The 115,343-nt window shown below is 49.7% G+C and carries 106 protein-coding genes, 2 tRNA genes and 1 pseudogene (2 of these 109 running past the window's edge); 31 read left to right on the top strand and 78 right to left on the bottom strand.

All coding sequences use genetic code 11. The features are described 5' to 3' along the window. A protein-coding gene (locus ACO0LH_RS12405) for a response regulator (protein WP_422941398.1) crosses the window boundary here: on the bottom strand, nucleotides 1-1,550 show its start. The gene continues 2,743 nt to the left of window position 1, outside the view; the window shows 1,550 of its 4,293 coding nt (coding positions 1-1,550); it begins with the start codon at nucleotides 1,548-1,550; the stop codon falls past the left edge of the window. A gap of 529 nt (nucleotides 1,551-2,079) precedes the next feature. Here ACO0LH_RS12405 and ACO0LH_RS12400 point away from each other — a divergent pair. The 3 genes from ACO0LH_RS12400 (at nucleotide 2,080) to nth (ending at nucleotide 4,773) form a co-directional block, all read left to right on the top strand. Then, nucleotides 2,080-3,315, top strand: coding sequence for a polyhydroxyalkanoate depolymerase (locus ACO0LH_RS12400; RefSeq protein ID WP_422941397.1), 1,236 nt, complete (start codon nucleotides 2,080-2,082; stop codon nucleotides 3,313-3,315). Between the two features lie 115 nt (nucleotides 3,316-3,430). Further along, a complete protein-coding gene (gene rsxB, locus ACO0LH_RS12395) occupies nucleotides 3,431-4,129 on the top strand; it encodes an electron transport complex subunit RsxB (protein ID WP_422941396.1) in 699 nt (232 codons plus the stop codon). After that, complete coding sequence (gene nth / locus ACO0LH_RS12390; RefSeq protein ID WP_422941395.1) at nucleotides 4,126-4,773, top strand: endonuclease III; 648 nt, start codon at nucleotides 4,126-4,128, stop codon at nucleotides 4,771-4,773. The genes rsxB and nth overlap by 4 nt, the downstream gene beginning before the upstream one ends. Before the next feature lie 60 nt (nucleotides 4,774-4,833). Here the strand turns inward: nth and ACO0LH_RS12385 are convergent, their stop codons facing one another. Next, on the bottom strand, nucleotides 4,834-5,421 hold the full coding sequence (locus ACO0LH_RS12385) for a malonic semialdehyde reductase (RefSeq protein WP_422941603.1): 588 nt from the start codon (nucleotides 5,419-5,421) through the stop codon (nucleotides 4,834-4,836). A 106-nt stretch (nucleotides 5,422-5,527) separates the two neighbouring features. Here ACO0LH_RS12385 and ACO0LH_RS12380 point away from each other — a divergent pair, with 106 nt between their 5' ends. Beyond that, on the top strand, nucleotides 5,528-5,962 hold the full coding sequence (locus tag ACO0LH_RS12380) for a DUF1841 family protein (RefSeq protein ID WP_422941394.1): 435 nt from the start codon (nucleotides 5,528-5,530) through the stop codon (nucleotides 5,960-5,962). Nucleotides 5,963-6,020: 58 nt separating this feature from the next. Here ACO0LH_RS12380 and bamC read toward each other — a convergent pair whose 3' ends face one another. From bamC to ACO0LH_RS12290, 18 genes are all read right to left on the bottom strand, one after another. Continuing rightward, on the bottom strand, nucleotides 6,021-7,184 hold the full coding sequence (gene bamC / locus ACO0LH_RS12375; RefSeq protein ID WP_422941393.1) for an outer membrane protein assembly factor BamC: 1,164 nt from the start codon (nucleotides 7,182-7,184) through the stop codon (nucleotides 6,021-6,023). Between the two features lie 76 nt (nucleotides 7,185-7,260). Continuing rightward, nucleotides 7,261-8,145 carry a 4-hydroxy-tetrahydrodipicolinate synthase gene (gene dapA / locus ACO0LH_RS12370; RefSeq protein WP_422941392.1) on the bottom strand — a complete coding sequence of 295 codons (885 nt, stop codon included), beginning with the start codon at nucleotides 8,143-8,145 and terminating at the stop codon, nucleotides 7,261-7,263. Nucleotides 8,146-8,244: 99 nt separating this feature from the next. Beyond that, nucleotides 8,245-8,838, bottom strand: a complete 594-nt coding sequence (locus ACO0LH_RS12365; RefSeq protein ID WP_422941391.1) for a class I SAM-dependent methyltransferase — start codon at nucleotides 8,836-8,838, stop codon at nucleotides 8,245-8,247. Between the two features lie 16 nt (nucleotides 8,839-8,854). Then, nucleotides 8,855-9,514, bottom strand: a complete 660-nt coding sequence (locus tag ACO0LH_RS12360) for a site-2 protease family protein (protein ID WP_422941390.1) — start codon at nucleotides 9,512-9,514, stop codon at nucleotides 8,855-8,857. Between the two features lie 51 nt (nucleotides 9,515-9,565). Then, the gene (locus ACO0LH_RS12355; protein WP_422941389.1) at nucleotides 9,566-10,189 is read right to left on the bottom strand and encodes an L-threonylcarbamoyladenylate synthase; all 624 of its coding nucleotides are present in this window, start codon (nucleotides 10,187-10,189) and stop codon (nucleotides 9,566-9,568) included. Nucleotides 10,190-10,323: 134 nt separating this feature from the next. After that, the gene (locus ACO0LH_RS12350; protein ID WP_422941388.1) at nucleotides 10,324-11,172 is read right to left on the bottom strand and encodes a 3',5'-nucleoside bisphosphate phosphatase; all 849 of its coding nucleotides are present in this window, start codon (nucleotides 11,170-11,172) and stop codon (nucleotides 10,324-10,326) included. Nucleotides 11,173-11,355: 183 nt separating this feature from the next. Next, nucleotides 11,356-13,635, bottom strand: coding sequence for a TonB-dependent receptor domain-containing protein (locus tag ACO0LH_RS12345; protein WP_422941387.1), 2,280 nt, complete (start codon nucleotides 13,633-13,635; stop codon nucleotides 11,356-11,358). Nucleotides 13,636-13,825: 190 nt separating this feature from the next. Next, entirely contained in the window at nucleotides 13,826-15,133 is a 1,308-nt protein-coding gene (locus ACO0LH_RS12340) for an ABC transporter permease (protein ID WP_422941386.1), read from the bottom strand. 58 nt (nucleotides 15,134-15,191) lie between these two features. After that, nucleotides 15,192-16,139, bottom strand: a complete 948-nt coding sequence (locus tag ACO0LH_RS12335; protein ID WP_422941385.1) for an ABC transporter ATP-binding protein — start codon at nucleotides 16,137-16,139, stop codon at nucleotides 15,192-15,194. Nucleotides 16,140-16,408: 269 nt separating this feature from the next. Beyond that, entirely contained in the window at nucleotides 16,409-17,929 is a 1,521-nt protein-coding gene (purF, locus tag ACO0LH_RS12330) for an amidophosphoribosyltransferase (RefSeq protein ID WP_422941384.1), read from the bottom strand. A 21-nt stretch (nucleotides 17,930-17,950) separates the two neighbouring features. Next, nucleotides 17,951-18,439: a CvpA family protein gene (locus ACO0LH_RS12325; protein WP_422941383.1), complete on the bottom strand. Its 489-nt coding sequence runs from the start codon at nucleotides 18,437-18,439 to the stop codon at nucleotides 17,951-17,953. Nucleotides 18,440-18,451: 12 nt separating this feature from the next. Further along, nucleotides 18,452-19,501, bottom strand: a complete 1,050-nt coding sequence (locus ACO0LH_RS12320; protein ID WP_422941382.1) for an SPOR domain-containing protein — start codon at nucleotides 19,499-19,501, stop codon at nucleotides 18,452-18,454. A 62-nt stretch (nucleotides 19,502-19,563) separates the two neighbouring features. After that, complete coding sequence (gene folC / locus ACO0LH_RS12315; protein ID WP_422941381.1) at nucleotides 19,564-20,853, bottom strand: bifunctional tetrahydrofolate synthase/dihydrofolate synthase; 1,290 nt, start codon at nucleotides 20,851-20,853, stop codon at nucleotides 19,564-19,566. 56 nt (nucleotides 20,854-20,909) lie between these two features. Then, nucleotides 20,910-21,782 carry an acetyl-CoA carboxylase, carboxyltransferase subunit beta gene (gene accD, locus ACO0LH_RS12310; protein WP_422941380.1) on the bottom strand — a complete coding sequence of 291 codons (873 nt, stop codon included), beginning with the start codon at nucleotides 21,780-21,782 and terminating at the stop codon, nucleotides 20,910-20,912. An 85-nt stretch (nucleotides 21,783-21,867) separates the two neighbouring features. Further along, nucleotides 21,868-22,665: a tryptophan synthase subunit alpha gene (trpA, locus tag ACO0LH_RS12305; RefSeq protein WP_422941379.1), complete on the bottom strand. Its 798-nt coding sequence runs from the start codon at nucleotides 22,663-22,665 to the stop codon at nucleotides 21,868-21,870. Nucleotides 22,666-22,793: 128 nt separating this feature from the next. Further along, nucleotides 22,794-24,062, bottom strand: a complete 1,269-nt coding sequence (gene trpB, locus ACO0LH_RS12300; protein ID WP_422941378.1) for a tryptophan synthase subunit beta — start codon at nucleotides 24,060-24,062, stop codon at nucleotides 22,794-22,796. 59 nt (nucleotides 24,063-24,121) lie between these two features. Further along, the gene (locus ACO0LH_RS12295) at nucleotides 24,122-24,787 is read right to left on the bottom strand and encodes a phosphoribosylanthranilate isomerase (protein ID WP_422941377.1); all 666 of its coding nucleotides are present in this window, start codon (nucleotides 24,785-24,787) and stop codon (nucleotides 24,122-24,124) included. A 198-nt stretch (nucleotides 24,788-24,985) separates the two neighbouring features. Next, nucleotides 24,986-26,335: an MFS transporter gene (locus ACO0LH_RS12290; protein WP_422941376.1), complete on the bottom strand. Its 1,350-nt coding sequence runs from the start codon at nucleotides 26,333-26,335 to the stop codon at nucleotides 24,986-24,988. 223 nt (nucleotides 26,336-26,558) lie between these two features. On the opposite strand from ACO0LH_RS12290, the gene cyoA reads away from it, so the two are divergent. The 7 genes from cyoA (at nucleotide 26,559) to ACO0LH_RS12255 (ending at nucleotide 33,691) form a co-directional block, all read left to right on the top strand. After that, nucleotides 26,559-27,623, top strand: a complete 1,065-nt coding sequence (gene cyoA / locus ACO0LH_RS12285) for a ubiquinol oxidase subunit II (protein WP_422941375.1) — start codon at nucleotides 26,559-26,561, stop codon at nucleotides 27,621-27,623. Then, nucleotides 27,623-29,629, top strand: coding sequence for a cytochrome o ubiquinol oxidase subunit I (cyoB, locus tag ACO0LH_RS12280; protein ID WP_422941374.1), 2,007 nt, complete (start codon nucleotides 27,623-27,625; stop codon nucleotides 29,627-29,629). Before cyoA ends, cyoB begins: the two co-directional genes overlap by 1 nt. Continuing rightward, a complete protein-coding gene (gene cyoC, locus ACO0LH_RS12275; RefSeq protein WP_422941373.1) occupies nucleotides 29,622-30,287 on the top strand; it encodes a cytochrome o ubiquinol oxidase subunit III in 666 nt (221 codons plus the stop codon). Before cyoB ends, cyoC begins: the two co-directional genes overlap by 8 nt. After that, nucleotides 30,284-30,790 carry a cytochrome o ubiquinol oxidase subunit IV gene (gene cyoD / locus ACO0LH_RS12270; protein ID WP_422941372.1) on the top strand — a complete coding sequence of 169 codons (507 nt, stop codon included), beginning with the start codon at nucleotides 30,284-30,286 and terminating at the stop codon, nucleotides 30,788-30,790. Before cyoC ends, cyoD begins: the two co-directional genes overlap by 4 nt. 17 nt (nucleotides 30,791-30,807) lie before the next feature. Next, entirely contained in the window at nucleotides 30,808-31,656 is an 849-nt protein-coding gene (locus ACO0LH_RS12265) for an SURF1 family protein (protein WP_422941371.1), read from the top strand. 83 nt (nucleotides 31,657-31,739) lie between these two features. Next, nucleotides 31,740-33,092 (top strand): ATP-binding protein, encoded by a 1,353-nt coding sequence (locus ACO0LH_RS12260; RefSeq protein ID WP_422941602.1) that lies wholly within the window; start codon nucleotides 31,740-31,742, stop codon nucleotides 33,090-33,092. Between the two features lie 62 nt (nucleotides 33,093-33,154). Beyond that, nucleotides 33,155-33,691 (top strand): response regulator transcription factor, encoded by a 537-nt coding sequence (locus ACO0LH_RS12255; protein WP_422941370.1) that lies wholly within the window; start codon nucleotides 33,155-33,157, stop codon nucleotides 33,689-33,691. Nucleotides 33,692-33,720: 29 nt separating this feature from the next. On the opposite strand, the gene ACO0LH_RS12250 is transcribed toward ACO0LH_RS12255, so the two are convergent. From ACO0LH_RS12250 to ACO0LH_RS12240, 3 genes are read right to left on the bottom strand one after another with little or no spacing between them, the layout of a single operon-like run. Then, a complete protein-coding gene (locus tag ACO0LH_RS12250; RefSeq protein ID WP_422941369.1) occupies nucleotides 33,721-34,854 on the bottom strand; it encodes a lipocalin-like domain-containing protein in 1,134 nt (377 codons plus the stop codon). After that, a complete protein-coding gene (locus ACO0LH_RS12245) occupies nucleotides 34,854-37,382 on the bottom strand; it encodes an ABC transporter permease (protein WP_422941368.1) in 2,529 nt (842 codons plus the stop codon). The genes ACO0LH_RS12250 and ACO0LH_RS12245 overlap by 1 nt, the downstream gene beginning before the upstream one ends. Nucleotides 37,383-37,398: 16 nt before the next feature. Beyond that, nucleotides 37,399-38,103, bottom strand: coding sequence for an ABC transporter ATP-binding protein (locus ACO0LH_RS12240; protein WP_422941366.1), 705 nt, complete (start codon nucleotides 38,101-38,103; stop codon nucleotides 37,399-37,401). A gap of 305 nt (nucleotides 38,104-38,408) precedes the next feature. Between ACO0LH_RS12240 and ACO0LH_RS12235 the strand changes: the two genes are divergently transcribed. Then, the gene (locus tag ACO0LH_RS12235; RefSeq protein WP_422941365.1) at nucleotides 38,409-39,194 is read left to right on the top strand and encodes a WecB/TagA/CpsF family glycosyltransferase; all 786 of its coding nucleotides are present in this window, start codon (nucleotides 38,409-38,411) and stop codon (nucleotides 39,192-39,194) included. A gap of 130 nt (nucleotides 39,195-39,324) precedes the next feature. On the opposite strand, the gene aceA is transcribed toward ACO0LH_RS12235, so the two are convergent. Then, complete coding sequence (gene aceA / locus ACO0LH_RS12230) at nucleotides 39,325-40,623, bottom strand: isocitrate lyase (RefSeq protein WP_422941364.1); 1,299 nt, start codon at nucleotides 40,621-40,623, stop codon at nucleotides 39,325-39,327. A gap of 322 nt (nucleotides 40,624-40,945) precedes the next feature. Beyond that, nucleotides 40,946-43,360, bottom strand: a complete 2,415-nt coding sequence (locus ACO0LH_RS12225) for a hypothetical protein (protein ID WP_422941363.1) — start codon at nucleotides 43,358-43,360, stop codon at nucleotides 40,946-40,948. Nucleotides 43,361-43,539: 179 nt separating this feature from the next. On the opposite strand from ACO0LH_RS12225, the gene ACO0LH_RS12220 reads away from it, so the two are divergent. Beyond that, nucleotides 43,540-44,904 carry an O-antigen ligase family protein gene (locus ACO0LH_RS12220; protein ID WP_422941362.1) on the top strand — a complete coding sequence of 455 codons (1,365 nt, stop codon included), beginning with the start codon at nucleotides 43,540-43,542 and terminating at the stop codon, nucleotides 44,902-44,904. On the opposite strand, the gene ACO0LH_RS12215 is transcribed toward ACO0LH_RS12220, so the two are convergent. Genes ACO0LH_RS12215 through ACO0LH_RS12195 form a run of 5 tightly spaced genes read right to left on the bottom strand, consistent with a single transcriptional unit; the run spans nucleotide 44,816 to nucleotide 50,124 of the window. Next, nucleotides 44,816-45,865: an acyltransferase family protein gene (locus ACO0LH_RS12215; RefSeq protein WP_422941361.1), complete on the bottom strand. Its 1,050-nt coding sequence runs from the start codon at nucleotides 45,863-45,865 to the stop codon at nucleotides 44,816-44,818. The genes ACO0LH_RS12220 and ACO0LH_RS12215 overlap by 89 nt on opposite strands. Nucleotides 45,866-45,867: 2 nt before the next feature. Further along, on the bottom strand, nucleotides 45,868-46,839 hold the full coding sequence (locus ACO0LH_RS12210; RefSeq protein ID WP_422941360.1) for a glycosyltransferase: 972 nt from the start codon (nucleotides 46,837-46,839) through the stop codon (nucleotides 45,868-45,870). A 6-nt stretch (nucleotides 46,840-46,845) separates the two neighbouring features. Next, entirely contained in the window at nucleotides 46,846-47,775 is a 930-nt protein-coding gene (locus ACO0LH_RS12205; protein WP_422941359.1) for a polysaccharide biosynthesis tyrosine autokinase, read from the bottom strand. Beyond that, nucleotides 47,762-49,207, bottom strand: coding sequence for a Wzz/FepE/Etk N-terminal domain-containing protein (locus ACO0LH_RS12200; RefSeq protein ID WP_422941358.1), 1,446 nt, complete (start codon nucleotides 49,205-49,207; stop codon nucleotides 47,762-47,764). The genes ACO0LH_RS12205 and ACO0LH_RS12200 overlap by 14 nt, the downstream gene beginning before the upstream one ends. Before the next feature lie 5 nt (nucleotides 49,208-49,212). Beyond that, nucleotides 49,213-50,124, bottom strand: a complete 912-nt coding sequence (locus ACO0LH_RS12195) for a polysaccharide biosynthesis/export family protein (RefSeq protein ID WP_422941356.1) — start codon at nucleotides 50,122-50,124, stop codon at nucleotides 49,213-49,215. A 272-nt stretch (nucleotides 50,125-50,396) separates the two neighbouring features. On the opposite strand from ACO0LH_RS12195, the gene ACO0LH_RS12190 reads away from it, so the two are divergent. Together ACO0LH_RS12190 and ACO0LH_RS12185 are read left to right on the top strand one after the other, a co-directional pair. Further along, on the top strand, nucleotides 50,397-51,311 hold the full coding sequence (locus ACO0LH_RS12190) for a glycosyltransferase (RefSeq protein ID WP_422941355.1): 915 nt from the start codon (nucleotides 50,397-50,399) through the stop codon (nucleotides 51,309-51,311). A 62-nt stretch (nucleotides 51,312-51,373) separates the two neighbouring features. Beyond that, nucleotides 51,374-52,792: an undecaprenyl-phosphate glucose phosphotransferase gene (locus tag ACO0LH_RS12185; RefSeq protein WP_422941354.1), complete on the top strand. Its 1,419-nt coding sequence runs from the start codon at nucleotides 51,374-51,376 to the stop codon at nucleotides 52,790-52,792. Nucleotides 52,793-52,827: 35 nt separating this feature from the next. Here the strand turns inward: ACO0LH_RS12185 and ACO0LH_RS12180 are convergent, their stop codons facing one another. Beyond that, the gene (locus ACO0LH_RS12180; protein ID WP_422941353.1) at nucleotides 52,828-53,889 is read right to left on the bottom strand and encodes a GNAT family N-acetyltransferase; all 1,062 of its coding nucleotides are present in this window, start codon (nucleotides 53,887-53,889) and stop codon (nucleotides 52,828-52,830) included. Continuing rightward, nucleotides 53,886-55,133 (bottom strand): YihY family inner membrane protein, encoded by a 1,248-nt coding sequence (locus tag ACO0LH_RS12175; RefSeq protein WP_422941352.1) that lies wholly within the window; start codon nucleotides 55,131-55,133, stop codon nucleotides 53,886-53,888. Before ACO0LH_RS12175 ends, ACO0LH_RS12180 begins: the two co-directional genes overlap by 4 nt. Nucleotides 55,134-55,217: 84 nt before the next feature. Here ACO0LH_RS12175 and wrbA point away from each other — a divergent pair, with 84 nt between their 5' ends. Genes wrbA through ACO0LH_RS12160 form a run of 3 tightly spaced genes read left to right on the top strand, consistent with a single transcriptional unit; the run spans nucleotide 55,218 to nucleotide 57,644 of the window. After that, nucleotides 55,218-55,829: an NAD(P)H:quinone oxidoreductase gene (wrbA, locus tag ACO0LH_RS12170; protein WP_422941351.1), complete on the top strand. Its 612-nt coding sequence runs from the start codon at nucleotides 55,218-55,220 to the stop codon at nucleotides 55,827-55,829. Then, nucleotides 55,826-56,215, top strand: a complete 390-nt coding sequence (locus ACO0LH_RS12165) for a DUF2069 domain-containing protein (protein WP_422941350.1) — start codon at nucleotides 55,826-55,828, stop codon at nucleotides 56,213-56,215. The genes wrbA and ACO0LH_RS12165 overlap by 4 nt, the downstream gene beginning before the upstream one ends. 19 nt (nucleotides 56,216-56,234) lie before the next feature. Then, the gene (locus tag ACO0LH_RS12160; RefSeq protein WP_422941349.1) at nucleotides 56,235-57,644 is read left to right on the top strand and encodes an FAD-binding oxidoreductase; all 1,410 of its coding nucleotides are present in this window, start codon (nucleotides 56,235-56,237) and stop codon (nucleotides 57,642-57,644) included. Between the two features lie 62 nt (nucleotides 57,645-57,706). On the opposite strand, the gene ACO0LH_RS12155 is transcribed toward ACO0LH_RS12160, so the two are convergent. From ACO0LH_RS12155 to ACO0LH_RS12130, 6 genes are all read right to left on the bottom strand, one after another. Beyond that, complete coding sequence (locus tag ACO0LH_RS12155; RefSeq protein WP_422941348.1) at nucleotides 57,707-59,329, bottom strand: methyl-accepting chemotaxis protein; 1,623 nt, start codon at nucleotides 59,327-59,329, stop codon at nucleotides 57,707-57,709. 422 nt (nucleotides 59,330-59,751) lie between these two features. Next, nucleotides 59,752-59,828 (bottom strand) — tRNA-Arg (locus ACO0LH_RS12150). 111 nt (nucleotides 59,829-59,939) lie between these two features. Beyond that, a complete protein-coding gene (gene glmM, locus ACO0LH_RS12145; RefSeq protein WP_422941347.1) occupies nucleotides 59,940-61,289 on the bottom strand; it encodes a phosphoglucosamine mutase in 1,350 nt (449 codons plus the stop codon). Between the two features lie 48 nt (nucleotides 61,290-61,337). Then, nucleotides 61,338-62,177 (bottom strand): dihydropteroate synthase, encoded by an 840-nt coding sequence (gene folP, locus ACO0LH_RS12140; protein ID WP_422941346.1) that lies wholly within the window; start codon nucleotides 62,175-62,177, stop codon nucleotides 61,338-61,340. Nucleotides 62,178-62,248: 71 nt separating this feature from the next. Further along, a complete protein-coding gene (gene ftsH / locus ACO0LH_RS12135; protein WP_422941345.1) occupies nucleotides 62,249-64,138 on the bottom strand; it encodes an ATP-dependent zinc metalloprotease FtsH in 1,890 nt (629 codons plus the stop codon). A gap of 121 nt (nucleotides 64,139-64,259) precedes the next feature. Continuing rightward, the gene (locus ACO0LH_RS12130; protein ID WP_422941344.1) at nucleotides 64,260-64,904 is read right to left on the bottom strand and encodes an RlmE family RNA methyltransferase; all 645 of its coding nucleotides are present in this window, start codon (nucleotides 64,902-64,904) and stop codon (nucleotides 64,260-64,262) included. Nucleotides 64,905-64,936: 32 nt separating this feature from the next. On the opposite strand from ACO0LH_RS12130, the gene ACO0LH_RS12125 reads away from it, so the two are divergent. Beyond that, nucleotides 64,937-65,410 (top strand): YhbY family RNA-binding protein, encoded by a 474-nt coding sequence (locus ACO0LH_RS12125; RefSeq protein WP_422941343.1) that lies wholly within the window; start codon nucleotides 64,937-64,939, stop codon nucleotides 65,408-65,410. A gap of 120 nt (nucleotides 65,411-65,530) precedes the next feature. On the opposite strand, the gene greA is transcribed toward ACO0LH_RS12125, so the two are convergent. The 4 genes from greA to ACO0LH_RS12105 all read right to left on the bottom strand — a co-directional run bounded on the left by greA (nucleotide 65,531) and on the right by ACO0LH_RS12105 (nucleotide 71,207). Further along, complete coding sequence (greA, locus tag ACO0LH_RS12120) at nucleotides 65,531-66,007, bottom strand: transcription elongation factor GreA (RefSeq protein WP_422941342.1); 477 nt, start codon at nucleotides 66,005-66,007, stop codon at nucleotides 65,531-65,533. A gap of 135 nt (nucleotides 66,008-66,142) precedes the next feature. Further along, nucleotides 66,143-69,361, bottom strand: a complete 3,219-nt coding sequence (gene carB / locus ACO0LH_RS12115; protein ID WP_422941341.1) for a carbamoyl-phosphate synthase large subunit — start codon at nucleotides 69,359-69,361, stop codon at nucleotides 66,143-66,145. A 4-nt stretch (nucleotides 69,362-69,365) separates the two neighbouring features. Continuing rightward, on the bottom strand, nucleotides 69,366-70,520 hold the full coding sequence (gene carA / locus ACO0LH_RS12110; RefSeq protein WP_422941601.1) for a glutamine-hydrolyzing carbamoyl-phosphate synthase small subunit: 1,155 nt from the start codon (nucleotides 70,518-70,520) through the stop codon (nucleotides 69,366-69,368). 279 nt (nucleotides 70,521-70,799) lie between these two features. Further along, nucleotides 70,800-71,207 carry a GlcG/HbpS family heme-binding protein gene (locus ACO0LH_RS12105; protein WP_422941340.1) on the bottom strand — a complete coding sequence of 136 codons (408 nt, stop codon included), beginning with the start codon at nucleotides 71,205-71,207 and terminating at the stop codon, nucleotides 70,800-70,802. A 258-nt stretch (nucleotides 71,208-71,465) separates the two neighbouring features. Between ACO0LH_RS12105 and ACO0LH_RS12100 the strand changes: the two genes are divergently transcribed. Beyond that, nucleotides 71,466-71,963: a C40 family peptidase gene (locus ACO0LH_RS12100; protein ID WP_422941339.1), complete on the top strand. Its 498-nt coding sequence runs from the start codon at nucleotides 71,466-71,468 to the stop codon at nucleotides 71,961-71,963. A gap of 116 nt (nucleotides 71,964-72,079) precedes the next feature. Here ACO0LH_RS12100 and ACO0LH_RS12095 read toward each other — a convergent pair whose 3' ends face one another. Continuing rightward, nucleotides 72,080-72,943 (bottom strand): patatin-like phospholipase family protein, encoded by an 864-nt coding sequence (locus ACO0LH_RS12095; RefSeq protein ID WP_422941600.1) that lies wholly within the window; start codon nucleotides 72,941-72,943, stop codon nucleotides 72,080-72,082. 480 nt (nucleotides 72,944-73,423) lie between these two features. On the opposite strand from ACO0LH_RS12095, the gene ACO0LH_RS12090 reads away from it, so the two are divergent. After that, nucleotides 73,424-75,508, top strand: coding sequence for a bifunctional 2',3'-cyclic-nucleotide 2'-phosphodiesterase/3'-nucleotidase (locus tag ACO0LH_RS12090; protein WP_422941338.1), 2,085 nt, complete (start codon nucleotides 73,424-73,426; stop codon nucleotides 75,506-75,508). Nucleotides 75,509-75,579: 71 nt separating this feature from the next. Next, complete coding sequence (locus tag ACO0LH_RS12085) at nucleotides 75,580-76,308, top strand: tetratricopeptide repeat protein (protein WP_422941337.1); 729 nt, start codon at nucleotides 75,580-75,582, stop codon at nucleotides 76,306-76,308. Nucleotides 76,309-76,323: 15 nt separating this feature from the next. On the opposite strand, the gene ACO0LH_RS12080 is transcribed toward ACO0LH_RS12085, so the two are convergent. The 6 genes from ACO0LH_RS12080 to ACO0LH_RS12055 form a co-directional block, all read right to left on the bottom strand. Next, entirely contained in the window at nucleotides 76,324-77,610 is a 1,287-nt protein-coding gene (locus ACO0LH_RS12080) for an NRAMP family divalent metal transporter (RefSeq protein ID WP_422941599.1), read from the bottom strand. 179 nt (nucleotides 77,611-77,789) lie between these two features. Continuing rightward, entirely contained in the window at nucleotides 77,790-78,611 is an 822-nt protein-coding gene (locus ACO0LH_RS12075) for a response regulator (RefSeq protein ID WP_422941336.1), read from the bottom strand. 53 nt (nucleotides 78,612-78,664) lie between these two features. Next, nucleotides 78,665-81,364, bottom strand: a complete 2,700-nt coding sequence (locus ACO0LH_RS12070; RefSeq protein WP_422941335.1) for a PAS domain S-box protein — start codon at nucleotides 81,362-81,364, stop codon at nucleotides 78,665-78,667. A gap of 86 nt (nucleotides 81,365-81,450) precedes the next feature. Next, a complete protein-coding gene (locus tag ACO0LH_RS12065) occupies nucleotides 81,451-82,269 on the bottom strand; it encodes a Crp/Fnr family transcriptional regulator (RefSeq protein WP_422941334.1) in 819 nt (272 codons plus the stop codon). Nucleotides 82,270-82,688: 419 nt separating this feature from the next. Then, nucleotides 82,689-83,498: a Crp/Fnr family transcriptional regulator gene (locus tag ACO0LH_RS12060; protein ID WP_422941333.1), complete on the bottom strand. Its 810-nt coding sequence runs from the start codon at nucleotides 83,496-83,498 to the stop codon at nucleotides 82,689-82,691. A gap of 205 nt (nucleotides 83,499-83,703) precedes the next feature. Then, on the bottom strand, nucleotides 83,704-84,423 hold the full coding sequence (locus ACO0LH_RS12055; RefSeq protein WP_422941332.1) for a Crp/Fnr family transcriptional regulator: 720 nt from the start codon (nucleotides 84,421-84,423) through the stop codon (nucleotides 83,704-83,706). A 278-nt stretch (nucleotides 84,424-84,701) separates the two neighbouring features. Between ACO0LH_RS12055 and ACO0LH_RS12050 the strand changes: the two genes are divergently transcribed. After that, a complete protein-coding gene (locus ACO0LH_RS12050; protein WP_422941331.1) occupies nucleotides 84,702-85,037 on the top strand; it encodes a DUF883 family protein in 336 nt (111 codons plus the stop codon). Nucleotides 85,038-85,133: 96 nt separating this feature from the next. Continuing rightward, nucleotides 85,134-86,702, top strand: a complete 1,569-nt coding sequence (locus tag ACO0LH_RS12045) for an oleate hydratase (RefSeq protein ID WP_422941330.1) — start codon at nucleotides 85,134-85,136, stop codon at nucleotides 86,700-86,702. Between the two features lie 82 nt (nucleotides 86,703-86,784). On the opposite strand, the gene ACO0LH_RS12040 is transcribed toward ACO0LH_RS12045, so the two are convergent. Continuing rightward, nucleotides 86,785-89,052: a DNA/RNA non-specific endonuclease gene (locus tag ACO0LH_RS12040; protein WP_422941329.1), complete on the bottom strand. Its 2,268-nt coding sequence runs from the start codon at nucleotides 89,050-89,052 to the stop codon at nucleotides 86,785-86,787. A 355-nt stretch (nucleotides 89,053-89,407) separates the two neighbouring features. Beyond that, nucleotides 89,408-89,522: transfer RNA gene (locus tag ACO0LH_RS12035), tRNA-OTHER, on the bottom strand. Between the two features lie 185 nt (nucleotides 89,523-89,707). On the opposite strand from ACO0LH_RS12035, the pseudogene ACO0LH_RS12030 reads away from it, so the two are divergent. The 7 genes and pseudogenes from ACO0LH_RS12030 to ACO0LH_RS12000 all read left to right on the top strand — a co-directional run. Continuing rightward, nucleotides 89,708-90,133, top strand: a pseudogene (locus ACO0LH_RS12030) (SOS response-associated peptidase family protein); the annotation flags it as partial. A 31-nt stretch (nucleotides 90,134-90,164) separates the two neighbouring features. Further along, the gene (locus tag ACO0LH_RS12025) at nucleotides 90,165-90,692 is read left to right on the top strand and encodes a DUF4113 domain-containing protein (RefSeq protein ID WP_422941328.1); all 528 of its coding nucleotides are present in this window, start codon (nucleotides 90,165-90,167) and stop codon (nucleotides 90,690-90,692) included. 42 nt (nucleotides 90,693-90,734) lie between these two features. Continuing rightward, the gene (locus tag ACO0LH_RS12020; protein ID WP_422941327.1) at nucleotides 90,735-91,124 is read left to right on the top strand and encodes a hypothetical protein; all 390 of its coding nucleotides are present in this window, start codon (nucleotides 90,735-90,737) and stop codon (nucleotides 91,122-91,124) included. Between the two features lie 91 nt (nucleotides 91,125-91,215). Next, nucleotides 91,216-91,671: a hypothetical protein gene (locus tag ACO0LH_RS12015; protein ID WP_422941326.1), complete on the top strand. Its 456-nt coding sequence runs from the start codon at nucleotides 91,216-91,218 to the stop codon at nucleotides 91,669-91,671. Nucleotides 91,672-91,707: 36 nt separating this feature from the next. After that, complete coding sequence (locus ACO0LH_RS12010; RefSeq protein WP_422941325.1) at nucleotides 91,708-92,022, top strand: hypothetical protein; 315 nt, start codon at nucleotides 91,708-91,710, stop codon at nucleotides 92,020-92,022. Beyond that, nucleotides 92,022-92,492, top strand: coding sequence for a DUF1870 family protein (locus ACO0LH_RS12005; RefSeq protein ID WP_422941324.1), 471 nt, complete (start codon nucleotides 92,022-92,024; stop codon nucleotides 92,490-92,492). Before ACO0LH_RS12010 ends, ACO0LH_RS12005 begins: the two co-directional genes overlap by 1 nt. 71 nt (nucleotides 92,493-92,563) lie before the next feature. Continuing rightward, nucleotides 92,564-92,770, top strand: coding sequence for a hypothetical protein (locus tag ACO0LH_RS12000; RefSeq protein ID WP_422941323.1), 207 nt, complete (start codon nucleotides 92,564-92,566; stop codon nucleotides 92,768-92,770). An 18-nt stretch (nucleotides 92,771-92,788) separates the two neighbouring features. Here ACO0LH_RS12000 and ACO0LH_RS11995 read toward each other — a convergent pair whose 3' ends face one another. From ACO0LH_RS11995 to ACO0LH_RS11865, 27 genes are all read right to left on the bottom strand, one after another. Continuing rightward, on the bottom strand, nucleotides 92,789-93,106 hold the full coding sequence (locus ACO0LH_RS11995; RefSeq protein WP_422941322.1) for a hypothetical protein: 318 nt from the start codon (nucleotides 93,104-93,106) through the stop codon (nucleotides 92,789-92,791). A 72-nt stretch (nucleotides 93,107-93,178) separates the two neighbouring features. Then, entirely contained in the window at nucleotides 93,179-93,670 is a 492-nt protein-coding gene (locus tag ACO0LH_RS11990) for a hypothetical protein (protein WP_422941321.1), read from the bottom strand. Beyond that, nucleotides 93,670-94,107, bottom strand: a complete 438-nt coding sequence (locus tag ACO0LH_RS11985; protein ID WP_422941320.1) for a D-Ala-D-Ala carboxypeptidase family metallohydrolase — start codon at nucleotides 94,105-94,107, stop codon at nucleotides 93,670-93,672. Before ACO0LH_RS11985 ends, ACO0LH_RS11990 begins: the two co-directional genes overlap by 1 nt. A gap of 60 nt (nucleotides 94,108-94,167) precedes the next feature. Then, on the bottom strand, nucleotides 94,168-94,431 hold the full coding sequence (locus tag ACO0LH_RS11980) for a hypothetical protein (protein WP_422941319.1): 264 nt from the start codon (nucleotides 94,429-94,431) through the stop codon (nucleotides 94,168-94,170). A 50-nt stretch (nucleotides 94,432-94,481) separates the two neighbouring features. Then, nucleotides 94,482-94,817: a hypothetical protein gene (locus ACO0LH_RS11975; protein WP_422941318.1), complete on the bottom strand. Its 336-nt coding sequence runs from the start codon at nucleotides 94,815-94,817 to the stop codon at nucleotides 94,482-94,484. Between the two features lie 50 nt (nucleotides 94,818-94,867). After that, complete coding sequence (locus ACO0LH_RS11970; protein ID WP_422941317.1) at nucleotides 94,868-95,626, bottom strand: glycine-rich domain-containing protein; 759 nt, start codon at nucleotides 95,624-95,626, stop codon at nucleotides 94,868-94,870. Nucleotides 95,627-95,730: 104 nt separating this feature from the next. Beyond that, on the bottom strand, nucleotides 95,731-96,144 hold the full coding sequence (locus tag ACO0LH_RS11965; RefSeq protein WP_422941316.1) for a hypothetical protein: 414 nt from the start codon (nucleotides 96,142-96,144) through the stop codon (nucleotides 95,731-95,733). Between the two features lie 8 nt (nucleotides 96,145-96,152). Next, on the bottom strand, nucleotides 96,153-96,752 hold the full coding sequence (locus ACO0LH_RS11960; protein ID WP_422941315.1) for a hypothetical protein: 600 nt from the start codon (nucleotides 96,750-96,752) through the stop codon (nucleotides 96,153-96,155). Further along, the gene (locus ACO0LH_RS11955) at nucleotides 96,752-97,657 is read right to left on the bottom strand and encodes a hypothetical protein (protein WP_422941314.1); all 906 of its coding nucleotides are present in this window, start codon (nucleotides 97,655-97,657) and stop codon (nucleotides 96,752-96,754) included. The genes ACO0LH_RS11960 and ACO0LH_RS11955 overlap by 1 nt, the downstream gene beginning before the upstream one ends. After that, entirely contained in the window at nucleotides 97,657-103,071 is a 5,415-nt protein-coding gene (locus ACO0LH_RS11950; protein WP_422941313.1) for a phage tail length tape measure family protein, read from the bottom strand. Before ACO0LH_RS11950 ends, ACO0LH_RS11955 begins: the two co-directional genes overlap by 1 nt. A 70-nt stretch (nucleotides 103,072-103,141) precedes the next feature. Further along, nucleotides 103,142-103,603, bottom strand: coding sequence for a phage tail assembly chaperone (locus ACO0LH_RS11945; protein ID WP_422941312.1), 462 nt, complete (start codon nucleotides 103,601-103,603; stop codon nucleotides 103,142-103,144). Then, complete coding sequence (locus tag ACO0LH_RS11940; protein WP_422941311.1) at nucleotides 103,531-103,971, bottom strand: hypothetical protein; 441 nt, start codon at nucleotides 103,969-103,971, stop codon at nucleotides 103,531-103,533. Before ACO0LH_RS11940 ends, ACO0LH_RS11945 begins: the two co-directional genes overlap by 73 nt. Before the next feature lie 85 nt (nucleotides 103,972-104,056). Further along, nucleotides 104,057-105,274, bottom strand: coding sequence for a phage tail tube protein (locus ACO0LH_RS11935; RefSeq protein WP_422941310.1), 1,218 nt, complete (start codon nucleotides 105,272-105,274; stop codon nucleotides 104,057-104,059). A gap of 89 nt (nucleotides 105,275-105,363) precedes the next feature. Continuing rightward, the gene (locus tag ACO0LH_RS11930; RefSeq protein ID WP_422941309.1) at nucleotides 105,364-105,771 is read right to left on the bottom strand and encodes a phage tail terminator-like protein; all 408 of its coding nucleotides are present in this window, start codon (nucleotides 105,769-105,771) and stop codon (nucleotides 105,364-105,366) included. Further along, a complete protein-coding gene (locus ACO0LH_RS11925; RefSeq protein WP_422941308.1) occupies nucleotides 105,768-106,262 on the bottom strand; it encodes a hypothetical protein in 495 nt (164 codons plus the stop codon). Before ACO0LH_RS11925 ends, ACO0LH_RS11930 begins: the two co-directional genes overlap by 4 nt. After that, nucleotides 106,262-106,570 (bottom strand): hypothetical protein, encoded by a 309-nt coding sequence (locus ACO0LH_RS11920; protein WP_422941307.1) that lies wholly within the window; start codon nucleotides 106,568-106,570, stop codon nucleotides 106,262-106,264. The genes ACO0LH_RS11925 and ACO0LH_RS11920 overlap by 1 nt, the downstream gene beginning before the upstream one ends. A 59-nt stretch (nucleotides 106,571-106,629) precedes the next feature. Then, nucleotides 106,630-107,142 (bottom strand): DnaT-like ssDNA-binding protein, encoded by a 513-nt coding sequence (locus ACO0LH_RS11915; RefSeq protein WP_422941306.1) that lies wholly within the window; start codon nucleotides 107,140-107,142, stop codon nucleotides 106,630-106,632. Between the two features lie 3 nt (nucleotides 107,143-107,145). Next, entirely contained in the window at nucleotides 107,146-107,406 is a 261-nt protein-coding gene (locus ACO0LH_RS11910; protein ID WP_422941305.1) for a HeH/LEM domain-containing protein, read from the bottom strand. Nucleotides 107,407-107,465: 59 nt separating this feature from the next. Continuing rightward, on the bottom strand, nucleotides 107,466-108,842 hold the full coding sequence (locus ACO0LH_RS11905) for a P22 phage major capsid protein family protein (RefSeq protein WP_422941304.1): 1,377 nt from the start codon (nucleotides 108,840-108,842) through the stop codon (nucleotides 107,466-107,468). Between the two features lie 68 nt (nucleotides 108,843-108,910). Beyond that, nucleotides 108,911-109,708 carry a DUF6651 domain-containing protein gene (locus ACO0LH_RS11900; RefSeq protein WP_422941303.1) on the bottom strand — a complete coding sequence of 266 codons (798 nt, stop codon included), beginning with the start codon at nucleotides 109,706-109,708 and terminating at the stop codon, nucleotides 108,911-108,913. Nucleotides 109,709-109,818: 110 nt separating this feature from the next. Next, nucleotides 109,819-110,298 carry a M48 family metalloprotease gene (locus ACO0LH_RS11895; RefSeq protein ID WP_422941302.1) on the bottom strand — a complete coding sequence of 160 codons (480 nt, stop codon included), beginning with the start codon at nucleotides 110,296-110,298 and terminating at the stop codon, nucleotides 109,819-109,821. Then, a complete protein-coding gene (locus ACO0LH_RS11890; RefSeq protein ID WP_422941301.1) occupies nucleotides 110,292-110,564 on the bottom strand; it encodes a hypothetical protein in 273 nt (90 codons plus the stop codon). Before ACO0LH_RS11890 ends, ACO0LH_RS11895 begins: the two co-directional genes overlap by 7 nt. Before the next feature lie 11 nt (nucleotides 110,565-110,575). Beyond that, on the bottom strand, nucleotides 110,576-111,634 hold the full coding sequence (locus ACO0LH_RS11885; protein WP_422941300.1) for a phage minor head protein: 1,059 nt from the start codon (nucleotides 111,632-111,634) through the stop codon (nucleotides 110,576-110,578). Beyond that, nucleotides 111,634-113,073 carry a DUF4055 domain-containing protein gene (locus ACO0LH_RS11880; RefSeq protein ID WP_422941298.1) on the bottom strand — a complete coding sequence of 480 codons (1,440 nt, stop codon included), beginning with the start codon at nucleotides 113,071-113,073 and terminating at the stop codon, nucleotides 111,634-111,636. The genes ACO0LH_RS11885 and ACO0LH_RS11880 overlap by 1 nt, the downstream gene beginning before the upstream one ends. Nucleotide 113,074: 1 nt before the next feature. Further along, nucleotides 113,075-114,400 carry a hypothetical protein gene (locus ACO0LH_RS11875; protein ID WP_422941297.1) on the bottom strand — a complete coding sequence of 442 codons (1,326 nt, stop codon included), beginning with the start codon at nucleotides 114,398-114,400 and terminating at the stop codon, nucleotides 113,075-113,077. Next, nucleotides 114,375-114,851, bottom strand: coding sequence for a DUF2280 domain-containing protein (locus ACO0LH_RS11870; protein WP_422941296.1), 477 nt, complete (start codon nucleotides 114,849-114,851; stop codon nucleotides 114,375-114,377). The genes ACO0LH_RS11875 and ACO0LH_RS11870 overlap by 26 nt, the downstream gene beginning before the upstream one ends. Nucleotides 114,852-114,882: 31 nt before the next feature. Then, nucleotides 114,883-115,343: the 3' portion of a putative metallopeptidase gene (locus ACO0LH_RS11865; RefSeq protein ID WP_422941598.1), read on the bottom strand. The gene runs 181 nt beyond the window's last position; only the last 461 of its 642 coding nucleotides appear in the window; its start codon lies beyond the right edge, outside the window — the gene reads right to left on this strand; its stop codon occupies nucleotides 114,883-114,885.

Below are 115,343 nucleotides of genomic sequence, written 5' to 3'. Positions count from 1 at the left end.
GTACCGTGGTTCAGGTTATTTTTATCAACCGCTCGCCCGGAAAAATGTACCCAGAAAACATCGCCATCGCTGCGACACATCTTGAGTTCAGTCTCATAGGCTTCCCCTCTGAGTACAGATTGATTGACTGCGGCACCTGACTCCAGATAGGCCTCGCGCGACTCATAAAACGGTTCCAGCGAGGAACCCAGCACCTGGCTGCGCTCAACACCAAAAATCTGGCACAAAGGTGTATTTACCCACTGCACACGGCCCTGGTTATTCAGGAACACCATACCGACAATGGAATTCTCCAGTATGGTTTCACGCTCTGCCAGTATGCGTTTTAACTCATCTTCCAGTTGCCTGCGCTCGACCATGCCACGCTCTGCCATGCGTCGAGCGAGTTCAGCTTCTTTTAACTCATTTCTGATATGCAGAGTCTGCACATGCACCCGGGTTGCCAGCCCTTGCGCCTTGGCGAACAAATCGAGGTAGCGCTTTTGTTCGTTGTAAGCTTCCTTCCAGTCTTCGAGCTCGGTAAAAATCTCAGATAGTTCCTTAATTGCCCTCAATGGCATGTAGATATAACCGTTACCACCAATTTCACTGACGGCAAAACGCAGATCGCGTATCGCCTCAGGATAACGTTTATGACAACGGTGCAAATGGCCGCTGACCCACCAGCTATAGGGCTTCAGATGTTTATCTTCAAAACTGTCGAGCAGGCTCATGGCTGTGGCGCTGAGCTTGTCGGCCTCTTCGAGCTGCCCGCGCATTGCCAGCGTATAAGCCGCTACCGACAGGCAGAAAGTCCTGCTGGCATTGTCTGAATTCTGTCCGCTTTTGATATCGCCTATATAGGTGGCAATGGTTTGATAGGCGTCTTCATACTTGTCCAGTGATACCTTGCACAAGGCCAGCATGGTGGACACAAACGGTGCCAGCCAGCGTTCGGTTGAGTTGATGGCAATATCACGGGCTTCCTGCAATAAAATTTCTGCGTCTTCTGCATTGCCACTGACATAGAAAATTTCACCCAGGTTGGCCGTAACCTGCGCCACCCGGTTGGGTATCTGCAATGCCCGTGCATCATTCAGGGCTGTGTAGAAATGGCGTATCGCTTCTTCGGTATAGCCCAACTCTTGAGACAAGATGCCAAGAGTGTTATAAACCACGATGGAAACACGGCTGACGCGCATGCGCAGGGCCGGCACGATGCGTGCGTGGCAAAGTGCGTAGGCTTCCTGTATCTGGCCACGTCTACGCCATACGGCAACGGTGCCGAACAGGGCAAATGCCATACCTTCATATTCATCTACGGACTCAAAAAGCGTCGCTGCACGCTCAAATACAGGCGCTGCCGCCTCCATGTCACCATCAAAGTAATTGGCGAAGGCATCAATCAGATCCGCAGCGATGACTGCCGCAGGGTTCGCCCTGACCTGTTCCTGCTGACGCATTTCAGCAGCAATCTTACGACCATCTGCTGGTGTGTCGCGCATCAAATCCAGTGCATCGAGACAACGATCGCGCCAGTGAATTTCTGTTGGGGAACTGTCTTTACTCATTCTGCTCGGCTCTTCAGAAAGAAATGATGCAATCAAAAAATGGAGCCTGACTTCGTATCAGTACCCGTTATCTACTTCTGCATCTGGATGCGGTTTACAATTTTTATTCCAGTCGATTACCAACATGAACAGGATATTTTCAAAACAGGCCCATGTCGGACGTATTGAAAATTTCCTGATCTGTCGCCGCATCTGCACTCTCGACATGCTGCAATCGCAGATTAAAATTTGCGAATTCAGAGCATCTTGTATTTATACCAGCAGATGCCTTGTCTATTTTCTCAAAATAGCTTGAATCCCAAGTTTTCCACAAGAAAGCATTGCACATAAATCAATAATTTAACATTAATTCACACCAACAAGTTACGCAATTGTTCTGCTCAGCCACAAATTTTTAAAACTGGTTTATGATGCATTGCAACAGTCCGACTTAAGTGTTTTTTTAAGCTTATAAATCCTCTGCGCATTTCAGCAACAGTGGTTCTGTCGTCAGAAATGGATTAATGGCACCTTATTCGAAAGATTCACTATGCTTTATCAACTTCACGAGCTCAATCGCGCTTTTCTGAACCCCTTGACACAATGGGCAGAAGCGTCATCAAAATTGTTCACTAATCCGGTGTCCCCTTTTGCACACACACCTTATGCGCAACGGATAGCGGCTGGTTACGAACTCTTATTTCGCTTGGGTAAAGATTACGAAAAACCTGAATTTGGCATTACCACAACAACCATAGACAAACAAGTTGTTGAAGTCGCGCAAAGCACTGCCGTCATCAAACCGTTCTGCAAATTATTGCACTTCAAAAAAGTATTGAGCGACAAAGAACTGGCAAAGCTTGATCATCCCAAGGTGTTGCTGGTAGCGCCTTTGTCCGGTCACCATGCTACGCTGCTGCGCGACACGGTTCGCGGCCTGCTGCCCAATCATGATGTATATATCACCGACTGGACCGATGCACGCATGGTGCCTTTGTCTGCCGGGCCTTTCCACCTGCATGATTATATTTATTACGTACGCGATTTCATCCATTACCTGGGTGCAGATACCCACGTGATTTCGGTTTGCCAGCCTACGGTACCGGTGCTGGCTGCCATTTCCTTGATGGCAACGGCGAAAGACCCCTTGCTGCCAAAAACCATGACATTGATGGGTGGCCCGATAGACCCGCGCAAATCACCTACGCAAGTCAACAACCTGGCGACGGAAAAGAAATTCTCATGGTTTGAAAATACCGTGATTTATAGTGTGCCGGCAAATTACCCTGGTTATGGCCGCAAGGTGTACCCAGGTTTCTTGCAACACACTGGCTTCGTCGCAATGAACCCTGATCGTCATGCACAAAGCCATTGGGATTTCTATCAGCACCTGATACAGGGTGATGATGAATCGGCTGAACAGCATCGCAAGTTCTACAATGAATACAATGCCGTTCTGGATATGCCGGCAGAATACTATCTGGAAACCATCAAGGGTGTATTCCAGGAATTCCGTCTGCCGACCGGTACGTGGGAAGTGGAAGGCAAGCTCGTCAAGCCGCAAGACATCAAAACCGTGGCCTTGTTCACGGTGGAAGGTGAGCTGGATGACATTTCCGGGCCGGGCCAAACCCAGGCCGCACATGACCTGTGCAGCAATATTCCCGCCAGCATGAAGCAGGATTATGTAGCACCTGGCTGCGGGCATTACGGGATTTTCTCTGGCCGCCGCTGGCGCGATATTATTTGCCCGAAAATTGGTGAGTTCATCAAGGCGCATTCCTGATAAGTTACTACCACCTCTCTAAAGCCATTGCTCAGTCAAGCAATGGCTTTTTTATTTGTGGTCGTCCGGCTTTGCGAGGATAATCACGCCTCTCTACTGCTTTTTGTGATTCCCCGTGCCACACACTCTTGCCGATCAGCTTGAAGACGCGCTACCGCAAACCCAATGCACCAAATGCGGTTACCCTGCCTGTCGCCCCTATGCGGAAGCAATTGCCGGCGGAGAAGCTAATTACAATCAGTGCCCACCAGGTGGTGAAGAAGGCGTAAAGCGCCTGGCAAGCATTCTGGGCAAACCTGTCATTGCGCTGGACACCAGCCACGGCATGGAACGTGAACGCCCTGTCGCCCTGATCGAAGAAGCCTATTGCATAGGCTGCACCTTGTGCATCCAAGCCTGCCCGGTCGATGCGATTATTGGTGCACCCAAGCAGATGCATACCATCATCAGCGACCTGTGCACCGGCTGCGATCTTTGCGTTGCCCCCTGCCCTGTCGATTGCATCAGCATGGTGTCTGTTACCCCTGGCAAAACTGGCTGGGCTGCCTGGAACGAAAACCAGGCCGACCAGGCTCGTGCGCAATTCCATTTCAGGCAGCAACGTTTATTACGGGAAAAACAGGAAAATGATGATCGTCTGGCGGCCAAAGCAGCGGAAAAACTGGTCGCGCTGGAAGCGGAACCCGCCTTGAACGCAGAAGAAATCGCCAGTAAAGAACGCAAGAAAGCCATCATTGCAGCCGCCATAGAAAGAGCAAGACTGCAAAAATTGCAGGCATCCAGGGATCATCAAGCAGAGGAAAAACCGGAATGAACGCAGCAAAACGCCACGAAATATTTTCTCGCCTGCAAAAGCAAAACCCGCATCCAACGACTGAACTGGAATATACAACGCCGTTTGAATTATTGATTGCCGTCCTGCTGTCCGCACAAGCCACGGACGTATCGGTCAACAAAGCGACCAAAATACTGTACCCGATTGCCAATACGCCTGAGCAAATCCATGCGCTGGGGGTAGATGGCCTGATTCCCTATATCCAGACAATAGGCTTGTTTCGCACCAAGGCAAAAAATGTTATTGAGACTTGCCGTATTTTGATGACAGAACATGGCAGCGAAGTGCCAAAATCACGCGAAGCCCTGGAAGCCCTGCCCGGCGTTGGCAGAAAAACTGCCAACGTCGTCATGAACACTGCCTTTGGTGAACCTACCATCGCCGTAGACACACATATCTTTCGCGTATCCAACCGTACCGGCCTGGCACCGGGTAAAAACGTCGATATCGTCGAAGCAAAGCTGATGAAATTCGTGCCCGCAGAATTCCGGCAGGATGCCCATCACTGGCTGATTTTGCACGGACGCTATACCTGCATCGCCAGAAAACCCAAATGCTGGAATTGCATGATTGCTGATTTGTGCGAATTCAAGCAAAAAACACCTTTGCCAGAAACCGTGTAAAGATTTTTGCTCACCAGGGCCATGAATATTTAGGTCCTGGCAGGTCAGCTACGCAGCCGCTCAGACGATTTTACAAGCCTCGTCAAATGCCAGACGTGGAGAGCGTGCGAACAGCTTGCTGGCGTCGCCATATCCGAGGTTACAGATGAAATTGACCTTGACTGTAGTACCGGCAAAGAAGCTGGCATTGAGTTTGTCTGCATCAAAACCTGACATAGGGCCGCAATCAAGACCGACAGCACGTGCTGCCAGCATCAGGTAAGCGCCCTGCAAGGAAGAATTGCGGAAAGCTGTCGCATCGATTGCAGCCTGATTACCGGCAAACCACGAGCGCGCATCGGCATGCGGAAAAAGTTGTGGCAATTTTTCGTAAAACTCCATATCCATGCCGATGATGACAGTGACAGGTGCAGTTTTGGTTTTTTCTGCATTTCCAGCTGACACGCATGCCAGCAGTTTTTCTTTTTCTGCCTCAGACCTGACAAATACCAGGCGTGCAGGCGAGCAATTGGCCGAGGTTGAGCCCCACTTCATCAGATCATAAATCCCTTGCAACTGTGCATCAGTCACAGGCTTGTCCAACCAGGCATTGTGGGTGCGTGCGTCAGTAAATAATGTATCCAGCGATTCTTTTGATAACATGGGGATTCCCTTTCAAGTAATCGGTGGATAATAACCGAAGTCAGCGAAAGCTTCAGAGCAGGCTCGGAAAATACCTTTTACAATAGGCGCACTTTTTATTTCGGACTGATTCATGTTCACCCCCAGCCAGCACGATGTACGCCGTTTCTTTTGCGATACCTTCCGCAAAAGCCGTGAAAACCTCATATTGACACCACTGGAAATCATTGCAGCAGACTGGATAAGCCAGCACCCGGAATACGATGTCGCGCTCAGTGATGTGGAAGCGGCACTGGAGGCCAGTTACCCAGTTGATCAAGGTCAAAGCAACCCCTTCCTGCATTTATCCATGCATTTATCGATTGCCGAGCAGATTTCCGTTGATCAGCCACCCGGTGTGCGTCAGGCATTTCAGATACTGAGCAGGAAAAACAATTCCGCGCATGAAGCACACCATGAAATCATGGAATGCCTGGGGGAAATGATATGGAACTCGCAAAGAACAGGACTGCCGCCGGACGGTCAAGCTTATATCGAAGCCTTGAAAAAACGTTGCAGCCAGATTTAAGTTAAGGCATTGACGAAAAAAAGCGAGACCGCAGTCTCGCTTTTTTGTATTGCACAGCTTATTTCAATTGATCATTCAGCAATTGCAGGATTTTCTCTGCCACTGGCGAAGAATCGACCTTGCCATCGCTACCGTGGACGGAGACATGGCTGACTTCACCATTTGCTGCATTTTTAACCAGAATGCGGTATTTTTGCGCATTCTTGGCAGTATCACTGGAAGAGCCGAACGAGAACAACCTGGAGAAGAAGCCTTCGCTTGCTCCCTTGGTTTTAGCATCAATGTCCTGATCGATATAACGGACAAAATACAGACCCTGTGAACGATCCCTGTCTTCCACTGTAAAGCCGATGCGATCCAGCGCTAGGCCAACACGACGCCATGAACGGTCAAATGCCTCATCCACTTCAACGTAGGTCGTACCATCTGCTTTCAACAATTGTGAACGCGCCTTGGCTGGTGCACCAGGCGTGGCCACTGCAACCTTAGCTTTTTCGCCGTCAGAACCCAGGCGCACCATCAGGCGCGACAAAAATTCAGCTTCCAGACCTGGGTCGGGAGCACGTGGTGTCCATACGGTACTATCTTTTTGAGAACCAACCAATACTTCTTGCGCACCGCGGTGGCTGATATAAATTTCTACTTCGCCGTTCGCACCACGTTCAATGCGTGTGCGGAATTTATCACGCTCACCGGTTGAATACAGGGAATCAAGCACTTTACCCAAGGTATTGCGGATCAGATCCTGAGGGATTTTTGCGCGATTTTCTGCCCAATCGGTTTCCATCACGCCGGCTTCCTGATTTTCAACATTGATCAGGAAACCAAGTTCTTGCCAAAAATCTTTCAACTGCGGCCACAAGGCTTCAGGCGTATCTTTCACGACCAGCCAACGCTGAGAACCACTGCGCTCTATGCGCATGCTATTTACCTGATTAGGTGCAACTGCAGCGCCGGCAGTCACCACTTTATTGCCTTTTTCAAGATTGTACGCAGAAGCAGTCGCACTACTCTTGTTGGCTTCAGGGATGGAAAAACGGTTATCGCGTCGAATTTGCGTCAAATCAGGCGGCACCTCCAGGGATGCGGTCGTCGCCTTACTAGCACTTCTATAGTCAATCCGGTTAGGTTCAAGAATATTAGTGATAGAACTACAGCCAGTCAAACCTGCCAGTGCCAGAGCACCGATGATCCCGTTTTTAGCAACAAAGCTTTTTGCCATGTGAAAGTCCCTACGATTTATTATCAATTAAAACTACGTGAAGCAAACAGATAGTGTCACTACCAGTTCAGGGGGGTCATTGTAATACACCTGATTCGCGCAAGGCTGCACGAACGGTTTCATGATATTGCTCAGCCATCGGCACCAGAGGCAAACGAATGCCTGTTGGTATCAATCCCATCTCTACCATTGCCCATTTCACCGGCAAAGGATTTGGCTCGACAAATAATTTATTATGCAAAGGCAACATGCGATTATTGATCGCAATCGCGCCTTTGATGTCACCAGCAATGGCGGCTGCACATAATTCATGCATTGCTTTTGGTGCAACATTGGCAGTCACAGAGATATTACCAGCACCGCCACAGAGCATCAACGCCATGGCAGTTGCATCATCGCCCGAATAAACTGCAAAAGACGCCGGTGCCAGGCGAATCAGGTCAGTACCACGGGCAATATTACCTGTCGCGTCTTTAACACCAATAATGCCAGGCACTTGTGCCAGACGCAGTATGGTTTCGTTAGACATATCGGCAACTGTCCTGCCTGGCACATTATACAAAATGACAGGTATATCAACGGATTCAGCAATTTTCTTGAAATGCTGGTACATGCCTTCCTGGGTAGGACGATTGTAATACGGCACTACCTGCAAAGAAGCATCTGCCCCGGCTTGCTTGGCAAAATGGGTCAGTGCAATGGCTTCTTCAGTAGAATTACCGCCAGAACCGGCGATGATGGGAATGCGTTTATTGGTATGTTCAACTGCAACACGAATTAATTCGCAGTGTTCTTCTACGGTAACTGTCGGCGATTCGCCCGTTGTTCCCACAATAACGATGCCATCCGTACCTTCGGCAATATGCCAATCTATCAATTTGCGCAAACAAGGCAAATCAAGACTGCCATCTGCATGCATGGGGGTTACGATCGCAACCAGACTACCCTGAATCTTTGTCATGTTAATGCAAGAAAAAAGTAAAACCCCGATTGTAGCGGATACGCTGCTAATCTGGGCGCAAATAGCTGCAATAAGCCGCTAAACTTGTAGGCAAATGCTTCAAAGCTTATCCAGAACACTGGTTTTTTCAGATTTTCTGGCGCAAATGCGCTGTATTATCGCAGGCTTGGGTTCATCAACATAACCCTCTTCATAAGCAATCACCGTCATTGTCAACTCGCTATTAGACTGCATTTGCGTCAGAAGTTCGCCACGCTGCAATAAAAAAGCCGGATTGGACGGTTTGCCAAAGACTTCATTGCCTTGAGCAAAAGTCTCATAGATCAAAACACCACCCGCTTTCAGGCTGGCCAGCAGATAAGGAAACAAGGGCCTGTGCAGGTAATTACAAACAACAATGGCAGCAAAAGTATCTTCAGGGAAAGGCCAGCGATACCCGTCGCTACCAGACTCCAGGTCATGCTGCATGGTACTTGCGCCGGCAATGGCGAGGTCAGGCAGATTTCGTACATCCCTGTCCAAAGCAAGCACCTCGAAGCCTCGCTCAAGCAATAAATACGTATTGCGCCCCTGGCCACATGCCAGATCGAGAACCTGACCATTGGGCAGCAGATGAGTAAACCGTTTTAACCAGCGGGATGCCGATGCATCGCCTGGCGACAATACACAAGTCCCCGAAACCGGATTTGTCATGTTCTGTTCTGCTGAGCTAAGTCAGCAGCATGCTGAAAGGAGAAATAAGAATTTCAAGCAATGCCTGAGCGGCCAACATTACAGGCGTCATCCAGAAATTCAAGACACGAAGCGTAACCAGGGCCATGACGATAAAGAAACCATAAGGTTCAATCTGTGCAAACTTGTAAGCAAGATTATGCGGCAACAGGCTGAACATGATGCGGCCTCCATCCAGCGGGGGAATGGGAAAAAGATTGAATGCAAACATGACGAGGTTAGTCAACACGCCCGCGCTGGCCATCTTCAGGAAGAACACCTCCTGCACACCTTGTGATTGCATGATGATCGCCAGCAAATACCAGCCAAACGCCATGATGAAGTTTGCTGCCGGGCCTGCAAGCGCCACCCATGCCATATCCCTTTCGGGATTTTTTAAATTTGAAAAATTGACCGGAACAGGCTTTGCATAGCCAAATAAAAATGCCCCGCCCGTTGCCACATATAAAACAGCAGGGATGATAATGGTACCGACAGGATCAATATGTACAATGGGATTCAAGCTGACGCGCCCCTGGCTGTAAGCAGTCAGGTCACCAAAAAACTTGGCCGCATACCCATGCGCTGCCTCATGCAGGGTGATCGCAAATATAACTGGCAAGGCATATACGGCAATCGTTTGGATTAACTCATTCATCAGGGATTTCTGTAAAAGTAAAACATTAAAAGAAACTCAGCAGGCATGCCATTACAATCCAAACAAAGCGGCATCTCCCCTGCCCTGGCGCACCAGCTCAGGCAGTTCGTCGGTCATATCAATGACTGTTGTCGGCACCAGGCTACAGGCACCACCATCAATGACCAGGTCAACCAGTTTTGCCAGGCGATCGCGCACTTGCTCCGGGTCAGTCAGCGGTTCTTCTTCATCTGGCAAAATCAGCGTTGTACCCAGCAAGGGTTGCTTCAGCTCTTCCAGCAAGGCATGGGTAATCGCATTTTCAGGAACGCGCAGGCCTATGGTCTTGCGTGAAGGGTGACTAAGGCGACGCGGCACTTCCTTGGTGGCTTCCAGAATGAAGGTATATGGCCCTGGCGTTGCCGCCTTGAGCATACGGTATTGACGGTTATCAACTTTTGCGTATTGGGCAATTTCAGATAAATCCCGGCACAACAATGTCAGATGATGCTTCTCGTCAACGCCACGTATTTTACGCAGGCGCGTCACGGCATCTTTATCATCGAGGTGACATACCAGTGCATAGCAGGAGTCAGTAGGCACAGCAACGATGCCGCCATTATCAATGATCTGCACGGCCTGCTTGATCAGTCTCAGTTGCGGATTATCAGGATGGATTTGGAAAAATTGGCTCATATAAATAAGAAAGGCGGTAGCAATGCTACCGCCAGGAAAAGGTCACAACATTCATCCATTTTTGCAAATCGGCAGCGCAAGGTCAACAGTGCAAGACCTTATAGCAGATAAGGCCGGACATCGCAAATTCAAGCTTAAAACCAGCTTGCCCATACAGGTTTGGCCATTTTTGGCAAAGCGGGCAAGCCGCCTATATCTATTTCAGCATCTTGTGGCGAGTGAAAATCAGAGCCACGTGATGACAAAAAACCATACTGCGCTGCAATTTTTGTATATTCATCGTACTGGTCTACGGTATGACTGCCAGTCACGGTTTCTATTGCCAATCCACCCAAGTCTTTGAATTCGGTAAAAAAAGCGTCAAATGCCACGGGACTGAGATCATAACGCCCGGGGTGAGCTACGACGGCAACTCCACCGGCCCCACGTATCCAGCCAACAGCTTCGGCCAATGTAGCCCAGCGATGTGGTACAAAGCCTGGATTGCCGTCAGATAAATAATGCTTGAAGACTTCGGATACATTCGCACACAGGCCAATCTCAACCAGGTAACGGGCGAAATGTGAGCGTGAAATCAAATCGGGGTTACCAACATACTTGAGCGCCCCCTCGTAGCTACCGTGTATGCCAGCACGGCTGGCCAGTTCTGCAGCCATATCGCGCGCACGGCGCTCACGACCAGAACGGGTTTTTGCCAGCCCATTCACCAGTTCAGTATTATTTTCATCGATATTCAAGCCGACGATATGTATTGTCTTACCAGCCCAGGTAACGGAAATTTCAACACCCGTAATGTAGCGCAAACCAAGCGCAAGCGCAGCCGCCCGCGCTTCCGGTATGCCGCGCACCTCGTCATGATCAGTCAACGCCCAGACATCAACCCCATTCTGCTTGGCACGCGCAGCAAGCTGTGCAGGCGCCAGAACACCATCCGAAATGATGGAATGGCTATGCAGATCAACATTGAGTTCTGAAGGTGACATGATGGCAAGAAAGCGAGGCAAACAAGAGTGTGATGAACCTGGCATTATCTGTACCCGGTCTTGACAGACAGGCTAACCGGTACAAGCATAAATACGCAGCAATGAACAGGTATTGTACTCTCGCATGACAAATCGTGCTGCACTGCACGATTTGTCATCCTGCCTGATGCATATCCAGATTATCTAGATTTTCATCTCCAGACGTAAGGACCAGGTGGTATAGGTTTTGGCGGTGTTGTAATCAATATGGTTAATCCCGCCTGTAGTGACAGTGCTCCCACTCAGGTAATCATTGGCCCGTAAATTGTTCGCGGACAAACGCATTTGCAGATTTGGGTTAAATTTCCACAAGCCATACAAATCCAGTTGGCGTTTGATACCCGTACTGTTGATCTGGGTTTCACTGCTTTGTGTAATATAGGCAGGTGTCCAGTTGATGTTGCCACCGACAGTCAAGGAGATTCCAGCCGGACGATAATCCAGGCCAAAGTTGGCGGTTTGCGCCGGTTGCGAATCAAGTCGGTTATTCGGGCCAGGAATATCATCAACCTTGGACCAGAAGTGACTGTAATTGCTACGCACGTCAATTGCAGGGCCGTCAGGGAAAAATTCCTGCAACTGGAATTTCGCTTCCAGCTCTATGCCACGGGTCGTCGCATGGCCGATATTGATCGGTGAAGACACCCAGCGCAAACCTGTGGACGTATTCACCAGCAAGGTACGCCTGCGTATCAGGTCATCAATATCACGCATAAAGAAGTTGGCACTTAAAATGCCAGCGCGCGTTAAATAATGCTCAAACGCAAGGTCGATGCCTTTTGATTTTTCCGGCTTCAAAGACGGGTTACCGGTACGATCCGGACGGGTAGGCCCGTTCAAGTTGGAAATGCTGGGCAAGGCGATCAAATCATTGAGTGCTGGTGCACGGTAGGTGCTGGTCAGGCCGAGCCTGATCTGGTCTTTGCTATTGGGAATACGCCAGACGCCATGCAATAAAGGACTCCAGACGCTACTGGAATTATCGACTGACTGACCGGCATTGGCTGTCGTGCTACTGGTCTTGATACCTTCCCAGCGCAAACCAGCATACGCAGAAAATTGCGCATTGATATCGAATTCGTCCTGGGCAAAAACCGCCAGGCGCCTAGTGCTGGCTTCCAGGTTATCACCAGATTCAGCAAATTGTGGCAAACCATTATCGAGCGACACGCGTGTCTGAGAACGCTTACCTGCTTCGACATCCCAACCAGCAGCGAGCGTATGGCCTTCGCCTAAAGGTTTGGTGTATTTACCGCCAGTATTGATACTGCTGTCGCGGGTATTATTGACGTCACTGATCACATCAATCTGTTTGCCATCTTTATCGAACTGATAGCGCAAAGACGAATTATCCATCTTGCCCAGGCCACCACCAAACTTGATATTGAGCTTGGCATTGTCTTCAAATTTATGCTGCCAGTTACCAAAACCGCGTAAAAAAGTCGTTTCGCCATGCGCGGCAAAATTTGCCACGGCATAGGGCAAAGGTGCTACGAGAGTAGGAGAACGGAAGATCTGATTAACATCACTTTCATTATTCGAATCACTGCGCGAATTCATCAAAAATGGCTGCACCATCAAGGTGTCGCCATTTTCAAAACGGTAATTGAAGCGCGGTGTCAGATGAATGCCTGTGGTTTTGCGATTGGTAAAGTCGGCCTGATTCTGAATCAGTGCATCGTTACCAGCAGGGTCTTTTTCAGTAGTGAAGGTCGTGCTTTCATCATGCTGACGGTTTTGAAAAACCGAACCGCTCAATGCATAAGACAGGTTACCCAATTCACCTGGCACAGTAAGCGACAGGTTAGGTGCAATACGTCCCTGCTCAAAGCCCAGTGAAAATTTAAGGTCAATATTTTTTTGTTTGTATTCTTCACGCAAGACGATATTGATGGTGCCTGCGATTGCCTGGGTACTGAACTCAGCAACAGCACCGCGGATGATTTCAATTCTCTCTACCTGATCCGGTGTCAGGCTATCCATGGAAAACCCGCGCGGTGCACGTTCGCCATTGATCAAAATCTGGGTATAACCATTTCCCATGCCACGCATGCGTATGTCACCACCCCGGCCAGGACGACCACCCACGGTCACGCCAGGCAATCTCTTCAAGACTTCACCAATGCTGCTATCGCCGTTACGATCGAGTTCTTCGCGACCGAAAATCATCTTGGCAGCAGTCGACTGGCGACGCTCATCCATTTCTGTACGGCCACCGTTGATGGTGACCTTCTGGACATTATCCTTGCTTACCGCATCCGTTTTCTTTTCGCCAGTTTTTTGTTTTGATTTGGCGTTCTGATCGGTTTCTTCGGTATTTTTTGGAGGTTCGGAAGTAGTTGTTTGCGCATGAGCAAACGGCATGACAGAAAATACACCGGCAACTGCCAGCGCGAGCGTCCGTAATTTAAATTTTGGATACATAAGCTTCAAACATAAAAACACAATCCTGAGTGGGGACAAGGAAATCTTGAACCTGTTCGGGACAGATTGTATTTTTAAGCAAGCTTAAACACCAGCAATGCAGCCGTCTGATTTGTATAGAATTGAAACAGGTGGCCGATAAAGTTACTTTGCGATACCTGAAAAAAATGCAATTTCCAGGCAGGCAATATCAGGATTTGCGAAAACGCCATAGTGCGATCGTACCAAAGACGACTGCAAACGCTATCTGGACGCCTATGGCAGGCAACGCCGCATCCAGCCCCAGGCCGCGCCAGGTCATGGCATCGAGTCCATCAACTGCCCATCGCGTCGGCACGATCAGAGTCAGTTTTTGCAGCCACGGTGGAAACATGAATGATGGCATCCAGGCACCGCTCAGCATGACCATGATCAGAGTGGCAAAAATGGACATGCCACGCGCTGCTTCAGGGGTCTTGCCGAAGGCGGCAATCAACAGGCCAAAACTGGCTGTCATCAGTGAAAATGACATGGCCACGCCAATAAAGCCTGGCAAGCTGCCTTCGATTTGCACTTTGAATACAACAACTGCTACTGCGAAAATAAAACTGATGAGGCAAAACGCGATCAACGCACAAGATAATGCGCGGGCAACCAGCAGTGTATTCAAACCAACTGGTGCCGCCAATAAGCGATTCCACAACCCCAGGCGGCGTGCCAATAAAACGCCGATACCTGCATCAATTGCCATGAATAAGATGAATTGCACGCTCATGCCGGCAAAAGAGTGGGCAAAGCCATTATATTTACTGGTCACCGGATCACCCGCGACCATTGCTTCATCTTTAGTGGTAAATGGCATGCTTAAGCCAGCGTTGGAATTGCCAGCAGATGCACTGGCACCAGCGTTCTGCTTAGCGACTTGCTGGCGTGTCTGAAATTTCTTCACACTGCCCAAAAATTCACGCAACGCCCCAACGTCTTTATTGCTTTGATCCACTTTTTCAAGTTCTTGCAAACTTTGCTCAACCACCTCTGTACCGGCCCTGCCGTTAAACATTTCGGCACTGACGTTTTGCATGACTTGCTGTGTCAGCATACCCTTCACCATCGCCAGCACAGCACTTTGCGAAGGATCGTAATAAATCGATAGCTCAGGTTTTTTGCTGCGACCGAATAAAGCACCGCCGGCCTCTTCACCAAATTTCTCGGGTATCAGTACAGCCACGTTGATTTTCCCCTTCAGCACCAGGGCCTTGGCGTCGTCCAGCGTCATCTCTTTCACCAGCAAGGATTTTTCTTCTTTAAGACCTTTTACTATTTTTTGACTGATGGGATGATTGTCTTGCGATATCAACGCAATCTCTATTTTGGAAACTTCTTTTTCACCACTGCCACCTGTTACAAAGCCAAAAAAAGCACCCAGCACGATGGGCATCAACAGATTGAGCATCAATGCGCGGCGATCAGACAGATATAGAATTAAATCTTTCCTGATCAAGGCAAGTAAGGCAGTCATGTTTTTTCCTTTAATAAGTCACTGTGGCAAAGCACTCAATCTGATGATATGGCCAGCATCAATCGCGCAAACTGCGACCGGTCAACGTTAAAAATACATCCTCCAGATTGGTCTTGGCAGTAGAAAAGTGACTGGTTTTGTGACCGTGCTGTGCCAGCCAACCCAACAAAGACATAGCGCTATCGTGTTCCACCAAAGCGATATCAAGATGCTTGCCGGCATCAGATAAATGCACGGTATTTACACCTGGCAAAACACTCAAGGCAGCGACATCAACTTCTGCTATGGCTCTCACCAAGTCTATGCTCAATGCTGCTTTCGCTGGCAACCGACGGTACAGGTCAGCAGGCGTTTCATTGGCAATGACTTTACCGTGATCGATGATGACGATATGGTCAGCCAGACGTTCGACTTCTTCCATATAGTGACTGGTATAAATCAGGGTGCGGCCCTGTGCTTTTAATGCTTCCAGGCTGTCAAAAATGGCATTGCGGCTTTGTGGGTCGACACCCACGGTAGGCTCGTCCAATATCAATAATTCAGGGTCATGCAATAGTGCGGCAGCGATATTGAGCCGTCTTTTCATACCACCGGAAAAAGTCGCTGGCTTGTCATTGGCGCGATCGGACAAATTCACCAGTTCCAGCACGGCGTCACAACGTTGCTGCAATTGACTCCCCGACAAACCATACAGGGCGCCGAATAATTTCAGGTTTTCTCTGGCGGCCAGATCATCATACAAAGCCAGATCTTGCGGTACCAGACCAATCTTGAATTTCACGGCGTTCTTGCCAGGCCCCATAGCTTGACCATCCAGCATGACGGTGCCCTGCTCTGCCTGTATCAGGCCACAAATCATGCTGACCGTGGTCGATTTACCCGCGCCATTTGGACCAAGCAAACCCAGAGTCTGCCCTCGCCCTACTGCAAAGGACACATCATCCACCACCTTGCGGGCACCAAAACTCTTGGTCAAATGCTGTACATCCAGCAGCGTCGTAGTCATAAAAAAGGCCTCGGATAAAAACAGATAAAATACAAGGGACGATAATTTTCCACTTGATGAACGGGCGTAAACGACCTGACTTACCCGTGCCTGAAGAGCAATATACTATCGCAGTGTACTATTTGGCATTGTTTTTTTATGCGCACACGAGCCGATGTGTTGCGTAGCCGACAAAAAAGCCTGTTTGCCAGGATAGCAAACAGGCTTTCAATTCTACAATTTCAGATTTTTACCGCTATGCAGAAGTCTCGACTCCTGCTCACATCATCTTAGTCGGCACGGGCAGCCAGATTCAGATTTAACTGCGAACGCATCAAATCCTCCTGTTCTGGCTGCGGGTTATTGCGGGCCGCTTCCAGCTTATCGAGGTAGCCGGAACTCACATCACCCGTGATATAAAAGCCATCAAAACAGGAGGCTTCAATATTTTTCAACAAGGGATTCACGTCTGAAATCGAGCGCTTCATCGCCGCCACATCCTGATAGACCAGTGCGTCGGCCGTGATTTCGCGGCACACTTCTTCTTCACTGCGGCCATAAGCAATCAATTCACTGCGGGTAGGCATGTCAATACCATACACATTAGGGAATTGCACTGGTGGCGCGGCAGAAGCGAAAATCACGCGCTTGGCACCAGATTCACGTGCCATTTGCACGATTTCACGGCTGGTCGTACCGCGGACGATGGAATCATCAACCAGCAAGACACTTTTGCCCTTGAATTCAGAACCGATGGCATTCAATTTCTGGCGCACCGATTTCCTGCGCACTGCCTGCCCTGGCATCATGAAAGTACGACCAATGTAACGGTTTTTGATAAAGCCCTCGCGATAATCGAGATTGAGCTTTAATGCCAGTTCCATCGCTGATGGGCGGGACGAATCAGGAATCGGCATGACTACATCAATTTCACCATCGCGGAATTGATTGCGTACTTTTTCAGCCAGGTATTCCCCCATTTTCAGGCGCGTCAGGTACACCGAAGCACCATCAATGATGGAATCAGGACGTGCCAGATACACGTATTCAAATGCGCATGGGTTCAGGCTGGGATTATCAGCGCATTGCTGCGTATGCAGTTTGCCATCAAGGTCAATGAACAGGGCTTCGCCCGGTTCTACGTCGCGCAGAAATTTGAAACCCAGGCCTTCAAGTGCCACGGATTCGCTGGCGATCATGTATTCAACGCCAGCTTCTGTCTGTGCTGCGCCTATGCATAATGGGCGGATACCATAAGGATCACGGAAAGCCAGCAAACCATAACCGGAGATTTGCGCGACAACGGCATACGAACCACGTACACGCCGGTGCAGCATGGCCACCGCACGGAACAGGCCTTCGGGGTCAAGGGAATAACCGCTGGTTACTTCCTGAATCTGATGTGCCAAAATATTGAGCAAGACTTCAGAATCAGAATCGGTATTCAAATGACGTCTGTCATTTTTGAATAATTCTATTTTCAACTCGACCGCATTGGTCAGGTTGCCGTTATGCGCCAGCACGATACCGAATGGTGCATTGACATAAAACGGTTGCGCTTCTTCTTCACTGGTGGAACCCGCAGTTGGGTAACGTACCTGGCCAATACCTACATTACCTGGCAGTGAACGCATATTGCGGGTACGGAAAACGTCGCGCACCAGGCCATTTGCCTTGTGCATGGCGAATTTATTGCCGTGATTGGTTGCGATGCCTGCAGCGTCCTGGCCGCGATGCTGCAACAACAGCAAGGCGTCATACAATAATTGATTGACGGGATTCTTTGAAACTACGCCTACGATGCCACACATGGTGGACTCCTAAAAAAACAATTAAAACTTTACATGCTCAACAACGGACGAGGGCAATAAGGGCATGACCATATGCGCCGCTGTTTCCGCAGTGGGGCTGAACAAGGCATCTTTCCAGAATGCCTGTTGCGGGATAGATGTCATGCCGCACACCAGCACCGCCGCTAGCACGAATATGCAACCCCGCGCCAGTCCAAATAAACTACCCAGACCGCGATCTGCCAAACTTAATCCGCTTGCCTTGATCACGGCATCCACCGCCATCATCACCAGCGCCATGATCAGACGCACTCCGATGAACAAGGCGATAAAGGCCACAATTACCCGTAACATCTGCCCTGGAACTATGTCAGGCAGCCAGGGCGCCACTAGCTCACTATAGGCATTGGCGACGACAAAGGCGATTATCCAGCTCACCAATGACAAAATTTCTTTAATCAATCCGCGCATGGTACTGATGACAATCGAACAAATCAGTATCAACAAGACCAGATAATCAAACAAAGTCACGTCAAATCCAGTTTAGTTCGGCGGCAGGGTCGCGTTCAAGCCCAGTTTGCTCAATTTGGCGCGCATTTTTTCCGCCTCTTCCTTTGACGCAAATGGCCCTACCCGGATACGGGTCACTTCACCAGTCGTGGTAATGATTTTTTGCGTATATGATTTGATATTGGCGCCGCTCAGTTTTGCTTGTATTTCATCAACCTTGGCCTGCATAGAAAATGCACCTGCCTGCACTGAATACGATGCGGGCTTGTCAGCGCTTTCTGGTTTGCTCACGACTGGCTTGGCAGGTGTTTTACCTTCCAGGATAGCCAGGGCGCGCGCTGCCTCGTCATCAGCAGCAGCTGGTTTGGCAACCAGGGGCTTAGCCTCCGTTTTTACGGGCTTAGAGTCGGGTTTGATGTCTGCTTTATTATCGGCTTTATTGTCAATTTTAGATGCAGGTACTTCTTTTTCTGCTGCTTTGGCAGGATTGGCGACTGGCTTCACCTCGGCTTTTGGCTCAGGCTTTACTTCAACTTTAACTTCCGGCTTGACCGGTTTTGCGGTTGTCGTTGCAATTGGTACTGCCTGCGCAACAACCGTGGCAACGTTGGCATTGTTTGCAGTATTCGTGGCAAGTGCTGCTGGCTTTTCCACCACACCTGGCTTACCGTTCTTATTTTTTGGCAAAGCTGGCGTTTCAATAATTTCTTCTACCGGCTCACTTGGGGGGAAATTTTTTGAACGCGGCGGCGCCGGTTCTGTCGATGTCGCATCGGCAGTTTTGTCTTTGGAAGGAATACGGATATTGATGTCGTCTGCCAGCGGTTTAGGCTCGGAATCGAGAATCATCGGCAAACCGATAATTGCCGCCAATGCCAGCGCAACAGCCCCAATCAACCGGCGTCTGGCGCGTTTCTTTTCTGGCAGTATGGGGTCGGCAGTTTTCGCTTTGCGCGCAGACTCTGCCTTTTTGCCGCGAGAGCGGGTCTGTATGCTTTCTTCTTCAGCACGAGAGCGGAATTCACCACTATCCTGCGTATCGGAAGTTTCTTGCTTCTGTTTAAATCGCGAGAGCAAACCCATGAGCAAATTTCTGGTTGGTTAGCGGATCAGGCAGGAAATCGCCATAAATTCCGCAAAAAACATCAATGGAGCGCTGCACGGCGGGCGCGCATTACACCGGCTACCGTCAGGAAAGATCCAAAGACCACTATTCTATCATTTTCGCCTGCCTTACTGATGGCATGTGCATAGGCCTGTTCTGGTGACTCAAAAGCCGTCACTGTCTTTTCAGGATCAACCAGGGCACCTGACTCTTGCAGTTTCTGTGTCAGTACCTCAGTTGGGGCCGCACGCGGCAAAGGCAAGGCCGTCATGCACCAGTGATCGATCTTATCCTTGAGTTGCTCAACAACACCGGCAATATCCTTATCCAGCATGGAACCGAAAACGGCATAGGTATAGGCATGAAAACCCATGTTGTCGAGATTTTGCGCCAGCGTGGCCGCAGCATGCGGGTTGTGCGCCACATCCAGCACCACCGTTGGTCTGCCTGGCATCACCTGGAAACGACCAGGCAAATCCACCATGACCAGGCCAGTGCGTACTTCTTGCGCACCGACAGGCAATTCGTGTTTCAAAGCCTCCAGCGCTGCCAGTACAGCAGAGGCATTCAGCAATTGATTGGCGCCACGCAAGCTGGGGTAACCAAGGGAATTACGACGCTGGCTGCGGCCTGCAAAATTCCATTGCTGCTTGTCACCGTTATAATTGAAGTCCCGGCCAAACAGCCACAAATCAGCACCAATCGACTGGGCATGGTCGATCAGGGATTGTGGCGGCAAAGGGTCGCCACAAATCGCCGCTTTGCCTGCACGGAAAATCCCGGCTTTTTCAAAGCCTATTTTTTCACGCGTATCACCAAGATAATCGACATGGTCGATATCGATACTTGTGACAATGGAGACATCGGCATCAATGACATTAACGGCATCCAGGCGACCGCCCAGACCGACTTCAAGGATGACGACATCAAGTTTGGCATCAGCCAGCAATTTACAGATGGCTAGCGTAGTAAATTCAAAATAAGTCAGCGAGATATCGCCGCGCGCCTCTTCAACGGCATTGAAGGTAGAGATAAAAACATCATCCCCGACCATTTCGCCATTGATACGGGCACGCTCATTAAAATCCAGGAAATGCGGCTTGCTATACAGCCCGACACGGTAACCAGCCTGCATCAGTATGGCTTCCAGCATCGCGCAGGTAGAGCCTTTGCCATTGGTGCCAGCCACCATGATGACGGGGCAATCATAGTGGATTGCCAGCTTGTTCTTGACCGCAGCAACGCGGTCCAGGCCCATATCGATTTCTTTGGAATGGCGGGTTTCAAGTACGGCCAGCCAGTCAGCCAGGGTGGCAGGTAATTTTGTCATAGGATAAAAAAAGCCCGAACATGAATGCTTCGGGCTTATAGGATGTTCAATTTAATTCAGGATACTGCTTCAGCAGGCTGGTTTTGCAACAAGGCCAGCAGGCGTGCGATTTCTTCGCGCATTTTGCGGCGATCAACAATCATGTCAATGGCGCCTTTTTGCAGCAGGAATTCAGAGCGCTGGAAGCCTTCGGGCAGTTTCTCACGCACAGTATTTTCAATCACGCGCGGGCCAGCAAAACCGATCAGCGCCTTGGGCTCGGCGATCACCACGTCACCCAAAAAGGCAAAAGAGGCGGATACACCACCCATGGTCGGGTCGGTCAATACAGAAATAAATGGCAATTTCTTTTCAGACAATTTTGTCAGCATGGATGTCGTTTTTGCCATTTGCATCAGAGACAGTAAACCTTCTTGCATACGCGCTCCACCAGTCGCCGTAAAGCAAATGAAAGGTACTTTTTGCTCCAGTGCAGCCTGCACGCCACGGACAAAACGCTCGCCCACGACAGAACCCATAGAACCGCCCATGAATTCAAATTCAAAACAAGCGGCAACGACAGGCACAGCCATGATGGAACCGCCCATGACAACCAGAGCATCTGTCTCACCGGTTGTTTCCAGCGCATTTTTCAGACGATCAGGATACTTCTTGCTATCTTTGAACTTCAGCGTGTCGATAGGCAAGACTTCCTGGCCGATTTCATAACGGCCACCTGCATCAAGCAAGGCATCAAGACGTTCGCGCGAACCTATGCGAAGGTGATGGCTGCATTTAGGGCAAACATGGATATTGGCTTCCAGATCGGAACGATACAACACTGCTTCGCAAGCTGGACATTTGACCCACAGACCTTCAGGTATCGACTTACGATTTGCAGATTCCGAGCGCTGTATGCGCGGTGGTAACAGTTTTTCTAACCAACTCATGTTTTCTCCTCATAGCTATCGGGCTGTCTTTTTGACAACGCGACATCAGGTTCATTCTGGCAAAAGAACCAGTCAGGCGCGTATTTTACTCGTCCAAAGCCTGTCTGACACCAGAAATAAAGCTTTTAACCGCAGCAACCGCATTTTCACGCGGGGTATTTTCCAGTTCCTGGATGATGCGCGAGCCTATTACCACTGCATCCGACACCGTGGAAATAGCCCTGGCTGTAGCCCCATCACGTATGCCAAAACCTACGCCTACTGGTACTTTGACATGCTTTTTGATACGCGGGATCATCGCGGCAACCGCATCCAGATCCAGTGCACCAGAACCAGTAACACCTTTCAGTGACACATAATACACATAACCACTGGCAATTTTACCAACTTGCGCTATGCGTTCATCGGTAGATGTCGGTGCCAGCAGGAAGATGGTATCCATCCCCTGTTGCTGCATTTTACTTGCAAATTCTTCACATTCTTCCGGTGGGTAGTCTACTACCAGCACGCCATCCACCCCAACTTCAGCAGCCTTGGCAATGAATGCATCCTGGCCCATGCGCTCTATCGGGTTGGCATAACCCATAAGCACAACTGGTGTCTTTTGATTACTTTGCCGGAATTCGCGGACGAATTGTAATACATCCCTTAAGCCAACTCCAAATTGCAATGCTCTTTCAGAGGCGCGCTGAATGACTGGGCCATCTGCCATAGGGTCAGAAAACGGCACGCCCAGCTCAATAATATCGGCCCCACCCTCGACCAGGGCATGCATCAAAGGCACGGTTAATTCAGGCGCTGGGTCACCTGCGGTGATGAAAGGAATCAAACCTTTTTTGTTATTGGCAGCCAAAGCAGCCATGGTATTTTGAATTCTTGACATTTTTTCGGTCCTTATTTGATGCGCTGTCGAGGACATCATTCCTGCGATGGCATCCATCTCAATCTTGACAGGGAAGACATGCAGGCGGCATTACCGTCCATGCGCCTGCATGTTTGCTCAATGGCTGGTCAGAACTTCAACCCGGCACGTTCGGCAACGGTATGCATATCCTTGTCGCCTCTACCCGACAGATTCGCCAGGACGATCTTATCCTTAGGCAAAGTCGCTGCCAGCTTGGCGGCATAAGCAAGCGCATGACTGGATTCCAGCGCAGGAATAATGCCTTCGATACGGCAACAATCATGAAAAGCCTTGAGTGCCTCGTCATCGGTAATCGTCACGTATTGCGCACGGCCACTTTCTTTCAACCACGCATGCTCTGGTCCCACGCCCGGATAATCCAGCCCTGCCGACACAGAATGCGTTTCTATGACCTGGCCATTATCATCCTGTAGCAGATAAGTACGGTTACCGTGCAACACACCAGGTGAGCCCGCCGTCAGCGAAGCTGAATGCTTGCCACTTTCCAGTCCCTCGCCTGCTGCTTCGACACCAATGAGTTTCACCTGTTGGTGATCGATATAAGGATAAAAAATACCCATGGCATTCGAGCCACCGCCTACGCAAGCCACGACATAGTCTGGCTGACGTCCGGTTTGCTCAGGCATCTGCCATAAACATTCTTCACCGATGACAGACTGGAAGTCCCTGACCATCATGGGATAAGGGTGCGGGCCAGCCACCGTACCTATGATGTAAAAAGTATTATCGACATTCGCCACCCAGTCGCGCATGGCTTCATTGAGCGCATCTTTCAGGGTCTTGGAGCCAGACTCCACGGGCACGACAGTCGCACCCAGCAACTTCATGCGATACACGTTTTGCGCCTGACGCTTGACGTCTTCCGAACCCATATAGACCACGCATTCGAGTCCGAAACGGGCGCAAATGGTCGCAGTAGCAACACCATGCTGACCAGCACCAGTTTCAGCGATGACGCGCGGCTTGCCCATGCGCTTGGCCAGCAAAGCCTGGCCAATGACATTATTGATCTTGTGCGCACCGGTGTGATTCAGGTCTTCACGCTTGAAATAGATTTGCGCCCCGCCCATCAGATCTGACCAGCGTTTGGCGTGATACACAGGTGAAGGGCGACCAACGAAGTATTTCAATTCATTGCGAAACTCAGCCAGAAATTCAGCATCATGCTGGAATTTGGCATAGGCGTCTTTAAGCTCAGTCAGCGCGTGTGTCAGCGTCTCGGACACAAAAGTACCACCAAACTGACCAAAATGACCACGTGAATCGGGTAAATGATATTGAGCCGACTGATAAATTGCATGACCGGCGATAGACTGGCGCTCGAACTGAGCATCCAAAGACTGGAGTTCTTTCATTTTCTTTCCTTCAAACTGGCTTGAAAGCGATGCTCTGGGCAGATACCCACGCAACATCACTATTCCTGATTATCTGCCAAGCGCACCGCAGCGATAAACGCGCGCACGCTGGCCTCATCCTTGATACCCTTTGCCGCTTCCACACCACTGCTGATGTCGACCGCAAACGGGCGAACCTGACTAACTGCGCCAGTCGCGTTCTGTACGCTCAAGCCACCACTTAAAACGACCCGAGGCGCGAGCTCTTTTGGAATGAGTGACCAATCAAAAACCTTTCCACTACCGCCATACCCATCAACATGGGTATCTAGCAATAAACCACTGAATAAAGGACTAGCCTTACGATAAGACTGCTCACATTCTAGCAAATCCTCAGGTCTTGTGTCAGCTTTGACGCGATAAGCACGAATAAAAGGACGATTGATGCTTGCTGCCAGGCTGGCACATTGCTCAGGGGTTTCATCGCCATGAAATTGCAGCAACTGCACAGGTGCTCGTCTTATGACTGCCTGCAAGCTGGGCTCATCGATATTAACGAATAGCCCCACCGACATCACAAATGGCGGAATTTCACGCAACAGCACCCCAGCCGCTTCAGCCGTAACAAAGCGTGGGCTGGGTGGATAAAACACAAACCCCAGCGCGTCAGCGCCAGCCGATACAACTGCCTGCACATCTTCCACCCGGGTTAAACCGCAAATTTTGATTCTGGTTCTGGAATGCATGGAACTACCTTTGAACTTTGAAGAATGTTACGACGTTTCAGCAACTTTACCTTGATCCTAAGCATACAGACATATCTTTTTGGCCAAGCCCGAAACTAAAAATCGGTGACACCAAGAAGCAAGCACTTCCTGATGTCACCGATTTATCTGGCTGGCAGACGCTGGACAAGCATCTGGCACCATCCCAAATATCGTCGACTAGTTTCTGATCTCCAAAGCACGATTCAAGCTCAGCGCGGCTATCGAACAGGCCGCACCGGATAGCAGGTAAAGGCTGACATATTCCAGTCCGAAATGTGAAGACAAGCCCAGCGCCACCAAAGGGGCAAAACCTGCACCCACCAACCATGCCAGATCAGATGTCAGAGCGGCGCCGGTATAACGGTATTTGGGTGCAAAATTAGAGGTCACAGCACCTGATGCCTGTCCATATGACAAGCCCAAAATGCAGAAGCCCAACAGGATAAAGATATCCTGCCCTAGCTCACTGCCACCCAGCAAGGCTGGTACGAATCCACTGAGCACGGCAATCATCAGTGCCAGCGCAAATAGCATTTTGCGACGGCCAATGCGGTCGGCGATCACACCAGAGACAATGATCCCCAGTATCATGAAGACGGCACCAAACATTTGTATTTCCAAAAATTCGCTCAGTGAACGTTTGGAATAAATCGTGATCCACGACAATGGGAACACGGTAACAAGATGGAACAGCGCGTAACTGGCCAAAGCAGCCAAAGCACCAATCAGCAAGTTACGACCTTGAGAACGAGTCATCTCGACAATACTGGTGGGTTCCAGTTCGCGCTCATCCAGCAAATGCTTGTACTCATTGGTAGAAACCAGACGCAAACGGGCAAACAAGGCAACTACGTTGATCGCAAACGCGACATAGAAGGGATAACGCCATCCCCATTCCAGGAAGTCTTCCGTCGACAGATTGGCAAGCATATAGGCAAATAAACCTGCCGCGATCATGAAGCCCACCGGCGCACCCAATTGACCCAGCATCGCATACCAGCCACGCTTGTTTTCTGGCGCATTTAAAGCCAGCAGGGAAGGCAAACCGTCCCAGGAGCCGCCCAGTGCAACACCCTGCCCTATGCGCAGCAATGACAGCAAGACGATAGAAGTTGCCCCGAGATGCGAGTAGGTCGGTAGAAATGCAATGCCAGCAGTAGATACCCCCAGCAACACCAGGGCTATGGTGAGCTTGGCTTCACGTCCCAGTCGCTTCTGGATTTCCATAAAGGTCACGGTACCAAAGGGACGCGCCAGGAAAGCGAACGAGAAGATGACGAAGGCATAGAGAGTGCCTTCTAACCTTTGCTCAAATGGAAAGAAAACCTGGGGGAAGACCAGCACTGATGCCAGTGCGTAAACAAAGAAGTCAAAGTATTCCGACGCCCTGCCGATGACGACGCCAATGGCAATTTCACCGGGGGCAATTGAGGAATGATCTGAATGATTGTCTTTGACATTCCCGCTGTCAGAAGCCGCTATATAGCTGGAAGACAGTTCATTTTGATTGGTGCTGATGCTGGCCATATTGATACCTCAAATCTCGTCTCTAATAGTATTGCAGTCGTATCGTGAATTTCAATGCGCACGGTGATTCTTAATGCGTATCGTCACTGTAATTGCAGACAGACTCCTGAACGCCCTGAATTTTTCATGCTTTTTTGAAAACTAGGACAAAACGTCCAATCGCCAAGGTCTTTTTGTAGAGGTACATTAGCACAAATTTCTATAATCATTGACCTATCTCAATATGATTCCCTTATTTGCACGACGCGGATTTGCTGTTTTTTCTGCATTTTTGTTGACGGCTTGCAACACGGTGGTGATGAATCCATCAGGCGATATCGCCTCTCAACAAAGCCATTTGATATGGGTATCTACACTGCTGATGCTGTTGATCATCGTGCCAGTTATCTTTCTAACCATTCTGTTTGCCTGGCGTTACAGACAAAATAACACTTCAGCCAAGTATGAACCAGACTGGGATCACTCCACCCAGCTTGAACTCGTCATCTGGGGTGCGCCGCTGCTGATCATCATCGCTCTGGGCCTGATCACCTGGATCAGCACGCATACGCTGGACCCTTACCGCAAGCTGTCGCGTCTGGATGAAAATCGCCCGCTTCCTGCTGCTGCCAAGGTCTTGAACGTCGAAGTTGTGGCGCTGGACTGGAAATGGTTGTTCATTTACCCCGACCTTGGCATTGCCACAGTCAATGAGCTTGCAGCACCGGTAGACGTACCTGTGCGCTTCAAGATTACCGCATCCAGTGTCATGAATTCCTTCTTCATTCCTGCACTGGCCGGTCAGATCTATGCCATGCCGGGCATGCAGACGACGCTCAATGCAGTGATTAACAAGCCTGGTGAATTTGATGGCTTTTCGGCCAACTATAGTGGCGCAGGTTTCTCTGACATGCGCTTCAAGTTTCATGGAATGAGTGCGCAGAATTTTGATTCGTGGGTGCAAGCGACCAAAGCAAAAGCGCAGACACTGGACAAGCCGACTTATCTGCAACTGGAAAAACCCAGCGAGCGCGAGCCGGTGCGTCACTACGCCAGTGTCGATGCCGATTTGTATAATGCGATTCTGAATCGTTGCGTCAGCGCTGGTGAAGTGTGCATGGACAAAATGATGATGAGTGATGCCAAAGCAAATGCCAGGGCTTATGCCGCATCCGATGCAAAAATGGATTTCAGCAATTTATTCACTCAACGCCTGGAACAAGACAACAAAGCGCGCGCAGTGCGATTGTCCGCCTACATCGATGCTGACATTTGTAAAGCATCTCCCCTTATCATCGGAAGTAAATGATGCAAGACCATCTCGATTTGACGAAGCTCATCTTCGGCCGTCTCTCCTGGGACGCGATTCCTTTTCATGAACCTATCCTGCTGGCGACCTTTGCCGCTGTCGCTATCGGCGGCGTCGCCGTTCTTGCAGCAATGACCTATTTCCGCGTATGGGGCATGTTGTGGCGTGACTGGTTTACCAGTATCGATCATAAAAAAATCGGCATCATGTACGTGATTTTTGCCTTGGTGATGCTGCTGCGTGGTTTTGCCGACGCCCTCATGATGCGGCTGCAGCAAGCACTGGCCTTTGGTGATTCTGCAGGCTTCCTGCCACCACACCACTATGACCAGATATTTACCGCACATGGCGTGATCATGATCTTTTTCGTAGCCATGCCGCTGGTGACTGGCTTGATGAACTACGTAGTGCCACTGCAAATCGGTGCGCGTGATGTGGCTTTTCCTTTCCTGAATAATTTCAGTTTCTGGATGACTGCCTTTGGTGGCGGCCTGGTCATGGTGTCACTGTTCGTGGGCGAATTCGCCCGCACTGGCTGGCTGGCATATCCACCACTGTCTGGCATCATGGCCAGCCCGGATGTCGGGGTTGATTACTATATCTGGTCATTGCAGATCGCCGGGGTCGGGACTTTGCTTTCCGGGATTAACCTGATCGCCACCATCATCAAAATGCGTGCACCAGGCATGACCATGATGAAGATGCCGGTGTTTACCTGGACTGCGCTGTGCACCAACATATTGATCGTCGCGGCCTTCCCTGTGTTGACTGCGGTGCTGGGCATGTTGTCACTTGACCGTATGGTAGGTACTCATTTCTTCACCAATGATCTTGGTGGCAATTCCATGATGTATGTGAACCTGATCTGGATCTGGGGCCACCCTGAGGTTTACATCCTGGTCTTGCCTGCTTTTGGTGTTTTCTCTGAAATCGTATCGACATTCTGTAGCAAGCGCTTGTTTGGCTATACCTCCATGGTGTATGCAACCGTGGTGATCACCATCCTTTCTTACCTGGTGTGGTTGCATCATTTCTTCACCATGGGATCTGGCGCGAGTGTCAATTCCTTCTTCGGTATCACGACCATGATTATCTCGATTCCTACCGGAGCGAAGATATTCAACTGGCTGTTCACCATGTATCGTGGCCGCATCCGTTTTGAATTGCCGATGTTGTGGACCATAGGTTTCATGATCACTTTCGTCATCGGCGGCATGACAGGGGTCTTGCTGGCGGTACCTCCTGCTGATTTCGTTTTACACAATAGCCTGTTCCTGATTGCCCACTTCCATAACGTCATTATCGGTGGCGTGCTATTCGGCATGTTCGCTGGCATCAACTACTGGTTCCCGAAAGCTTTTGGCTACAAACTCGATGACTTCTGGGGCAAATGCTGTTTCTGGTTCTGGACCATCGGTTTCTATTTCGCCTTCATGCCCTTGTATGTACTTGGCCTGATGGGTATCACAAGACGTCTGAGTCATTTTGAAGACCCATCCTTGCAGATATGGTTCCAGATCGCTGCCTTCGGTGCATTTTTGATTGCTTTGGGTATTGCCTCCTTCATCATCCAGTTATATGTCAGCTATAAGCGTCGTGCATCGCTGCGTGACTTTACGGGTGATCCATGGGGTGGCCGCACGCTGGAATGGTCAACCTCTTCGCCACCTGCCCCGTATAACTTTGCCTTCACACCAAAAGTGTATGACAACGATGCCTGGGCTGATATGAAGAGTAATCAATACAGCAGGCCAACTGACGGCTTTGTGCCTATACATATGCCCAAAAATACCGGTGCAGGCTTCATCATCGCTTTGCTGAGTGCGGTATGTGGTTTTGCCCTGATCTGGCAAATGTGGTTGCTGGCTGGCCTGGGCTTTGTAGCCATGATGGCGGCGATCATCGTCCATACCTTTAATTACAAGCGCGACTACTACATTCCCGTTGCTGATGTCATCCGTACTGAAGCTGAACGTACCCGCCTGTCAGGTGCCAGCCATGTCTAATACTGCGACTTTCCCAAATGAGGGGACGAACTTGAATACCGATGCAATTTCCCAAGCTGCCAGACATGCCAGCAGCGATTTTTATGTCAAGGAACATCATCCGGAAAACGGCACCTTGCTCGGTTTCTGGATGTACCTGATGAGCGATTGCCTGATCTTCGCCTGCCTGTTTGCCACCTATGCTGTATTGGGCCGTAATTATTCCGGTGGCCCTACAGGCGCAGAATTGTTTGACCTGCCGCTGGTTGCCATCAATACGTCACTGCTATTGCTGTCCTCGATCACGTATGGCTTTGCCATGCTGGAAATGCAGCGCAAGCGTGTTAAAGCCACCTTGATCTGGCTGGCCATTACCGGCTTGCTGGGCGCAGGTTTTATCAGTCTTGAACTGTATGAATTTGTACACCTGATACACGAAGGCGCAGGCCCGCAACGTAGCGGCTTTTTGACCTCATTCTTTGCGCTGGTGGGCACACATGGCCTGCACGTGATTTTCGGTATTGTCTGGCTGATTACCCTGATGTTCCAGATCGGCCGCCATGGACTGACCCCAGAAAATGGCAGGCGACTGATGTGCCTGTCAATGTTCTGGCATTTCCTGGACGTGATCTGGATCGGCGTATTTACCTTTGTTTATTTGATGGGAGTCTTGCCATGAGCGCACACCAAGAACATACGGCGCATGGTCATGACCATCATCACGATGATCACCATGGCCACCATGACCACATGCACGCCAAGCATGGCAGCCTGAAAGAATACGCCACCGGATTTATCCTGGCCGTGATCCTGACCGCCATCCCCTTCTGGCTGGTCATGGGCAAAGTCATGAACAAGTCGAGTACCACAGGCATGGTCCTGCTGGTATTTGCAGCGATACAGATCGTGGTGCACATGGTGTATTTTCTGCACATGAATAGCAGATCAGAAGGCGGCTGGACTATGCTGGCATTGCTGTTCACCGGCATGCTGGTATTTATCATGATGAGCGGATCGCTGTGGGTAATGTATCACCTGAATCACAATATGATGCCCGCCATGATGCATGAAGCAGAAACAAAGCCGGAATCGATCAAAGGCGAGCTGATGCCCATGTCCAAACCAGAAACACAGTCGATACCGGCAGCGGATAACACCAAATCCATGCCCTCCATGCAATGAATGAGCCTGGTCAAGGAATGACAGACAAGGAGGCTGACCTGCGCTTAAAGGCTGGCCAGCCCAGGCTTCCTGCCCGCCATTCCAATTTATTCAGGCTGGGCTTCACAGTCTGCATGCTGGTTATTTTTGCAGGCTTCATTTCACTAGGCACCTGGCAAATTTTCAGGCTTCAATGGAAGCTTGATCTGATCGCACGGGTTGAACAGCGCGTACACGCAGCGCCAGTAGCACTTCCTGATTTTTCGCTATGGCCGCAGGTCAATGCCAGCGCAGATGAGTATCGCCACGTGCAGTTTAGCGGTGTTTTCTTGCACGATAAAACAGTATTGGTCCTGGCCTCGACGGAATTGGGTGGCGGCTTTTGGGTCATGACACCGCTGGTGACAGCAGATCAGTCTACGGTTCTGGTCAACCGTGGTTTTATCCCGGAAAAAATGGCTGTGTCTTATCGCACATCATCGAAAAAAGACTCTCCGGCCTCGCCTGAAACCAAGATGGTCAATCTCCACGGCTTACTGCGCATGACTGAACCAGGCGGAGGTTTTTTGAGGAAGAATGATCCTGCCGGTAATCGCTGGTATTCGCGCGATGTGAATGCCATTGCTACTGCAACTGGCTTGACCAGGCCCGCCCCCTTCTTTATTGATACGGATGCAAGCACGGCAAACGATACATCCAATGCGCAGCGAAATGAAGTCTCAGCAAACCAACCGGTTGCAGGCTTGAAAGTCATTCATTTTCACAATAACCATTTAATTTATGCCGCAGTCTGGCTCCTACTGGCAGCCATGACGGCAGCAGCATGGATGTATGTCATGCGGGATAGAAACAATATCAACGCAGTCAGTACAGGGAACTCAGCATAAACCCGGCTGGAATTGCAAATTTAATATATAGCCCATGATCTGTTAGCATGCATTAAAAAGCACAATAACGCGACATGGCAAGCATGACAAAAAAAGTATTTTCTCATCGTATCGGGCAAGGCATAGTGGCCAAAACTGCAAGCAAAACCCCAGAAAAACAGTCCGCTATTGCGATAGCGTACGAAAACTCGGCGGGTCACAAGAACATGCTGCAACTGATTCAGTTGCGCTGGCTTGCTGTGTTTGGTCAGTTATCCACCATTTTGATCGTCATGTTTGGCTTTGGCATACAGCTGCCCCTGGTCAAAATGCTGGTTGTGCTGATCTGCCTCATAGGCTTTAACATTGCCAGCCATTTGCGCTGGCACGAACGCGTATATGTGACCAATGGCGAACTTGTTTTTGCCTTGCTGATCGATGTATTCAGCCTGACGGCACAATTGTATTTCGGCGGTGGCACCTCAAACCCCTTTGCTTTTCTGTATCTCCTGCAAGTGATTTTAAGTGCTGTCTTGCTCGAAGCCTGGTCAACCTGGATCATCGTCGTCATCACCAGTGCCTGTCTGGCCGGGCTATCACTGTTTTCAGAGCCCCTATCCCTGCCACCAAGTGAAACCGGCGGACTATCGCGCTTGTATGTAACTGGTTTCATTATTTGCTTCATGCTTAATGCTGCCCTGTTGGTTTTCTTTATCACCCGCATAGGCCGCAACCTGCATGCCCGGGATGTTCAGTTGGCAGACCTGCACCAGCGCGCACTGGAAGAAGATCATATCGTACGCATGGGTCTGCTGGCCTCTGGCGCAGCGCATGAATTGGGCACGCCGCTGGCAACTCTGTCCGTTATCCTCGGTGACTGGCGACGCATGCCTGAATTCAAAACAAACCCCGAGCTGCTGGAAGAAATCAGTGAAATGGAAACGCAGTTACAACGCTGTAAAAGCATCGTCAGCGGCATCCTGCTGTCTGCCGGCGAAGCACGTGGTGAATCTGCAATCAAAACCACGATCAATACTTTTTTAAACGATCTCACCAAAGAATTTACGTCGACCCGGACTATAGTCTCATTTGGTTTCGACAATCAAATCGAGGAAGATATTCCCATCGTCTTTGATACCGCGCTCAAACAAATGGTCTGTAATGTGCTCGACAATGCCCTGGAAGCTTCCCCTGAATGGCTGAGTATGGAAGTCAGGCGTGAAGATGATGCATTGATATTTACCGTAGTCGATCATGGATATGGTTTCGATCCAGCCATCTTGTCACGCATAGGAGAGCCGTATCAATCGACCAAGGGTCGCCCCGGCAGTGGGTTGGGATTATTTTTCGTCGTCAATGTGGCGCGCAAACTGGGTGGTCATGTGGCAGCATCCAACCGCGAAGAAGGCGGAGCTATCGTACAATTGAGTCTGCCACTTTCGGCGATCAGGCTTTAGGAACATCACAGCGCTGCTCCACCTCATCGGAATACAGCTTTAACTTCAGGAATTGTTTCACTATGCCAGAGAGTCGTCTGCTACTCATTATCGAAGACGATACTGCTTTTGCCCGTACACTGGGCCGCTCGTTTGAGCGGCGCGGCTATACAGTGCTGCACGCAAGCAGCAAGGAAGATGCTGAAAAAATTTTATCAAACCATACGCCAGCTTATGCCGTGGTTGATCTGAAGTTGAATGGGCACTCATCTGGTCTGGCCTGCGTACAGTTTTTACATCAGCACAATCCCGACATGCTGATCGTCGTACTGACAGGATTTGCCAGCATTGCGACTGCGGTCGAGGCAGTCAAACTAGGAGCTTGCCAATATCTGTCCAAACCCTCCAACACAGATGATATTGAAGCCGCCTTTGGACATATCGCTGGCACAGCAGAGGTAGAAATTACGAATCGCTCTACGTCCATCAAAAATCTGGAGTGGGAAAGAATCCACGAAGTACTAGCCGAAACCGACTTTAATATTTCTGAAACAGCGCGCAGACTAGGCATGCACAGACGCACACTGGCACGCAAGCTGGAGAAACAAAGAATCAAGTAATTATTTAGGCTGGAGGTAAGCAAGAATAATTACAACTTCATCGGTTTAACGTAGCCTGTCATTTCCAGATAGCCCTGCCCTACCCTTTTGCCATCTTTCTGTATCGTCACAGCGCCTTCCCAATAAACCGCCCCGGTTGAGCGACGCGAGTCCAACTCCTGATCATCTTGTAGCGGGATGATTTGCCATTGCATATTGCCTGTAGAAATCGCCGTGGCAACGGGATACGCCGCATTAGTGCGGGGTGATCGCCATATGCGCTCAGGCTGGAATCGGATCTGCTCTGACGGGAACTGTGTAACTTGACCAGATTTATCACGCAACGTTGCATGGGCCCACACTGCCTCGCCACGTTGGTTGCGGATTTGAAACGCCATTAGCACATCGCCATTATCCAGATTGACACCTAGCCAATCCCAGCCTGTAGCTTGCGCATCCAACACGCTGGTGGACCATTCATGATCCAGCCATGCTTTACCCGTGATTGCCACGTCAGTCAATGTGGACTTGGCGACAGAGTCAGATGCAACAGCGGGTGCTTTTAAACGAGTCAGCTTGCCAGTAACTTGCAATTGGGGTTCGCTGTAATAATAGCTGGCCTGCTCTTGCTTTGGTCCTTTGCGCGAGTAACCCGCCTCCCCCTGCAACAGCATTGGCTGTGTCCGCGCAAGCTTCAACTGAAGCCTGAAGTCACGTGCCTGCACCTGTGCCTGATAACTGCCATCGGCGTTTCGCAGCAAATGCCAATCGCTCAATTTCACATCTGTATTGCCTTCTTTGGCATACGCCAAACCAAACCCGGAGCGTGCGCTTTTTTGATCATGCAATAGCTGTCCCAGATTGGCATCGGACAATGCCGCATGCGCGATCACCAGTTGTGAAGGCGCAAACGCGCTGGGATTGCTGCGATCATACTCGGTAGCAGAGCGAAAGAAGGTAATCTGAAAACCGATCGTGTGGTGATCTGGCGTATCAACCAAACCAGTGACGTACCACCATTCATTACGAAATGTGGGATGTGCACCGAAATCTGCTGGAAATTGCAAACGGGTACCAGAACGTACGGTGCTGAAATCCGGCGGTGCAGCAAGACTAATCGTGCTGTATGCCGCCAACAACAAGCCTGAGATAATTGAAAAATACGAAGCCTTGCTATAACGCATTACCAATCCTCCCTGACAGCCCGTATAGAATCACCAGCAACCGCCCGCGCGCCTGACAATACCGCCGTAGCGGCAGATGACAACAATAATAAGGCGGCAACCGACACCAGCATGAACCAGGGAATATGCATTTGCATACTCCAGTGAAATGACTGCGGGTTGACAATAAAAATCAATACCAGACTGATGACCCAGCCAAGCAAAAAGCCGACCGCAATCCCCAAGCCCGTCAGCAGAGTTCCTTCTGCGCCCAATATGTGCAATATCTGTTTGCGGGTCACGCCAACATGACGCAGCATACCAAATTCCTTGCTGCGTGCCAGTGTCTGCGCAGAAAATGTCGCGGCAACACCGAACAAACCTATCATCATCGCAACGATTTCCAATAAATAGGTCACTGCAAAACTGCGATCAAAAATTTTCAGACTGATCGCGCGGATTTCTCCGGGATCAGCAAACTCGACCACGTTACCAAATGGTAAGGCCCTCACCTGCTTAATGACTGACAAGGTACTGATATCTGGCATAAAAAACAGCGCGGCATCTGTCACTGTGAAATCCCCTGTCAGACGCTGGTAATCCGACAAACGGATTTGCAGGGAGCCTGATTGCCTCGCATAATCACGCCACACACCCGCTACCGTAAATGGGTGCACGCTGGCACCGACAGGCAAATTGACGCGCTGCCCGACACGATATCCATATAAATCCTGCATCGCTTCTGAAACCCAGACCGGCATGGTTTCTGTGTTGATCCTGGTAGCGTCAATTACATCCTCGGTCAATGGCAAGGTGCGCCCGGGGTCTGCTGCATCAATCGTGCGGGCAATCATGACGACTGGAGGCCGCGTCATCTCAAGAGTCAATGGAATGGTACGCAAAAATTCTGCGCGCTTGACGCCATTTAATGCACTGATCATTTTTTGTTGTGCCGGACTGATTGCAGCAGTTTCGCCGCTGGACGCCGTACGTACATATAAATTGGCCGATAATATTTGTGCCAGCCAATCATCTACAGATATCCTGAAGCTGGATACCATAATCGCCATTGCCACCATCAGACTGAAACTGGATAACACGCCACCCAGTGCAATCGAAGCCTGGTTGGGCGTGTTGGCCAGACGAGCAAGTACCAGCAACATGACCTGGTTTTTTCTCAGCAAAGCGGCACGACTTTGCAGGAAATTCAAAAGAAAACCAAATACCGTGGCGGAGCAGCGTGGCATCAATCCAATACCACCGACCAACAATAAAGCGATCGCCAGATAACCAAATACAGGCAATTCAAACAAGGGAGGCAATTGCGTCAACACACCGCCCAGCGCAAGACAAATCAATGCCGGCCAGGGCGACGCAAAGCGTGTCATCGCCACATCCTCACCACCTGACTTTAATGCCGGCCCGGGCTGCGTACGCACCGCTTCCAATGCGGGTGCCAAACTCCCCAACAAGGCAATACCCGTTCCAAGACTAAAAAAAATGATCACCGACACCAGATCCAACTTCACATCGGGCCGGATTCCCGGGAAATACCCACCACCGAGATCGCCACCAAAAAAACGCAAGGCCAGCGCTGCCATGCCATATCCGGCAGCGAGGCCAATCAGCGATCCGAGCGCGCCAAGCACCCCACCCTCCAGCAAGATTTGTCGCAACAATAAACCACGCGTCATTCCAATTACACGCATCAAGGCAAGTTGAGAACGCCGGCGCAGCACCGACAAAGCTTGCGTTGAAAAAATCAAGAATGCGCCTGTGAACAGGGCAACCAGCGCCAGCACATTTAAATTGACACGATAGGCACGCGACATATTGGCACTGCGCGCTTCCTGATCCGCACTCTCCGTGATCAATAAGCGATTGGAAAATTCTTTAGACAAGTTGCTGCGAAAAACTTCGCGTGAGACACCGTTATCCAACTTCAAATCTATCCGTGACAGCTTGCCAAGTCGGCCAAAGCGCCACTGCGCGGTGGCGATATCCATAACGGCAATGCGTTGCCCGGGGCGCGCCCTGACAATGCCGCCAGCAACCCGCAATGAGACAACTTCTGTACCACTTTGTAAGCGCAGTTGATCGCCCGGCCTGACGGCCAGCCATTCTTGCGCAGCCGGGGACAAGAAGATCGCGTCATCAGACAAGGTATCCAATGGATGATCGCCCTGAGGCACACCGAGCAAATCCGGTGCCAATTCCATCGCGTGGAATACATCAATCCCTAGCACTTTCAACGCACTACGTTGTCCCGGTATAGTTGCATCAATTTCAAGAACAGGATTTGCCAGTGCTACGCCCTGGTGTTCTGCAAGCAGCGGGTACACAGACTCATCAAACAAGCTTTGCGTACCACGCACCTGCAAATCGGATTGCCCGACCAGACTTTTAGCTGCGGCAGAAAATTCGTTCAACGCGGCGCTATTGATCAGGTCAATCGCAAAACCGAGGGCAACCCCAAGGGCGATGGCCGCAATGGCGGCGATCGCCCGCACTGGATGAGCGCGCCATTCACCAATGACCAGCCATTTCATGAGCTGTGTATGCAAATTACTCAGCATGAAGCAAGCTAGCATCCTGACCTGCATTCGGCACCATAGGATGCAGCCCCTCACTGGTCAATATCAAAATCCGGTCCGCAGTCGATGCGGCTGCCATTGAATGTGTCACCATGATGGCAGACGCACCATTGGCCTTGATCTCATCACGCAGTAGTTTCAAGATACCTTGCGCTGTAGCCGGATCCAGATTACCCGTAGGCTCGTCGGCCAGCACCAGCGCGGGCTGATGCACCAGCGCACGTGCAATGGCGACACGCTGTAATTCGCCACCAGACAATTGACGAGGAAAACTGTTACCCCGTCCATTCAGGCCAACCGCCTCCAACATTGCTGTTGCGCGTGCAGGTGATTCCCCATTGAGCAACAGTGGCAAGCTGATGTTTTGCATCAAAGTCAAATGGGGCAACACGTGAAAAGCCTGAAAAATAAAACCCAGCTTCTGACGGCGCAGGCGTGTCGATTCATCATCCGTCAGCTGCGACATGATGACACCATCGACCAATACACTGCCGGAATCAGGCGTGTCCAGCCCGGCAATCATATTCAGCAAAGTGGATTTACCAACGCCGGATTCACCCATGATCGCGACGTACTCACCCGCATGTAGGGTGAAATCCAGGCCTGACAACACTACGCGCCCATCCGCATAGCTTTTCTTCAGGGCACGACATTCCAACGCGGCGACTACTGTCATTTATCAGGCCATTCATTCATGTGACTACTAACTCCTGTTTGACAATAACTTTTGCAGGCCAGGCTGTGTAATAGGCTTTACACAACCACAAAAGCAATGCTTCAATTTGAAATTATGTATCAGACCCGAGATTGATCTGGCATCAAATAGGACATTATCAGATAATTAGTAGATATTTATCTTTTAAACCATTTGAGGCCATCTTTTTCTTACCAAAAGATCCCCCAGGAATAGGCTTACTCCGCAAGCTACAGAAAATTCACTCAAGCATGCGATAATCCAAGAACAAGCTCATCAATTACATCATGACCGCACCAAAACCTGCGACAACAACACTATTTGGCTTGAGCATCTGCAATATGCGCTTTGCAGAGGCGAATGCGCATTTATTGGATGTGGCCGGTCATCGCGACCATGTCAGTCGCGTGGTGGTGACGCCAAATGTGGATCATATGACCAAGCTCGAATATGAACCTGCATTCAAGACCCTGTATGCAACATCTGATTATATTTTTGCCGATGGCATGCCCATTATCTGGGCCAGCAAGATGTGCGCCCTGCCCTTGCCAGAACGTGTGACTGGGGCTGATCTGTTCGTGTCGCTATGCCGGGGCTGCATAGAAAAAGATTTGTCGATTTTTGTTTTAGGCGGCATGCCTGGGCAAGAAAGCCTGTTGCTGGAATCCTTCGCCAAGACTTACCCTGGACTCAAGGTCGATATTTTTTGCCCATCCATGCAGTTCACTGCCGATGGATCAGAAAGTGACCTGGCGATACAACGCATACAGGCTGCCAAACCAAATATTCTTTTCATTTGCCTGGGCATGCCCAAGCAGGAAAGACTGGCATTTCGTTATCGTGCGCAATTCACTACTGACAATGTGCCGCTAATATTGTGCGTGGGCGCAGCGATGGAATTTGCATTAGGTCAGAAAAAACGTGCCCCGCTATGGATGCAAAAGATAGGCATGGAGTGGTTCTGGCGTCTGGCCAGCGAACCGCGACGCCTATGGCAGCGTTATACGACACAAGCCTGGCGTTTTGTCGGGCTATTGCTGCGTGAGAGAAAAATACAAAAGCAAATGCGCTGAATTCCAAAAAAATTCCAGCAAGCTGTACTCTACGTTTGGGTAAAACGACAAAAAAACCGCACAGATAAAATCTGTGCGGTTTTTTCTTGGGAGCTTATCTACCGCATATCTACTACTTATCTTTACAAACTTATGCCACTTTTTTTGCATCGAAGAATTGCTCATCTTCAGTAGAACCATGCAAAGCTGTCGTAGAAGACTTACCTTGCTGGATAGTTTGCGTCACTGCATCAAAGTAACCGGTACCAACTTCACGTTGATGCTTAACAGCTGTAAAGCCTTTTTCTGCTGCTGCGAATTCGGCTTCCTGCAATTCAACGAAGGCTGACATCTGGCGACGTGCGTAGCCATGGGCCAGGTTGAACATACCGTAGTTCAATGCATGGAAGCCTGCCAGTGTGATGAACTGGAATTTGTAGCCCATTGCGCCCAGTTCTTTCTGGAATTTGGCGATCGTTGCATCGTCCAGGTTTTTCTTCCAGTTGAAAGAGGGAGAGCAGTTATAGGACAGCAATTTACCTGGGAACTTGGCATGAATAGCGTCAGCAAATGCCTTGGCGAATTCCAAGTCAGGTTTGCCGGTTTCACACCAGATCAAGTCAGCATATTCTGCATATGCCAGGCCACGGGAAATCGCTTGTTCCAGACCTGGTTTGGTTTTGTAGAAACCTTCAACTGTGCGCTCGCCTGTGCAGAAAGGCTGGTCGTTGGGATCAACATCAGATGTCAGCAAATCAGCGGCTTCAGCATCGGTACGGGCCAGTATCACGGTAGAAGTACCCATGATGTCGGCAGCCAGACGTGCGGCGTTCAGTTTTTCAATGGCTTCACGGGTAGGTACCAGAACCTTGCCGCCCATGTGGCCGCATTTTTTAACAGAAGCCAGTTGATCTTCAAAGTGCACGCCTGATGCGCCCGCTTCAATCATGGCTTTCATCAATTCAAAAGCATTCAATACACCACCGAAACCGGCTTCAGCATCCGCTACGATAGGGGCGAAGAAGTCGATGTCGTCTTTGCCTTCAGACCATTGGATCTGGTCAGCACGTGTCAGTGTGTTGTTGATACGCTTGACAACCAGTGGTACGGAATTGGCTGGGTACAGGGATTGATCAGGATACATTTCACCGGCAACGTTGGCGTCGCCAGCGACTTGCCAGCCAGACAGGTAGATGGCTTTCAAGCCAGCTTTAACCTGTTGCATAGCCTGGTTACCAGTCAATGCGCCCAGGGCATTGATGAAAGGTTCGTTATTGACCAGATCCCACAATTTGATCGCGCCATTTTTGGCGATAGTGTGTTCAACTTTCATAGAGCCGCGCAGGCGAACGACTTCTTCTGCCGTGTAATTACGCTTGATACCGTTCCAGCGTGGGTTGGTATCCCAGTCTTTTTGCAATTCAGCTACTTGTTGTGCGCGAGTTGTCATATTTTTCTCCTGTGGGCAAATCAAATAAAAAAGTGAATCCGTTGAGAGAAATAATAGGGTATTTTTTGCGTAGCAACAAGGTCTTATATAAGACATATGACAAATATTTAATCGTTTAAAATCAAATACTTGAAATCTATTTTTTGCGATGTGAAATTATATTTCTTAGAATGAGAAAAATAATTTGTGCGATGGCATACTGGAATTTCACAATATGAAAAATGCCGTCCACATTATAAAATTTGGAATTTAAATTTATTACATAAAGAAAATTAAGTTTCAAATTGCCTTTGAGAACTGCAAATTTTTACTTCAGATTTTTTTACTCCAGCACAATTTCATACCAAGGCGAGGGATAATCAATTTCCAGCTGAAATCCATTGGATTTTTTCGTGGCCGCGCTGGCAGGTAAAGCCTTCATGCGGGCACCACTGCCATCCAGAGGGTAGATAGTGATTTTCTTGCTGCTGGTCGGATGAAATAGCTTGACCGCGACACGCTCAAGCCAGACCGGGGCAGTGGCCTGGAGAGAACCAGAAGGTTTATTGGCTGTGGCGATTTCAGGTTCAAGCGTCCACCATCCGCGCTGACCATCATAGTTGACTAATTGCCTCGGCCGCTGGGGTACGGAATCTGGCTGTGTGCCGGCAGTCGCACCAGACAGCACCAACAGCATGCGGTGCGAATCTTTGAGCGTCAACGTATCGCGACTGGTCAGCAACACAACGCCATATTGACGCCCTTTTTCTGAAAACAGGGGCAACTGCATTTCAGCAATGGCGATACCGGATGTTGCTGGCCTGCTGCCAGCAAACATTCTGGTATAAGTTGTATCTGCCGCCAACCAGGGACCAGATTCGCTGTAACGCAATTGCGCGCCTGGCGCAACCCACAAACTATCTTCATCTGACCAATTTTTTTGATACGCTAGTGCAGGTGTTTGTGTCAGATCGGTTTTCATTTGCATGCCGTGCTGCAAGCCTACGCGCGCGAAAAACACATGCTTGAATTCCAGCCCCAATTTTGCTTCCAGATATGCCGGAAAGCCAATGCCGCTGACACCATCGCGTAAAGCACCCAGCATCTGACGGGTTTCTGGCACCAATTTGACTGCGATCTGCGCAGGCAAAGGCCGGACTTGAAACTGCCTGAACAGGCTAGCCGACACGCCGACTGTTGCCAATTGACCGGAATGCCCGCTCAGCCCAAAGCTATCGGGTAGCGATTGCCAGTTATCGCCATCGATATAGTGAAATAAAAATAAGCCGTCCCAATCCTGCGCAGCGGCAATCGCACTTACCACAGGTAAAATTTCGGCCGACTGCTGATTCGGGAAAGCCTGATTAAATTCACTGAGCACGAAAGGCTTGTGCACATCGCGCACATAAGCGCGTTGCAACAGATCTTGCCAGCCTTCACGCAATACCGAACTGTTGCGGATGCGCCAGTCATTCCTGTCCCAATCCAGATGTGGAAAATCATAGTGATCGACATAGAAATGCTCGTCCACATAATCCATATGCTGCTGGGCATCGGCAAGTGCGATGCCACCAAAATACATTTGCGAGCCTGTCAGGGGAACAAGCTCTCCTACCTCCTGCCGTATGGTTTTGCGCATGGCAGTCAGGTATTGCTGATCCAGTTCCGATAAAAACCGTACATAGTCAAGTACGCGGCGACCATTACCTGTCTCATGTGGCAAGTATTGCTGTTGCAAGGCAGTCGGCGTCCCCAAACCCAGTTTGTTCACAACCCGGTTGCTCAGGCGTTGCACCCTGGCATACCAGCCTTCTCCATATTCCAGCACGCCGGCCTCTGAGGACTTGACATTAACAATGCCCTTGCGCGCCATCGAACAACTGTCCCAGATAGCGCATGCGCGCTCGGCGCTGCCATATTGATGCAATGCCCATTTCTGCCAGTTTTGTTGCAGCATGCGCTCATATTCACCGGTAAGCCCGTCCAGCTGGGTACGCTGCCATGCACCGATCAATGAAGATTCATTATTGATCTCTATCATCGCCAGCGCTGGATCATCCTTCAACTCCAGACGACGTAACAGTTGTTGCACATACTCTGCCTGCAAGCTGATCATGCGTGGCTCAAACAAATGCAAAGGGTGGCTGGCAAAAGGCATTTTTTCGCCGGGCATCAAGGGCGTTACCTGATCAACTGCCGGGCGAAATTGATAACCGACATGCAAATTCAGATTGACGTACAAACCTTCTGCTTTTAAGGCAGTGATGAATACACGCAGACGACGCAAGGCGGCTTCATTAAAACTGGGGAAAGCAGCCGTGGTCAAAATCCCACGGGGTTGAGTGAGACTGTCACTGAGGATGCTATCCAGATGATGCAGGCGAACTGCATTGAAGCCCAGTTTACGCAGACGCAGGGCAATTTTTGCTGCGTCTTTTTCTTCTGGAAAATTGGCAGCACTAGCCAGACTGATGCCGAACAGACGTATTCGGCTATCATCTTTCGTGCCTGGTCGCGCATCCGGGCCTATACGGTAAAAATGTCCGGACTTGACAAACAGGCGGTCACTTGCCTCCAACATATGGTTCATGCCGCCAAAATCGACCATGCCAGACAGTGCATCTTCATTCACATCAAACCGGTACCAGGACAATTCCCCAGCCGATACCGTCACCCAAAGGCAGCTTGCAATAGCAAGCAAAAAGGCCCTGGCAAGCCAGCCAGGGCTAAAAATCGACGGTAATTGAAAATACTTCATAGTTTGATTCGCAACAGACATGGCAGCCATTAGAATGGGGACTTGCGCAGATACACTCAGCGAAGCAAAAATACGCGAACTTTTTGCGCAAACCCTAAGAATATCGCACAAACATATGACTTCAGTATTGGGAAATGCAAAATTTAGCTATGCTGCCTGCTAACAACAGCTTGAATCAGATGGAAACAAATCTCATTAAATTGATGATTGTTTTATTTGTCATTTTTTCATTGTTACCATATGGTATATCCTGGGACTATACCGGTTCTTCTGCACTGACCATGGAAGGTTCACTGACCACCAAGCTGCAATGGGGTGGGCTGTTTATTCTGGCCACCTTTATTTTGTACCGTCATCTGCCAGAGACCTTGAAAGATATACGTGCCATGAATCCATTTCTGGCCATCGTTTTAATCTGGTGCCTGGCTTCCAGTTTGTGGTCTCCCTTATCCGCAACGACTTTCAAGCGCGCTATACAGCTCTACGGCATCGTCATGATAGGCCTGAGCATACAAATGGCAGCCCGCCCTTTACATCTGATGGTCAATTATGTTCTTTATACCCTGATGGGCCTGTTGATATTGTCTTTTTTCATGGCAGTTGCCGTTCCCAGCATAGGGATAGATTACGATCTGGGTGGTGCCTGGCGTGGTGCGTTGTCACAAAAAAATGAATTGGGTCAAGTTGCAGCATTAAGTATTTTACTTTGGCAGATCAAGGCATGCATAGAAAAAGTGGGAATACAAAAACTGCTGTTCGGCATGTTATTCGCGTTCTTCATGCTGGTCATGAGCAAAAGTTCCACCAGCATGATTATCACCTTGCTGACTTCGGGTGTTTTTCACCTTTTACGAAAACGCTATATTTCATCTTCTTATTCTTTGACCCGCGCCAGCCTGGTGCTGTTTTGCATGTTGACAGTTGCTGTCTATGTCTTCTTCATGCATGAGTCGCGCCTGCCGACCTGGCAAGAAGCGGCCTCACCCATTGCCAGCCTGTTTGGCAAAGGGACGGATCTGACCGGCCGCACTGACGTATGGCAATTGGTGTGGCTGGAAATTAATAAACATTACGTAATGGGTCTGGGCTATGGCGCATTTTGGCTGGGGCCAGACAGCCTGTCACAATTTGTGATTGATGCCCTGCACTGGATACCCTTGCAGTCGCATAATGGTTATCTGGATATTTTGAATGAGCAAGGCCTGGTGGGATTGATATTTGTCACACTCACCTTACTGACACATGCTTATTACCTGAACGCGCTGTCGCGCCTGGACAGACAGCAAGCCGCTTTCTGGAGCGCCATGCTGACGGTCGTGGTGATCACCAACTTTACTGAGAGCAGTCTGTTTCGCGGCTTTGTGTTTCAAAACGTGTTCTTTATCTTCAGCCTGGTGGCGGTCAGCTCGTCCATCAGAAGACTGAAAATCGCGCAGCAAACTTCGCTTGCCAGCGCTAAGCCATCAACTTTCGCCCCAAAGCCTGAAATGTCTGTTCAATATAACGATATGAAAGATGCGACATCAGCAAGGAAAGAAGCGTGACCATCAGCAATTTCAGTAAGGCATTTACCTCCGGCACCCAGTATGCGACAGCGCCCAGAACCAGCCAATGGTACAAATACAGCGAATAACTAACCCTGCCCAGGTAAACGACAAATCGCCATTGCAAAAAATCGCTCAAATAATTTTTGGAAAATACCAGCGTTGGAAACATGAAAAACAAAGCCAGGCCCTGCACGGAATAACGCAGCGATTCCCTGAATTCTTCTACGCGTATCACCATACTCAAAGCCATCAAGGCCAAACCCAGCGCAAAAACACGCCAACGCATGAGTGCGCTGGAAAAATGCGGATACCTGCTCAACAAGACAGACAAGGCAACCCCATACAAGATCGAATCTGCCCTGGTGTCGGTTGCCGTATAGGTGCGGTAATGGGGCAAGTGATCAAGGCCAATACCATACACCAAATAAATTCGCCAGCACAGCATCGCTACCAGACAGGCACTGATAATCGCCAGAAAGCGCTTTGGCAAGCTGATAAAACTGATAAAGAGAAACGGGAAAACAAAATAGAAATGCTCTTCGACGGCCAACGACCAAGTGATGGCCAAGGGTTGTTTGATAAGCCCGCCACTGAAAGTGGAGTAAATACCATAGTAGTTGGCATAATAAAAAAATACCGACCCCACCTCTGCCCACTTCCAGTCATCGCCCGCAATCGCCATCAATGCCAAAGAAATCACAACGAACACCAACAAGGCTGGCGTCAGGCGAAACAACCGGCGCATATAAAAGTGACGGATGTTCATAGTGCCACTGGCATCCCATTCAGACAGCATGAGCCTGCTGATGATGAAGCCACTGATGAAAAAGAAAATGGTGACACCTAGGCCGCCAGGCACGACATGGCCAAATCCGGCATGGGAAAAGAATACGAGCGCAATGGATACAGCACGAAGGCCATCCAGTGCCTGCAGACGATTTGATGGGTGGACGCTCATGCCTAGTCTTGCCCTGTTTTAGTATTTTTTTTATCCGGGTTGCCATAGGCATGGGCTGCCCTGCCCCAAAAATAACTTAACTTGCCCAACTGGGAGGCTGCAATTCTCAACCAGTAAAAAGAACGCAGTGATCTGACAGGCAAACAAACGAGGGCGAATACCAGAGCCAATACAAACTGCAAGCAAGCCCTGCCGCTTAACATCAGGGCAGACATCCACTTCTTTGTACCAGCCAGCATCGCCAATTCTGTCCGTATAAACAGTTGCCCGGTACGGTAAGATCTTTGCAGCAGCCATTTTGCCGTTGCCCGGTCCGCCGGAATGGCTTCATAAGCTGGTGCCTCATCACACCAGACCATAACGGCGCCCAGTTTGGCAAGCTGTCTGAACAACATGGTGTCTTCGCCACCGGTGGTGCCAAAAGCAGGATCAAATGGCCCTGCCTGGTCTTTTTGCGCCTGGGTCAGTGCATTCAGAAGGGAGTGTCTTATCATGACATTGCCACTGCGCGCATCACGGTGATCGATCAAGGTGCCTGTCGCTAAACGCCGCCGGTCAAAAAAGCCGCCCCGTCGTATCCATTCCGGCGTCTGCTCTGAATATTCAGGTAATACAGGTGCAAAAATCACATCCGCATGATGTGCATTTTGTACCTGCACTAATTGCGCCAGCCATTCCAGCACGGGCACTTCATCATCATCAATCATGACGACCCAGATGCCGGTGGCTGCGGCGATCGCGGCGTTACGGGCCAGAGAAATATTGGGATAGGCAAGATTGTAAGACTTGAGCCTGGTACCAAATACACTTGCCATGTCTTTCAGGACATCAGAGGCTGAACTTTCAACATCATTGTCAACCACTACCACTTCTATACTGTGGCCAGACAAGGTCTGATCAAGTATCGCCTGCAACAAGCGCTTCAACAACAGCGGTCGCTTATAGGTACAAATACATATACTCAGGTCAACCATGAAAACTTATTTGTTCCGTCGGAAAATACGCGAAAACCATCGCGACAGCCAGAAAGATGAGCCTGATGCTGCATCGTCGTATTGGTTGTAAATCGTGCCCAATACACTGACACCAGCAGCCTGCATGTCAGCTTTGGTATGACGCAACTCATCAATATAGCTATGGTCTTTTCTGGCCACCAGCAAGACGCTGCCAGTCTGATGCGCGACCATCTGCGCATCAGAAGCATTGGCTGCGGTGTAGGTATCAATGACAAAGGCATCGAACTGATCCGAGCATGATTCCAGCAATTCGCGTATGCGGGGGGCGCGTAGAATTTCCAGCGGGTTGGGTGGCCTTGGACCGGCAGGCAACAAATAAAGATTGGGCATTAATTGTATCAAGGCATCCGCCAATGCGATGCGACCAGCCAGCACAGATGACAGACCATCAGGCTTACCGAGGGAAAAATACTCGTGCAGGCTGCCTTTGCGCAAGTCAGCGTCGATGAGCAAGGTACGCTTGCCTACCTGAGACAGCGCAATCGCCAGACTGGCTGACATATAGCTTTTCCCATCCTGATGGGCGGAACTGACCAGCGCAAGTTTGATCTTTTCCTGTGCGCTGAACTTGAGCAATAACTCGCTACGCAAACGGCGAATTTCTTCAGCCTCTTTACTGAATGGGAAGTAAAAGAATTTTAAGGATTTATCGGCACTACCGTTGATCAGCTCTTTACCGGAAAAGCCAAATTGCTCGCCCAGGGCCTGATCCAGTTGCGGCTGCGTCAGATAGCCCAGGGCCAATGCCGCATCACCAAATCGCAGTTTTTTGTCTTTCTGCAATTGTGCGACCTGATCAATTTGCTCAGGCGTAAGCAAACCTCTTTGCAGAAACAGCTCCCCCAGCCGCCCTATTTTGGAAGCATCTGGTACAAAAGTCTCAGCTTCGCTCATGCAAACCTCGCTCGGCGCGGAAGCTGGTTTGCTCATCGCCTAAAAATTTTTCATCAAATCCAATTTTTGCTATCACCGGCTCATCAAATTCCCGTTCAAGATCTTCTATGCAACGTACGCGACGGTTCAGCAATTCAAGCAAGAAAGCCAGACCAAATCCAAACGCTATGCCTGCGATCAAGCCAAATACCAGGTTATTACGCAGCAGTGGTTTAGCATGTTTTTCCGGCAATTCTGCCCATTGCATCACTGATGCATTGGAGATGGAGACATTACTTGTCATCAGCAATTCATCAAATTTCTGGATCGCGGCATTGTAGATTTTTTGTACGCTGTCAAGTTGGCGCTGATAAGAACTGATGACATCCCTGTGTTTCTTGTTTTCGAAAGTCTTTTTCTGATAATTCGCGATTTCTGCCTCAATGACTTTTTCAGTCTGGAACAGGCGAGTTTCAACCGCACTCAGCGATTCAAACGCCGTTGCTGATTCTTTCTGCAATTTATCCAGCAAAGACTGGCGCTCATCCTGGATGGCAATGTACTTAGGATGACGCACCCCAAGCGTGATCTTGGCATTGGCCAGCTGCGTGTCAAGGGAAATAAGCGCAGCTTTGACACCCGAGATATGACCAATACCAGCAATTTCAGGGATATCAGATTCAGGGCTACCCTGCCTCACCAGTTTTTCCAGGGATTGCCGCTTGGCCTGTGCTTCTACCCTTTGAAGCTGTACATCTACCAGACGTACGCTAAGGGCATTCATTTGTTTCGATTCGATATCAGCTCTTTCATCGACATCAACGATTTGATATTCCTGCTGATAAGCAGTCAGCTTTTTCTGCAACTCATCGATTTGCCTGCTCATGGATTCCAGTTGGGCATTGTATTGATCCCGCCTGGCTCTGGCTGGCGCATTCATCATTTCCAGAGACAAATCAATGTAGGCCTTTACGACAGCATTGACAACGTCTTTGGCATGTTTGGGATCACTTGATGAATACTGGATTTCGATGACGCGACTATTTTTATGGGGTGCCACATCGATATTTCTGACGACAACCTCAGCCAGGGCCCGCAAACCGCGCTGTTCACCATACTTGACGATAAACTTCTTTCCTTCCGGCGTTGCCTGCAAGCCCAGTGCCTGTATCACCCTTTCGGCAACCTGTACGCTCTTGATGACATCAAACTGTGTTTGCAGGTAACTCTCATCCTGCAGGGGATTGAATTGCCGTCCGCCGATAGGATCATTCATACGGTAATCAATGAACAGGTCTGCGCTAGCCACATAGGTTTTAGGAAGCACCAGACTGGCCACGCCAGCACCGATAACCGCTAATACAACGACAAAGACAATCAGATTTTGGCGTGCGCGCAACATTGCGCCTATCTGCGCGAAGGAAAGTACCAACTCACTCGGGGATGTTCTCATGGTGCTTAGAAGATCCGTTCGTTGATAAATACGACATCGCCAGGCAAAACACTTTCGGTGATGCCAACCGATACTTCACGTAAATTGCCACTACTGTCTTTGCGGTGAATACTGATACGACGTACAGAACCGCGTTCAGTAATACCACCACCGATGGACAAGACCCGCATGACGTTCAAATCTTCTTCCATCGGATACATGCCAGGCCGACGGACTTCGCCGTAGACATAAAAATTCTTCAACTGAGGAACAAATATCACATCATTAGGCAAGATCTTTTGCGCCAGACCAGCAGACATTCTGGCGGCATCCAGCTCAAGCTTGATAGTGGCGTATTCTTGCAACTCAGCGGCGGGGTTGCCCGGCTCACGGCGCAGGATATGCAAGTTTTTCTCGGCTCTTTGTGATATGCCGCCAGCAAGGCTTAATGCTTCAAGAATACTGATTTGCCCCTGTAATGGGTAGCGTCCCGGCCGCAATACCTCACCCAGTACGGAAAAAGTTCTGCTAAGCTGCTGCAAGACCTTCACAGAGACTTTAGGATTTTTTATATATTGGCCCTGCTCCAGTTTTCGCGAAAAGATGGCGGCAATCTCAGTAGCTGTCTTACCCTTGACTTCAACAGTACCAACCAGCGGCAAAGTAATGACGCCACTTTCGCCTACTGTCACGTCAGCGGTCAGGTCAGGCTGCCCAAACACCGTGATCAGCAATTGGTCACCCTCGCCGATCACATCACTGGCAGCCTCAACGGGCGAAGCAGGCACATCGGTCACAGGGGCAGGTACAACAGCCTTATCAATCTGAAGTTGAGACTGGGGCACTTTTGACAGGCGACTCTCCAGTTTCAGGCCAGCAGGCGATTCAGACAAATTTTCTTGCGCCCGAGCCTGACTGACAAATGCAGCAGCCAACATCAAAGACAGCGCCACAAGAGCTGGAGTTTTATTTAAATCGTAGAAAAAAGACCACATTGGCATCTTACGCTCAGGCAATTCATGCAAAGAGCTTCATTTTATATTGCAATAGTAAGAATAGATGCAAATTTTTGTCAGGACAACAAAACTACGCGCCACTCCCGCGCGAATCAGTATCATCGTTATCTTTTAATTACAAAAATTAACCTTTATTGAATTGTGAGCAACTCAAAGCTAAGTTAACATCCAGATAAAAGCAAGAAAGATAAATTATGCCCAGTTCTACCCCGCTATCAGAAAATGCCACAAAGGTGGTGCCATTGGTGATCATTGCACCAGTGCGCGATGAGGCTGATTTAATCAAACTCACCCTTGACTCCATGGTGGCACAAACGGTTAAGCCCCTTGAATGGATCATCGTTGACGACGGATCTCAGGATGGTACCGCTGATATTGTGCGCGCCTACGCTGAAAAACATGATTTTATCAGGCTGGTCCAGCGACCTGACCGTGGCTTTCGCAAGGTTGGTGGCGGCGTCGTAGCCGCATTTAAATTTGGTATCACCCAGATCCTGCATCAGGAATATGAATATATAGCCAAATTAGACGGTGATATGTCTTTCGGCTCACGCTATCTCGAATTGATGTACGAAAAATTCGCGCAAAACCCCAAATTGGCGGCTGTATCCGGCAAGGTTTTTCGTGAAGAAGAAGGCAGGCATGTCGAAGAAATCATTATTGACGAGCATGTTGCCGGCCAGTTCAAGTTGTATCGCCGTGTTGCTTTTGAAGAAATTGGCGGTTTTGTCGAGGAAGTTTTATGGGATGGCATAGATGTCCATACCGCCCGGATGAAAGGCTGGACAACACTCAGCTTTTATCATCCCGATGCGGTTTTGATGCATCACCGCCTGATGGGCTCTTCTGACAAGAATGTCTACCGTGGACGTTTGCGCTGGGGGCGTGGCATCTGGTTTATGGGCTATCACCCTTTATATGCACTGGCCTCAGGAATTTTCCGCATGCGGGAAAAACCGTTCATTATTGGCGGCTTGCTGATTATTGCCGGTTACCTTGGTGCGGTACTCAAGCGTGCCCCCAGGTATGACAATCCTGAATTTCGTCAGCATCTGCATCGCTGGCAATTAGGCCAGATCAAAAACCTTTTGCTTGGGCGCAAAAATTAAAAGCAATTCCCCCCTGATTTTCATTGATTTAACTAGCTGAGCATCGAAAAAACCAAGTTTATATGTTTAAAGCCTCATCATTTTCAAACGCATCCCAGCCCGCGCAATTATTGGCGGTAATGACCGGCATTGCGTTTGGCGCCACTATTTATCTGACCTTGTTCGGCATTATCATTTATTCTGATCATGCAGATCCTGAGGTATTTGGCGTACGCATGCTGATCGCCAGCCTGACCAGTGTCATTGTATTTTCCAGCCATCAATTGCTGAGTACGATGCAGGAAAAACCCATACTGGCAGCTTTTCCCAATATTACCGGGCGCTGGTTTATCGTCTTCATGGTCGTGCTGCTAAGCGCCTATGTCGACAAGACCTCCGAACAATTGTCGCGCGCGGTAATGCTGATATGGCTGATCATTACCCCCTTCACTTTAACCTGCACTGCGGTGGTCATACGCAGTCTGGCGGTATTGTATTACTCCAACCCGGCAAGAAGACGCAAGGCTGTGCTGATCTGGTCCAATTCTGCCTGTGCTGATCTGGTGGAGTCTTTACGCAAAACGCCGCTGGCGGCAATCGATATTGTGGGCTTTTTTGATAACCGCAATGAATCGCGCCCGCCTGCCAATCTGGTACGGCTGGGAGATTTAAGTGAAGCCGCACGCTGGATTGTCGACGAGGACACAGGTCACGTGAACGTGGATGTCGTTTTCATCGGCTTAAATACCAGGGAGCCGGAAGAATTGGCCGATATTATTGCCATCCTGGAGGACAGCACTGCATCCACCTATTTCATCCCTGAATCGCTGATTTTTGGCATGCCCGGGATTCAGTTGCGCGAACTGGCTGGACGTCCGGTCCTGGCTTCGACAGAGACGCCCTTCATCGGTATCGCGGCTCTGCCAAAACGCCTGCTTGATTTGCTTGGCTCAATGTCTGGTCTGATTTTGCTTTCACCAGTGCTGCTTCTGATTGCCATAGGTGTAAAACTCGGCTCACCCGGCCCGGTATTTTTCAAACAAAAAAGATATGGCATTGCAGGGCGCCCTATCAATGTCTACAAATTCAGAAGCATGCGCCCTAGCGACCCGAATGAGCGTGTGGTGCAGGCTACCGCACGCGACCCACGGGTAACGCCATTCGGCCGCTTCCTGCGTCGCTCTTCACTCGACGAGTTGCCGCAATTATTCAATGTCTTGAAAGGTGAAATGAGTCTGGTTGGGCCACGCCCACATGCAGTGGAACATAATGAGCTCTACCGGAAACTGGTCAGTGGGTATATGTTCCGCCACAAAATCAAACCGGGAATTACCGGTTGGGCCCAGGTCAATGGGCTGCGCGGTGAAACCGAGACGCTGGAAAAAATGGAACAACGGGTCGATTATGACTTGTACTACATTCAGCATTGGTCAGTCTGGCTGGATATAGTAATTATCTGGCGCACGCTGAAAGTGGTGTTGGGCGATAAAAACGCCTACTGAAGTATTGCTGAGGGCAGATACCTGACGACACAGGCCTATTTTGCCTTCAGCGTAGCGCGCAGTTTGCGTAACTGCTCGCCAAAGGCAGATTGCCGCAAGCCCTGTTTGCCCTGATAAAGCTTGGCCTGCATTTGCGCCAGAATTGCCGGTGAACTGATGACGCCTTCACACAGCTGATTGGCACCAGTAGCAAAACGCAATTTATACGCCTGGTCGCCCCGCCCTAGATCGATCGATGTGATGCCCAACCCTTCTGCATTTCTGGCGCATTGCGCCAATAAAATCAGGCCAGGTGAGTACTCGGCATAATCGGTACAGTACCAGGGAAACCAGTAGTGTAAAACCTGGCGGGAACGCATGCCAAAATGTGCGGCGATCAAAGTATCGCCAGCATGCAGTGTCGATAAAATACCGGCAAATTCTGCACCTTGCGTGGTACGAATTTCTTCCAGCATGGCGCAAACCCATTCCAGCCTGAAGATGTCATGGCCAGCACCAACGGTACGCGCAAACTGTTCACTTTTTCCTGCCAGCAGCGCCTGATAATCGGCCTGACTGCTACTTTGCATTTCAAACCGTAATTCGCCAAATTTTTTAGCTAGTTTCCGCTCGTTTGTCGCCACTTTTTTAAGCAATGACGCATCCCGTTTTTCTGTCAAACGCATCGCATAGGCATCAAAGCCGCCTGTCATATCGAGTATATGGGACTGGCTGTGCAACCATGCGTATCGCTTGAAATCAGAGAATTCAGCGGGCATATGATTAAAGCCCAGATAACGGCATTGCATTGACTTCAAGGCTTCCTCCATGCGCCATTCAACTGAGGGCAAACGGACAGGCCCCTGATAATCAGATAAAAAGCCACCTATCGCTTCGCTACGGAATTTGCTCAGCGCATGAAATGGCCAGATACCCGTTAATCGATTCTGGTCTTCGCATATCAGCAATCTGGCGTCGTCCCTGGCATGGCTGGCAATCATGGTAAACACAGGTTGGTAATAGGGGCTGCAGTAGACAGTATTTGTTTGCAACATGCCCTTCCATTGCACCAGCAAGCTCGCGTCCAGTTCTTTGACATGAATCAAACTGAACTTCATTTCACCAAGCCTTCCTTCAAAAAATAATCATGTAAATTTTCATCCAGGCCGGCTTGTATACTTTGATCAACCAGTGCTGACAAACCACTGTTTCTGGTAGCATCAAATACAAACAGGCGATAGATATCGGCAAGTTGCACCACCAGTGGATTGGCCAGCATGACCCAGGGCTCTGTGCCGGCTTCGTTTTTCCGCAGCCAGAAACGGCTTCTGGAAGTATTGGTAGCAACGTTGACTCTGGCAACCCACCCTGCCTCAGACATACGCTCCAGCAAGCCCTCTATTTCATCAATACCCAGACTGGTTTGCATGCGAATGGCATTGATGCTGACCGCTGCTCCACTGTCAGCTGCACGGGCCTGCACCAGCACCTGCAAAATACAAACCGCATCTTCAAATGAACTACCCGGTGTTGGCACATGCCACCAGCGCTCGAATTTGATGACAGGCAAAGCCGCTGCAATTACCGCACCAATCAAAATGATCAACCAGGAGACATAAATCCACACCAAAAACAGCGGGACCGCAGCCAGGGCGCCATAGACAATCGTGTAAGTAGGAAACTGAATAACAAAGCTGGCAAAAATCCGTTTCGCTATCTCAAATGCCACGGCAGCAAACAAACCGCCCCATGCAGCATCACGCCACTCAACGGAACGGTTGGGCACAATCAGGTACAGCAGCGTAAAAGCGCCGGTGGTGAACAGGATCGAAGTCGTTGTGTAAAACACGCCCCCCAGGAATGGCACGGTACCAACGACCCCACTGGTAGCGGTAAATACATAGGATGTACTGGTAAGTGACACACCGACCAGCAACGGCCCCAGAGTAACGATTGCCCAATACACCAGCAAACGCTGCATGAATGGGCGGGATCTTTTCACTTGCCAGATCTGATTGAAGGAACGGTCTATGGTCGCCATCGTCGTCAGTGTTGTCATCATCAGGGCAACACCGCTGATGGCCGAAACACGGGTGGCTTTGGTGGCAAACTGTGTCAGATACCCTAAAATCGTATTGGAAATGCTTTTAGGCATCAGACTTTGAATAAAATACGCTTCCAATGAAGCCCGGAAGGTATTAAACAGCGGGAATGCCGTAAAAATGGCAAAAGCCACTGTCAAAATGGGAACCAGTGCCAATACGGTAGTGAAGGTTAAACTACCAGCAACTTGCGGCAAGCGCCCTTCCTCCAGGCGCTGGAGGGCAAATTTGAAGAGATTGAGTATTTGTTTCCACGACATACCACGCATAATTTTTGCTGCTTAAAATGAAGTTTGCCGCCATTTTACTAAGAGGCAGAGAATAAAGGCTCATATAATACAAGCATGACTACACCACAACTCACGATTTTAGTTTTATTTTACTCACGCCATGGCAGTACCCGGAAAATGGCCGAACTTATTGCTCAAGGAATAGAAAGCGTACCTGGCTGTAACGCCAGACTGCGCACCGTACCTGCAGTATCCACGGTAATTGAAGTTGGTGCAGCAGATGTTCCCACGGATGGGCCACCTTATGTTGAATTATCCGACCTGAAGGAATGTGCAGGTCTGGCCCTGGGTTCACCGACCCGTTTTGGCAATATGGCAGCCGCCATGAAGTACTTCCTGGACGGCACCGCAGCAGACTGGTTGTCAGGTACTTTAAGCGGCAAGCCAGGCTGCGTGTTCACTTCGACAGGCAGTCTGCATGGCGGACAGGAGTCAACCTTGCTCAGCATGATGTTGCCTCTGATGCATCATGGCATGCTGTTACTTGGCCTGCCGTATAGCAACCCGGAACTGATGACAACATCCACTGGCGGCAGCCCGTATGGCGCAACACACTGGTCGGGCAAGGAAGGCGCACTGCCGCTTTCCGAAGACAGCCGCAAGCTGGCCATCGCATTGGGCAAGCGCCTGGCAGAAACCAGCAGCAAATTGCAGGCCCAGGCATGAATACCGACAGAAACAGCGCGTATTATCTCACTGCCTCGCTGAGCCTGATTGCCTTAATCCTTGTCTGCGTGCTTTGGGAAGCCGTGCTGGCACCTTTACGCCCTGGCGGCTCATGGATGGTCATCAAGGCGTTGCCTTTACTGATTCCCTTGCGTGGCGTTGTAAAGCGCGATAACTATACGATGCAATGGTCATCCATGCTGATATGGCTGTATTTCACTGAAGGCGTGGTAAGAGCTGCCAGTGACCGCATCTTCCTTTCATCCGTGCTGGCCGGGTTGGAAGTCGCCTTATCACTGATTTTTTTCTTTAGCGTGATCCTGTATTTACGTCCATTGAAAAAAGCGGCGAAAGCCTTGGCAAAATCAAAAGCTGAGCAGTCATGAATGGAAAGCCCTCGATAAAATGAGCGCCGTATTTCTTGCATCAAGCGTACAAATTACAGGACCGGGCTTTGTACTGACTGACGAAACCGCTCAACAGCCTTATCTGCTGGACTGGCGCAAACGGTATCTGGGCAAGGCGCTGGCAGTATTACTGCCTGGATCAAGAGAGGAGGTCGCCGCATTGGTCAGGCTATGTGCCGAGCACGGCATTGCCTGCGTGCCACAAGGTGGCAATACCGGTCTGGTCATGGGCAGTGTGCCGGATCAGAGCGGCACCGCAGTGGTCATTTCTCTCAAACGTTTAAACCGCATCCTCGCTGTCGATATTGAAAACAATACCATCACGGTAGAAGCTGGCTGCCTGCTGGCTGATATACAGGCCGCAGCAGAACAGCATCAGCGCTTATTTCCCCTGTCCCTGGCCTCAGAAGGCAGTTGCACCATAGGCGGCAATCTGTCCACTAACGCCGGTGGTACGGCTGTTCTGCGCTATGGCAACACCAGAGAGTTATGCCTGGGCCTGGAAGTCGTCACTGCCAGCGGTAACATCTGGAATGGTTTGCGTGGCTTGCGCAAGGATAATACCGGGTATGACCTGCGTGACCTGTATATTGGCGCAGAGGGTACGCTTGGCATCATCACAGCAGCAGTATTAAAACTTTTTCCTGAACCAAAGGCAAAGATCACTGCGTTTGCCGCACTGGAAACCGCAGAGGCAGCGTTGAGTCTGCTCAGCCTGGCGCAAGCCAGCCTCGGGCCAACACTGACCGGCTTTGAACTGATTTCGGCGTTCAGCCTGCAACTGGTTTTAAAACATTTTCCAAAACTGAAAAATCCATTTGAAAGAAATTTCCCTTACTATGCCCTACTTGAAATTTCTGATCATGAAACAGAAAGCCATGCGATAGACCTGATGGAAAAAATGCTGGAAACAGCAATGCAAAATGCAAGCATACTAAATGCAGTTTGCGCCACCTCGATCAGTCAGTCAAAATCCCTATGGCACTTACGTGAAAATATTTCGGCAGCACAAGCTGCTGAAGGCATGAATATCAAGCATGATATTTCTTTACCTGTTTCGCAGATACCACATTTTATTGCGCTCACCGATACGCAGTTAGAAACTGCATTCCCGGGCTGCCAACTGGTATGTTTTGGTCATATGGGAGATGGTAACCTGCATTACAACGTCTCTGCCCCTTCAACGTCGGGCGATGTGGAATTTATCAAGAACCAGGAAGCCATCAATCGCATCGTGCATGATAGTGTCAATAGCCTGGGCGGTTCGATATCTGCCGAGCATGGCCTGGGCATGTTGAAGCGGGAAGAAATCAAGTTGTATAAATCCAGCCTGGAATTAAGCTTGATGCAGGCCATAAAGATGGCACTGGATCCACAGAATCTGATGAATCCGGGAAAATTGATCTGAGTCTGACGCCGGCATTCAAAAATAATGATGAAGTTACCAGCGTCCAAACTACAGTGAAATGACTACCTGATTCGTAAAGGTTTTCCACCACCACTGGCCTGATGACGCACAGGTTGGGCTTTTTCTACATGCATCGCCTTCGGCAATTGAAACACACTGACTGCATGGGTCAATGACATCGCCTGCTCTTCCATACTCTCAGCCGCTGCCGCTGCCTGCTCAACCAGGGCTGCATTTTGTTGCGTCATTTCATCCATCTGCGTAATCGCCAGATTGACTTGTTCAATACCTGAACTTTGTTCCTGGCTGGCCGCAGTGATTTCACTCATGATGTCGGCAACATGCTGAACACTGGTGACTATTTCATCCATGGTCTTGCCTGCTTCATCCACGAGCTTGCTACCCTGATCAACCTTGTCTACCGAATCACTGATCAGGGATTTGATTTCTTTGGCCGCACTGGCGCTACGTTGAGCCAGGTTGCGCACTTCTGCTGCCACAACGGCAAACCCTCTGCCCTGCTCCCCTGCCCTGGCCGCTTCTACCGCCGCATTCAATGCCAGAATATTGGTCTGGAAAGCAATGCCATCAATCACGCCGATGATGTCGACAATCTTGCGTGAGCTTTCCTTGATGGAGCCCATGGTACTGACCACTTGCCCAACCACAGCGCCACCTTTGACCGCAACACTGGAGGCGGAGACCACCAGTTGATTGGCTTGCCGTGCATTGTCCGCATTTTGCCTGACGGTGCTGGTCAGTTCTTCCATCGAACTGGCTGTCTCTTCCAGTGAGCTGGCTTGTGATTCGGTGCGGCTCGACAGATCGGCGTTGCCTGAGGCAATTTCTTGCGAAGCGACGGTAATGGTTTCTGTGCCTTCTTTGATTTTGAAGATGGTGTTCAACAGGTTTTCCTGCATTTTTTCCAGCGAATGCAGCAAATCACCTATTTCATCTGTGCCACTGGCATCAATGGTTTTTGTCAGATCACCATTGGCAATTTGATCAGCAATAATGGCTGATAATTTGATTGGCCCGGCAATGGTGCGGGCAATCAGCCATGCAGCAATAGAACCGATGATTATCGTCAAAATACCAATCACCAGCATGCCTGTTCTCGCCCCCTTGTAATTAGCCAAGGACTCATCATAAGACGCTTTCATTGCCTTGTGCTGCTGCTGGGCTAACTCACTCAATGCGAGCATCCATTTTTCATTAGGGGTATTGAATTCAGTTTGCAATACCGAAGCAGCATCAAAATAATTTCCTTCCGCCACCAGTGCCTTGATCTTGTTGGCAATTAACAGCACCTGACGCTTTTGCTCTATCGAATTTTGCAGCGTGGTTTTGCCTTCTGCATCATCAATCAATTTTTTGGCCGATGCTTCAGAGGTGTCATAACTCTCCAGAATCTTTACCAGTCTTTTTGTCTCGCGATCAGCTTCGGCAAGATCACTTGGCGCTGTCATTTTTCTCAACACCAGTGCCAGCGCACGCCCCTGCTCACGCATATCGGTTGCAGCGTCCAGGCTGGCTACTTTGGTATTGAAAATATAGTCGGTTGAACCTTGCAACTGACTCATGCGAAACAGGCCCAGCACCAGCAAACCAGATGCAAACAAAATGACCAGGCCAAAACCCAGCGCCAGACGTCCGCTAATCTTCAAACGTGAAAGTTGATTCATAAATTTCCTTGTGTAGCCCAAAAAAAGGAACAGATGATGAAACTGGTGACGACATGACAAGGATATAAAACTTTGTCCAGATTAAGCCAGGATTTCATCCAGTCTGATTCGTGTTATATCTTTGCAAGGGCAAAATATTGTAGAAAACAAAATATTCTCAAAGAGCCATGATGAAGCAATTTGATCGTGTCTGAATAAACAAGAATTATTGTGAAACTCTATACAGACAACCGGGGAGCTTTATCAAAGTATAGCGTGAAACAAAGCATGCGCAAATGAAGCCGCTTTAAGCACAGGTATTATTGACTTCAGATACAACAGATAATGATTGCGTAGATTGTTTTTGCGAACGCGCAAATTGAAATTACATGATGCAAAATCAAAAAGCCCAGACATGGTCTGGGCTTTTTGATTTTTAATTATGGCCTGCCCAGCAGGAATCGAACCTGCGACCCCGAGCTTAGAAGGCTCGTGCTCTATCCAACTGAGCTATGGACAGTCTGTTGAAATGGCCCGTCAAACCTGAGTTTGGCAGCCCAAAAACTGAAGGCTGAATAGTACATGGTATCGCTGTCAGATTCAAGAATGAATCTGCCGCAAACCCTTATTTTCATTCAATATAATTTGAAATGCAGTCTGCCAGGCGGCGTGCAGTACTGGCTGCCAGATCACCATCTTCAGCCTCAACCATAACACGCACAAGCGGCTCGGTGCCAGAAGCGCGAATAAGTACGCGTCCGGTATTGGCCAGTTCGGCTTCAACCTTTTGCTTTTCAAGTAGCAGTTTTTCGTTCTTTTGCCAGTCAAACCCCGCAGGCACTTTGATATTCAATAATACCTGGGGAAACAAACTGAGTTTGTCGAAACATTGGTCCAGACTCTTGCCATTACGCCTTAGTGCAGACAGCACTTGCAGGGCCGACACGATACCATCTCCAGTAGTGTGTTTATCCAGGCATAAAAGGTGGCCTGAGCCTTCGCCACCCAGCAGCCAGCCACGCTCATGCATTTGTTCAAGCACATAGCGATCACCTACTTTTGCACGTGCAAAACCAATCCCCAGCTTTTGGAAAGCCACTTCAACTGCCAGATTGGTCATCAAGGTGCCGACAACGCCCGGCACATGGCCGATCGCCAGCCTGTCGAGGACCATCAGATAAAGTAATTGGTCACCGTTATAGATTTTGCCGTGCTTATCGACCATCAATAACCTGTCGGCATCGCCATCCAGCGCAATACCCAGATCAGCATGGTTGGCGCGCACGGCCAATGACAAGGCATCAGGCGATGTGGCCCCAACGCCATCATTGATATTAAGACCGTTTGGTTGATTGCCAATGGCAATCACTTCTGCGCCAAGCTCATGAAACACGTGCGGTGCAATATCGTAGGCTGCACCGTGGGCACAATCAACCACGATCTTTAAACCACGCAGATCCAGTTCTGCGGGAAACGTACTTTTACAAAACTCGATATAACGACCATTGGCATCATTAAGACGGCGTGCCTTGCCGAGCCGATCAGAACTCACGCATTGCATGGGGCGTTCCAATTCAGCTTCAATAGCCAGTTCTACCTCATCGGGGAGCTTATTGCCGTTTGCCGAAAAAAATTTGATGCCATTGTCATCATAGGGATTATGTGAGGCGGAAATCACCACGCCAGCAGACAAACGCAAAGCGCGGGTCAGGTAGGCAACTGCCGGAGTGGGTGCCGGACCTGACAGCATGACATCAACACCAGCCGCGGCAAAACCCGCTTCCAGAGAAGCTTCAAGCAAATACCCAGAGATACGCGTATCTTTGCCTATCAAGACTGTTGGTTTCGTATCGCCACTCGCATCTGCCTGCGCCAATACCTTACCGGCAGCAAAACCCAAACGCATGACAAAATCGGGCGTAATCGGAGCCACACCAACTTTACCGCGGATACCATCCGTACCAAAATATTTTCTAGTCATTATATTCCTGCTATATTTTTATTCTATGCCTGGCCAGACAGACAAGGCTTAATGGGATAGTGCTTCCCAGACTTTGTATGCATCCACTGTTTCTGCGACATCGTGGACACGTACGATGGCTGCACCACGCTGCTGTGCGGCAAGGGCGGCTGCCAGACTTGCAGCCAGGCGTTCAGGGGCAGTACGCCCGGTCAGCTCGCCCAACATGGATTTACGTGAAACACCTACCAGCACTGGTAAATTCAGTTGATTCTGAAAATACTGAATATTTTCAAACATCTCAATATTATGCGCCAAAGTTTTACCGAAACCAAAACCGGGATCAAGACAAATACGTTCGCGCTCCACTTGCGCACTGTCTAGCGCCATAAGCCGGTCTTTCAGAAAATCCAACACTTCATGGGTGACATTGCCATAAACAGGTTTGACTTGCATCGTGTCTGGCGTGTTTTGCATATGCATGACGCATAAGCCTGCATCACTCTCAGCCACTGCGGTAAGGGCTTCGGCGCTACGAAAACCCTGGATATCGTTAATCATATCAACGCCTGCCAGCAAGGCTTCGCGCATCACTTCCGGCTTATAAGTATCAATTGACAAAGGCTTGCCACAGTCACGCAAGGCGTAAATCACTGGCATGACACGGCTAAGCTCTTCATCCAAAGACAGGGGTATGGAACCGGGCCGGCTGGACTCTCCGCCGATATCAATGATATCCACACCGTCGGCTATCATTTGTTCGGCGCGAGCGATCGCACTTTCCAGGTTCAGGTATTTGCCGCCATCAGAAAAAGAATCGGGAGTGATATTCAAAATACCCATCACCAGCGTTCTGGAGCGTTTTTCGTTTATGGGGAAGCGGAAACGTCCGCATTGAAAATATTTCATTTTTAAAAAAACTAAGGGTGAGGAATTACCCCACCCTTAGTCAGAAAAATCAAAGTTTATATTGAGGTGATTCAGGCTGGCGCGGCCGCATTAGGTGACACACCGCCAGAAGAATTATCGGAAGATGAACGACCGGTAGACTGCCCCTGTTTAGGTGGACGTGGATCAATACCATTCATAATATCATTGACCTGATCTGCATCAATGGTTTCCCAATCAAGCAGCGCCTTAGTCATAGCTTCTACCTTGTCACGATTTTCTTCCAGCAATTTGCGAGCCAAAGCATATTGCGTATCGAGAATCTTGCGAATTTCGGCATCCACTTTTTGCTGCGTCACTTCAGAAATAGTTTTGGAAGCTCCACCAAAATAACCTTCGTTCTGACTATCTTCGTACACCATCACGCCCATGCTGTCAGACATACCCCAACGAGTAACCATGGCTCGCGCAAGTTTAGTAGCATGAGAAAAGTCACTTTCGGCACCTGATGACATTTGACCAACGAAGATTTCTTCAGCGATCCTGCCACCAAACATCATGGAAATCTTCTCCAGCATTTTATCTTTGTACAAGCTGACTGCATCATGCTCTGGCAAAGACAAGGTGACGCCCAAAGCAGAACCACGCGGCATGATCGTCACTTTATGAACAGGGTCAGAGGTAGGTAGCAATTTTGCAACAACAGCATGACCAGACTCATGATAAGCAGTAGCTTTGCGTTCCTCTTGGCGCATGACCATGGAACGGCGCTCAGGGCCCATGTAGATTTTGTCTTTCGCATCTTCAAAATCTATCATTTCTACCAAACGCTTATTACGTCTCGCTGCAAACAAAGCTGACTCATTGACCAGATTAGCGAGATCAGCGCCAGAGAAACCTGGTGTACCTCGTGCCAAAATGTCAGCTTTCACGTCAGCAGAGATAGGCACCTTGCGCATGTGAACATTAAGAATCTGCTCACGACCACGAACATCCGGCAAACTGACAGACACCTGACGATCAAAACGACCTGGACGCAGCAAGGCTTTATCAAGGACATCTGCACGGTTGGTTGCTGCAACCACGATTACACCGGAATTTGCCTCAAAACCGTCCATCTCAACCAGCATCTGGTTCAAAGTTTGTTCACGCTCGTCATTACCACCGCCCATACCGGCACCGCGATGACGACCGACTGCATCAATTTCATCAATGAAGATAATGCAAGGAGCATGTTTTTTGGCGTTTTCAAACATATCGCGAACGCGGGATGCACCCACACCGACGAACATTTCTACGAAATCAGAACCGGAAATGGTAAAGAACGGCACTTTTGCTTCACCGGCGATCGCACGGGCAATCAAGGTCTTACCAGTACCTGGGGGGCCAACCATCAACACGCCGCGTGGAATACGTCCACCCAGTTTTTGGAATTTGGTCGGATCACGCAAGAAATCAACGATTTCACTGACTTCTTCTTTGGCCTCATCACAACCGGCTACATCGGCAAACGTGACATTATTATTCGTATCATCGAGCATTCTGGCCTTGGACTTACCGAAGGAGAATGCGCCACCTTTACCTCCACCCTGCATCTGACGCATGAAAAATACCCAGACGCCGATCAATAGCAGCATCGGGAACCATGAGATAAATACCTGCGACAGGAAAGACTGCTCTTCAGGTGGTTTATTGTCAAATTTGATACCATTATTCACCAGGTCGCCAACCAGTCCACGGTCAAAAATCGTTAATTGTGACTTGATTTTTTTACCGTCATTGGTCGTCGCAACGACTGTACGATTGGCATCATCGATAGTTGCTTCTTTGATATGCTTGGATTTGACTTCATCCAAGAATTCAGAATATGGTATCGACGCAACACCAGAACCAATGCTTTTTCCGCCAAACTCCTTGAAGAGCGTAAAGAGCACCAGAGCAACCACTACCCAAATGGCAGCTTTTGAAAACATATTATTCACGAGAACTCCTTGAACGCAGGTGCGCCATTTGATACTGTAAACTGACATTCTACCCGCAATGGGTAGAGCTTGCTAGCCAGCATATGTTGTCTATATTGAGGATTATCAAGAGGTAAATTGATTATTCTGCGTTCCTTAAGCCCCTGCCGAGCAAAAATATCTCGGAAGACTTGTCTTTACTGGCTTTCGGCTTCTTGTTCAACACAGTTTTGAATTCATCCTTGAACAGCGTCACGATGTTATTGTAGCTGGGGCCATGGAAGCATTTTACCAACAAAGCACCACCTGGCTTCAGATGGGCCTTTGAAAAAGCGACCGCCAGTTCAATGATGTATTCGACCCTGGCGGCATCAACGGTTGAGTTACCAGACAGATTTGGGGCCATATCTGACAATACCAAGTCAACTTTACGCCCTATCAGTCTGGCCTCCAACTGATCAAGCACTTCATCTTCACGAAAATCACCCTGGATGAATTGCACATCGGCGATAGGATCCATAGGCAAGAGATCAAGGGCAAATATCTCGCCATTGATGCCGCCACCATCCTTGCCAGCCAGCTTGTTTCTGACATATTGCGACCAGCTACCCGGTGTGGCACCAAGATCAACAATAATTTGCCCCGGACGTATCAATTTCTCTGATTCATCAATTTCTTTGAGCTTGTAAACGGCGCGCGCACGATAGCCTTCCTTTTGCGCAAGTTTCACATAAGGGTCATTAATATGGTCGTGAACCCAATTTTGATTGAATTTATTCTTTGCCATTCGCGTAAAATACTACTTTTAAAGGAATTACTATGTTGAAACTTACGCCCGCCGAAAGAAGCGAACTCCGTTCAGAAGCACACGCACTAAAACCTATAGTCTTGATAGGCGAAGCTGGATTATCTCCTGCTGTTATCAAAGAAATTGATTCTGGCCTTAATACCCATGGCTTGATTAAGGTACGTGTATTTGGAGATGACCGTGAAGCGCGCATCGCCATGTACGATACAATTTGCGCTGAGCTAAATGCTGCCCCGGTACAACACATCGGAAAACTTTTGGTTATTTACCGTCCAAAACTGGAAGGCACGAAAGAAACCAAACTGGTTAAAAAAGGTAAAGGCATGCGTGAAGTGACTATTGTCAAGCCTAGCCCAAGTGGCACTAAAAAGCCAACAGTATCAAAAGTCATGGTCAAAGGTAATGAACGTGTTACCCAGGGCGGCAATGTGAAGCGCGCAAAACCACGTCAGGCCAGTGCAAAAAAATCATCGCTTGGCAATTGATTAGCCAAAACTGCTGATACCTGAAAGGGTTTCAACCCGGCCAACACCAGGCCGGGTAATTCAAAACTCTACAAATGATGCGAAAAAAATATTGAAATACAATGCATGTTTGCAGCAATATTAAACATACATCACATCAAGAATTTCATATTCACGCACACCTGCCGGCGCTTGCACACCAACGACATCACCTGCGTATTTACCTATCAGCGCACGGGCAATCGGTGAAGTAATAGAAACTTTACTCAATTTCAAGTCAGCCTCATCTTCACCAACGATTTGATAGTTCACTTTTTGCGATGTTTCCAGATCTTCAAGGTGCACGGTAGAACCAAATACCACACGCCCTTCTGCATCCAGGGTACTTGGATCGATAATCTGGGCAGAACCCAACTTACCTTCCAGCTCCGCAATACGGCCTTCGATAAACGCCTGACGCTCTTTGGCGGCATCATATTCCGCATTCTCAGACAAGTCGCCTTGCGCACGTGCCTCAGCAATCGCGTTGATGACTTCAGGACGCTCTTTTGTCTTCAAAAGATGCAATTCTTTTTTAAGCAATTCTGCGCCGAACTTGGTGACAGGTACTGTACTCATATCATTCACACTCATAAAAGTAAAAATACAGAGGCCACGTCAAACACCAGCATTGCCGATGCCTTTGTGACCTCTGTATCGAAGTTCAAGCTTCCCCGGGCTTGTAATCAGTACTCAGGGACACTGTTATTTCTATCAGTTTAAGGTTTTATGCAGACCTTGTAAATCATAAACATGCAATTCATTCAGATGACGCATGCCTTCGACAGCAGCCTCAGCACCTGCAATAGTCGTGAACGTTGTTGCACGGGCAATCAATGCAGAAGTACGAATAGCGCGTGAATCAGTGATGGCGTTACGCTTTTCTTCTACTGTATTGATGACCATGGCGATATCATTGTTCTTGATCATATCTACAACGTGTGGCCTGCCTTCGACGACCTTGTTCACGATAGAAACCGGAATGCCTTCAGCCGCAATCGCCGTTGCCGTACCACGCGTAGCAACGATGGAGAAACCCATCTCCACCAGATCACGTGCCACTTTGACGCCACGTGGCTTGTCACTGTTCTTGATACTCAGGAATACCTTGCCGGACGTTGGCAATTTCACGCCAGCACCCAATTGAGATTTCACGAAAGCTTCACCAAAGGTTTTACCCACACCCATGACTTCACCAGTCGATTTCATCTCAGGGCCGAGGATGGTATCAACACCAGGGAACTTCACGAACGGGAACACAGCTTCCTTGACGCTGAAGTAAGGTGGCACAACCTCTGCGCCTATACCTTGTGAATCAAGAGACTGACCAACCATGCAACGGGCAGCAATCTTCGCCAGTTGCAAGCCAGTGGCCTTGGACACATAAGGTACAGTGCGTGAAGCGCGAGGATTCACTTCCAGCACAAATACGACGTCTTTGCCCTCTTGTTGCTGAATCGCAAACTGCACGTTCATCAGGCCAACGACATTCAAACCTTTTGCCATCAACGCAGTCTGACGTTTGAGTTCAGCAATGGTTTCTTGTGACAGAGAATATGGCGGCAAAGAACATGCCGAGTCACCAGAGTGAACACCAGCCTGTTCGATATGCTCCATGACGCCACCGATGAAGGTACGCTCGCCATCAGACAGGCAATCGACGTCAACTTCAATCGCATCATTGAGAAAGCGGTCCAGCAAGACTGGCGAATCATGCGACACCTTGACGGCTTCACGCATGTAACGCTCAAGATCACGCTGCTCATGCACGATTTCCATCGCACGACCACCAAGTACATAAGATGGGCGCACCACCAGCGGATAGCCAATCTCCTGCGCCAATGCCAGCGCATCAGTTTCAGTACGTGCAGTGCGGTTAGGTGGCTGACGCAAGCCCAGGTCTTGCAGCATTTTCTGGAAACGTTCGCGATCTTCCGCCGCATCAATCATGTCTGGTGAAGTACCGACGATAGGCACGCCATTGGCTTCCAGATCCAATGCCAATTTCAAAGGTGTCTGACCACCGTATTGCACGATCACGCCAACTGGTTTTTCTTTGTCAACGATTTCCAGCACATCTTCCAGCGTCAGCGGTTCAAAATACAGACGGTCGGAGGTATCGTAGTCGGTAGAAACGGTTTCAGGGTTGCAGTTGACCATGATGGTTTCATAACCATCTTCGCGCATTGCGAATGCCGCGTGCACGCAGCAATAATCAAACTCAATACCCTGGCCGATACGGTTAGGGCCACCGCCCAATACCATGATTTTTTTCTTGTCGGTCGGGTTCGATTCGCACTCTTCTTCGTACGTCGAATACATATACGCTGTATTCGTGGCAAATTCACCGGCGCAAGTATCCACGCGCTTGTAGACAGGGCGCACGTTCAAGGCTTTACGTTTTTCACGAATTGCCGTGTCCGTCGTTTTCAGCAATTTTGCCAGACGACGGTCAGAGAAACCTTTTTGCTTCAGTTGCAGCATGAGGGCTTTATCGACGCTATCGAGTGACTGTTCATCCAGCCACAATTCGATATCCACGATGTCCTTAATCTGCACCAGGAACCATGGATCAATATGCGTCAGCTGATGTACTTCTTCGAGCGTAAAGCCTTGGGCAAAAGCATCGCCCACATACCAGATACGGTCAGGGCCAGGCTCACCGAGTTCTTTTTCCAGGGTCTCGCGGTCCTGGGTTTTTTCATTCATGCCATCAACGCCAACTTCCAGGCCACGCAGGGCTTTCTGGAAAGATTCCTGAAAGGTACGGCCTATCGCCATCACTTCACCAACAGATTTCATCTGCGTCGTCAGGCGGTTATCTGCCTGCGGGAATTTTTCAAATGCGAAACGCGGGATCTTGGTGACGACGTAATCGATAGAAGGCTCGAAAGAAGCAGGTGTAGCACCACCCGTAATTTCATTACGCAATTCATCTAGCGTGAAACCAACTGCCAGCTTGGCAGCGATTTTCGCGATAGGGAAACCAGTCGCTTTTGATGCCAAAGCAGATGAACGTGATACACGCGGATTCATCTCAATAACGATCATGCGGCCATCAGCAGGGTTGATGGAAAACTGTACGTTGGAGCCACCAGTATCGACACCAATTTCACGCAGCACTGCCAAAGAGGCATTACGCATGATCTGGTATTCTTTATCCGTCAGAGTCTGCGCTGGTGCAACCGTGATGGAGTCACCGGTATGCACGCCCATAGGGTCCAGGTTTTCGATGGAGCAGACGATGATGCAGTTGTCGGCCTTATCGCGCACGACTTCCATCTCATATTCTTTCCAGCCTATCAGCGATTCTTCGATCAACAATTCATTGGTAGGCGATGCTTCCAGACCGCGCTTGCAAATCGTTTCGAATTCTTCCGGGTTGTAGGCAATACCACCGCCTGTACCACCCATGGTGAACGATGGACGGATGATGACCGGGAAACCAACATCCTTTTGCACAAGCCAGGCTTCATCCATATTATGGGCAACGCCGGAACGTGCAGAACCCAGACCAATCTTGGTCATGGCGTTCTTGAATTTCAAGCGGTCTTCTGCCTTGTCGATAGCTTCAGGAGAAGCGCCGATCAGTTCGCAGTTGTATTTGGTCAGTACACCATGACGGTGCAGGTCAAGTGCGCAATTCAGTGCAGTCTGGCCACCCATGGTCGGCAAAATCGCATCCGGTTTTTCTTTATCGATGATGCGCTCAACAACTTGCCAGGTGATAGGCTCGATATAAGTCACATCAGCCATTTCCGGGTCAGTCATGATGGTCGCCGGATTGCTGTTGACCAGAATCACGCGGTAACCCTCTTCACGCAAGGCCTTGCAAGCCTGTGCGCCAGAATAATCGAATTCGCAAGCCTGGCCAATGATGATGGGGCCAGCGCCGATAATCAAAATACTTTTTATGTCATTACGTTTTGGCATTCTCTTATTCTCCTGTCTTTGCCTTGGCCATCATCGCGGTGAAGCGGTCAAACAGGTAGCCAATATCATGCGGACCTGGTGAGGCTTCAGGGTGACCCTGGAAGCAGAAAGCTGGTTTATCAGTACGCGCAAAACCTTGTAGCGAGCCATCAAACAAAGACACGTGGGTAACGCGACAGTTGGCTGGCAAGGTTGCCGCATCGACTGCGAAACCGTGATTTTGGGAAGTGATCAATACTTGCTTGGTATCCAGATCCTGCACAGGATGATTGGCACCGTGGTGACCAAATTTCATCTTGAGAGTTTTGGCACCGGATGCCAGCGCCATGATTTGATGGCCGAGGCAGATGCCAAAGGTAGGAACACCCTTCTCTATCAATTCCTTCGCGGCAGCAATCGCGTAATCGCAAGGTTCAGGGTCGCCAGGACCGTTCGACAAAAATACGCCATCCGGGTTCAGCGCCAGCACATCGGCAGCGCTGGATTGCGCAGGCAATACCGTGACCTTACAACCGCGCTCTGCCAGCATGCGCAGGATATTGCGCTTGACGCCAAAGTCAAAAGCGACGACATGGAATTTTGGGTTTTGCAATTGACCATAACCCTGGCCCAATACCCATTCAGCCTCAGTCCAGTTGTAAGCCTGTTTGACAGACACGACCTTGGCCAGATCCATGCCAGACAGGCCAGGGAAAGACTTGGCCAGTGCGATGGCTTTTTCAGCATCAGCACCTACCAGGATAGCACCGCCCTGCGCGCCTTTTTCACGCAAAATACGTGTCAGCTTGCGGGTATCAATACCAGCAATAGCAACGATGTTTTGGGATTTGAGGTAATCAGAGAGGGTTTGTTCAGAGCGGAAATTCGATACCAGCAAAGGCAGGTCTTTAATGATCAAACCGGCTGCATGGATTTTGTCAGACTCTACGTCTTCGGCATTGACGCCGGTATTACCAATATGCGGATATGTCAGGGTAACGATTTGGGAACTATAACTGGGATCAGTCAAAATTTCCTGATAACCGGTCATGGAGGTATTAAAAACGACTTCACCTATGGTCTGACCGGCAGCGCCAATCGAATATCCAGTGAAAATGCTTCCATCGGCGAGGGCAAGTGTAGCGATGTCCTGGCCGGAACGAAGAAGGGACTGCGGAATGGGCAGCAAGGGCAACTCCTGTATTGTTACCGCCGCTGCGACGCACCAAGCTGTCGTTTCCCTGACCGCGCAAGGATTGCCGCGTGGTCTGGAAAGATGATGGAGCGATGTAAATTTGGGTAGGCGCTACGGCGAGATTTCGGATTAGTTAAACCCTCGAAGTATAGCGCGAAACGGCGTATCAGGCAAATGACAAATGCCTGATACGCCGCAAAATCATGGACTTAGCATAAACCCGCCCGGCTTTGGCTCAGCAAAATGCAGGCGGGCAAATTCAAATTACAAACCCAGTGCTGCGATACCAGCCTTGGCAATTTGCGCATCTTCTGAAGATTTAACACCAGAAACACCCACTGCGCCTACACATTGACCGTCAACAATAATGGGCACGCCACCTTCAAGCATGCCTTCTATATAAGGCGCACTCAGAAAGGAATAACGGCCATTATTGATAATATCTTCATAGATTTTGGATTCGCGCTTACCCATTGCCGCAGTTGTTGCCTTGGCCGGTGCGATATGTGCAGAGATCGGTGCCACGCCATCAAGACGTTGCAGCCACATCAAATGGCCGCCATCATCAACGATAGCGATCACGACAGGCCAGTTATTTGCCCTTGCTTCTGCTTCAGCAGCAGCAGCGATTTTTTTAACATCATCCAATGTCAACACAGGTTTTGTTTGCATAATTGCCTCTCCAGTAAAGTGAGCGGATTGTACGCCAAGCAAATAGGCTTAGGTATACAAACAGTTTTAACCAATATCAAGATAACAAATCACGCAGAAAACCACGCTGTGACCAATTACATTTAGCAATAATTGCAAACCAGAAATTTTCGCGAATGGTTTACATTTTTAAAAAGTTCGCTTAAAGTTGAGCGGTTTTTTCAACCAGGTGCAAAGATGCTAATAAACGTTTCCAGACTATCAAGGAAAGCCAAGTTAGTGCTTATCTCGACATTGCTGCTTACAGCAGCGGCCAACCAAGCCTGGAGTGCAGACAATCCCTTTCCAGAATCATCCACCGCCTATTCAAAACTTCAGGAAATCAAGCAACGCGCCTCCGATCTGACCGTAAAAGCCATGGATTTGATGGGCATACGCTATAAGCGTGGCGGTAACAGCCCCGAAAACGGCCTTGATTGCAGCGGTTTTGTACGCTATGTATTTAAAGATGTGGTTGGTACCAATCTGCCCCGCACTTCAGCAGAAATCAGCAAGGTTGGCGAGCACATAGAACAAAAAGATTTACAGCCAGGCGACCTGGTGTTCTACAACACACTCAAGCGCGGCTTCTCGCATGTAGGCATTTATCTGGGTGACAATAAATTCATCCACTCCCCTTCAGCAGGTGGTCAGGTTCGGGTTGAAAGTATGGACATCGCGTACTGGAAAAAACGTTTCAGTGGCGCACGACGCATCAATGATGATGAAGTAAAATAATTTACTTGATATAAATTATACAATCCATATAAACGGTTTAGCTTATCCAAAAAATAAGGGCAGAGCAAATCTGCCCCGCCCCGTTATAAAATCCCCTTGGCCTTTGCGTAGAAAATTCAGCGTTCCTGCATTGCCTTAATTTTTCGCTTAATCTCTGGCATCATCGCCATCGCCGCTTTCTCACCCGCCAGAATCGCCAGGTTTCTACCGGCAAAATCACTGCCTTTCATGCCCGGCAGTTCTGGACGTATGACAATCTCCGCCTGCTTCAACTCAAACTGGTTAATGCTTTGCCCCATGATGGCCACGGTTTGCAGCAATACATCCAGTGTATTATTTGAAACCAGCGCTTCAGGTTGCGCAGAAATATTTACCGCAATGACGAGGTCAGCCCCCATATCGCGGGCGAAACGGACGGGCACTGGCGATACCAGGCCACCATCAACGTAGAGACGCTCATTAATTTTCACCGGCTGGAACACGCCCGGCACTGCCGACGATGCGCGCACCGCTGCGCCGGTATTACCGCGCTGAAAAAGTACTGCATGGCCAGTTGCCAGATCAGTCGCTACAGCCCCAAATGGTTTGGCCAATTTCTCAATCGGTGATTGCGAAACGAGGCGATTGACATAAGTCTGCAAGGCATCCCCTTTCAGAACTCCGCTGGACTTTGCAAACAGGGGCAAGGACCAGTCCGAAATGGTTGCCTCATCCATATCCAGTGCCATCTTTTGTAAGGCGAAGCCATTATTTCCGGCTGCATACATGGCGCCGACCACGCTACCTGCACTGGTACCTACCACGATATCAGGCACTATGCCTTGCGACTCCAACGCCTTGATGACACCAATATGCGCAAAGCCACGCGCAGCACCGCCACCCAGGGCCAAACCAATGCGCACAGGTTTGAGGGTTTTGGCCACTGGCAAAGGTGCCGCTGGTATGGCGGCTTGTTGAGGCGCAGTGTTACATGCCGTCATGCTGACAGTTGCAAACAAGCTCAACAATATACGGTTCAAGGTGGCAGACCTGTTTTTTCTTGCGGGCTTAGCAGGCAAACAATCGCTGAATGTCTGAAGTGTCAGGGAGTTCGGGAAATAGCGAGATAAAAGCAGCATGTAATTTTATGTCTAAGTGAAATAAGTCCAAAACCAGGCGATGCAGGCATCTTACTACTGGCAGGTGCAAGATTATATTTCCAAAAGCCCGTTATCCATCGAAAAGAAATGATTCAATTGGTAAGTGACCAGCCTCGCAATACCGCGAAATCTTTGTATAGCTAATCGCTCCGAGCATACATCAACGACAACATCATAAATTCATGATGTTCATCATTCGATCAACAGTATGTCATGCCATAGAAATAATTAGTATTGATAATCCGGCACTTGCTGGCTGATTTGATCCATCAACAGCCAGAAATTCCACTTTTCAATGACATGGTTTTCGTGAAAGATTTTATGAAAAAATTATCCTGGCTAACGCCTGTTACAGCACTGGCATTGACCGCTTGCAGCAGCAGCACCACCCCTATCGCTGACCCGAATGCAGTTCCCGAAGGCACGATACTGAAAGTCGCACTGCTTGAAACGACAGACATCCACCAGAACGTACTAAGCTACGACTACTACGGCTTAAAAGCAGACACCAGCCTGGGCCTGGAAAGAACCGCTACCTTGATCAGCGCAGCACGCGCAGAAAACCCCAACAACCTCTTGCTCGACGATGGCGACGCCATTCAGGGTACTTTGCTGGGTGACTATCAGGCGCTGGCGGCCCCCGTCACCTGTAGCGGTACGCTGGCAGTCTATAAAGTCATGAATGCACTCAAATATGATGGTGCAAGCACAGGCAACCATGAATTCAATTACGGCCTGAATTTTCTCAGCCAGATCACCAATACGGATTTCGGTCTTGCTGATGTAAGCAAGCCGAATAATTGCGGTGCACCGAATTTCCCCGTCGTATTGTCCAATGTGGTTGGTGCCAGCACGCAGAAACCCATCTTCAATCCCTATTCCCTGATAACTAAACAGTTCACCGCCACCAAGCCAGATGGCAGCAACATGACGGTGAAACTGAATGTCGGCATCATGGGTTTTGTGCCGCCACAAATCATGGACTGGGATCAAAAGTCACTGGCTGGTAAACTGGTCGTTAATGGCGTGCAGGAGTCCGCCAATAAATATGTACCCGAATTGCGCGGTAAAGGTGCCGACCTGGTTGTAGCCTTGTCACATGGCGGCCTGGATGCTTCACCATATAGCCCGAAAATGGAAAACGGCAGCCTGTACCTGACATCCACCGGCATTGATGCGCTGATGCTGGGTCACGCCCACCTGATTTTCCCTAAAGGCAAAGAAGTTGGTGCACCGGCCATTGATGCATCATTGGCCGCCCTGCCAACTGCACAGGTTGATACGGTCAAAGGCCTGGTCAATGGTGTGCCGGCAGTCATGGCGCAAAGCTGGGGCCGCCGCCTGGGCATCATACAAATGACGCTCAAATACCAAAGCGGTAAATGGGTAGTACAAAAAGACCTGACCAATGTAGAAGCACGTGGCTTCAAATATAAAGATGGCACTACCATTATTGATGCGGATGCTTCCATCGCACCGTTGATCGATACCGAACACAAAGCCACGCTCAACTATGCAACACAGCCACTAGGAACGACCACAGACTTCGAAATGTCGGCTTATTTCTCACTGGTAGGCGACGTGACTGCGATACAAATCGTCAATCAGGCACAAATCGATTATGTAAAAACCTTCATCAATAATTCAACCGACGCCACGCTGGCCAGCTACAAATCCATCCCGGTCATTTCTTGCAGCGCGCCCTTCAAGGCTGGCCGCAACGGCCCCACCGATTTTACCGATGTTGCCCCCACGGCCACACCCGGTACCCCAGTTGGTTTGCAGGTGCGCAATCCAGGCGACCTTTACCTGTACGGCAACAATAATCTGCAAGCAGTCAAAATCAAGGGTTCTGATTTGAAGAACTGGCTGGAAACCGCCGCCAAACAATTTGGCCAGATTGACCCTGCGATGACAGCAGAGCAAGACCTGGTTCCGTCCTATTCAACCATCTATAACTACGATGTCTTTTATGCGGAAAACAATGCGTTGAAATACCAGATTGATGTGACACAGGCACCTGGCAAACGCATCGTCAATCTGACGTATGCAGGCAAGGCGATTGCTGATGGCGATGATTTTATCGTGGCAACCAATGACTACCGTGCAGGCGGGGGCGGCAATTTCCCTGGCATAGATGGCAGCAAGACCATCATCAAATCGCCGGATGCCAATCAGGCTGTCGTCAGCGATTTCGTCAAGAAGCAAGGCAAAATCACCAGCGCAGCCAATGGCCTCGGTCAGAGCTGGAGCTTTGTCAAAGTCACGACACAAGGCCCTGTCATCTTGCGCTCGGCTCCAGGTAAACTGGCGGTTGCACAAACACTGGGTTTGAGCCGCGTGAAATCCGAAGGCGCGCTGGATGCAAGCGGTTTCGCCAAATACGCGATTGACCTGAGCAAGTAAATTGCGGTTCTGAAGTCTTATGTGAATTAACCGTACCCCCTTTGCGGGGGTACGGCTTTGATGATTTGAACATGCTGAACAAATACAAAATGACCGCCCTGCTGATTGCAGCAGCAACTCTGAATGCCTGCGCACCCGCCCCGACGACAGCAGAAATAGAATCTGCTGGCATGCAAGCATTGCACGGACAAAATAAATCTGCCATTGCAGCATTGCAAAAATGGGCAAGCGCTGGCAACACTATCGCCCAGCGAGAACTGGGTCTGGCGTATTCAGTCAATCCACAAAACTATGCACTGGCAAGTGTCTGGCTGGAAAAAGCTGCCATCGCCGGCGATGCCGATGCGCAGTTCCAGTTGGCAGAAGCGCATTACAAAGCACGCCTGGATTTATCACAGAATTACCAGCTAGCCTGGAAATGGTATGAAGCCGCAGCCAGAAACAAAAATGCCAGGGCCAGTTTCATGCTGGCACGCATGGCAAAATATGGACAGGGTGTACCACAAGATATCGCCCTATCCATGACATGGCTGAAAACCGCCAGTGAACAGGGTAATGCCCAGGCCATGTTTTTGCTGTCGAATGCCTATGCAGCCGGCGAAGGTGTGGCACAAGACCCGGCTCTGGCCAGGAAATGGCTGGAAGAGTCGGCAGAACTGGAATACCCGGTCGCCATACAGGCATTGGCAATGGAACTGGAAAGTGGCAGCAAGCAGGTAGAAAAAGACCCAGCCCGCGCGCGCCACCTGATCAAGGAAGCCTCTGACGAACGCCTTTTACGCTGGAACAAATACCAATAAGTATAGCGCAGCTACCTACATCGTCAGCAACATCGCCAATACCGCCAGCGCCATCATCAAGGTTGCCAGCCAGCCCAATACTTTCAGCCGGGTGGTGATAACAAACTGCCCCATGATGTCCTTGCGTACAGCCATCAACATCATGACGACCATGATAGGCACCGAGATCACGCCATTGATCACGGCACTCCAATACAAGGCCTTGATGGGGTCAATCGCGGTAAAGCCCAACGCAATCCCGATAAACGTCGACAGCGCAATGATGCCGTAAAACTGTTTGGCCATCATTGGGGTACTTTCCAGACTGTTTTTCCATTGAAATGCCCCTGCCATGGCATAAGCGGATGAACCTGCCAGCACCGGTATGGCCAGCAGACCGGTACCGATGATCCCGGCACTGAACAGCATGAAAGCAAAATCACCTGCGATGGGCCGCAAGGCCAGCGCCGCTTGCGCTGAAGTCTGAATGTCGCTGATACCATGCAGGTTGAGCGTCACTGCCGTAGTAAGAATAATGAAAAAAGCCACCAGGTTTGAAAATGCCATACCTATATAGGTATCGATCTTGATGCGTCTTAAATTTGCTGCTGCCTGTTCAGGTGCAATAATCAAAGGGCGTGCATGTGGATCAGCCTCCAGTTCTTCCACCTCCTGCGAGGCCTGCCAGAAAAACAGATAGGGGCTGATGGTGGTGCCAAATACGGCAACCACCGTTGTCACGTATTCGGGCTTCCACGACAAATCAGGCGTCAGCGCTTTCAACAAGACCTGTGACCAGGGAATGTGTACAACGAAAGCCGTCGCCACATAGGCCAACAATGCCAGGGTCAGCCATTTAAGCAGACGCACATAACGACGGTAAGGCACAAAGACCTGAAGCAGCAAAGACAAAATACCAAAACCAACGGCATACCACTGCCCCTTGCCACCAATCAGCAATTTCAAGGCTTCGCCCATTGCAGAAATATCGGCAGCAATATTGATGGTATTGGCGATCAGCAAAAGCGCGACCACGCCATACAATAACCAGGCTGGATAGTGACGCCGTATATTCGTTGCCAGGCCATGGCCACTGACCCGGCCTATGCGTGCGCTGACCACCTGTATTCCCACCATCAGCGGGTAGGTAAACAGCACCGTCCACAGCATGTTAAAACCAAACTGTGCGCCAGCTTGCGAATACGTCGCAATGCCGCTGGGGTCATCGTCAGCCGCGCCAGTAATCAATCCCGGGCCAAGCTTGGCGAGCCAGGTTTTTTCTGTGGCCTTTGCGTTTTCTACACTATCGTTTACATTCGACATGGTCATTTCTGTAGGTGAGCGCCCGGCATCACCCAGCGAATGAATGTCGCACAGAGCGGATAAAGCGGGCACTTGAGCTGGATGCATGTGGCATGCATCACACTACTAAAGATGGGGAACCAGGGCAAGCGTCAAATTGGCGATAGTCTTGCCACTGCTGAAGTGTCCGAGGCAAAGCTTTAGCGCATGCGATGGGTAACGTCCATGCCTATACCGCGATAACCAGTGAACCGGCTGGAGGTATCGAACATGGGTTCACCACTGACTTGCAGATACTGGATAGTACCATCTTCATTATTGCGGCTATATACAAAATCAAGAAAAGGCCGGCGACAGGCGATATTGGCTTCCAGTTGCGCACGCTCTGCAACATTCCATCCAGATAGACCTTTTGGCGAATCGCCGAGCATGTCACCCGCATCGATACCAAGCATTTCAAACACCGGGCCAGAAACACTGGTGAAATTACCCAGTTGATCCTGCTCCCAATACCAGTCAGAAGATAATTCTGTAAAACTTTTGAATCTTGCCTCACTGGCGCGCAACTCCGCGGTGCGCTCCAGAACGGTTTGTTCAAGCCGCTTGTTATAGGCTTCCAGTTTTTGATATAGCAGGCGAACTTCAAGCATATTGTGAATGCGTGTCTGCACTTCGATCAAATCAAAAGGCTTACTGATAAAATCCTTGGCGCCAGCCTGCAAGGCCCGCAGTTTATGTCCGGGTTGCGCTGTAATGACCAGCACTGGCAAATACGCATCGGCCGCCAGATCTTTTAAACCCTCAATGACTTCGAAACCATCCATGCCCGGCATCTGCAAATCGAGAAGAATGAGATCGTAATTGTGTTCGGCATGCAGAGCGCAAACGTCGCGCGGGTCCATGGTTGAATTAATGGACGTGTAACCAGCATTGCGCAGCATCTGCTCCAATAACATCACATTTGCTTTTTGATCATCAACGATCAAAATATTGGCTTTGAATATCTCGATTACTTCAAGCATTGCATACTTTCAAAAGACAGCCACTTCCAGCTGAGTGATACAAATTCACATTGTCAACCAATAATTACTTTGCGATCCAGGCCTTGCTCTTTCGCGTGATGCAGCGCAACGTCCAGCGCATCCATGAATTCATTGACTTTGATCGGCTTGGTAAGGTAGCGGAAAAAACCTGCATCCAGTCCCTTCTCGATATCACGTGGCATTGCATTCGCAGATAATGCCATCACTGGAATATGCGCCGTCTGCGGGTCAGCATGCAAAATCCTCAAGGCACCAAAACCGCTGAGACCAGGCAGATTGATATCCATCAAAATCACATCGGGCTGGTTAACCTGCGCAGAGCGTATACCCAGATGGGCATCAGTTGCAGTCAATAACTTAAGATCACTGCGACGCCCCACCAATTGCTCCACCAGAGCCAGATTGGCTGGGTTATCTTCCACATACAGCAAGGTTCGGAATGCTGACAAATCCATTTTTTGAGTTTTTGAAGGATTAATTGTCGCGTCACCATCCATACCCTCATTAACCACGGCAGGTGCACTTGCCAAATTCATTTCTATCCAGAATACACTGCCTATACCAACATGGCTATCGACCCCAATTGCACCGCCCATCAATTCGATAAGCTGCTTGGTAACGACCAAACCTATTCCTGTACCTTCTTCATTGCCGGCATCTTGCCCCAAACGATTAAATGGCTGAAATAATTGTGTCAGTTGCTCCGGTGTCAAACCTGCACCCTCATCATTGACACAGATGCGAATCCGATTTTCACCCACCATCGTATATTCAACATTAACAGCACCTTCAAGCCGGTTATATTTGATGGCATTCGACAGCAGATTCACCATCACCTGCTTCAACCTGGTTCTGTCAGCGGATACATACAGTGGCAACTCTATGCTCGGGAAATGCATTTTTATACCGCGTTTCTGTGCTTGCGGCTCTATCATGTCCTGACAATCCTGCAAGACCTCAATCAACAAAATCGACTCTTTCGACATCGAGACCTTGCCAGACTCTATCATCGCCAGATCAAGGATCTCGTTGATCAAACGCAGCAAATACCACCCCGCCTGCAAGATCTGGTCTATCGACATTTTCTGTTTTAATGACGGCGCAGGCACATCAGAAGCCATCAACTGGGCAAAGCCCAGTACAGCATTAAGCGGCGTGCGCAATTCATGGCTCATACTGGACAAAAATTCTGACTTCGCCAGATTAGCTTTTTCTGCAACGGCTTTAGCAAACTCCAGCTCATCATTGCTGTTTTGTAGTTTTTGCTCAAACTGCTTGTATTCAGTGACATCACGCGCTGACGAAAACACGCCTTGTAATTTCCTGTCCCTGTCGTAGATCGTGCTCGCGCTATACGAAACCAGAGTTTCCTTACCGTCTTTGGCCAGAGCTGTCAGCTCATAATTACTGACTTTGCCAGAAGTCAAAGCACGCTTGATGGCGAGCTCAGCCTCTTCAGCATCAGTAAAATAGTTTTTAAACGGCGCACCGATCAGTTCTTCACGTGTGCGACCAGTCAATGCCTCCATCTGATGATTCACATCACTGATGATGCCGTTCATATCCGTCGAAATCAAGGCATCGATATTGGCTTCAATTAATGAGCGGGTATAGAATTGTTGATCACGCAAGCGCTGATCAAGCAAGGCCTGCTCAGCTTCCACTTGCTTGCGGGCCGTATTATCGGTACCGATCAACAAACAACCTATAATTTTTTCCTGAGCATCACGCAGGGCTGAAACCGAGACGATAGCCTGAAGGCGGGCACCGTCTTTACGCAGATAAGTCAGCTCATGAATATCCTCGAGGCCACGCGCCGCTTTAAATATCAGCGCGTCAAAACCAGTCGCAACCGGCGTATCAAATTCAACACTGAGTGCAGCCGCCCTGGCGACCAATTCATCGGCATCAGAGATGGCGGTGGGTGTCATGACGTTGACGACATCGGCTGCGTCATAGCCCAGCATATGCTCAGCACCTACATTGAAAATCTGGATAACGCCATGCGCATCAGTGGCGATAATGGAAAAATTGGGATTGTTAAAAATGGCATCTTGCAAGGCGCCCATTTTGAGCAAAACCTCGCGTACTTCCAGTGTTGCCTGCTCACCAGCCAAACGACCCAGTGTTGCTCGCCGTATCTGCAAAGCCCATAAGATTAAAAATATCAACAGAACAGCAACACTGACAACCACAAATTTGATTCTGAAGGCGGCATTGTCTTTACGCTCGCTCAGTAAAATCTGTTCGTTCTTGTCAGCCTCAACCAGGGTATCTTCTATATGCCCAGAAATTTCACGACCAGCATTGAACAGGTTTTTCGTCGCATTGAATCCATGCGCCTCAAACATAAGCTGACTTTCGTGCATGTTGGCCAGCCTGTGATCAAGCATTTCCTGCAACTGGCGCATACGTTCATGCTGCTGACCATTATCCACCGTCAAGGCATTGAGATTTTGACTATCCTTTTTCAACGTCGCCAATAAATTATCGCGCTGAAGCAAAAAACTTTGCTCCCTTGTCAGGAAGTAAGCTCTTTGTACACTTTCTGCCTGGACCAGGTTGGCGTGTATTTCACTTAAACCGTCCATCACTCTGCGCGTATGGTCAACAGATTTGACGGCATCAAAGGGCATCGCGATATTCCAGGTGATACCACCTATCATCAGCAATGCGAGCAAGGTAATGCCAAAGCCGATCAGCGTCAGACGCTCGACAGAAATTTGTTTCATGAATGGCTAACCACGGCAAACCTTTAAGTGAGCTATTTCAAAAGAGGTAAAAGACAAACTACACACCACATGACTTCATGATGCGTTTATGAATCTGCACGATCAGCAGCACGATCAGTGTTACGATTGCCAGCAAAATTGAGATTACGAACTGGTGACATTGGCATTACCGATGCCGGTTTGATTTGACGCTGGCGCACATCAGACAAGAGACGCGCAAATTCTTTTTTCACTACGTCATAACATTCGCAGACATGCTCTTCCAGACCGGTTCTATCAACGACAGTGATATGACCCCGGCGATAGCGGATGAAACCATAGTTTTGCAATTTACCAGCCGCCTCGGTAACGCCTTCGCGCCGCACACCCAGCATATTGGCAATTAACTCCTGGGTAATGGTCAATTCATTGTCAGGCACGCGATCAAGGGTTAACAATAACCAGCGGCACAATTGCTGCTCAACTGAGTGATGACGATTGCATACTGCTGTTTGCGACATCTGGGTAAGCAGCGCCTGCGTATAACGCAGCAACAGCCTTAATACCGGGCCGGCACGATTAAACTCTTCCATCAGGATATGGGCCTTCAACCTGTAGCCGTGCCCCCCGGTTTGGACAATCGCGCGGCTAGGCGTTGTATCGCCCCCCATAAAGAGGGAAATACCGACTACTCCTTCGTTGCCGACACCGGCAATTTCAGACGAACCACCATTTTCAAGCAGGTAGTGCAAGGAAATAATGGCTGTTACCGGGAAGTAAAGGTACTGCAACTTCCCACCGGATTCATACAGCACATCGCCAAGCAACATAGGCACCAATTCAAGATGGGGTGCCAGGCGGTCAAACTCTGCGTCAAGCAAAGCTGCTAACAGGTGATTTTGGTTCGGGTCATATGCACTGTCCATATCAAATTCCCTGCCTTTAGTAATGGATGAGAAGGACGGCTCATGGACAAAATAACTCCAACCAGAGTCATTAACCGTTTCATATTCAACTTACTATGGAGCATTACTGCTTTATGGTCTGTTCGATATCGCACATATAGGAGAAATAATGCAAAAAAATCCATTCACACAAAATCCATAAGGATTTTGTCATGGCTTAAAATAAACGCTTCAATAATGCAGATCTCTGCACACAACGGACTATCTCACTAAAAACTAAAAGACTCTGTGCGCTGGCGCACAGACTGACCGTATTTCAAGCTTTAATCTAAGAAAAAGATATATCAATGTGATTAAAGCAATGTTTACGCATTCTAAATGACAAGCATTTCTACCTTGGCTGATGCGATTACAGCCAGATCAAACAAGAAATATCACGTTCAGGATTTCGCATCTCTTCCGTTTGCAAGTATAGGGGAGGTTCGAGATGTCACTTCCCGACGATCAGAAGGCCCCAATACATGCATGGGGTCACCACGCGGTATGTCGTTCAGCAAACGATCAAACTCCAATTTCACAACGGCATAGCACTCGCACACGATGTTTTCTATGCCGGCACGATCAATGACATCAATGCGGCCACGACTATATTTTATCAAGCCCAGCTTTTGTATATTCCCTGCCGCTGCGGTGACGCCTTCACGTCTGACACCCAGCATATTGGCGATCAGTTCTTGCGTCATTGATACAGAATCAGAAGGCAGGCGATCAAGGCTTAGTAGCAACCAGCGGCATAGCTGTTGCTCTATGGAGTGATGCCGATTACAAACAGCGGTCTGGGTCATTTGTGTGATGAGGGCCTGGGTATAACGCAATAGCAAGCGAAGAAAAGGGCCGGCACGATTGAACTCCTCTTTCAATAGCTGCGCCTTCAGGCGATACCCATAACCTGCGCACTGCACCACAGCACGGCTAGGGGTAGTTTCCCCTCCCATAAACAGGGAAATGCCGAGTATACCTTCATTGCCGACGATTGCGATTTCGGCAGAGGCACCACTTTCCAGCACATACAGCAAAGATACGATGGAAGTCGTTGGAAAATAAACGTATTGCAAAAGACCCCCAGCCTCATATAAGGCCTGCCCCAGCGGCATTTCCACCAATTCCAGATTTCCAGCCAGACGTTCAAATTCTGCCGTCGGCAATGCCGCTAACAAATGATTTTGTAAAGGATTGTGTAAGGCGCTCATTGGGGGGCTTTGAATTGCCATCCCAGTGCGGGACAACATGAATTGTTTAGACTGGATTATCTGATGACAGAATAGCAGGTCTAAGCTTCATGTATGTGCGCCATCGCGCATATATCTAGTGGATAAGGGTGTTTTCAAATGATTACCCATGCGGGCTCAAAAACAAAATAGATCCTGACTAACAAACGCTATGAGCAATAGCGAATCACCGGCCAGCCAAATCTGATCGAACCTGACTAAACTCCCGCCGTATCACGGCATAACACTCGCAGACGACTTTTTCCAGACCCGGTCTGTCCAGCACCACAATGGCGCCACGGCTATAGCGTATCAGGCCGGTGCGCTGCAAATTCCCTGCTGCTTCAGCGACCCTCTCGCGTCTTACACCCAGTGTATTGGCGATTTTTTGCTGGGTGATGTGCATCGATGACGAGGACAAATGATCGAGGCTTAACAGCAGCCACCGACACAATTGCTGCTCTACCGTATGATGCAAATTACAAATGGCGGTTTGGGTCATTTGTGTGATCAGGGCCTGCGTATAACGCAACAGTACGCGCAATAAAGCGCCGGCCCGGTCAAATTCAAGCTTCAGTAGTTGCCCTTTAAGGCGGTATGCATAACCTGCAGTTTGAACCACGGCACGATTGGGCGTGGTATCGCCGCCCATGAACAGCGAGACACCAACCAGACCTTCGTTGCCGACCGCGGCAATTTCAGCAGATACGCCATTTTCGAGCACGTACAGCAGGGAAACAACTACGGTAACAGGAAAGTAAACGAACTGCTGACGCACGCCCGATTCATATATAACTTCGTCAACTTCCATCAAAACCAATTCCATGTCTGCACACAGGGAATCATAGTCCGCTGCGGGCAAAGCTGCCAACAGGTGATTTTGCATGGGACTTTGGGTAATAAGCATTAACGATTGCAGTCTTAAAGAACCAATGAGGAATTTATATAAAAAGCAGGAATTGAATTTTCGATCACAGCCTATCACGTCAATACAAATTTCAATGCGCTATTGCGCACACATGAGGCCAATGGCAGGCACTTTCCCAAAATAAACTTAGCAAACACCAGATCAGTGTAGAAACTTGCGAATTGACCGACGACCTTCTCTTAGTACGATAGCGCACAGACCTTCATTTCTCTCCCATATAAAGTGACTCATCACTGCAATTTTGAACAGGAAACCTTATGAAATCGACTAACTCAATCTCTGCAAATAGTCAAAACACCGAAAAATTGGCGCGTAAGCCAACATCAGCCAACACCATCGCCAGGAAATCGCTGAGACAAAGAAAGCAAGCCGATGCAACTAAAGATGAAGAGCCAGTTTCCAGCAGTGGCAAAATTGCCGCATTGACTGACAAGCTGACAAAAATTGAACAAGCGGTTTTACTAAAATCCAAGGCCCTTGCACAAACGACAGATGACTATGTCCATGCATCACCGTGGCAAGCAGTGGCGATTGCTGCAGGAGCGGGCTTTCTGATCAGCCATTTTTTAGCATCACCCAAGCGCCCGAAATAACTTATCTCTTCCAGACTCTGATTGAACACGCAATTTGAATTAATTGTGTGTTCACACAGGGTCTGGACATATGCATCATTCACACCAAGGATTATCATGCCCAAAGCTTATCTGGTCGGCGCAGGAATCGCCTCGCTCGCCAGTGCTGTCTATCTCATCCGTGATGGGAAAATGTCTGGCAACGATATCCATATTTTTGAAGAGTCGCTGCAAACCGGTGGTTGCCTGGATGGTCACGGCTCACCAGAGACAGGCTACGTAACGCGTGGCGGCAGGATGTTTGATGAAGAGGTCTATACCTGCACCTATGATCTTTTATCTTCCATCCCTTCGCTGAACAACGCCGGCAAATCTGTCAAAAATGAAATTGATGATTTCAATAAAAAGATATTGTCCAATTCAAAGAGCCGTCTGGTCGCACACGGCAGCAAAATCGATGTTTCCAGCATGGGTTTCGATAACCGCAACCGGCTTGACCTGATCGAAATCATGTTGCAATCAGAAGAATCGCTAGGTACGCGGCGTATTGACGAATGTTTTTCACCCTCATTTTTTGAAACCAATTTCTGGTTCATGTGGTGCACGACCTTTGCCTTCCAACCCTGGCATAGCGCGGTGGAATTCAAGCGCTACATGCATAGATTCATGCATGAATTCCCGCGCATCAACACCTTGTCCGGGGTGCGTCGCACGCCTTTAAACCAGTATGATGCCATCACCTTGCCGGTAGTGACCTGGTTGAAAGCACAGGGTGTCAACATCCACATGAATAGTGAAGTGACAGATCTGGATTTTATTTTTGACATGAACAGCAAAACGGTAGAGCGCCTGCATTTGATACAGTCAGGGCAAAAAACCGAAGTGACCGTTGACAGTGACGACAAGGTCTTTGTCACTATCGGCTCCATGGTAGCTGGCTCCAGTTTTGGTTCGATGACGAGCGCACCGGTGTTGAAAACCAAAGAGGCCGGTGGTGCCTGGAGTCTGTGGGAAAAGATCGCGAAAGATCAAACCGAGTTTGGTCGCCCATCAGTTTTTTCAGATCGCATCCCGCAGTCAACCTGGGAATCGTTTACGGTCACCTTCAAAGACCCGCTTTTCTTCAAATTAATGGAGAGCTTCACCGGCAATGAAGCCGGTACCGGCGGTCTGGTCACGTTTAAGGATTCCAATTGGCTGATGTCGGTGGTACTGGCTTATCAACCACATTTTATAGGCCAGCCAGCTGGCGTGACAGTGTGTTGGGGTGATGGCTTGTTCCCCGACAAGCTGGGCAATTTCGTGCATAAGAAAATGTCCGATTGCACAGGCGCTGAAATCTTGACAGAGTTATGTTCACATCTGGGTTTTATCGCCGACTTGCCACTGATACTGGAAACCTCCATCTGCATCCCCTGCCTGATGCCATTTATTGGCAGCCAGTTTCTGACGCGTGCGAAAGGCGATCGCCCTTTTGTAATACCACCAGGCTCGGAAAACCTGGCTTTCATAGGCCAGTATTGTGAAATACCTGATGATACGGTGTTCACGGTAGAGTATTCGGTACGATCAGCCCAGATTGCCGTGTATTCATTACTGAATCTGGATAAAGAAGTGTGCAAGCTTTATAGAGGTTCGCATGATCTGAGTGTGATTTATCACTCTTTCAAAACCATGCTGCACTAAAACAGAAAACTGCGGCAGAAAACTGTGGCTAGCCTGAGGTTCAGCATTCAGCTGGCCGGTTTTCTGCCATTGTGTCGCTACCTCACCCCAGGTAAATATCTGTGACGTCATCCAGCGCGATGTAACCGTCCGGGGCATCAATGAAAGCACCTTCCTGTAATCGTATTGATTTGCGTGTCGTTGTTTTCTTTATCTTTTCCAGCGGATCACATGCGGACAGAGGCTGAGTATCTGCCCCGGTACCCGAAGTGAAATGCAAACCTGTCAAACGCTCGACTTCAGCAATTTTTACCTGGAAGGTTTTATACGCACCAAATGGCGCTGTTGATTCTACGCCGTACTGCGCAATCACTGCGCTTTGATCCAGGATGTAGGCGGTCGCAAATAATTGCTTGTCGCTATCGAGCGTCGCAACGATTTTCCAGAAGCGTACGGGATACTGAATTTTCGGAAACGGCTTATAAACAGGGTCATCTTCTTCCAGGACGGGTCCCGTCAGTATCTGCACGTCAAACTGTCCCTTGATCAGTCCGGCCTCCAGTACATAGTCTTCCAGACCGGCCCACAATTCCTTGCCTTCATTAAATTTGGCATGTTGCGGTGTGCAATTGGTCCAGTGGCAGGTATCGGCTGCTGACATCAGCGCCACCTCGGCAGTAGCACCAAATTCCAGGTCTTCACGGCGTGTCAGGTGTCCGCGATCAAACTGGTTATTCTTGTAGTAAAAATTGCTGACCTGATGCTCCAGCGGTATCCTTGGATCAGTTCTCCAGACATCTGGCGGGCGGTTCATTTTATAACGTTCGGAATAGCGTACATTGGCGGCGCTGAATATGGCAAAACGCCGTTCAGCATGCATCACCAGACTGTAATTGTAGTAGTGCAAGATATACTCATTGCCATTGGCGGGCGTCAGCAATTTGGATGCCTTGGTTTTCAGGTCAGGCGACAAGACAGGAAAATTAATTTTATGCGCCCCTTTGCCCAGAAAATTCTCATCAAAGCCCTTGCGATCATGGTAGGTCGCGTCAAAGCGCACATCGAATGCAGCCTGCTTTTGCACGGGAGCCGCAGCAACAGTAGCAGCTTCAAACATATTGGCGGATTCTGTTGCCTTGACCTGCCGTGCAATGCTGACCTGCCCATCCGTATCAATACTCAAGGTGACAGAGATGGATTTGGCCAATTGCGTTTGATCTGAGAAACTCATGTTATTCACCTCAGGTTGACGTGGAGAGAAGTTGGATAGTTTGGATACAGCCTGACTGCCTGTGCTTGCCACTAGCATTTTTGCCACTGCGGGCAAAGCGATTGACGCATTGGGTACGATATTGGCAGGCGCATTTGCCGACACATCAACTGATGTATCAAACGCCCGTATATCATCCACAGATGCATTGATGACTATTTGTAATAGAGGGTGCGTTGGCAGTGTGTCTTTGAGTTCATTGACAATGCGAGAGACGCGAATACCTTCATTGGCTATCCATTTAATATTGTCTTCACCATCATGATCGGGGTCAAAATCACGCCCGTCCGTGGTTTGCACCTTGCCATTCACTTTTAAAGGAATGCCACTATGATGAAGTGCCACTACATACCAGTCGTTATTGAACACCGGGGAGCCAGACGATCCGCCCAGGGTATCTGTGGTGTACCAAAGCTCATTATCAGTCCGCTTGATGAATTTATTTTCCCTGACACAGACCTGCTTCAACCCACCATTGGGATGCTGGATGATGCTCAGCCATTCACCTTCAGTCACCTTGCCGGTCGCGGCTATCAAAGGCAGATAGGCGTAAGCAGATAGAGGTACGTCAGCATTACTGGCCGAGGCGTCCACTGCCACTACGGTAAAATCGAGCGCTTCACTGGTATGAAACAAGCGGCCAGGTGATAGCTTAAAGATTGTTGGGCCATTTTGCACACCATCCACATCCAGTTCATAGGCGAAATGGGCAACCGAGCGCTGGCTCATCTGCGCATCTGGCAGCACGTGGTGATTGGTGATCAAGACCCCGGGAGCAATCAGAAAACCTGTGCCCCAGCCGATCAGGCTGCCACTGGCACTATGTATCGCCACCCTGGCAATCGATTTGGCGGCAATGGCACCGCGCGCCAGGTAATTCACGTCCTGAAGCTCATTGCCCAGCAATATGCGTTCGAAAAACTCGTCTGCCTTATCCACATCCTGCATGCTGTCACGCAAGAACTGTTTGCGCTCGGCCTGCTCGCGTGGTGACGACAATTGCGCAGGCGTCTTGTCACGATTGAGGGCAACCGTGGCCGCAATATTACTGGCACCAGGCTTGCGCTCTGCCTTCTCTATTTGCTCAAGAATCACGCTCATCAAAAGCCTCGCTTTTCAACGACCAGGCAATGCTGGCAACAGCTAGCAGCAATAACTCCACCGACAAGGCTGACAGGCATGGACATAGGCAACCTTGATAAATCAAATTCTCACACATGGTATATTAACTATGAAAAATGACAACTAAATTACCTGATTTACAATTGAAGCTTGCCTTGCCAACATTTTCCATATGAGATTCGCGCTCGACAGGAGCAATACATCTGTCACGAGCAGGAAGTGCAATAGCAAAAACAAGAGAATTGAGGAAAGCTGCGAATGCGCCTTCATACAGAAAGATTTTCTGCAAAAAATGAAAAAGCCCGCTTGAAAGCGGGCTTTTTCACGAATTTCTTGGGGTGATCGATGGGGTTCGAACCCACGACAACAGGAATCACAATCCCGTTGTCAATAGTCTTGTATGCCTTGAAGATATTGAGTTTTAAGCTACATATTTTCCAACAGATCACCATTATCTCGCACCGTGGACACTCACTCTCGGGTAATCCGTTGGAAAATTCGCCGTCACAAAATACCGCATGCAAGTACGTGGTTTGCCTGATATTGAGTTGCATGGTGCTCAGCCGCAGTGTTAGGAATGACACACAATATTTCAATTTAGATAGGTAAAATTACACATCAATTTTGCTGAAAGATGGATATGTGCGTTCACTTTACACCTACCAAATTTGAAAAGCTTTCATACTTTAATGCGTCCATGCCGGATCTGGCAGACTGGCCAAAAGAGACCTGGCCAGACTACCAAGCGCCGATCATAAGACAGGGCGAAGATGGCCATCGCGAGACTTTGCTGGCCAATTACGGCATGGTGCCAAAAACAAAGATGCCGTCACACCTGAAGCGTTTTTCGACCACAAACGCCAGAGCTGAAACCATCGGCGAACTGCGCACGTATGCAAAACCCTGGCGCGAGGGTCAATTATGCCTGGTGCCCATGGAGGATTTCTTCGAGCCGTGCTACGAGACTGGTAAAGCCGTCAATTGGCGGATCGGATTAAAGGAGGCTTCTGATTTCGCCGTCGCCGGCCTGTACAAAGAATGGTCAGAACCAGACGGCGGTACCAGCTTTTCATTCACCCAAATCACCATCAATGCAGATTATCAGCAGTCGCAGCTTCGGGAAAAATGTCACGGCGATCGAGGATATAGAAGACGCCCTCGCCCACTTTGTCAGCAACGCGGCGCGCAAGCTGCGCGATCAAGGATCGATCGCGGGCATGCTTCAGGTGTTTATCCAAACAAACCGCTTCCGCACGGAACTGCCTCAATACAACCCATGCCTTGCCCTCCCGCTGGTCACAGCCACGTCGTGCACAATGGCCTTGCAACGCTATGCGATAGCCGCTCTCAAGGTCATGTTCAAAGCTGAATACCAGTATAAGAAAGCTGGGGTGATATTGAGCGAAATCTGTCCGGCGTCAACATTCCAGGGAGATATGTTCGCCGCCGGCAACGAAAAACCAGAACTGATGGCGGCAATGGATGCCCTGAATTCGAGATATGGAAAGGGAACGGTGAAGCTGAGCCAGGATGGAAGCCGCCACTCTTGGAAAATGCGCATGGAGGCAAAGTCTCCATGCTACACAACGGTCTGGGACGAGCTACCAGTTTGCACTTAGCCTCTGGTGTTAATATAGCAAAATAAACATTCGAAAGAAATTATGAAATTCCAAATTTCAGTTTTAGCTTTAATAGCCCTGCTTTTAATGACTGGTTGCGACTCAGAAGAACTCAATCTTATTGCTTATGATGGGCTGAACAACAAGTCAACAATCCATATTGTTGATGGCAAAGGAGCATTGACCTGGGCAGTCCCTGGCGAAAAAGAACCTACAGTTATACAAATCGAATCAGTAGAAGCACTCTATCCTGAATTTTTTGGCAAAATCATTTCCCGTAACCACTATAAATTGAGGATCACTGGATACGGTTCAGTTTTGTCGCTAAGTCGAGATGCTGGTGGATATTCATGTTTTGAATGCGCATCCATCCATAAGAATTTGATACAAGTTACTCCCCCGGTTTTATGGGCACGCGCTTCTAATAAATAGTATATAAAGTCCTTGCTTGTTCGTATTTTACGAACTACAATGTAGTTAATCCGGCAGCAAAAGTGCAAACCGGTACTCTAGGAGATTCAAAATGACTACATCCACAAAATTTCAAGTCCGCGATTCCAACGGCACACTTTCCACAGAAGACAGCTTGCGAGATGCTGTTTTGGCCGCAGCCAGTCATGATATGTTCGGAGCCCGTTTCGAACGCATGAATGACGAGGGTGAAATACACCCATCCCACCCAATGCGTTTTTTCAGCAGCCGCCGCCACATTGGCAACAACGTTTATTCCATCGACCCAATCAAAGACAACTTCAACGCCGAGAGCAATCTGGCTGACGACGATGCGGCCGAACGCGATGTTGCCGAGCAAGTTAAAAAACAAGGTTATCTGCACAGCAAGCACACCATCGAAATTGTGGAACTGACGTTTGAAGATGACGTTTTGACGCATGTCGATGGGCTGACAGTCGAAGAGATCCTTGCCGACATTGGCGACGAAGATGATACCGTTGAATTGATCCGCTCGATTTACGAATAAAATCTGCCCTGCAAGGGGTAAAACATGGGAATAATTATGCAAACTTCTATCAAAACCATTCTTGACCTGATCAATAAGCGGGGCTTATGCGATGTGGTTGCTGCGACTTTGTCTGACAAGTATAGCGACCCTGACTATACGTTGACGCAGGCAGATATTGATGCCGTAGCCAATAGTGTAGACGCAAAATACGAGGCTGTACCAGCAATTGGCTCCGTTGACCTATTTGGTGAAACTCAAACACCAGATACTTGGCTTGCGGCTCGAAACGCTATTTCAACCACCATGGACGATTTAATAGCTTTAGCTTTGGCACTTGGATTTAGAAAACCAGAAGCGTGGAGAGACTGATGAACGGCCCCACGCTCAAAGCATTGCGAAGCCTGCTTTTTTTTACAATGGATGAAGCTGCTATCTTTGTTGGCGGAGGCGTATCGCTCAGATCGTGGCAATACTGGGAGGCAGGAAACCGACCAGTTCCACCAGATGTTGCCGAGAGTGTCGGCGAACTCGCTCAATGGCGAGTGAAGGCCGTTGCTGCCGCAAATGCGTCCGTTGCCCAAGCATTAAGCGAGTTACCAGACGACGCAAATGTTGATCCTATACGCCTGGTCAGCTATGCGTCAGTTGAAGACTGGATGACGTTACCTGGACGTGAGCCGGTGCTCTGGAAACCAAACTGCTCGGTGATTGCTGAAATTTGTGCACGGCATCATGCGCAAATTATTGTTTTTGACGGTCCTGCATATTCAAAGTGGCTGGCTGGCCGTCACGATGACGAGTCAATGCGCGGGCAATGGGCGGCAGAAACACTTCAATAATTGCGCAAACTAATTCGGCCACGAACTATCAATTTTTTGACCACGCTAATCTCAAATGAGGAAAGAAAAATATGGACATCGTTTTAGATGAACTGAAAATAGCAGATGGGATTTCAATCCAAGCAGGATCTTATCAAGTTGATTTTATTGCCAGTACCAAATGTCTTTATCTGACGAACATAGTGATCAAAAACGACAGAAAAAGTAAAGGTGGCGGCATACACATCACAGATAGCAAAGAAAATCGCCTGGCGCTTGGCATACCGTCGACCATGTAACGCGCCAGGCCCATTTTATTACAGAGCCGTGGCTACAACATCCAGCGCCGCGATCGCCTGACCCCAGCGGCCGCCAATGTTATTGGCCTTGACGATGCCGGTAACGACCACCGATAAGAGAGGCCAGACTTTTTGGAAGTCATCGCCCGCTTCACCGGCAAACTGCCAGATCGCACCGAGTCGATCTTGTACATGCTGTAGTTTTTGTTCGTTTGTTGTGCTGTCCAAACCAAATGTCTTGGCTGCGTCAGCTACCAGGGTGCCGACGGTTGGGCTGAGACCGATAATGACTTGCTCGGCTTGTTTGGCGGATTGGATAATTTGTGCGATGTTCATGGTATTACCTTTCGTGGTGGTTAAAATTTGCACTTCGTTGAGAAATTGATGCCGTCAATCGACTGAATGTAATCAGCCGCTGTACGTTGTATCGAATCCTGAAAAAATGTTTTCGCTGTCAGGGATTCCGCTTGATCGTGATTGCTGCGGACTGCTTGCCTGGTCAACGGCGATAGGCTCAGCGAGCACAGCGCTTGATGGTTCTGGCGAATCAGGCGCTGGCACTCCGTCGACGAAGCTGTGATCTTCGATTGGAGCGTTTGCGGGTTCGTTGGACAGGAGTCCGACTTTGTCACTGGATGCGACGGTGGCGCCAACATTGAGCAGCCCGCTACCGCCAATGAAAAAGGCAATAACAGTGCCAATCGCTGTAATGACTTCCGGGCCAGGTACCCATTCGGGCGGAATCTTGAAATACACAAGCGCCAAGGCAAGAGCTGTTCCGAGCACGCCAGAGATACCATTGGCGATTTTTTGTTTGTCCTTGAGAGCGACTGCATCTTTGACCGCCTTTCCTGCTTTGAACAAGTCCCAAAACTTGCCGAGTGGTGGAATGTTGAACATCACAGCCCCTTTGTATAAGTGACAGCCTTGCCAGCAGCAAAGTGCGCTGTCAGCACTTCCCGGCGTGCTGGGCCATCTGACAGGCCGACATGCAACCATGTGCCTTCTTGGATAATCTGGTCGAACTCAATGCCAGAAGCCACGAAGATGGCAGCGAGCGACCGTGGTGCGATGCCGGTGACGGTGATGTCAGCAGCCAGTCCCTTCGTGTGTGCCGAGTTAATGGAACCACCTACGGCCTTATTGACCTCGGGGCAGCGATATCCGCTTGAGACGTTGATGGGCATGCCCAGGTGAGCGCGGAATTTTTCCAGCGTTTCACAGAGCCTGGTCAGGTTTTTCAATACTTCGGGCGAAGGTGCATTTGATAGCCCCATACGCACTGCCGTTTGTGAAAAAATCATGCCGTCCAAGCTGAAATGAGGAGTAATATTCATAATTGCCTTACAATAAAAAAAGCCCCGTAATGGGGCCCAATGAGTTGTCGATGTCCGGTTTTACGGTTTTCTTTCTATCAACCTGTCGAGTTTCTGGTTAATTTCCTTCAAATCTTCTCGGACTGTTTTTTGATTGTTGTCGATGGCTGTATCTTGTCGCAGGTCAATTTGGTGCTGAGTAGTTCTCGCCTCTTCCAACACGATTACCCTGGTGTTTAAGGTCATCCAGGCGGTTGCCCCCGTCACGATGAATCCAAGGAAAGTCAGTAAGTGACCTAAATTGATGGTGCCGTCAAATTTTACTTTGCGGTCTGGTGGAGGCATCGGCTTTCCTTTTCTTTGGGCGTAAAAAAACCCGCCGAAGCGGGTTTAAATTACAAGTTGCTGTAGCAAACTGAGAAGTTGCGGCCACTCGTCACAATATCGTAAGTCCCCGCCAAACCGGCTAGGGTATAGCGAACAGTTACACCATCCGGTTGTAAATCGGCATCCAGAATATTGTTTTTGTTGATCAGATTAAAACCATCGGCGTTCCCAGCGCTGATAATGTTTGGGTTGGCTTGGAAAGCTGCCAAGCCACCGGCGACAGTTACTGGTGTGCGGCCATCGTTAAAATACAGAACGATATCTGCACTGCTATTGGCTGCTACGCCAACAGAAACCAGCGCCAGATTGATTTTTTTCGCACCATTGTTAATAAAATTTGACATGATTTTCCTTTAAAAAATTAGCCTTAAAATAAGGCGGTTCGTGTACAACTTCAAAATAACCAATAAACAACTACAAGACCATCACCACCTTTGCCACTCAATCCACCGGCATTGTCAGTGCCGCCACCGCCACCACCGGGGAATCCACCATCTACTGCATTGAGGCCAGTTCCAGCAGCTGCTGCACCACCACTACCGCCACCACCAATAAGCGCATGTAAGACGCCATTTACAGATACGTTTGATGGGTTTAGTACGTTGCCATATGCGCCAGAAGCTGCGCCAAATGCGCCAGTTATTCCTGACGCCCCACCAGCGCCAGCATATAAACTGTTGCCTGGAGTGCCACCAGATCCAGTGCCACCACCACCTCCGCCCCATACTGCATTGCCGGAAATGATACTGCTGGATGCATTGCCGCCACCATAATCGCTAGATGCGTTTAGATTTGCATTAGTTATGGCTCCGCTGGATGTTCTTATGTTTGGAAATCCACCAAGACCATTGTTAGAACCAGCGCTACAAATGCCGCCGCCGCCATTAGCAGAACTTCCTCCTGATGCACCGCCATAAGCTTCAATTAGTACGTTTTGCGCGGCACTTCCGAACGATGATTTGTTGCCTGGGTTTCCGCTATTGCCGCCAGAAACAGCCGCGCCACCAGCGCCTACAGTTACCTGAAATATCAAGCCAGGCTTCATCAATTGCGCATCAACAAATTGTCGATTTCTTGCACCACCGCCGCCGCCAGCGGCATTACCATTTGCACCGCCGCTGCCGCCAGTGCCAAATACATCGACTAAGAACATAGCCGCGGCAGGGGCAACGAAGTTATACGTACCAGGGCCTTTAAAGACCTGAAAACCTCGCGCGCGAAGTGGCGCGCCTAAAAATCCAGGAAATCCAGATGACATTAGTAATCTCCCGTAGGCGCACGAACGCGCCAGCCTGCTGCTACGGTCGTGCCTAACGTGGCATACAAAATGTAGCCCGCAGGTATTGCGCGATACAGGGGGATGACAATTTTGGTTTGCCCGGCAATTTCTGTTAGGGTCGTAGCTGGCAGACTGACTTCTTCCCACAGAATATTGTTTGCAGCTGTGGTCGTTGCAGAACCGTTGTTGAGAAAGACGCGCAGAACCGATGCAGTGTTTGTACCAATCGGTAACGCTTCGATACTTTCCACAAAAGCGCCGTTAGTGCCGGCAACAACAGAAATTTGAGTGACTGTGCCAGTGCCATCTTTGGCAGTATTGGCTGTCGTGAGTAGCGGTGAAAGCAGAACTCTGGGTATCATTGGAAAAATTGGGGAAGTATTTGCAGCCATGGCAATCCTTAAAAGTTGTTATACATGAAGATATTCAGCGCCGGACTTGTGGCACCAGCAGCTGATCCCTGTGGACCGGACAGCGAAATTGTCCAGGCACTGAGAGTTCCAGATCCGACTGGCAAGGTGACATTGACAGTCATTGCGCCGGTACCGCTGTTAAATGTGGTGATGGCACCAATCATCTGAATTGCTGGCGATGCCGTATTTGCAATGACGATTGTCTGGCCAACTGCAAACGATTTCCCGGTTTGCGCAAGCGTCAATGATTGCGGCCCAGGGGCAACCGTCAGACTTGTGGTGCTTGTTGCGGAAGTCCCGGGCGCATTGACCGCGCTAGCAGCGCTGGCTGCGGCAAGTGCCTGGTTGTTCTGTACGTCGGTTTGCCGAGTGACGACGTCCGCCTGCCTGGTGACCACGTCTGCCTGCCTTGTAGTCACGTCTGACTGGCGAGCAGTAACATCTGTCTGCCTATTCATCACATCGACTTGCAGGGCATTTGCTTCCGTGACAAATTGAGGTAAAGCGGTTACGAATGTATCGGCAGTAGCTGCAAAGTTGCTTGGGTTGGCGCGCGTCGGTGACGGCGGTAATGGTGTCATCGCCATTAGATGATTCCTTCAACTGAGAGAGAGCATAAAGTCATGGTCGGATAGGTGATTTCGACTGAAAAATCTCGATAAAATCCGAAGATGATCAAACTGGTAAAAAGATTGTCAGCACCGATCCACAGCACTGGCGTGCTGCGCCAGGCAGACAAGGCGATGACGGCGGCATCCATAATCGTCGAATCGACCATCACCTTGGCATCCAACTTTTTGACGAATTTGCGCTTGGTGATGGTGGGATTGCCATAGGTGTCGATATCCTTTCGGCTGTAGTCGACAATCCCAATGCTGGCCCCGTATTGGGTATTCCCCAGGTTAAACGCCTGCCCTACCACGCACATGCCGCAACTGACGTTGCCGGATGCCGTTGAAATAGTTATGGTCAGAACTCCGCTGGCATAAGGAGGCAGATCTGTTGCAACCAGGTCAGTTTTCTTGTTGATCGGGTCGAAGAAATAGGCGAACCAGTCCATAATTGCCGCGCCGTAGACTAGGCTGAAAGTCTGGTCATAGACAGTCGTCGCACCGCTGGTCATGGAAACATGCACGCTGTCGCCGAGCAGTTGCAGCAAGCCCAGCGAATCGATATTGCCTGGGTCCAGAACAACTGTCAGCGATGTGGCAACTGTCGTGGCCGTACCAACCTGACTGTCAAACATGCCCCACCGGTTAGTAGGGCCGATATCTTGCCACTTGGGTGAGGTGCCTGTTGTGCTGGATTCTGGTGCACTACCAGTATTAGCAACCAGACACGTGTAGCAGCGATGCACACCTGTCACCGTTCTGCGAACGGTTGTACCGACTGTATAGGCAGTACCAGCGGCCCATTCGGTGTATTCGGTTTCGGCAACGGTACTGCTCGTCAATACCGAATCAGTAATTGCAATCGGGCGAACAAATTTCATTATGGTGACTCCGTTGCAGGCATGCCCACGTTTGTCCAGCGGTCCAGGGTCTTGTAGGTGCCAGAGGTATTGCTTGCAACCGCCCGGACTTCAGCCCGCATGAGACGTATTTCATTGATCAGTTCGGTTTGCCCTTTGTCTTCTTGCCTGGCTTGTGCAGCTGTTTTGACGCGTTCACCGTGATGTAGCTTTGCCCGGTAACCGTCGAAGGGTACGAAGTCAAGTCCGTCCGCATGCGAACCGTCATCAACAGGCAGGCCATAGCCAGCACCTGTCAACGGATTGGCATACAACCCGAGTTGACGAGCAAACTTTTCGAAAGCAGCAGCACCGAAGTACTTGGTATTGAGGCTGTTGTAGTAATCGTTACCAGGCGCATATCCCGTCACGGAATCCAGGTCTTTTTTATAGGCTGCATCGATGTAGTCCTGAACTTGCTTGGCTTTTTGCGCGTCGCTTTTCATCGCTTGGCTGCGTGCGGCCTGCAATGTTCCCTCTCCTGGCAACCCGCCGTAGATTTGGTCTGGCGTCATTACGGTCGTTGTAGTGACCGCAGATGATGCAGATGCAGGGTTATTCGCCAAATATTGCCCGTTGACCGCGCTGGCCACACCGCCCAGGCCTTGCGCCATCAAGTCTTGCAATGCCTTCACCGCATCGCTGACCGACAAAACGCTGTTGTTGACGTTCAGCAGGCCGTCGACCTGGCTTTTCAGCAGATCAAGTTGGCTTTGGTTTTGTTTAACCATGCGCTCGGCAGCGGTTGCAGAATCGTCCAGGACGTTTTGAACCGTGTCGAAATCTTTTACGTAGTCAACAAAGTTGCTGTTGCTTTGCTGGGAGAGTTCGACAAATTTTTGCAATTTCGCAATTGCAGTCTGGTCGCCGCTATTTGCATCAGCAATTACGCCCGGCAAGTCTGCTTTGGCATTCGCATATTGATCGGCGATGCTTTGGGGTGAAATAGCGGAATTCACCAGTGTCAGCTGCATTGCGCGCGCGGCCGTGGCAAAACTCTGCATCTTGCTGATGACGTTTTGTATTGCTGTGGCCTCTGCGTTGTACGCAGTTTGCAAAGCAGACTTGGCAGCGCTGAGGCGTTGATCGTAGGCTTGCTGTGCTGCCTGTGCAGCCGCCTGAGCCTCTTGCTGGATTCTCTGCGCCTCTTGCTGTGCCGCGGCTTGTGCAGCCTGCGCCTTTTGAGCAGCGGCCGCTGCGTCCTGAGCGGCGAACGTCTTGGTTAAAATGTCTTTGGATACGAGGTCAGTTGTAGCATCCAGTGTCAATTTGCGTTGCAGTGCCAGAGATCCTTCGGCATCGCCCAATGCATCGAGCAAGCCTATTTGCAATTGCGTTCTGGACTTACTTAGTTCAGCAGCAGCTGCGGCGGCTTCTTGTTCAGCGGTCAAAAGGTTGATGCGCTCCTGTAACGGTTGCAATGTGGAATTCATTGCAGCCAGTTCGTCAGCCTGTTTGGCTGCGAGGGCACCAGCAGCATCGCCTGTCAGCTCCATGATCTGGATTTCCATGGATCTACGTTGCTTCAGTAAATCTGTTGCCGCCTGTGTGGCAGCAGCTGTATTGTCAAGCGAAGCGTTGAGTTCGGTGGTGTAGTCGGCGACCTGCTTAAACGCTGGTGCGATCTGCATCAGGGCTGTGTATTCCTGCCTGCCGGCTTCTGTCGACAAGTCTAAGCCTTTGACCACATTTTTAAACTGCTCGATGGTCGTCACGCTGGACAAGCCCAGGCTTGACATTTTTGCAGTGACTGAATCCATGGTCGGCTTGATCTGCTCAGCCGCAGTCAAGAAATTCTGCGCAAAATAGGCGGCGTTTGCAGAAAATGCCTGTGCGCCACCAGCGAGGTCAATCAGCTTTTCTCGCATGGCTACTGATGCCAAGCCGACTGCGCCAAACGCCGCTTGGGAATCTTTACCCAATGACAGCAGGACACTGTCCACGCTCTTAAAGTCATTCGCCAGGCGAGCCAGGGTCGTGCTGGCGTCTTCACCGTCCTTTTGCAGGCCTTTGAGACCGCCACCGGCATTGGTGCCGATGTTCAGCAGTTCCGCACTGATATCGTTGCCGACGTTTTTAAAGATTTCTGACAGGTTTTTCTGTATTTCTTCGGCGGTCGTTCCCAGGCTGCCCGATATCGCTTGTGTGCGGTCTTTGAGGTAGGCCGCATCAATCCCGAGGGTTTTGGCATAATCGGCCGATGCTGTCTTCAGGGCATCATAAGCACCGGTCACATTTTTAAGCAGCGCTTGGTCGCTGGTTTGGTTTGCGCTGTCCGTGTATTGACGTCCATCGACAGTGGTACTGGACGTCCCAAGGTTATATTTCCACGTGCCGGAAGTGTCAGGATTAAACCAGCCACCGTTTTTTGTCCACGAGACGTCACGCGTCAGGTCTTGGGTGCCCAAGTTGCCGGATATGCCGACGCCAGTCTGTACGCGATCTTTACCGGAACCGAAGTAAGCAGCGGCGGCAGCTGCCAGCGCAATCCATCCAATGACCGGGATTGAACCAAGGGCGCTAGCAGCACCTGACATTAGGCCACCCCCTGTAGCTGCGGAACCTCCAATAGCTGTAGATGTTGTCTCTATGCCTAAAGCATTCAGAGCGCCTGTACCAACTGCCGTTGCACCTGGTGTAGCTGCTGAACCAAACCCAAAGTAGCTACCTACGGCACTGATTCCGTTTCCGATTAAACTTGTTCCATTCGAGGCACCGCTGATGCCATTACTAGCCAAGCCAAGGGCACTGCCATAACTTCCCTGCGCGCTGGCGGCACTCGGATTGATCAGCGAGGCACCAAACGAAGCTATCGGGCTGATAATCGGGCTCAATACCAGGCGAGCGAACCAACTCTTCACGTCTTCAAGTAGCTTCTTAAAGGCATTGCCGCCACCACGGCCGATGGCATTGTACAAACCGTCACCAATTGACTTGTTGGTTGCTTCCCAGGCAGTTTCTGCCTTCTTGGCTTGTTCCTTTATGCGCTTATCTTCATCGGCAATATCAAGCGCAGTTGCCTTGCGGTTTTTCTGAAAATTGATCTCTTGGAGCTTATCGATGATTTTTTGATAGCTATCCAAAATCGCATAGTTGGTGCCTTTGGCGGCTTCGGTAGCGATGACTTCTTGCTGGGTCGAAATCGCCAGGTTGTTGGTTGCGATATCGAGACGTTCGACAGCAGCTTTCGATTGTTCCTTTGCGACGTTGTTTGCCTCAAGCTGGTCTGCTTCTTTCGTCAGCGTCGATATGTACTTATTCATCAAGTCATCGGAATCGGAAATGACTTTATCTTGAGCAAGGCCTTTTTCGATAGTGATCCTGCGTGAATGATCCGCGTAAGCTGCTTCTGCTTCTGTGATTTTCTTGAGCGTTGCAGCGATATCGTTGGCGCGCTTGGCGCTTTCGACATTTGTCTTGACGACAAAGTCCTCGTACGTTTTCAACTGCTTTTTGTAACTTTCAACTTGAATCTGCTCCAGGGCCAAAGCCCGGGTCTGTTGATTGTCGTAAAATTCATCGTCGCTAATTTGATGATATTTCCGCAAAAGGTCATCAAGTTTTTGGAGTTCGTCGTTCTTACGTTTTTCAGAATCGATTTCGTCCTGCTGTGCCTTTATTTTCCCAGCCAGCTCAGCGCCACGACTGTCCTGACCGGCTATCTTGGTCATTTTGTCTTTGTGCTTTTCAGCATCATCTTCAATCAATTTGTCGATCGCGGCTTGGTTATACTTCTCAGCCAGACCTTGATTGAGGTAATCCGCATTGACCTTTTCCGCCCACATTTGGATTTTTCTCGCATCGTCAGCGCGGATCTGTTCCTTTGTGCGATTGGCCTTGATTAAATTGTCGAGTTCGATTTGAGCAGTAACGGCCTGGCCTTTGATTAAGGCATCACGTTGCTTGTTACCGGCTGCAATTTCTTCATCATTGGCTGATTTGACAGCAGCAGTAACTGCCTTTCGTTGCTCAGTGATTGCTGCCACCAGGGTATCTTTTGTGCCGAAGATATCGATGCTGGGTACTTCGGCCAGGCGTTTTTTCAAAGCGTTGAGTTTTGCAATTTCGTCTGCAACGACATCTGCTTTACTCAGGCCAGCTCCAACGTTCATTGCCGAACTGATCACTTCAGTGAATACAAATTTAAGGCCCTGCCACCACTGCGTTAAATAGCCAACCTTCTGTGCCGAGGTGTCCATGGCTTTATCCATGAGCCCCATCACCACCATCAACGCCTCTTGCGCGCGACCATGTTCTTGTAATTGATGGATGCGTTCATACTCCAAGGCACCCATGAAGTGATATTTCTCATTGGCGTTTGCTGCCCATGTAGTCACGTTCTTCGTGATGCCGTCGAATTCTTTGACCACTTCGTCAGCAGACTGGCCAGTCAATTCGGACATCTTGATAGCCATCTTGCCGACGGCCTCAATTTCGCCGCCAGTGTATTTGCCGGTAGCGGCTAACTCTGCGAGCATGACGCTGGCAGAATGGGCGCTGGTTTGTGATGTGGCCAGGCCCTCGGCCATTGTGTGCAGGCTGTCACGTGTCAGGCCAGCATAGTTATTGGTAACGATCAGTGTTTTATTAAATTCATTGACCTCTGATGCGCCTTTGATTGCAAGATATGCAAATCCACCCAGAACAACTGCCGCTGCGCCGATAGCCATGCCGGTACCGCTAAAAAGCAGGCCCAATGCATCTGTCCGCTCGCCGAGTACCATCAGCGATCCACCAAAGCGAGACCATTGACCTTGGCTGGCTTCATGCGCCAGTACAATCAACTCTCGGCGTGCGCCAGCTGTAGCAAAATTTAGCTTGTGCATTCCGCCTTCTGCCCCGCCCAATTTTTCAATAAATGGCGATGCCTCAGTCGATACGCCCAACTGAGCGGCTTTATATGAAAGCATCTCTTGCCTGGTCATATTCAGCGTATCTGCTTGCCGTTTGAGGCTGGCAACGAATTCATCTGCTTTACGCGCGGCTGCATCCTGCGCCTTCGCAAACTCACTGGCCACACGCTCTTGCGCTTGCAATTTCTCAATCGCTGCACCAATTGCAGCAGCCTTGTCCTGTTCTGACTTCGAAAATTGCTGAGCGATAGCGTTTGCCCGTTCGACTTGCGCACGAGTCTTGTCCAGCAGGTCATGCTCCAGCTGTAATGCTTTGATGTACCGTTGGCCAGCATCAGTCACGTCATCCGTGACCTTTTTCTTTTGCGTCATCTGCTCGTTCTGGCGGCCGATGATCTCGCTGGTTTTGGTCGAGGTCTTGCCCAGTTCCTCAGTCGCCGTATCAAGCTTTTCAGAAGCGTCAGTCAGCTTATCGACGTCGACGAAAGCAGCTTTTGCACTGCTTGCATCAATGGCGATGACTAAGTTGGCGATTTCTGACATATGGCTCTCAAAATAAAAAAGCCAGCGGTTAGGCTGGCTTAAGGCGGAAAACTGAACCACACAAAGGTGGCTATTCGGATATGTTTTTTACATTAAGTGATTCAAGATAAAGCCGGTCCAGCGCCCGAATGGCGTCTAATTCGAACCTCTCGGGCTTCCTGCCTGTTACTTGCATCCAGGCCTGCATGTCCTGAAAAGTAATGACCGCAGGCCCCATGCCATTATTTCCACGAGAATGATGCAAATCCAGAAACCAGTGCCAGAGGTACTCAAGCTCTATCGGTACCGTGACAGGGCGTACATACATATCCCAAAATGATCTGATTTCTTGAGGGATGTATTGGACCTGATCGCTCTCGCTTAAATGTGCAATGGAGCCATGCGCTACTTCAAGGTGCCATCGCAGTGTCTTACCGTCCTTCTGTTCTTCACTGAGAACGAATTCTGCCCGGGCAAAAGTCAGGAGGTCGTCGACGAGACTGGCAAAAAACCTTCGTCTGCCTCCAGAGCGGCAGTGATCTTGGCCAGCCATGTGGGGCGCTTGCTGAAAATGTCTTTCAACACTTCTGGTGTGGCGGTCAGTTCAGTTGTGCCGGATTTGAAACCGTAGATACTTACAACGACAGCGATCGCTCTCTTTGTTTGGTTTTCTTTATGCAGGTCGACGAGTTGGCCGGCACCTTCGTCTGTTTTGCCATCGATCTTCTGTTTTTTGATGACAGCGCGCTTGATAGCCAGAATTTCAATCTCGCGATCAACTGCCTGGCATTGAGCAGAGTTTTTACCGACGATCTTGAAACCGGCGACTGGCTCCGCATCGTCATTGAACGATACTGGGACATCGAGTACGCCTTGATCGTCACTTTGCAGACTATCGATATCAACGGATGTTTGTGTCATGGTTATACCTTTTTATAAAATGCAGGAAATAAAAAAGCCCACGTCTGAGGTGGGCAAAGGACACAGCCCGAAGGCTGAATGGGGGTTATGCGAGGGTGTCCTGAAGGCACAATGTCGTCAGTTCGGAATTGATACCCGTGCCGCCGGCAAAGTTATACAAGGCTGTAAATTCGTATGTCCCGACGATGCCCTTTTCACCGTCATCGGTCGTCGATGACTTGATCTTGAGACGAGGCAATACGAAAGAAACGAAATCAGCCGCTGCGGTGCGATCCGATGCCAGGGCAACAACTAGTGTCGTTTCGGTCTCGCTTCTGAACAGCGCATCTATCGTTGAATCACTTAGCATCGCCGAAAAAGTGCCAGAGACCAGGAATTTCTTTCTGTATGCGTCTGGGCGCAGATTCGAGCCAACGACCCCGTCCATCGGCGTTTCTTGGCCGTTGATTGTCAAATCTATGTTTGTTACGATACCGTTTTGAACGCCGTTAAGAATCAGAGCACCGGTTGCCGTAGACAATACGTTAGAAGTTGTTTCAGCAGTAGGAGTTGTGAAATACTGGGTTGCGGCACTTGTTTGATCGAGTCCAACCAGTGTGAAATCCACTTCAGCATTACCGGTACCAGGCAATTTCAGGGCGACCTGGCCAATTTTCATGTCTTTAGAAACTTCGGATATCGTCACGTCAGACGACCATTCTTCGACCGTGTAATAGATATTTGTCTGACCTGTGGAAGGTGTAAATGTCTTTTTGCCTTGTACAGTTACGGTACAGCCGGTGACCGGACCTTCCGCCACCAGGGCGACACCATTCAGCGGGATGCCGGTGGCCACTAGCGCAGTCAAGCCGGTGATGAGGAAGTTTTTGCTGATGTTCGCTGCGTTCAGCGCCCCGACAGAAAGGCGAATAACGTCGCCAATTTTGAAGCCATCTGTCAGGTAAGAACCTGCGGCACGAGTCAACGTATAAGGACCAGTACCTGCAACAGTGATTGACACAGCGGAAGCAGATGCACCAGCCGTGAAATCGCGGCGCAGCAAAGCGGCCAGCCAGTCAGAATACGTGCCAGGAGAAAGCAGGCCGCTCAACTTGCCATCGACCATCTGCACGCCCTGGCGCTCAGAGATCAACTGTTGATGACTGGCGATTTCGTCCTGGGTGTTATAGGTGTCACGTTTCAAAGTGAAAACGGACTGCTTGCGGCGCAAGTACTGCGCACCAGATGTCGCGGCAATGACGCCGACACCAGTTTGGCGTTTGTACGCGACCTTTTTATTAATACCTTGTGCAATTGTTGGCATGATCCAGCCTTTCAGAAATGAAAAAGGCCTGCCAACGGCAAGCCAAAAGAAAAAGCCGCCCGAAGGCGGCTCAAGAAAATGTGAGTGATCTAACTGAATACGTCGGCAATGAACCGGATGCGCACTGGCAAAGCGAAGCGATCACCGTCGACCATGCCGTTGCTTATTTCTGGCGTTTTTACTATGAAAGTTTTGACGCCGTCCTTAATGAAGACGCTACCCCGTAAAAATGTGTCTCTCAGCAGTTGAGCACGGGTATTTGCATCCCCTGCACCCTTGCCGATCGGGTACATCAGGGTTACTTGGACATACCCCTGCTCACGATAGAAGCCCATGCCCAGCGTTGAGTTATCAGGCGGAGCAAACATCCATTCAACCTTTTGATAAGGGACATTGGTTGTCGACTGAAACACCACGTTTTCCCATGACGTTTGCAGCGGTGGCACCATGTTCAATATCGCGGTCTCGATCGCGGCTCTTACTTTGATCGCGCTCATATTGGATATGCCTTGAAGCCTGCGGCCATACTACTGTCACCGTTGCGCAGGTTATTGACTGCGTCATCTACAATGTTGCGCCAGCGGACAACTGCGATTGCCACCATGCCTGCCGGTGCCTGGGTAGACCAACCGTATTCCAGGCGCTCTGCATAAGGCAGATTGTTGGTCAGGTAGTACGAGCGTCCAGCAGCGTCAGAAGGGATAGCGCCAATAACACGCTTAAGTGATGCATTTGCGCTGGCTGAACTCGGGTCGATATCGGGCAAAACACCGTCAGGGATGGATTCAACGCCCAATTGCCAGTTTGCGCGGAACCGACCGCCGACATACCCTTTAGGCGGTGGGCTTTGCCACAGTTTTGCGTCACCAACCGGGCTGCGCTCAACTACATCAGTCGTCAGGTCAGTAATGGCCATCCGTGTGACAGCATCGGCCTTTTCCACAGCGCGCTTGGCAAACTCTGCGATTTCAAGGGAAAATTTACCCATCAATTCCTCGCATGGAGTTCGTACAAAGCTGGCAGATCGCCGGCGAAGGTTGTTTTGACATTTTTTATGGTCATGTCACTGGTATCAAACGTGATCCGATCGCCTGGCGCTGGTACTACAGTCAGCGCGGCTGCTGCGATCGTTATTTTCTTGTCGCCTTCCAGTACCAGTCCACTTACAAAAGCAGCACCGTCTGATTGGCGGTTGTAATCTTCAACCAGGCCTTTTAATGAGGTGGACGCTTCATTTGTCGCAGCGGAACCGGTAGTTGGATCGTAAGCACCCTGATCTACATTGATATGAGTCATGCTCTTGCCAAATTTATTGATCTGGCGAAGTGCTGTGGCGACAGCGCGCGTGGAAAAGCTCATGAGCGGACGATCCCGCTACCAGTAGCGCCTAAGTATATTTTTAGCATCAGGTCAATTGCGCGATACCGTTTGTATTCGGCTGAACCAGGGCGATAGGTTGTTTCAATCGGACCCACCTTTTCGCTGATGACTTCGCGCTCAAGGGCTGGCGCCAGGTCTTCAGTATTGGCTATGAGTGCCAACGAGGCGCAAGCATTGATCACTTCTGCTGGAACAACCGTAGGAGGCAGAAAATACTGATAGCGACTGAACGTGACGTCATCGAGACAAACACCCGCCCGTGGCCAGTCCAGCACCTGCAATGCGGACATGCGTACACCTTTCCAGCGCAAGCGATAGACTTGCAGCATGTAGGCAGTCGCTCGTCGTAGCATTGCTTCCTTCGTCGGCGTGTCCAGCAAAGTCCAGGATGCATTTGCAAACTTGAGGTGATAGCTATCAGCGGCCACGACAGAGCAATACGACTCCGCACCGGCAACAATCGTGCCGTCTTCGGTAATCAAAGACACAGGTTAGCCTTGTTTGCCTGCGTTCAGCAGCAACAGCAGAGCACCTTTGTTCGCGGTGCTGTCGAACTCGATGCCAGCGGCGGTCAGCGCGTCTTTGATCTGTGGGACAGTCATTTTTGCATTGTCAGTCAAGCCGGCATCGCCCTCTTCAACGAATATTTGCTGGTTTTCAGTCAAATCTGACTCGTTGATGACGATGAAACCCAGCGGATTATCTTCGGTGACTTCCGCGACGACTTTGACTGTTGGGCAGGTGTTGGACATTCTATACCTCGACGAAAAAGGGAGGCCGAAGCCTCCCTGTTGTGGATTAAAACTGAGGATTAGCCCAGCAACAAAGCGATGTGGTTTTGTTTGATGGCCTGGTAGCCCCAAGCAAGGCGGACGTGGTACACCAGTTGCATAAACTGACGATAGACAGCGACGTCAAACGTGATACCAGAGACAGGGTCTGTCACTTGGATCACGTCATCCGCCATATCCATAGGCTTGCCATCAGGGCCCAGCGGCATTTGTGGCGAACGAGTAATCAGTTGAATAGCCGATTTTGAAAATGCCAAGTTAGGCGTAGCAGAGTTGCCGATGGTGACCGCTTGAGCAGACGCAGGAATTGCGACCAAAAGACCAGGCGCAGCGATGGTTATGGTGCCGGGAGCCGAAATACCAGAGGTAATTACATATTTGTTGGTATCCCCGGCAACTGTCAAAGTGTCACCCGCCAATGCAGTGCCGGTACCTGTGATTAATGGGATTTGGGTCGTACCAACAGGGAACCCGGCCGTGCTCGTGGTGTAACTGGCGCCAGTACCTTTTGCTACAGCAGTGATGCCAGCGGAATTATGAACGTCCATGCCTTCCAGGCGACCTATAATGCCTTGACGCAGCAGCAAATCGCTACCTGCTTCATTGACCTTGAACAAGACACTTTGTTTGCCGCGCAAATTGGCAATACCTGCTGTACCAAGTACCATTTGCAGATCAGTCTGCGGCGCACCGTTATCGTCCAAGATTTTGCGAGTCTGAGCGATATCGGACAAATCGCCTGAAGTGCCGAATGGTGCTGTACCTGGCGTACCATATGCACGAGAAGCATTTTGATACCCTGTTGTGAACAGATCAATTTCAATCTGATTGATGAGTGTACGGAATGCCTGCTGGAACTGGCCGTTCAAGATGCCGCCGTAAGTCCCTGCGTTGAGCAGACCCTTTTGCTCTTCGCCGTTCCAACGAATCGGCGCATGCTTAGATTTGCTGATTGTCATCGCAACGTTGGTGATGGTTTGATCACCTGTATTAGGCGCGGTGACGGCAGGAGTGTTATCGGCCAAAGTGGTCGCTGGCGTGATCGGCACGTTAATGACCTGATTCAACGCGGCACGTTCTGCGCTCGAATTGCGAGATACAGCCGGAATCATACCGATCATTTCACGGGAGACGACATCGAGCGCCTCGTAAATAGTCGGAATCAAGCCGGTCAGCGTGTTAGCGCCCAGTACCAGACCAGAATGCGCCAGGTATACAAACACGCGATCATGCACCGCTTTACGAACATCAGTTGCGATCGCTGTTACTTGACCAAACACCTGGCCAGCAAATGCATAGCCGGTCGAGAATGTCAAAGCGATCATGGCCATAAAGGCCAAGAGAGTTTTTTTCATGGTGGAACCTTTCGATAATTTGGATAAATGTGTTTTCTTCATGCGGCCATCCAGCCAAACAACCTTTCCACGGCATCCACCATGGGTCACTTTACTATTGGGTAAAACTATTAATCTGTAACGACAGTGCCTTCCTTCAATGTACTGCTTCTTGCAGCCGGGTCGAGCGCATCAAACTGGGCGCGTGTAATTTCTTTCTTGCCACCGGTACCGCCTGCGCCTGCCCTGGCGCCGCCACCGGATGCGCCAGAACCTTTCAGGATCATGTCCTTGTTGGCATACTGGCCAACCATCAACTGAATGGCTTCTTCGAAATCAGCATGCTCACCATGGCGTGTAGCTGAGAAGATGGGATTGCCCTGCGCATCCATGGGTACGAGTTTGCCTTCGTCGACTTTAAATCGGCTGCCGAAGAAGGTCTGGGCGATATCGGCCGGTATCGCCAGCTTTTCAGCGATGAATTTGGAGCCGGTGAAACTGCCGCCGATTATGTGATTGTTCAAATTCTGTGTGAGCTTTTCATTTTGCTCTGAAAGCGCACGCTGTTTTTCTTCAGCGGCGCGGGTGGCACTGGCCACTTGTTCTTGCGCTGTACGGGTTGCGGCATCTTTGATTTCTTGCACTTTGCCAGCAGTTACCAAGTCACCGTCCTTGATATTTTTGGCCAAAGTAATGGCTTGAGCGGCCGCGGCTGCATCTTCAATGCCCGCGTCCTTGAAAGGCTTCAGCGCGGCTTCAGCAGCTTCCTTTGCGACACGGTGTGCTTTTGATTCACCGTTCAGCCTGCCGATATGTGCGACGGTGGCATCTGCATCGAATGGTGCTTCTGCGCCATCGGCATTGATATAAATCGGTTTTTTGTCGGCATCCAGGGCAATGTTGCCGTCGGTGTTAAATTTGAATGGCATGGTGGTACTTTCCGGGCATCCGCCCAATGATGAGCGCCTGGCTCGTTCCGCCCTCTGCAATCCTGCTTTGGGCAATAAAAAAACCGACTGTTTAGGTCGGTTCGTTATTACTAAATTCCCATCCTTTGAAGCAGTCGATCTGATCTGAGGATATCGTCGGGATGCTGTGACAGCTTTCGAAGTGCCACAGCCAGCGATAGCGACCTGCCCTCTTTGGCTGCATAATCGTCAGCCTCAATTTCTTGCCAGAACCTTTGCGCATCACTTGGTGGCACGAAAAACAATCGGCTCAACAGATTGCGCCAGATGTGCAGGTGGTGCCGGTGACCTCGCTCGTGCGCTTCTACTGCGCGAAGTTCGTCGTCAGTCAGTACTTGGCTCAGCCAGGTCGGCATTACGATTCTGAAGCCGTTGAAACAGGGCATATTGGGTTTAATGCAGAACGCGCAGTACAGCATCATGCCCACGTTCACTGCACACCAAATACCCCATGCGCCCAGCAAGTAATACGCCATTCTGAATACCCCAAAAGCAAAAACCGCCGGGATTGCTCCAGGCGGTTCATATAAACTGTGTACTTGTTTCAGCAATTAGGAAGCGGTCGCCAAAAATCTGGGTTGAAACATAGTGTTTGTCCCCATTCATTAGCCCATTCGCTCATGCCCCTTGCATCAACTTTTTTCAATGACACTGCTGCAAATTGATATTTTGGCGGATCTTGGAATCTTTTTGACCAGCAGGCTTCAACCAATATGCCGGGTTCCGGCCAGCACTCACCTCTAAGATTCCAGGTTTCATCTGGTGCCGTAGCCCATACTTCGCCAGTTGGGCTAAGAACTTGTTTTAACTCGGCCATGGTTACAATTCCTATTTATGCTTTGCTTGCAGCTGCTCAAGCGTCAGCGGGTTGCCAGACTGGTCCAGCATGTCGCGCATACTGATTTTGCCTTGGCGATACAACTCTGCCTTGCCCTTTCCGAACTGCTCATTTTGCTCTGCAACCGACCTGCCTTTGAACCAATCGGCAAACGTTAATTTGCTCGATACCGGGCCATTAGTGGACGCCCTGGTCCTGTTGTCGGGGAGTTCAGGCAAGTCAATGCCCTGCTCTGCAAACGTCTTCAACACAGCTGTTTCAGCGCACCGGCAATTCATATGCAACGGCGTTTCCTGATACGGCAGATCGTTTCCATCAAGGCCATTGCCTTCAAGGTCCCAGGTCAGGCCATCTCTCACAGCGCACATCTCGCAAGTGTGGGAATCCAGCGTCGCCAGAAACCGAGTGCCTTTTATGACATCATCAAACTGCGAAAAAGTTTCTTTTCTTGCCGCACTTGCCACGGCCTGAACTGATGTTTGCACCAAAGTGGCCGCGTTGCGCCTGGCTATCGGCATCACACCAGGTTGACCATCTTTGCCCACGATGCGCGCAACGATCTGTTGATTCGTTTCGCCAGCGGCCAGGCCCTTGCGCAACTCAGCAGAAAACCGAAAGGCTACATCGCCGGCCTGGCGCGACCACCATTCTTTTGACGGGGAACCGTCAATCAGGGTGTTTGCTGCCAATTTGTCCAAGTATCCTTGAGCAGGCAATGAGTCTGGCCCAATCGTGATATTAAGGACGTTACCAACCGCTTTTGCCGTTGCCTTTGCTTCAACCTCACCCAGCCCGGATAATGTTTTCAAGGAAGTAACATGCGCGACCGAATACGCATCTTTGATCGCACTACGGGCATCAAGCAAGATCGCGTTGATAGCAACCTTACCCATTCCAGACAGCGCGTCTGACAGCAGCAAAGCGGCCAGGTCTTTTTCAAGGCGCTTAAGTATTTCAAGTACTTTCGCCTTTTCAGCCGCTTCGAGGCGTGTCAAATCGATCGCGTTCATGAGGATCAGGTCGCGCAGTAGGATGTCTAAAGCGCCCATTATGCCCCAGTCTCGTCGATGGTCGTATCCTTGACATTAAGCTGCATACTTTGACCACGCAAGTCCATGCTGGCGGCTTTGATCTTCTCTGCTTCGGCTTCCCAGGTTAGATCTGGGTTGATGACGCCATATCGCTTGCATTCCTCAAAAGCCGATTCTGGGGACAAAAGTGCCGCAGCAACCAACGTGGACATGCCCGTAACAAACGGCGCCAACGTGGTTGAATCCACTGCGATAGAGGCGAAATCATCAAACACATCGATATCGCCCTGGTTTGGCAGACCAACCCAGCCAGCCATCTCGTCAACGACCTGGTCGAGGAAATCTTCCAGACCATTAGCCATGGCTGACAATTGACATTGTGCCTGCGCTGTATCAAGTGATGCTTCCGTAGCAGTGCGGTCACCAGGCCGCACTTTTAAGAGTTCAGCACCCATACTTTCCATCTGGCCTTCGAGATCGTTCAGCGAATCTCGTCCTGAGCCGATGGCTTGCCCGCTGTGTTCGACATACTTCATGTCTCCGCCAGTTGGCAGATCTGTTATTGATTTGCCGATATTCGTGGGCGCTTCTTGTTCGCTGTTATCGATGCCGATACGTACAAGCAACGGCACCCTGGCAATATGCAGAAGCGAATCCTGATCGCTTTGAGACTGCCAGTGCTTGATATTCAGGTCTGCCAAGTCAATTAGCGGCGGGGTCGCAGTCATGAACCCAGTTTGTTTTGTGTAATACGTCAGTAACGGTATCTTCTTCAGGGTAGTTGTACCCTCTTCATAAACGACAAACTCGTCTTTGTCGTTCTTACGATACAACCGCCATATACCTGGTTCAAGCAATCTTACCTGTGCCACTGTTTTAGAACCGAAGTCACCGTCAGGCACTGTAACCGATTCAAGTATTCTCACTTGGGTCAACTGTTCGGTACCTGCGACACGTTCGCTTTTCCAACCAAGTATTTGAGACTGCTTGATATGAATCGCGCAAGGACGAGCACCAGCAGCCTGCTCTTCAGCTTTTGTGCGCAATATCGTCTTTCCGTCAGATCCTGTGGTTTTTGGGAAATCCACCAAAACATGAGTGATGCCGTCTTTGACCCCACTGGTGAACACTTCCTTTGCGAACACATGCAGATTCCTGCCAGCCAGGTCAATATTGTCAAACCAGGCTTCGACTGTAGTGTCGATATCGGTCCACTTGACTGGCTCGGTGAATGGCTTCCCTGCCATATTGCCAATTGTGCGGCCAAATACATTGTACAAAGTCGAAGTCTTGAGACGGATCGTGTATGCATCAGTCTTCTCAGCCGGCCATTTGGGCATGTAGGTTTCACCAGCCGCCCGCATTGCTTCAGTGCCGCCCATCAGCGCCTCAACTTTAGCCAAGGCGGGCTGCATCGCAGCTACGGCATCGCTGACTTGATTGACTTTAAGGGGCATATTAAATATTTAATTCTCTGGTTGTGGCAGAACGTGTCGTTACCGGGTAGCGCTTCACTATGAAATATCCACCGCCGTCATTAGTGTGATCAAAGCCGCCCTTCTTATCCGGATCACCCTTGTCATCATAAATTTGCCGTTCCAGGCAAAGTGTAAATTTGGGACATTTGTTCGTATTGACCAATAACCGGCGCTCACCGTATGTATTACAAAGCATGGCATTCATGCTATTGATGCGATCCTTTACAGCTGGATTCGTTGCATCCACCACCACTGTAAATCCTGCTTTTCGCAACAATGACAAATCTGACTCGCTTGCATTGCTAGTCTTTCTGCTCTGACCAGAAGCATCTGGGTAGACAGTAATTACATGGCCTGGATACCGCTCCTTGATCTTTAGGATCATTGCTGGCGTATCGAACACATCTACAAATTCATCCACAGCCCGAGGCAGATCAGTACGCATGACAAACACAACTGCCGCCATCTTCCCAACGTTAAAGTCCATACCAATATGCAAAGCATCGGCGGCAATGCCCGGCTTTGCTGGCTGAACGATATCGTCTGTATGGTTCTGCCTGCGATCAAAGCAGTAGTAAATGACGCCCTGGTAATTTTCAAAACTCGCCAGGTATTCCTGCCGGAAAGTGCGCGGGTCCATCTTGCGTTGCGCCGCTTCGATCTCTTCGGCTGGCACGTTGCCGCCATCAACTGACGTATAGAGCCAGCTTTTATGATCCGGCTCCTTGCCCTGGCCGTCTAAGTAGCTGTCATAGCAGTGGTTAAAGCCCTTTGGTGTTCCGATGCGTAGGGCATGACCGCCAACTCGCTGCTCACCGTCGACAATGAACTTGCAAGTCGAGAGCATGGGTCGCAGTACTTCTTCCCAAGCCTCATACGGACAGTCCGCCCATTCATCTACCAGTGCGAAGAACAAACCAGAGCCACGCAGGTTGTCATAAGCGTCCAAACCAACAATGCGAACCACATGGCCGGTCTTTGTGGTAATCGAGCACTCCGTCTCGTTTGGCTTTGTCGCGCGCCAACTGGCAGGAATTGCCTGCTTAAGGCGTCGCCAAAAGACACGCTTGGCTTGCTTAAAAGTCGGTGCGCAGTACCAGATCTCATCTTCGACGCTAACATTCCACAACGCCGCGTACCTCACTGCACGTCGTATCTCAGCTTTACCCAGGTATGTCTTGCCGAATCGTCGGCCACATACAGCGTCACGAAAACGCGCCTTTTTCTGCCAGCCCCATACATAAATGTTTGCCTGCTTTGGCGTCAGCGCGACCGGTGGGTCAGAGTATGGGATTGTCTGGGACATCTTCGTCAGGTTTCAGGACGTATTCTGGCACTGCTGGAATGCTGGAAGCGTCTGTTCCTGGTGTTTTGTTCGTGTCCAGGCGTCGATTCACGTAAATGTCACCGACTTCCTTGGCGGCCTGTTCTATAACCTGGACGGCAAGTGCTATGTTGCGCATTCCTTCGGCCTGCTGTGCCATTCGTGCCAGTGCACGCAAACGATATGCCCTGCTTGCGATAGGAATTTCGGCAACCTCTTCACGAAACTTCTTGCGCGTATCTTCGAAAACCGTTCGCCATTTTTGGCTCAAACGCCTTCCGACAAAGCAATTTGGGTCATATGCAGCGACTTGCTGGCGCAAAACATCAAGCCCAAATTCCTCTTTTACTGCTTTCGAAACCTGTGTTGGCGTATCGAAACATGCCAGCGCTTGGACGATGAACAGTTTCACCTCGTCACTTAGTGCTGCCATATGTTGCTATCCTGTAAAAGCCGCGTAAAGCTTATGCGGCTCTCAGCAAACACGTTCCGCATGCCCTCGCGATGTTGGTTGTTGCCACTTCTGGCGATGTCTTTGCAGCATCAATCATCTTTGCTACATCCTTTGAAGGTCCATATCTTCTGACCACACCAATAAACTCTTCAACATCATGCGCACGCATTGAAAGCTTAGGTTGTCCATCCTTGGAAAAGGCAGGCTGCCCTGTATCGTCAAGTGTCTGCCCTATGTGATAGAGCTCATGCTCAACAAGAGCACAGAACTCAAGGTCTGAGCATTGCGCACAGTAACTGGCGTCCAAGGTGATGAGGAAGTCCGGCACCAAGTCGAACCAATCTCGCATTTGTTGCTCTTGTCTGCCCTTCTGCCATGGGCCGCATCTGAATGTCACGTCCTCACATTGACCGAGAACTGCTCTACCCTGCTTGTTGAATCCGTTGGCAGCCCAGAGAAAGACAACCTCGG

Source organism: Undibacterium sp. TJN19 (assembly GCF_049339485.1).
In the GTDB taxonomy this organism is placed as follows: domain Bacteria; phylum Pseudomonadota; class Gammaproteobacteria; order Burkholderiales; family Burkholderiaceae_D; genus Undibacterium.
The sequence above is the reverse complement of the archived record's forward strand: the minus strand, read 5'-3'. Positions and strand labels throughout refer to the sequence as shown.

What these genes read in the sequence shown, in the direction of transcription:
- ACO0LH_RS12400 (WP_422941397.1), top strand. Translation starts at nt 2,080, where the DNA reads ATGCTTTATCAACTTCACGAGCTCAATCGCGCTTTTCTGAACCCCTTG.
- nth (WP_422941395.1), top strand. Translation starts at nt 4,126, where the DNA reads ATGAACGCAGCAAAACGCCACGAAATATTTTCTCGCCTGCAAAAGCAA.
- ACO0LH_RS12380 (WP_422941394.1), top strand. Translation starts at nt 5,528, where the DNA reads ATGTTCACCCCCAGCCAGCACGATGTACGCCGTTTCTTTTGCGATACC.
- bamC (WP_422941393.1), bottom strand. Translation starts at nt 7,184, where the DNA reads ATGGCAAAAAGCTTTGTTGCTAAAAACGGGATCATCGGTGCTCTGGCA.
- dapA (WP_422941392.1), bottom strand. Translation starts at nt 8,145, where the DNA reads ATGACAAAGATTCAGGGTAGTCTGGTTGCGATCGTAACCCCCATGCAT.
- ACO0LH_RS12365 (WP_422941391.1), bottom strand. Translation starts at nt 8,838, where the DNA reads ATGACAAATCCGGTTTCGGGGACTTGTGTATTGTCGCCAGGCGATGCA.
- ACO0LH_RS12360 (WP_422941390.1), bottom strand. Translation starts at nt 9,514, where the DNA reads ATGAATGAGTTAATCCAAACGATTGCCGTATATGCCTTGCCAGTTATA.
- ACO0LH_RS12355 (WP_422941389.1), bottom strand. Translation starts at nt 10,189, where the DNA reads ATGAGCCAATTTTTCCAAATCCATCCTGATAATCCGCAACTGAGACTG.
- ACO0LH_RS12350 (WP_422941388.1), bottom strand. Translation starts at nt 11,172, where the DNA reads ATGTCACCTTCAGAACTCAATGTTGATCTGCATAGCCATTCCATCATT.
- ACO0LH_RS12345 (WP_422941387.1), bottom strand. Translation starts at nt 13,635, where the DNA reads ATGTATCCAAAATTTAAATTACGGACGCTCGCGCTGGCAGTTGCCGGT.
- ACO0LH_RS12340 (WP_422941386.1), bottom strand. Translation starts at nt 15,133, where the DNA reads ATGACTGCCTTACTTGCCTTGATCAGGAAAGATTTAATTCTATATCTG.
- ACO0LH_RS12335 (WP_422941385.1), bottom strand. Translation starts at nt 16,139, where the DNA reads ATGACTACGACGCTGCTGGATGTACAGCATTTGACCAAGAGTTTTGGT.
- purF (WP_422941384.1), bottom strand. Translation starts at nt 17,929, where the DNA reads ATGTGTGGCATCGTAGGCGTAGTTTCAAAGAATCCCGTCAATCAATTA.
- ACO0LH_RS12320 (WP_422941382.1), bottom strand. Translation starts at nt 19,501, where the DNA reads ATGGGTTTGCTCTCGCGATTTAAACAGAAGCAAGAAACTTCCGATACG.
- folC (WP_422941381.1), bottom strand. Translation starts at nt 20,853, where the DNA reads ATGACAAAATTACCTGCCACCCTGGCTGACTGGCTGGCCGTACTTGAA.
- accD (WP_422941380.1), bottom strand. Translation starts at nt 21,782, where the DNA reads ATGAGTTGGTTAGAAAAACTGTTACCACCGCGCATACAGCGCTCGGAA.
- trpA (WP_422941379.1), bottom strand. Translation starts at nt 22,665, where the DNA reads ATGTCAAGAATTCAAAATACCATGGCTGCTTTGGCTGCCAATAACAAA.
- trpB (WP_422941378.1), bottom strand. Translation starts at nt 24,062, where the DNA reads ATGAAAGAACTCCAGTCTTTGGATGCTCAGTTCGAGCGCCAGTCTATC.
- ACO0LH_RS12295 (WP_422941377.1), bottom strand. Translation starts at nt 24,787, where the DNA reads ATGCATTCCAGAACCAGAATCAAAATTTGCGGTTTAACCCGGGTGGAA.
- ACO0LH_RS12290 (WP_422941376.1), bottom strand. Translation starts at nt 26,335, where the DNA reads ATGGCCAGCATCAGCACCAATCAAAATGAACTGTCTTCCAGCTATATA.
- cyoA (WP_422941375.1), top strand. Translation starts at nt 26,559, where the DNA reads ATGATTCCCTTATTTGCACGACGCGGATTTGCTGTTTTTTCTGCATTT.
- cyoB (WP_422941374.1), top strand. Translation starts at nt 27,623, where the DNA reads ATGCAAGACCATCTCGATTTGACGAAGCTCATCTTCGGCCGTCTCTCC.
- cyoC (WP_422941373.1), top strand. Translation starts at nt 29,622, where the DNA reads ATGTCTAATACTGCGACTTTCCCAAATGAGGGGACGAACTTGAATACC.
- cyoD (WP_422941372.1), top strand. Translation starts at nt 30,284, where the DNA reads ATGAGCGCACACCAAGAACATACGGCGCATGGTCATGACCATCATCAC.
- ACO0LH_RS12265 (WP_422941371.1), top strand. Translation starts at nt 30,808, where the DNA reads ATGACAGACAAGGAGGCTGACCTGCGCTTAAAGGCTGGCCAGCCCAGG.
- ACO0LH_RS12260 (WP_422941602.1), top strand. Translation starts at nt 31,740, where the DNA reads ATGACAAAAAAAGTATTTTCTCATCGTATCGGGCAAGGCATAGTGGCC.
- ACO0LH_RS12255 (WP_422941370.1), top strand. Translation starts at nt 33,155, where the DNA reads ATGCCAGAGAGTCGTCTGCTACTCATTATCGAAGACGATACTGCTTTT.
- ACO0LH_RS12250 (WP_422941369.1), bottom strand. Translation starts at nt 34,854, where the DNA reads ATGCGTTATAGCAAGGCTTCGTATTTTTCAATTATCTCAGGCTTGTTG.
- ACO0LH_RS12245 (WP_422941368.1), bottom strand. Translation starts at nt 37,382, where the DNA reads ATGAAATGGCTGGTCATTGGTGAATGGCGCGCTCATCCAGTGCGGGCG.
- ACO0LH_RS12240 (WP_422941366.1), bottom strand. Translation starts at nt 38,103, where the DNA reads ATGACAGTAGTCGCCGCGTTGGAATGTCGTGCCCTGAAGAAAAGCTAT.
- ACO0LH_RS12235 (WP_422941365.1), top strand. Translation starts at nt 38,409, where the DNA reads ATGACCGCACCAAAACCTGCGACAACAACACTATTTGGCTTGAGCATC.
- aceA (WP_422941364.1), bottom strand. Translation starts at nt 40,623, where the DNA reads ATGACAACTCGCGCACAACAAGTAGCTGAATTGCAAAAAGACTGGGAT.
- ACO0LH_RS12225 (WP_422941363.1), bottom strand. Translation starts at nt 43,360, where the DNA reads ATGAAGTATTTTCAATTACCGTCGATTTTTAGCCCTGGCTGGCTTGCC.
- ACO0LH_RS12220 (WP_422941362.1), top strand. Translation starts at nt 43,540, where the DNA reads ATGGAAACAAATCTCATTAAATTGATGATTGTTTTATTTGTCATTTTT.
- ACO0LH_RS12215 (WP_422941361.1), bottom strand. Translation starts at nt 45,865, where the DNA reads ATGAGCGTCCACCCATCAAATCGTCTGCAGGCACTGGATGGCCTTCGT.
- ACO0LH_RS12210 (WP_422941360.1), bottom strand. Translation starts at nt 46,839, where the DNA reads ATGGTTGACCTGAGTATATGTATTTGTACCTATAAGCGACCGCTGTTG.
- ACO0LH_RS12205 (WP_422941359.1), bottom strand. Translation starts at nt 47,775, where the DNA reads ATGAGCGAAGCTGAGACTTTTGTACCAGATGCTTCCAAAATAGGGCGG.
- ACO0LH_RS12200 (WP_422941358.1), bottom strand. Translation starts at nt 49,207, where the DNA reads ATGAGAACATCCCCGAGTGAGTTGGTACTTTCCTTCGCGCAGATAGGC.
- ACO0LH_RS12195 (WP_422941356.1), bottom strand. Translation starts at nt 50,124, where the DNA reads ATGTTGGCTGCTGCATTTGTCAGTCAGGCTCGGGCGCAAGAAAATTTG.
- ACO0LH_RS12190 (WP_422941355.1), top strand. Translation starts at nt 50,397, where the DNA reads ATGCCCAGTTCTACCCCGCTATCAGAAAATGCCACAAAGGTGGTGCCA.
- ACO0LH_RS12185 (WP_422941354.1), top strand. Translation starts at nt 51,374, where the DNA reads ATGTTTAAAGCCTCATCATTTTCAAACGCATCCCAGCCCGCGCAATTA.
- ACO0LH_RS12180 (WP_422941353.1), bottom strand. Translation starts at nt 53,889, where the DNA reads ATGAAGTTCAGTTTGATTCATGTCAAAGAACTGGACGCGAGCTTGCTG.
- ACO0LH_RS12175 (WP_422941352.1), bottom strand. Translation starts at nt 55,133, where the DNA reads ATGTCGTGGAAACAAATACTCAATCTCTTCAAATTTGCCCTCCAGCGC.
- wrbA (WP_422941351.1), top strand. Translation starts at nt 55,218, where the DNA reads ATGACTACACCACAACTCACGATTTTAGTTTTATTTTACTCACGCCAT.
- ACO0LH_RS12165 (WP_422941350.1), top strand. Translation starts at nt 55,826, where the DNA reads ATGAATACCGACAGAAACAGCGCGTATTATCTCACTGCCTCGCTGAGC.
- ACO0LH_RS12160 (WP_422941349.1), top strand. Translation starts at nt 56,235, where the DNA reads ATGAGCGCCGTATTTCTTGCATCAAGCGTACAAATTACAGGACCGGGC.
- ACO0LH_RS12155 (WP_422941348.1), bottom strand. Translation starts at nt 59,329, where the DNA reads ATGAATCAACTTTCACGTTTGAAGATTAGCGGACGTCTGGCGCTGGGT.
- glmM (WP_422941347.1), bottom strand. Translation starts at nt 61,289, where the DNA reads ATGACTAGAAAATATTTTGGTACGGATGGTATCCGCGGTAAAGTTGGT.
- folP (WP_422941346.1), bottom strand. Translation starts at nt 62,177, where the DNA reads ATGAAATATTTTCAATGCGGACGTTTCCGCTTCCCCATAAACGAAAAA.
- ACO0LH_RS12130 (WP_422941344.1), bottom strand. Translation starts at nt 64,904, where the DNA reads ATGGCAAAGAATAAATTCAATCAAAATTGGGTTCACGACCATATTAAT.
- ACO0LH_RS12125 (WP_422941343.1), top strand. Translation starts at nt 64,937, where the DNA reads ATGTTGAAACTTACGCCCGCCGAAAGAAGCGAACTCCGTTCAGAAGCA.
- greA (WP_422941342.1), bottom strand. Translation starts at nt 66,007, where the DNA reads ATGAGTACAGTACCTGTCACCAAGTTCGGCGCAGAATTGCTTAAAAAA.
- carB (WP_422941341.1), bottom strand. Translation starts at nt 69,361, where the DNA reads ATGCCAAAACGTAATGACATAAAAAGTATTTTGATTATCGGCGCTGGC.
- ACO0LH_RS12105 (WP_422941340.1), bottom strand. Translation starts at nt 71,207, where the DNA reads ATGCAAACAAAACCTGTGTTGACATTGGATGATGTTAAAAAAATCGCT.
- ACO0LH_RS12095 (WP_422941600.1), bottom strand. Translation starts at nt 72,943, where the DNA reads ATGACGGCATGTAACACTGCGCCTCAACAAGCCGCCATACCAGCGGCA.
- ACO0LH_RS12090 (WP_422941338.1), top strand. Translation starts at nt 73,424, where the DNA reads ATGAAAAAATTATCCTGGCTAACGCCTGTTACAGCACTGGCATTGACC.
- ACO0LH_RS12085 (WP_422941337.1), top strand. Translation starts at nt 75,580, where the DNA reads ATGCTGAACAAATACAAAATGACCGCCCTGCTGATTGCAGCAGCAACT.
- ACO0LH_RS12080 (WP_422941599.1), bottom strand. Translation starts at nt 77,610, where the DNA reads ATGTCGAATGTAAACGATAGTGTAGAAAACGCAAAGGCCACAGAAAAA.
- ACO0LH_RS12075 (WP_422941336.1), bottom strand. Translation starts at nt 78,611, where the DNA reads ATGCTTGAAGTAATCGAGATATTCAAAGCCAATATTTTGATCGTTGAT.
- ACO0LH_RS12070 (WP_422941335.1), bottom strand. Translation starts at nt 81,364, where the DNA reads ATGAAACAAATTTCTGTCGAGCGTCTGACGCTGATCGGCTTTGGCATT.
- ACO0LH_RS12065 (WP_422941334.1), bottom strand. Translation starts at nt 82,269, where the DNA reads ATGGACAGTGCATATGACCCGAACCAAAATCACCTGTTAGCAGCTTTG.
- ACO0LH_RS12060 (WP_422941333.1), bottom strand. Translation starts at nt 83,498, where the DNA reads ATGAGCGCCTTACACAATCCTTTACAAAATCATTTGTTAGCGGCATTG.
- ACO0LH_RS12055 (WP_422941332.1), bottom strand. Translation starts at nt 84,423, where the DNA reads ATGCTTATTACCCAAAGTCCCATGCAAAATCACCTGTTGGCAGCTTTG.
- ACO0LH_RS12050 (WP_422941331.1), top strand. Translation starts at nt 84,702, where the DNA reads ATGAAATCGACTAACTCAATCTCTGCAAATAGTCAAAACACCGAAAAA.
- ACO0LH_RS12045 (WP_422941330.1), top strand. Translation starts at nt 85,134, where the DNA reads ATGCCCAAAGCTTATCTGGTCGGCGCAGGAATCGCCTCGCTCGCCAGT.
- ACO0LH_RS12040 (WP_422941329.1), bottom strand. Translation starts at nt 89,052, where the DNA reads ATGAGCGTGATTCTTGAGCAAATAGAGAAGGCAGAGCGCAAGCCTGGT.
- ACO0LH_RS12025 (WP_422941328.1), top strand. Translation starts at nt 90,165, where the DNA reads ATGCAGATTATCAGCAGTCGCAGCTTCGGGAAAAATGTCACGGCGATC.
- ACO0LH_RS12020 (WP_422941327.1), top strand. Translation starts at nt 90,735, where the DNA reads ATGAAATTCCAAATTTCAGTTTTAGCTTTAATAGCCCTGCTTTTAATG.
- ACO0LH_RS12015 (WP_422941326.1), top strand. Translation starts at nt 91,216, where the DNA reads ATGACTACATCCACAAAATTTCAAGTCCGCGATTCCAACGGCACACTT.
- ACO0LH_RS12010 (WP_422941325.1), top strand. Translation starts at nt 91,708, where the DNA reads ATGCAAACTTCTATCAAAACCATTCTTGACCTGATCAATAAGCGGGGC.
- ACO0LH_RS12005 (WP_422941324.1), top strand. Translation starts at nt 92,022, where the DNA reads ATGAACGGCCCCACGCTCAAAGCATTGCGAAGCCTGCTTTTTTTTACA.
- ACO0LH_RS12000 (WP_422941323.1), top strand. Translation starts at nt 92,564, where the DNA reads ATGGACATCGTTTTAGATGAACTGAAAATAGCAGATGGGATTTCAATC.
- ACO0LH_RS11995 (WP_422941322.1), bottom strand. Translation starts at nt 93,106, where the DNA reads ATGAACATCGCACAAATTATCCAATCCGCCAAACAAGCCGAGCAAGTC.
- ACO0LH_RS11990 (WP_422941321.1), bottom strand. Translation starts at nt 93,670, where the DNA reads ATGTTCAACATTCCACCACTCGGCAAGTTTTGGGACTTGTTCAAAGCA.
- ACO0LH_RS11985 (WP_422941320.1), bottom strand. Translation starts at nt 94,107, where the DNA reads ATGAATATTACTCCTCATTTCAGCTTGGACGGCATGATTTTTTCACAA.
- ACO0LH_RS11980 (WP_422941319.1), bottom strand. Translation starts at nt 94,431, where the DNA reads ATGCCTCCACCAGACCGCAAAGTAAAATTTGACGGCACCATCAATTTA.
- ACO0LH_RS11975 (WP_422941318.1), bottom strand. Translation starts at nt 94,817, where the DNA reads ATGTCAAATTTTATTAACAATGGTGCGAAAAAAATCAATCTGGCGCTG.
- ACO0LH_RS11970 (WP_422941317.1), bottom strand. Translation starts at nt 95,626, where the DNA reads ATGTTCTTAGTCGATGTATTTGGCACTGGCGGCAGCGGCGGTGCAAAT.
- ACO0LH_RS11965 (WP_422941316.1), bottom strand. Translation starts at nt 96,144, where the DNA reads ATGGCTGCAAATACTTCCCCAATTTTTCCAATGATACCCAGAGTTCTG.
- ACO0LH_RS11960 (WP_422941315.1), bottom strand. Translation starts at nt 96,752, where the DNA reads ATGGCGATGACACCATTACCGCCGTCACCGACGCGCGCCAACCCAAGC.
- ACO0LH_RS11955 (WP_422941314.1), bottom strand. Translation starts at nt 97,657, where the DNA reads ATGAAATTTGTTCGCCCGATTGCAATTACTGATTCGGTATTGACGAGC.
- ACO0LH_RS11950 (WP_422941313.1), bottom strand. Translation starts at nt 103,071, where the DNA reads ATGTCAGAAATCGCCAACTTAGTCATCGCCATTGATGCAAGCAGTGCA.
- ACO0LH_RS11945 (WP_422941312.1), bottom strand. Translation starts at nt 103,603, where the DNA reads ATGGCTGGCCAAGATCACTGCCGCTCTGGAGGCAGACGAAGGTTTTTT.
- ACO0LH_RS11940 (WP_422941311.1), bottom strand. Translation starts at nt 103,971, where the DNA reads ATGACACAAACATCCGTTGATATCGATAGTCTGCAAAGTGACGATCAA.
- ACO0LH_RS11935 (WP_422941310.1), bottom strand. Translation starts at nt 105,274, where the DNA reads ATGCCAACAATTGCACAAGGTATTAATAAAAAGGTCGCGTACAAACGC.
- ACO0LH_RS11930 (WP_422941309.1), bottom strand. Translation starts at nt 105,771, where the DNA reads ATGAGCGCGATCAAAGTAAGAGCCGCGATCGAGACCGCGATATTGAAC.
- ACO0LH_RS11925 (WP_422941308.1), bottom strand. Translation starts at nt 106,262, where the DNA reads ATGGGTAAATTTTCCCTTGAAATCGCAGAGTTTGCCAAGCGCGCTGTG.
- ACO0LH_RS11920 (WP_422941307.1), bottom strand. Translation starts at nt 106,570, where the DNA reads ATGACTCATATCAATGTAGATCAGGGTGCTTACGATCCAACTACCGGT.
- ACO0LH_RS11910 (WP_422941305.1), bottom strand. Translation starts at nt 107,406, where the DNA reads ATGTCCAACACCTGCCCAACAGTCAAAGTCGTCGCGGAAGTCACCGAA.
- ACO0LH_RS11905 (WP_422941304.1), bottom strand. Translation starts at nt 108,842, where the DNA reads ATGAAGAAAACACATTTATCCAAATTATCGAAAGGTTCCACCATGAAA.
- ACO0LH_RS11900 (WP_422941303.1), bottom strand. Translation starts at nt 109,708, where the DNA reads ATGCCATTCAAATTTAACACCGACGGCAACATTGCCCTGGATGCCGAC.
- ACO0LH_RS11890 (WP_422941301.1), bottom strand. Translation starts at nt 110,564, where the DNA reads ATGGCCGAGTTAAAACAAGTTCTTAGCCCAACTGGCGAAGTATGGGCT.
- ACO0LH_RS11885 (WP_422941300.1), bottom strand. Translation starts at nt 111,634, where the DNA reads ATGGGCGCTTTAGACATCCTACTGCGCGACCTGATCCTCATGAACGCG.
- ACO0LH_RS11880 (WP_422941298.1), bottom strand. Translation starts at nt 113,073, where the DNA reads ATGCCCCTTAAAGTCAATCAAGTCAGCGATGCCGTAGCTGCGATGCAG.
- ACO0LH_RS11875 (WP_422941297.1), bottom strand. Translation starts at nt 114,400, where the DNA reads ATGTCCCAGACAATCCCATACTCTGACCCACCGGTCGCGCTGACGCCA.
- ACO0LH_RS11870 (WP_422941296.1), bottom strand. Translation starts at nt 114,851, where the DNA reads ATGGCAGCACTAAGTGACGAGGTGAAACTGTTCATCGTCCAAGCGCTG.